This window comes from Myxococcus sp. CA051A, assembly GCF_013336705.1.
Taxonomy (GTDB): domain Bacteria; phylum Myxococcota; class Myxococcia; order Myxococcales; family Myxococcaceae; genus Myxococcus; species Myxococcus llanfairpwllgwyngyllgogerychwyrndrobwllllantysiliogogogochensis.
The window spans coordinates 568,497-683,839 of the sequence record NZ_JABUMS010000003.1; the positions used below are offsets into that span (position 1 = coordinate 568,497).

Annotated in this window: 86 protein-coding genes (2 of these 86 cut by a window edge); 43 read left to right on the forward strand and 43 right to left on the reverse strand. The window is 69.6% G+C overall.

The window, feature by feature from the left end; genetic code table 11:
• The 5 genes from HUA74_RS12320 to HUA74_RS12340 form a co-directional block, all read right to left on the reverse strand.
• Positions 1-1,072, reverse strand: the 5' portion of a protein-coding gene (locus tag HUA74_RS12320; protein ID WP_174454702.1) for a patatin-like phospholipase family protein. The gene continues 767 nt to the left of window position 1, outside the view; only the first 1,072 of its 1,839 coding nucleotides appear in the window; its start codon is at positions 1,070-1,072; its stop codon lies off the left edge, out of view.
• Between the two features lie 189 nt (positions 1,073-1,261).
• A complete protein-coding gene (locus HUA74_RS12325) occupies positions 1,262-2,206 on the reverse strand; it encodes a hypothetical protein (protein ID WP_174454703.1) in 945 nt (314 codons plus the stop codon).
• A gap of 135 nt (positions 2,207-2,341) precedes the next feature.
• Complete coding sequence (gene gluQRS / locus HUA74_RS12330; RefSeq protein ID WP_174454704.1) at positions 2,342-3,289, reverse strand: tRNA glutamyl-Q(34) synthetase GluQRS; 948 nt, start codon at positions 3,287-3,289, stop codon at positions 2,342-2,344.
• A complete protein-coding gene (locus HUA74_RS12335; protein ID WP_217443416.1) occupies positions 3,286-4,497 on the reverse strand; it encodes a PEGA domain-containing protein in 1,212 nt (403 codons plus the stop codon). Before HUA74_RS12335 ends, gluQRS begins: the two co-directional genes overlap by 4 nt.
• Before the next feature lie 103 nt (positions 4,498-4,600).
• A complete protein-coding gene (locus HUA74_RS12340; protein WP_174454705.1) occupies positions 4,601-4,900 on the reverse strand; it encodes a DUF378 domain-containing protein in 300 nt (99 codons plus the stop codon).
• A gap of 307 nt (positions 4,901-5,207) precedes the next feature.
• Between HUA74_RS12340 and HUA74_RS12345 the strand changes: the two genes are divergently transcribed.
• Positions 5,208-7,217, forward strand: coding sequence for an AsmA family protein (locus HUA74_RS12345; protein WP_254625022.1), 2,010 nt, complete (start codon positions 5,208-5,210; stop codon positions 7,215-7,217).
• A gap of 8 nt (positions 7,218-7,225) precedes the next feature.
• Here HUA74_RS12345 and HUA74_RS12350 read toward each other — a convergent pair whose 3' ends face one another.
• Positions 7,226-7,720: a hypothetical protein gene (locus HUA74_RS12350; RefSeq protein ID WP_174454707.1), complete on the reverse strand. Its 495-nt coding sequence runs from the start codon at positions 7,718-7,720 to the stop codon at positions 7,226-7,228.
• A gap of 777 nt (positions 7,721-8,497) precedes the next feature.
• The gene (locus HUA74_RS12355) at positions 8,498-9,565 is read right to left on the reverse strand and encodes a hypothetical protein (protein WP_174454708.1); all 1,068 of its coding nucleotides are present in this window, start codon (positions 9,563-9,565) and stop codon (positions 8,498-8,500) included.
• A 196-nt stretch (positions 9,566-9,761) separates the two neighbouring features.
• Here HUA74_RS12355 and HUA74_RS12360 point away from each other — a divergent pair, with 196 nt between their 5' ends.
• On the forward strand, positions 9,762-10,616 hold the full coding sequence (locus HUA74_RS12360) for a metallophosphoesterase (protein WP_141641952.1): 855 nt from the start codon (positions 9,762-9,764) through the stop codon (positions 10,614-10,616).
• 31 nt (positions 10,617-10,647) lie between these two features.
• On the forward strand, positions 10,648-12,270 hold the full coding sequence (locus HUA74_RS12365) for an adenylate/guanylate cyclase domain-containing protein (RefSeq protein ID WP_174454709.1): 1,623 nt from the start codon (positions 10,648-10,650) through the stop codon (positions 12,268-12,270).
• On the opposite strand, the gene HUA74_RS12370 is transcribed toward HUA74_RS12365, so the two are convergent.
• On the reverse strand, positions 12,260-12,643 hold the full coding sequence (locus HUA74_RS12370) for a hypothetical protein (protein ID WP_141641950.1): 384 nt from the start codon (positions 12,641-12,643) through the stop codon (positions 12,260-12,262). The genes HUA74_RS12365 and HUA74_RS12370 overlap by 11 nt on opposite strands.
• A gap of 197 nt (positions 12,644-12,840) precedes the next feature.
• A complete protein-coding gene (rlmN, locus tag HUA74_RS12375) occupies positions 12,841-13,920 on the reverse strand; it encodes a 23S rRNA (adenine(2503)-C(2))-methyltransferase RlmN (protein WP_141641949.1) in 1,080 nt (359 codons plus the stop codon).
• 164 nt (positions 13,921-14,084) lie between these two features.
• On the opposite strand from rlmN, the gene HUA74_RS12380 reads away from it, so the two are divergent.
• From HUA74_RS12380 to HUA74_RS12390, 3 genes are all read left to right on the forward strand, one after another.
• Positions 14,085-15,575, forward strand: coding sequence for a glutamate--cysteine ligase (locus HUA74_RS12380; RefSeq protein ID WP_174454710.1), 1,491 nt, complete (start codon positions 14,085-14,087; stop codon positions 15,573-15,575).
• A 229-nt stretch (positions 15,576-15,804) separates the two neighbouring features.
• On the forward strand, positions 15,805-17,232 hold the full coding sequence (locus HUA74_RS12385; RefSeq protein WP_174454711.1) for a hypothetical protein: 1,428 nt from the start codon (positions 15,805-15,807) through the stop codon (positions 17,230-17,232).
• Between the two features lie 205 nt (positions 17,233-17,437).
• The gene (locus HUA74_RS12390) at positions 17,438-18,193 is read left to right on the forward strand and encodes a hypothetical protein (RefSeq protein ID WP_254625023.1); all 756 of its coding nucleotides are present in this window, start codon (positions 17,438-17,440) and stop codon (positions 18,191-18,193) included.
• Positions 18,194-18,344: 151 nt separating this feature from the next.
• Here HUA74_RS12390 and HUA74_RS12395 read toward each other — a convergent pair whose 3' ends face one another.
• From HUA74_RS12395 to hemG, 4 genes are all read right to left on the reverse strand, one after another.
• A complete protein-coding gene (locus HUA74_RS12395) occupies positions 18,345-19,115 on the reverse strand; it encodes a response regulator (RefSeq protein WP_174454713.1) in 771 nt (256 codons plus the stop codon).
• Complete coding sequence (locus tag HUA74_RS12400) at positions 19,112-20,167, reverse strand: sensor histidine kinase (protein WP_174454714.1); 1,056 nt, start codon at positions 20,165-20,167, stop codon at positions 19,112-19,114. Before HUA74_RS12400 ends, HUA74_RS12395 begins: the two co-directional genes overlap by 4 nt.
• A gap of 31 nt (positions 20,168-20,198) precedes the next feature.
• Positions 20,199-20,321 (reverse strand): hypothetical protein, encoded by a 123-nt coding sequence (locus tag HUA74_RS46400; protein WP_256433504.1) that lies wholly within the window; start codon positions 20,319-20,321, stop codon positions 20,199-20,201.
• A 102-nt stretch (positions 20,322-20,423) separates the two neighbouring features.
• Positions 20,424-21,809 carry a protoporphyrinogen oxidase gene (gene hemG, locus HUA74_RS12405; protein WP_174454715.1) on the reverse strand — a complete coding sequence of 462 codons (1,386 nt, stop codon included), beginning with the start codon at positions 21,807-21,809 and terminating at the stop codon, positions 20,424-20,426.
• A 97-nt stretch (positions 21,810-21,906) separates the two neighbouring features.
• On the opposite strand from hemG, the gene HUA74_RS12410 reads away from it, so the two are divergent.
• A complete protein-coding gene (locus tag HUA74_RS12410; RefSeq protein WP_254614616.1) occupies positions 21,907-22,605 on the forward strand; it encodes an SDR family oxidoreductase in 699 nt (232 codons plus the stop codon).
• Between the two features lie 22 nt (positions 22,606-22,627).
• On the opposite strand, the gene pdxH is transcribed toward HUA74_RS12410, so the two are convergent.
• Positions 22,628-23,212, reverse strand: coding sequence for a pyridoxamine 5'-phosphate oxidase (gene pdxH / locus HUA74_RS12415; RefSeq protein WP_141641942.1), 585 nt, complete (start codon positions 23,210-23,212; stop codon positions 22,628-22,630).
• A 77-nt stretch (positions 23,213-23,289) separates the two neighbouring features.
• On the opposite strand from pdxH, the gene glgA reads away from it, so the two are divergent.
• The 3 genes from glgA to HUA74_RS12430 are packed head-to-tail and all read left to right on the forward strand — an operon-like array spanning position 23,290 to position 26,161.
• Positions 23,290-24,723, forward strand: coding sequence for a glycogen synthase GlgA (gene glgA / locus HUA74_RS12420; protein ID WP_141641941.1), 1,434 nt, complete (start codon positions 23,290-23,292; stop codon positions 24,721-24,723).
• Between the two features lie 35 nt (positions 24,724-24,758).
• The gene (locus HUA74_RS12425; RefSeq protein WP_141641940.1) at positions 24,759-25,676 is read left to right on the forward strand and encodes a serine/threonine-protein kinase; all 918 of its coding nucleotides are present in this window, start codon (positions 24,759-24,761) and stop codon (positions 25,674-25,676) included.
• A complete protein-coding gene (locus HUA74_RS12430; RefSeq protein WP_141641939.1) occupies positions 25,676-26,161 on the forward strand; it encodes an LEA type 2 family protein in 486 nt (161 codons plus the stop codon). Before HUA74_RS12425 ends, HUA74_RS12430 begins: the two co-directional genes overlap by 1 nt.
• A 140-nt stretch (positions 26,162-26,301) precedes the next feature.
• On the opposite strand, the gene HUA74_RS12435 is transcribed toward HUA74_RS12430, so the two are convergent.
• On the reverse strand, positions 26,302-27,645 hold the full coding sequence (locus HUA74_RS12435) for a hemolysin family protein (protein WP_174454716.1): 1,344 nt from the start codon (positions 27,643-27,645) through the stop codon (positions 26,302-26,304).
• Between the two features lie 54 nt (positions 27,646-27,699).
• Here HUA74_RS12435 and HUA74_RS12440 point away from each other — a divergent pair, with 54 nt between their 5' ends.
• Positions 27,700-28,485, forward strand: coding sequence for a pilus assembly protein N-terminal domain-containing protein (locus HUA74_RS12440; protein WP_174454717.1), 786 nt, complete (start codon positions 27,700-27,702; stop codon positions 28,483-28,485).
• Here HUA74_RS12440 and HUA74_RS12445 read toward each other — a convergent pair.
• Positions 28,482-30,044, reverse strand: a complete 1,563-nt coding sequence (locus HUA74_RS12445; protein WP_254625024.1) for an LVIVD repeat-containing protein — start codon at positions 30,042-30,044, stop codon at positions 28,482-28,484. The genes HUA74_RS12440 and HUA74_RS12445 overlap by 4 nt on opposite strands.
• Before the next feature lie 244 nt (positions 30,045-30,288).
• On the opposite strand from HUA74_RS12445, the gene HUA74_RS12450 reads away from it, so the two are divergent.
• Positions 30,289-31,296 (forward strand): hypothetical protein, encoded by a 1,008-nt coding sequence (locus HUA74_RS12450; RefSeq protein ID WP_174454719.1) that lies wholly within the window; start codon positions 30,289-30,291, stop codon positions 31,294-31,296.
• 31 nt (positions 31,297-31,327) lie between these two features.
• Positions 31,328-32,338: a WD40 repeat domain-containing protein gene (locus tag HUA74_RS12455; protein WP_174454720.1), complete on the forward strand. Its 1,011-nt coding sequence runs from the start codon at positions 31,328-31,330 to the stop codon at positions 32,336-32,338.
• A 2-nt stretch (positions 32,339-32,340) separates the two neighbouring features.
• Here the strand turns inward: HUA74_RS12455 and aat are convergent, their stop codons facing one another.
• The gene (gene aat / locus HUA74_RS12460) at positions 32,341-33,039 is read right to left on the reverse strand and encodes a leucyl/phenylalanyl-tRNA--protein transferase (RefSeq protein WP_174454721.1); all 699 of its coding nucleotides are present in this window, start codon (positions 33,037-33,039) and stop codon (positions 32,341-32,343) included.
• Between the two features lie 12 nt (positions 33,040-33,051).
• Positions 33,052-33,894: an LEA type 2 family protein gene (locus HUA74_RS12465; RefSeq protein WP_174454722.1), complete on the reverse strand. Its 843-nt coding sequence runs from the start codon at positions 33,892-33,894 to the stop codon at positions 33,052-33,054.
• A gap of 56 nt (positions 33,895-33,950) precedes the next feature.
• On the opposite strand from HUA74_RS12465, the gene HUA74_RS12470 reads away from it, so the two are divergent.
• The 11 genes from HUA74_RS12470 to HUA74_RS12520 all read left to right on the forward strand — a co-directional run bounded on the left by HUA74_RS12470 (position 33,951) and on the right by HUA74_RS12520 (position 46,156).
• Complete coding sequence (locus HUA74_RS12470) at positions 33,951-34,589, forward strand: hypothetical protein (protein ID WP_141641931.1); 639 nt, start codon at positions 33,951-33,953, stop codon at positions 34,587-34,589.
• Between the two features lie 67 nt (positions 34,590-34,656).
• Complete coding sequence (locus HUA74_RS12475) at positions 34,657-34,881, forward strand: hypothetical protein (protein ID WP_254623894.1); 225 nt, start codon at positions 34,657-34,659, stop codon at positions 34,879-34,881.
• Between the two features lie 138 nt (positions 34,882-35,019).
• Complete coding sequence (locus HUA74_RS12480) at positions 35,020-37,158, forward strand: TonB-dependent siderophore receptor (protein ID WP_254625025.1); 2,139 nt, start codon at positions 35,020-35,022, stop codon at positions 37,156-37,158.
• Between the two features lie 27 nt (positions 37,159-37,185).
• Positions 37,186-37,908, forward strand: coding sequence for an HmuY family protein (locus tag HUA74_RS12485; RefSeq protein ID WP_174454723.1), 723 nt, complete (start codon positions 37,186-37,188; stop codon positions 37,906-37,908).
• A 32-nt stretch (positions 37,909-37,940) separates the two neighbouring features.
• Positions 37,941-39,032, forward strand: coding sequence for a hemin-degrading factor (locus tag HUA74_RS12490; protein ID WP_174454724.1), 1,092 nt, complete (start codon positions 37,941-37,943; stop codon positions 39,030-39,032).
• Complete coding sequence (locus tag HUA74_RS12495) at positions 39,029-39,946, forward strand: hemin ABC transporter substrate-binding protein (RefSeq protein ID WP_174454725.1); 918 nt, start codon at positions 39,029-39,031, stop codon at positions 39,944-39,946. Before HUA74_RS12490 ends, HUA74_RS12495 begins: the two co-directional genes overlap by 4 nt.
• Entirely contained in the window at positions 39,943-41,040 is a 1,098-nt protein-coding gene (locus tag HUA74_RS12500) for an iron ABC transporter permease (RefSeq protein ID WP_174454726.1), read from the forward strand. Before HUA74_RS12495 ends, HUA74_RS12500 begins: the two co-directional genes overlap by 4 nt.
• Complete coding sequence (locus tag HUA74_RS12505) at positions 41,037-41,840, forward strand: heme ABC transporter ATP-binding protein (protein WP_174454727.1); 804 nt, start codon at positions 41,037-41,039, stop codon at positions 41,838-41,840. The genes HUA74_RS12500 and HUA74_RS12505 overlap by 4 nt, the downstream gene beginning before the upstream one ends.
• Before the next feature lie 303 nt (positions 41,841-42,143).
• Positions 42,144-43,811 carry a hypothetical protein gene (locus HUA74_RS12510; protein ID WP_254625026.1) on the forward strand — a complete coding sequence of 556 codons (1,668 nt, stop codon included), beginning with the start codon at positions 42,144-42,146 and terminating at the stop codon, positions 43,809-43,811.
• 480 nt (positions 43,812-44,291) lie between these two features.
• A complete protein-coding gene (locus HUA74_RS12515; protein WP_174454728.1) occupies positions 44,292-44,852 on the forward strand; it encodes a hypothetical protein in 561 nt (186 codons plus the stop codon).
• A gap of 455 nt (positions 44,853-45,307) precedes the next feature.
• Positions 45,308-46,156 carry an EamA family transporter gene (locus tag HUA74_RS12520; RefSeq protein WP_254625027.1) on the forward strand — a complete coding sequence of 283 codons (849 nt, stop codon included), beginning with the start codon at positions 45,308-45,310 and terminating at the stop codon, positions 46,154-46,156.
• A 63-nt stretch (positions 46,157-46,219) separates the two neighbouring features.
• Here the strand turns inward: HUA74_RS12520 and HUA74_RS12525 are convergent, their stop codons facing one another.
• The 8 genes from HUA74_RS12525 to HUA74_RS12560 are packed head-to-tail and all read right to left on the reverse strand — an operon-like array spanning position 46,220 to position 57,538.
• The gene (locus tag HUA74_RS12525; protein ID WP_174454729.1) at positions 46,220-48,139 is read right to left on the reverse strand and encodes a tetratricopeptide repeat protein; all 1,920 of its coding nucleotides are present in this window, start codon (positions 48,137-48,139) and stop codon (positions 46,220-46,222) included.
• A complete protein-coding gene (locus HUA74_RS12530; RefSeq protein ID WP_141641922.1) occupies positions 48,139-48,777 on the reverse strand; it encodes a hypothetical protein in 639 nt (212 codons plus the stop codon). The genes HUA74_RS12525 and HUA74_RS12530 overlap by 1 nt, the downstream gene beginning before the upstream one ends.
• Positions 48,774-49,292, reverse strand: coding sequence for a hypothetical protein (locus HUA74_RS12535; RefSeq protein WP_174454730.1), 519 nt, complete (start codon positions 49,290-49,292; stop codon positions 48,774-48,776). The genes HUA74_RS12530 and HUA74_RS12535 overlap by 4 nt, the downstream gene beginning before the upstream one ends.
• Positions 49,289-52,564: a tetratricopeptide repeat protein gene (locus HUA74_RS12540; RefSeq protein ID WP_174454731.1), complete on the reverse strand. Its 3,276-nt coding sequence runs from the start codon at positions 52,562-52,564 to the stop codon at positions 49,289-49,291. Before HUA74_RS12540 ends, HUA74_RS12535 begins: the two co-directional genes overlap by 4 nt.
• A complete protein-coding gene (locus HUA74_RS12545) occupies positions 52,561-54,222 on the reverse strand; it encodes a hypothetical protein (RefSeq protein ID WP_174454732.1) in 1,662 nt (553 codons plus the stop codon). The genes HUA74_RS12540 and HUA74_RS12545 overlap by 4 nt, the downstream gene beginning before the upstream one ends.
• Positions 54,219-54,854 (reverse strand): outer membrane beta-barrel domain-containing protein, encoded by a 636-nt coding sequence (locus tag HUA74_RS12550; RefSeq protein ID WP_141641918.1) that lies wholly within the window; start codon positions 54,852-54,854, stop codon positions 54,219-54,221. Before HUA74_RS12550 ends, HUA74_RS12545 begins: the two co-directional genes overlap by 4 nt.
• A gap of 53 nt (positions 54,855-54,907) precedes the next feature.
• Positions 54,908-57,121 (reverse strand): AgmX/PglI C-terminal domain-containing protein, encoded by a 2,214-nt coding sequence (locus HUA74_RS12555; protein ID WP_174454733.1) that lies wholly within the window; start codon positions 57,119-57,121, stop codon positions 54,908-54,910.
• Between the two features lie 39 nt (positions 57,122-57,160).
• Entirely contained in the window at positions 57,161-57,538 is a 378-nt protein-coding gene (locus HUA74_RS12560; protein WP_246137093.1) for a hypothetical protein, read from the reverse strand.
• A 317-nt stretch (positions 57,539-57,855) separates the two neighbouring features.
• On the opposite strand from HUA74_RS12560, the gene HUA74_RS12565 reads away from it, so the two are divergent.
• The 6 genes from HUA74_RS12565 to HUA74_RS12590 all read left to right on the forward strand — a co-directional run bounded on the left by HUA74_RS12565 (position 57,856) and on the right by HUA74_RS12590 (position 69,579).
• Complete coding sequence (locus HUA74_RS12565; RefSeq protein ID WP_174454866.1) at positions 57,856-60,156, forward strand: MtsA protein; 2,301 nt, start codon at positions 57,856-57,858, stop codon at positions 60,154-60,156.
• Positions 60,157-60,299: 143 nt separating this feature from the next.
• A complete protein-coding gene (locus HUA74_RS12570) occupies positions 60,300-61,895 on the forward strand; it encodes a thrombospondin type 3 repeat-containing protein (RefSeq protein WP_174454735.1) in 1,596 nt (531 codons plus the stop codon).
• 170 nt (positions 61,896-62,065) lie between these two features.
• On the forward strand, positions 62,066-63,391 hold the full coding sequence (locus HUA74_RS12575) for a thrombospondin type 3 repeat-containing protein (protein WP_174454736.1): 1,326 nt from the start codon (positions 62,066-62,068) through the stop codon (positions 63,389-63,391).
• Positions 63,392-63,425: 34 nt separating this feature from the next.
• On the forward strand, positions 63,426-65,414 hold the full coding sequence (locus tag HUA74_RS12580; RefSeq protein WP_174454737.1) for a vWA domain-containing protein: 1,989 nt from the start codon (positions 63,426-63,428) through the stop codon (positions 65,412-65,414).
• Positions 65,411-67,159 (forward strand): VWA domain-containing protein, encoded by a 1,749-nt coding sequence (locus HUA74_RS12585; protein WP_174454738.1) that lies wholly within the window; start codon positions 65,411-65,413, stop codon positions 67,157-67,159. The genes HUA74_RS12580 and HUA74_RS12585 overlap by 4 nt, the downstream gene beginning before the upstream one ends.
• A 14-nt stretch (positions 67,160-67,173) precedes the next feature.
• Positions 67,174-69,579: a hypothetical protein gene (locus HUA74_RS12590; protein ID WP_174454739.1), complete on the forward strand. Its 2,406-nt coding sequence runs from the start codon at positions 67,174-67,176 to the stop codon at positions 69,577-69,579.
• Between the two features lie 334 nt (positions 69,580-69,913).
• Here the strand turns inward: HUA74_RS12590 and HUA74_RS12595 are convergent, their stop codons facing one another.
• Positions 69,914-70,351 carry a hypothetical protein gene (locus HUA74_RS12595; RefSeq protein WP_174454740.1) on the reverse strand — a complete coding sequence of 146 codons (438 nt, stop codon included), beginning with the start codon at positions 70,349-70,351 and terminating at the stop codon, positions 69,914-69,916.
• A gap of 48 nt (positions 70,352-70,399) precedes the next feature.
• On the opposite strand from HUA74_RS12595, the gene HUA74_RS12600 reads away from it, so the two are divergent.
• The gene (locus tag HUA74_RS12600; protein WP_246137092.1) at positions 70,400-70,888 is read left to right on the forward strand and encodes a hypothetical protein; all 489 of its coding nucleotides are present in this window, start codon (positions 70,400-70,402) and stop codon (positions 70,886-70,888) included.
• Here HUA74_RS12600 and HUA74_RS12605 read toward each other — a convergent pair.
• Entirely contained in the window at positions 70,885-72,555 is a 1,671-nt protein-coding gene (locus HUA74_RS12605; protein WP_174454741.1) for a GMC family oxidoreductase, read from the reverse strand. The genes HUA74_RS12600 and HUA74_RS12605 overlap by 4 nt on opposite strands.
• A complete protein-coding gene (locus tag HUA74_RS12610) occupies positions 72,552-73,259 on the reverse strand; it encodes a gluconate 2-dehydrogenase subunit 3 family protein (RefSeq protein WP_254625028.1) in 708 nt (235 codons plus the stop codon). Before HUA74_RS12610 ends, HUA74_RS12605 begins: the two co-directional genes overlap by 4 nt.
• Positions 73,260-73,340: 81 nt before the next feature.
• Here HUA74_RS12610 and HUA74_RS12615 point away from each other — a divergent pair, with 81 nt between their 5' ends.
• A complete protein-coding gene (locus HUA74_RS12615) occupies positions 73,341-74,705 on the forward strand; it encodes a hypothetical protein (protein WP_174454742.1) in 1,365 nt (454 codons plus the stop codon).
• Complete coding sequence (locus HUA74_RS12620) at positions 74,702-75,256, forward strand: hypothetical protein (protein ID WP_141641906.1); 555 nt, start codon at positions 74,702-74,704, stop codon at positions 75,254-75,256. The genes HUA74_RS12615 and HUA74_RS12620 overlap by 4 nt, the downstream gene beginning before the upstream one ends.
• Before the next feature lie 77 nt (positions 75,257-75,333).
• On the opposite strand, the gene HUA74_RS12625 is transcribed toward HUA74_RS12620, so the two are convergent.
• Complete coding sequence (locus HUA74_RS12625) at positions 75,334-75,978, reverse strand: DUF3332 domain-containing protein (protein WP_174454869.1); 645 nt, start codon at positions 75,976-75,978, stop codon at positions 75,334-75,336.
• Positions 75,979-76,116: 138 nt separating this feature from the next.
• Here HUA74_RS12625 and HUA74_RS12630 point away from each other — a divergent pair, with 138 nt between their 5' ends.
• On the forward strand, positions 76,117-76,950 hold the full coding sequence (locus tag HUA74_RS12630; protein ID WP_371817229.1) for a M15 family metallopeptidase: 834 nt from the start codon (positions 76,117-76,119) through the stop codon (positions 76,948-76,950).
• A 3-nt stretch (positions 76,951-76,953) separates the two neighbouring features.
• On the opposite strand, the gene HUA74_RS12635 is transcribed toward HUA74_RS12630, so the two are convergent.
• Positions 76,954-78,318 carry a sigma 54-interacting transcriptional regulator gene (locus HUA74_RS12635; protein ID WP_174454871.1) on the reverse strand — a complete coding sequence of 455 codons (1,365 nt, stop codon included), beginning with the start codon at positions 78,316-78,318 and terminating at the stop codon, positions 76,954-76,956.
• 128 nt (positions 78,319-78,446) lie between these two features.
• Here HUA74_RS12635 and HUA74_RS12640 point away from each other — a divergent pair, with 128 nt between their 5' ends.
• Positions 78,447-81,137 (forward strand): amidohydrolase family protein, encoded by a 2,691-nt coding sequence (locus HUA74_RS12640; RefSeq protein ID WP_174454743.1) that lies wholly within the window; start codon positions 78,447-78,449, stop codon positions 81,135-81,137.
• An 80-nt stretch (positions 81,138-81,217) separates the two neighbouring features.
• Here HUA74_RS12640 and HUA74_RS12645 read toward each other — a convergent pair whose 3' ends face one another.
• Complete coding sequence (locus tag HUA74_RS12645) at positions 81,218-82,798, reverse strand: hypothetical protein (RefSeq protein ID WP_254623899.1); 1,581 nt, start codon at positions 82,796-82,798, stop codon at positions 81,218-81,220.
• Positions 82,799-83,077: 279 nt separating this feature from the next.
• Here HUA74_RS12645 and HUA74_RS12650 point away from each other — a divergent pair, with 279 nt between their 5' ends.
• The gene (locus HUA74_RS12650) at positions 83,078-83,734 is read left to right on the forward strand and encodes a bifunctional 2-polyprenyl-6-hydroxyphenol methylase/3-demethylubiquinol 3-O-methyltransferase UbiG (protein ID WP_246137849.1); all 657 of its coding nucleotides are present in this window, start codon (positions 83,078-83,080) and stop codon (positions 83,732-83,734) included.
• Between the two features lie 16 nt (positions 83,735-83,750).
• Here HUA74_RS12650 and HUA74_RS12655 read toward each other — a convergent pair whose 3' ends face one another.
• Both HUA74_RS12655 and HUA74_RS12660 read right to left on the reverse strand, forming a co-directional pair.
• Positions 83,751-84,443, reverse strand: coding sequence for a response regulator transcription factor (locus HUA74_RS12655; RefSeq protein ID WP_141649042.1), 693 nt, complete (start codon positions 84,441-84,443; stop codon positions 83,751-83,753).
• Entirely contained in the window at positions 84,440-85,972 is a 1,533-nt protein-coding gene (locus HUA74_RS12660; RefSeq protein ID WP_141649041.1) for a cell wall metabolism sensor histidine kinase WalK, read from the reverse strand. The genes HUA74_RS12655 and HUA74_RS12660 overlap by 4 nt, the downstream gene beginning before the upstream one ends.
• 259 nt (positions 85,973-86,231) lie before the next feature.
• Here HUA74_RS12660 and HUA74_RS12665 point away from each other — a divergent pair, with 259 nt between their 5' ends.
• Positions 86,232-88,226 (forward strand): c-type cytochrome, encoded by a 1,995-nt coding sequence (locus HUA74_RS12665; RefSeq protein ID WP_174454745.1) that lies wholly within the window; start codon positions 86,232-86,234, stop codon positions 88,224-88,226.
• 7 nt (positions 88,227-88,233) lie between these two features.
• On the opposite strand, the gene HUA74_RS12670 is transcribed toward HUA74_RS12665, so the two are convergent.
• The gene (locus tag HUA74_RS12670) at positions 88,234-88,809 is read right to left on the reverse strand and encodes a hypothetical protein (RefSeq protein ID WP_174454746.1); all 576 of its coding nucleotides are present in this window, start codon (positions 88,807-88,809) and stop codon (positions 88,234-88,236) included.
• A 186-nt stretch (positions 88,810-88,995) separates the two neighbouring features.
• On the opposite strand from HUA74_RS12670, the gene HUA74_RS12675 reads away from it, so the two are divergent.
• The 3 genes from HUA74_RS12675 to HUA74_RS12685 all read left to right on the forward strand — a co-directional run bounded on the left by HUA74_RS12675 (position 88,996) and on the right by HUA74_RS12685 (position 92,306).
• Positions 88,996-89,934, forward strand: a complete 939-nt coding sequence (locus HUA74_RS12675; RefSeq protein WP_174454747.1) for a hypothetical protein — start codon at positions 88,996-88,998, stop codon at positions 89,932-89,934.
• Between the two features lie 54 nt (positions 89,935-89,988).
• On the forward strand, positions 89,989-90,990 hold the full coding sequence (locus tag HUA74_RS12680; protein WP_141649486.1) for an NAD(P)H-dependent glycerol-3-phosphate dehydrogenase: 1,002 nt from the start codon (positions 89,989-89,991) through the stop codon (positions 90,988-90,990).
• A 77-nt stretch (positions 90,991-91,067) separates the two neighbouring features.
• Entirely contained in the window at positions 91,068-92,306 is a 1,239-nt protein-coding gene (locus HUA74_RS12685; protein ID WP_174454748.1) for an MFS transporter, read from the forward strand.
• An 18-nt stretch (positions 92,307-92,324) separates the two neighbouring features.
• On the opposite strand, the gene HUA74_RS12690 is transcribed toward HUA74_RS12685, so the two are convergent.
• Genes HUA74_RS12690 through HUA74_RS12725 form a run of 8 tightly spaced genes read right to left on the reverse strand, consistent with a single transcriptional unit; the run spans position 92,325 to position 99,752 of the window.
• A complete protein-coding gene (locus tag HUA74_RS12690) occupies positions 92,325-93,398 on the reverse strand; it encodes a M20/M25/M40 family metallo-hydrolase (RefSeq protein ID WP_174454749.1) in 1,074 nt (357 codons plus the stop codon).
• Complete coding sequence (locus HUA74_RS12695; protein WP_141642714.1) at positions 93,385-94,251, reverse strand: [LysW]-aminoadipate kinase; 867 nt, start codon at positions 94,249-94,251, stop codon at positions 93,385-93,387. Before HUA74_RS12695 ends, HUA74_RS12690 begins: the two co-directional genes overlap by 14 nt.
• Positions 94,248-95,027, reverse strand: a complete 780-nt coding sequence (locus HUA74_RS12700) for an SDR family oxidoreductase (RefSeq protein WP_141642713.1) — start codon at positions 95,025-95,027, stop codon at positions 94,248-94,250. Before HUA74_RS12700 ends, HUA74_RS12695 begins: the two co-directional genes overlap by 4 nt.
• Positions 95,005-96,003, reverse strand: a complete 999-nt coding sequence (locus HUA74_RS12705; RefSeq protein WP_174454750.1) for a sulfotransferase — start codon at positions 96,001-96,003, stop codon at positions 95,005-95,007. The genes HUA74_RS12700 and HUA74_RS12705 overlap by 23 nt, the downstream gene beginning before the upstream one ends.
• A 17-nt stretch (positions 96,004-96,020) precedes the next feature.
• Positions 96,021-97,061, reverse strand: a complete 1,041-nt coding sequence (gene argC / locus HUA74_RS12710; protein ID WP_174454751.1) for an N-acetyl-gamma-glutamyl-phosphate reductase — start codon at positions 97,059-97,061, stop codon at positions 96,021-96,023.
• Positions 97,058-97,909 carry a RimK family alpha-L-glutamate ligase gene (locus HUA74_RS12715; protein ID WP_254614608.1) on the reverse strand — a complete coding sequence of 284 codons (852 nt, stop codon included), beginning with the start codon at positions 97,907-97,909 and terminating at the stop codon, positions 97,058-97,060. Before HUA74_RS12715 ends, argC begins: the two co-directional genes overlap by 4 nt.
• Positions 97,906-98,946: a transketolase family protein gene (locus HUA74_RS12720; protein WP_174454752.1), complete on the reverse strand. Its 1,041-nt coding sequence runs from the start codon at positions 98,944-98,946 to the stop codon at positions 97,906-97,908. The genes HUA74_RS12715 and HUA74_RS12720 overlap by 4 nt, the downstream gene beginning before the upstream one ends.
• Positions 98,943-99,752 carry a 1-deoxy-D-xylulose-5-phosphate synthase N-terminal domain-containing protein gene (locus HUA74_RS12725; RefSeq protein WP_174454753.1) on the reverse strand — a complete coding sequence of 270 codons (810 nt, stop codon included), beginning with the start codon at positions 99,750-99,752 and terminating at the stop codon, positions 98,943-98,945. Before HUA74_RS12725 ends, HUA74_RS12720 begins: the two co-directional genes overlap by 4 nt.
• Before the next feature lie 174 nt (positions 99,753-99,926).
• On the opposite strand from HUA74_RS12725, the gene HUA74_RS12730 reads away from it, so the two are divergent.
• From HUA74_RS12730 to HUA74_RS12740, 3 genes are all read left to right on the forward strand, one after another.
• Positions 99,927-101,612 carry an AMP-binding protein gene (locus tag HUA74_RS12730; RefSeq protein ID WP_174454754.1) on the forward strand — a complete coding sequence of 562 codons (1,686 nt, stop codon included), beginning with the start codon at positions 99,927-99,929 and terminating at the stop codon, positions 101,610-101,612.
• A gap of 30 nt (positions 101,613-101,642) precedes the next feature.
• Positions 101,643-101,909 (forward strand): phosphopantetheine-binding protein, encoded by a 267-nt coding sequence (locus HUA74_RS12735; protein WP_141642707.1) that lies wholly within the window; start codon positions 101,643-101,645, stop codon positions 101,907-101,909.
• A 154-nt stretch (positions 101,910-102,063) separates the two neighbouring features.
• Positions 102,064-115,343, forward strand: the 5' portion of a protein-coding gene (locus HUA74_RS12740) for a non-ribosomal peptide synthetase (RefSeq protein WP_174454755.1). Its footprint extends 1,426 nt past the window's final position; 13,280 of the gene's 14,706 nt are visible here — the first part of the coding sequence; it begins with the start codon at positions 102,064-102,066; its stop codon lies beyond the right edge, outside the window.

The window sequence follows — 115,343 nt, forward strand, 5'->3', positions numbered from 1 at the left end:
CCACGCGCTGCGCGTCCGTCGCCGTCGGCGGGAAGTCCGCCGGGTCCTGGTCGCTGATGCCGAAGACATCCCCGGTGTTGAAGTCCACCGAGACGGCCACCAACTCCGTGCCGTTGGTGAGCTGCGCGGGGATGACGGCGGCGCGCAGCTTGTCCTGCACCCCGTCGAAGCGGACCAGCCCCTTCAGGTCCGAGGCAATCTTCCAAATCCACGTCGAGTTGACGCAGTAGAGGTCCGACTCCACCGAGCACGTGTAGTTGCCGAGGAGCATGTCCCGCGCCTTCTGTTCCTGGCCGGGCGTGTGGAACAGGTCCACCATCGTGCCGATGAGCGCGCCGGTGCTGGTGCCCGCCGCCAGGTCGATGCGCGCGTCACCGCACCCCTCGGGCTCGGGCTTGCCCCGGCACTGCTCCATCACCCCGAGCAGCCGCCACATGATGCCGGCGCTGAAGGCCCCATTGGCTCCGCCGCCGCTGAGCACCACCGCGTTGGATGGACGCCCGAGCTTGCGACTCCAGCGGCGGGCGCTCACGTACTGGGCGGCGGACTCGGCGCCTTCACGCAGGCCCTGCTTGAGCAGGAAGGGATTCATTGGGTCCTGGAGCGAGTCGCCCAGCGCGGCCAGCGACGCGGCGATGCCCATCGCGTTGCCGATGAAGCGCTGCGCGTCGACCTCGGCGGCCGTGGGACGGGTCGGGTCCACCGTGCCCGGCATCGCCGGCAGGCCCCACACTCCTCCCGCCACCGTCTTCTTCAAGAAGGTGTCGTAACAGGAGGAGTTGCTGCCTCCCGCATTCGCGCGCAGACACTCCACCTGCTCCGCGATGACCTCGGACGCGCCGCCCAGGGCGGACATCCACTTCGCTGCTTCCGCCGGGTCCGCGTAGGCGTCCACCAGGTGCGAGCGCGTCAGGCGCCCCACGCGCTCCCGGAGGGACACGGGCAGCGGCGGCGTCTTGGGCTCCGAGGGTGCGTTGAGCTCCTCGAGGATGTAGCCGGTTCGCAGGAAACAGCCGCTCGACAGGGCGGCCATCGCCGCGAGGCACAGCAGGTACGTGCTACTTCGGTTCACGAGGTCCCCCGTCAAGGAGCGCATGGCGGGGGCCCGGGAAGCGGACGGCGGGGCACCCCTTCGTCACATCGCGAAGGGGACGTTAGCGCATGCGGCCCACGCGGGAGGGGCGACAAACGAAAGGCCCACCCCTGGGGAGAGGTGGGCCCGCTGCTCCTGGACTTCATGGCCCGGGAGAGGGCGAGGGCCCTACGGGTACACCTCGCGGCGAGTCGTCGTGGTGCGCGGCGTGGGGGAGATGGCCCCTTCCGCGTGGACGCGCTGGCGCTTGCTCACCCCCAGCCCCGCGCCGAGCACCGAGGCGACGAGCCCCAGGAGCAGCGCGCCGAAGACGCCCCAGAAGGCGCGCCCCGTCTTGTCGGCGGCCTGGAGCGCGCCCTGCTGCACCTGCTCACCCACCTGCCCCACCTTCGCCTTGGCGCCGTCAATCTGCACCTGGACGCGGTTGGCGACGTCCTCTGAGTCCTGCCGCGACAGCCGCGTGTTCTCCGCGATGGAGGTGACGAGCAGCTCGCGGTCCACGTTCCCCGTGCGCACCGCGGTGGTGACGATGTCCTTGGTGGCCGCCTCGAGCTGATTGGCGGTGATGGTCGGCTTGCCCTCGGCCTTGAGCCGCTCGTTCACCGGACCGAGCGCGTCGTTGGCATCCAGGCCGAACGCCTGGGCCGCGTTCCCACCCTGGGAGGCCGCGCCCGCCACGGCCGCGCCGGTGGCGCCCACGACTCCCGTGGTGGCCTTGAACGCCGTGCCGACGACGGTGGACACGACCATGCCCATGAGGACGACGCCGGCAATCGTCGTCAGGCCCCACATCACCGCGCCGTGCATCGCGCCGCCGGCCTTGTCCACCACGCCCGCGGTCCGCGCGGCCAGGAAGCCGCCGATGAAGAGGGCGATGAGCGGCGCGATGAGGCCCCAGATGCCGGTGCCGATGCCCGCGGAGCGCGCGCTGTCGGGGTTGCTCGGGTCCACGGAGGACAGGCCGAGCGCGAGGCCCAGCGAGTACAAGAGGATGAGCACGCCGAGCGCGACGACGGTGCCGCCGAGAATGGCGCCCCAGCTCAACTTGAAAGGCGTTCCCGCGCTGGCGCCGATGACGCCAGGTTTCTCGTTCTCCACGATGGTGGTTGCCATGGGCCGGGCCTCCTGCCGCGGTGAGCACCCAAGGGATGGGCGTGCTCGGGTCCGCGGCAAACATGGGCATCGTCGGGCAACGGACGATTCCTCACCCCAAGGACGCCCCCTCGGTGGGAGGGGGACGGCGAAGGCTCACCGCAGGCCGAGTGCCTCGATGAGCATCGCCTCGCGCGCCACCACGGGCGAGCGGGGAAGGGCTTCCAGCGAGAAGGCGCGCACCAGCGCGTCGAGTGTCCTGGGACTCCCATCGCCCAGGCCACTCCATGCGGCGAGCAGGCCGAGCACCCGCTCGGGAGCAAGTCCTCGCTCGCGCAGCTCCGCGAGCGCGAAGGCACCCTCGCGCTTGGCGAGGCGCTTGCCGTCCTCTCCATTCACGAGCGGGACGTGGAGGAAGTCGGGCGCCTGCTCACCCAGTGCCGTGTAGAGCTGGAGCTGGCGGGGCGTGGACGACAGCAGGTCATCGCCGCGCAACACGTGGGTGATGTTGGTGGCGGCATCGTCCACAACGACGGCGAGCTGGTAGCTGGCGACCCCGTCATTGCGGCGCACCACGAAGTCGCCCACCACCGCGTCCACGTCCTGCGAGTAGGGCCCCATGAGCGCGTCGACGAAGCGCACCTCTCCAGGCCGCGCGCGGAAGCGCCAGGCTGGGGCTCGCGTCTTCGCGCGCTCGGCCCGCTGGTCGACGGTGAGGTGGGCGCAGGTGCCGGGGTAGCGGGGGCCTTCCTCGGACAGGCCGTGGGGCGCGCTGGCGGCGCGAGCAATCTCGCCCCGGGTACAGAAGCACGGATAGACGAGGCCCTCTTTCTCCAGCGTGGCGAGCGCCTCGCGATAGATGTCATCGCGCTGACTCTGGACCAGGGGTGTCTCGTCCCAGTCGAGGCCGAGCCAGCGCAGGTCCGCCATCAAGTCCTCGACGTACTGGGGCTTGCAGCGCGCGCGGTCCAGGTCCTCGATGCGCAAGAGGAAGCGGCCCCCGGCGGCGCGAGCCTGGAGCCAGCCGAGCAGCGCGCTGCGGATGTTGCCCAGGTGCATGCGCCCGGTGGGGCTGGGGGCGAAGCGCCCGCGAAAGCCGCTCATGGCCGGACCAGCGGTCTGCGGATGGGGTCCACGGGCTTCCGGGTGGGCGCCGTGGGCTTCACCGGGTTCGACAAGGGGACGGCGTACACGCTCTGTGCGGCGCGAGTGACGCGCGAGGCACCCGGCGTGGGCGACAGGGGCGGTGCTTCGGTGAGCCCCGCCTCCACACCTCGCGAGGCCAACTGGGCCGCGAGCGCGCGCAGGGGCTCACCAGCGTCGAGCAGCTCCAGGTCCATCGTGAGGCGAGGCAGCCTGCGCGGCGCCGCGTCCCCAGGCGCGAACACGAAGGCATCGAGCGCGAGCCCGGTGTCGGAGCGAGACAGGGTGCCGAACACGACGAGGTCCGCGCTCGCCTCGCGTCCCAGCGTCGATGCGGCCTGGAGCGCGGAGGTATCGAGCCGATTGCCCGAGAGGGCGAGGGCCAGCGCGGCCGTGGCGCCGGTGCCGGTCGGTTGAATCGTGAAGGTGACTTCGCGCTCGGGGAGGGCCTCCACGACGCCGCCCACGGGCTCACCGGAGGGAAGGGTGGCGCGCCACAGGTGCGCACCGGGAGGCACCTGCGTGACACGAACGGGCGTGGTGCCCGCGGAGGACCCATCGAGCGTGACCTCGAGGCCCTGGGGAAACGACTCGAAGCGGAGGACGCCGCGAGGTTGGGTGGCATGGGCCGCGCGGACGCGCTCGACGGTGTGGGCGAAGAGGGGCGAGGTGGCGGCGAGGGGCAGCGGACGACCTGGAGCGATTGCCAGCGCGTGGGTGAGGGCGCTCGCGGCGTCGTCATCGCGACCGATGGCGTAGCGCACGGCGGCGCGCAGGGCATACGTGTCCGCGAGCTCGGCGCCGTCCTGGAGGTGGGTGGCATTCGCGGCGTAGGCGTCCAGGGCGCGTCCGAGGGCGGTCTCCGCGCGGGTGAAGTCGCGGGCCGCGCGCGCGGTGGTGGCCTCCTGCACGGCGGCCTGGGCGGCGGCGAGCGCGTCCGTCTTCACGTCGGTGGGAGACGGCACGGGAGGCTCCGCGAGGGCGAGCCCCGCCATGCCGTGGATTTCCGAGGCCAGTCGCGCGGCGAGTCGAGGACCTGCGCGCGCGGGCACGTCTCCGGAGACAGCCTGGAAGGGCAACACGGCCACCTTCGTCCGAGGCGCGCGTCGTGGCGCGGCGATGGAAGAGGCACCCAGGAGGAGGCAGAGCAGGAGCGCGAGTCGCGTCATGGTCGGAGCGGGGAGGAGCCGACCGAATTCCTAGCACGGAGCCGCGTGCCGCGCTCCGCCCGGCCGATGTTCGGGCCGGGGGCTTCGTCTTGCCGCGATGATGTCAGGTCCTTCCGCTCATGGTCCTCCTGCCTGTCAGCGTGGTCGTCGTGGTGGTCGTGGTCGCCTCCATGCGACGCCATGGGAAGGTGAGCGCGAGCGCAAGGCCCGCCAGCCCCACGATGCAGTAGATGAGGCGCGAGAGGGCGCTCGCCTGCCCCTGCGTGTCGCCACCGAAGATGGCGTTCACGAGGTTCCAGTTGAAGAAGCCAATCAGGCCCCAGTTGATGGCGCCAATGATGGCGAGCACGGCCATCACCTTGGCGAGCACTGACTTCAGTCGGTCTGCTTCCAGTCGTTCCATGGCCTGTCTCCTCGTGTTGTCGAGAGTGTGAGCCGAAGGTGCTCGGTGCCTCTCATCGAGGGCGGGGACCGTCGGTATCCCTCGGTCTTCAATCTATGGAGCACCTGGAGCGCTCGACGCGATGGCCCGGCCGCCCTCGTGGTTCGCGGCGCTGCGGCCGAGGTGTCCCGTCCATGCTCAACGAGGACGGGAGCGTTCCACCGGAGGCACGAGTTCCCGAGGGGCGTCTCGAAGCCAGGGACTGCTCATCGTTGGGGCGATGAAACAGGATGCGAGGAACAGGAAAGACCCCTCCCGGCATCGCGCCTTGAAGGTCGCGCTCGGCGTCGTGGCCATGGCGTTGGTGCTGGTCGTCGGCGTGTTGGCGCTCAACCCTTCCTGGCTCGCGCAGCGTCTGCGCGGACAGGTCGAGACGGCCGCCACCCGGGCCCTTGGCCACAAGGTGACTCTGGAGAAGCTGGATGCGCAGTGGTTCCCGAAGCCTGGCGCCACGATGACGAATTTCCGGGCCGAGGGTGAAGGCGACGAGCCGCCCTTCCTGGAGGCCTCGCGTGCGACGGCCACCGTGCGGTTGTGGCCGTTCATCCGGAGCCTCGGCAAGGACGTGCGCGTGGGGGCGGTGAAGCTGGAGGAGCCTCGGGTGAACCTGGTCCGGCGCGCTGACGGGACGTGGAACTACGAGTCCGTCGGGAGTGCTCCGGGCAGCTCCAGCGGTGAGTCTGGAACAGGGGCCTCCACGGAGGCCTCCATCGAGAGCCTTCGGATTCAGGATGGCGTCGTTCAGGTGACGGACAGGCAGGCGGCAGGGGGCACGGCAGTGGCCGCGCTCCGGGACCTCGATGTGGACTTGAAGCACGTGGGGCCGGGCCTGCCGCTCGAGGGCTCGATGAAAGCGGCGGTCGCGGCCTCGAAGCAGAACGTGGAGGCGGACTTCAAGGTGGACCCACTTCCCACCGGCAAGCCCGCGCCCGGTCAGCCCTGGCCCACGGTGACGATGAAGCTGCGCGGAAGGGATTTCTCCGTGAGCGAGATTCGCGACTTTCTTCCGCCCTCGGCGACCGCCTACTTCACGGGAGGGCTGGTGGATGTCGACGCGGAGGTGAAGACGGACCAGGGACAGTACGTGCTCACGGGCCATGGAGCGGCGAAGGGGCTGAAGCTGAGAGGGGACCCTGCGAGCGGCTCGTTCGACTTCAACTCACGCATCGACCCCGCGAACGCGAAGGCGGCGAAGGTGAACTTCACGCGCCTCGCGCTCGCGGGTCCAGGTGTCGATTTGGGCGGGACGGCTTCGGTGCAGATGGCGCCTCCGCGCGTGCGGTTCGCGTTGGAGGGGAAGGAACTCGATTTGCAGCACCTGTTGGGGGCGCTTCCCAACGAGCCGAAGAAGCAGGAGGCCTCCAGTACGGCCACCGCGCTTCCCGCCACTGTGCGCGCGAGGCTCGGGAAGGTGGAGGTGGATGGGACGCTCAAGCTCGCGAGCCTTCGTCACGGGACGCTCCAGGCGACGAACGTGGACGCGGAGGCGAAGCTGGATGACGGGGTGCTCCTCATCGAGCGAGGAGGGGCGACGGTCTATGGCGGGCGCGCGGACCTCACGGGGACGAAGGTGGACCTCACGAAGTCGCAGCCCGCGTGGACGCTGAAGGCGAACCTGGACGGGATGAACACCGCGCAGGCCTTCCAGGCGCTGTCCGGACAGTCGTCGTTGCAAGGTCTCGCCAGTGGAGAGCTGCAGCTCAATGGAAGTGGCCTGGATTGGGCGCAGGTGCGTGACCGCGTCACGGGGGGAGGGAGCGTGCGTCTTCGCGACGGCGCGCTCACGACGGCGGACCTGGGTGGCGCGTTGGCTCCGGCCCTGTCGCAAGGACTCTCGGCGCTGGGGCAGAAGGGGGCGGCGGGGACCGTGCAGAAGGCGGGGAAGGGCACGCAGTTGAAGGACTTGAACGCGCGGTTCAGTGTCAGGAACGGCTGGGTCTCTTTCACAAAGCCCATGGCGTTCCAGACGGACCTGGGAAACGGAACGCTGGATGGCAGGGTGGGGTTGGATCAACGGCTGGCGCTCAAGGGCACGATTGAGGCGTCCAAGGATTTCGTCTCGGGACTCACCGGTGGGGCTGTTCCAGTGAAAGAGCCGGTGTCCATTCCGCTCACCATCACCGGAACGTTGAAGTCGCCCAAGGTGAACGCGGGGGGCCCGACGGATATCGCGAAGGGATTGTTGCCGGCACTGCCCGTGCCCAAGAGCATCCAGGACCCGGTGAACCAGGCGCGCAAGAGCCTGGGTGACCTCCTGAAGCGACCCGGCAAGAAGTAGGGGACGGGTTACTTCGCGGGAGGTTGGATGGGCTGGGGCTTCAGGCCGTGACGTTGCTTGAAGTCCGGCCACTCGCGCACGAAGTCCTGGGCGTTCCCGGCTTCGATTTCAGAGAAGCTCTTTTCCGACGAGTAGCTCCAACGGGGACGTGGCGAGGGGTGCTCACCCATTCGTTCGCGCAGCAGGTCGAAGGCCAAGATGGCCCAGTGGGGTGGAGGGCTCTCGGTGACGACCGTCTCGAGGACATTCGCGACCACTCGGTCGACGTCCTTGCTGGGAAAGCCGCGAAGGAGCTTGAGCAACAGCGCGAAGGTGTTGTCGAAGGAGGGATAGGCGACGACGTCGCGAGCCAGTTCCTCGCGATAGCCTTGGACCCGCGACCTGTCCGGAGGCGCTCGTGGGTCGTAGAATGAATGGACCGCATCGAACTCTTCGGACCCCAGGTCGGACACGCCATCCCAGCGTGTCACGGGATGGATGGCGGCGAGCACCCTCCAGTCCAAGTGCGCCTCCTCGAAGTCGGGTGTCTCCCCAGCGAGTCGTGCCTGAATCCATCGGTCCAGTGCCTGCCGGGCCGCTGTGATCACCCGTCGGTAGGCTGCCACATCCGAGTCGCTGGCTGCGAAGCGCGTCCCACAGAACGGCCACACGGGCACCCATTGGCCATCCTCCTTGTTGAGGAACGCGACGACCGTAAGCCCTACCTGGACATTCGTGTCGCATGGGCTCGCGGACAGGATGAATGTCTCGACGCGCTCTCCGGTGCGTACCGAGCCTTTCCAGGTCTCACGAACCTCCAGGGTCACGCTGGCGACGTATCCCAACCCCACGTAGTCCTCCGGATCATTTGGCCGCTCGCGCACGCTCTCGACTTCTGCCCAGACGATGAGCTGGGCTTCGTGCGCCAGCTCCCAAAGCGTATGCGGCGGAGCGGGAGATGAGGCCCTGGCTTGGGGTGCATGGCTGAGCACCGTGACGAGTGTCAGGGCGAGAAGTTGATGTGTCGCTCTGGCGGCTGTCCACCGAGAAGCAGCGAGTGTGGATGGCGCGGTTCGAAGTGCGAGGGGCGATTGTTCACGCATGAGGGCAGCTCCTGTGGAGCAGGAGCATCCCGTTCCATGCATGGAGGTCGCTCACGCGGACTCCATCGCTGCATCATGCTTTCATCACGAGGCCGCCCTGGTTGCAGCCTCCGCGCACGCGCGACGGCCTCCATCAACGCGGCAAGAATGAGGGTCGGGGCATGCGCGCGCGTCGCGCACGGAGGGTACCGTCCGCCACTAGAAGGGGATGGTCCCCCCTGTTTCGTCGACGAGGGGCGCGGCGAGAAACACGAGCCGTCGGGGCTTCAGTCCATGACGCTTCTTGAAGCTCAGCCAGTCCCGAGCGAGAGCCCTGGCTTGTTCCGCCTTGGCTTCAATGGGGCTTTTCGAAGGCACCCTCTTGTACCAAGGGGTCCGTGGTTCGGGCTTCTCGCCGTGACGCTCGCGCAGCAGGTCGAAGGCCTTGGATATCCAGGGGGGCGCCCCCTGCTCCACGAAGACTGTCTCGAGGACATTCGCGGTGGCCCGGTCGAAATCCCTGTTGGGGAAGCCACGCATGGTGGTGAGCATCTGCGCCACCGTAAGGTCAAATGACGGCTGTGTCGTGAAGCCGTGCGCCAGTTGCTGTCGCTGGGCTCGTGTCAGCGCAGCGGCTCCCTGTGACAGTTCGTACAGTCCATCCCAGCGAGTCGCCGGATGAAGCGCGGCGCGTACCTGCCAGTCCAGGTGTTCCTGCTCGCTGTTGGCAGTCGCCTTGCGATGGTGCCGTGCCAAGCGGGCCTGCGCATCCCGGGCGGCTGTCACCCCCCGCCGATACGCATCGACATCGGCGGGGTTCGTCGGATGGCGCGTTCCGTAGGACATGCCCACGGTCCACCATCGACCGTTCCCGTTGGACAGGAACGCGATGACCGAACGCCCGGCTTCGTAGCGAGGTGGCGCCGGGCACATGATGTCCGATGAGAACAGCACCTCGACGCGCTCTCCGGGACGCACCGAACCCTTCCACGTCTCCCGGATCTTCAGCGTCGCGATTTCGTCGTCGTCCCATGGCATCCCTTGTTCATCGCGTTCTCTTGGCGCGATGCGCACTCGCTCGACGTCCGCCCAGACGATGAGCTCCGCCTCTTGCGTCAAAGGCCACAGCGTCACGGGTGGGATGGGATAGGCCTCGGCGCGCGGGACGTGGATGAGCAGTCCGACCAGGGTCAGCGCCAGCAGTCCGCGTGTTGCCTCGGAGCCGGGCCACCAGACGCCGCGCGTGGAAGTGGCTGCGAGAACCGGGTCGGGGGGCTGCTCACGCATGGACGTTCCTCCTGAGGAGGAGAAGCATCCCAACCCGCATCGACCCGGAGGCCGACTGGGGTCCATGTCTCCATCATGGTTCCGTCACAAGCCCGCCCCCGGGGCCGCCTGCTCGCACAGAGATGTCGCTTCCCCTCCATCCGCATCCAGGGAGAATGCCGGCACCCGGCCGGCCGTTGCCCGGGCGGGAGATTCGATGCGCTTCATCCACTGCTCCGACGTCCACATCACCGACGACTACTTCGCGCTGCCCCTGCGCCGGCTCGGCTGGCGTCGCTGGGTCGCCCTGGCCGAGCTCACCGTGGGTGGCCGCGCGAAGCGCTACGCCCGCGCCCCCCACGCCCTTTCCGCCATCGCCCGCGAGGTGCAACGCCACACGGCCGACCACTTCATCCTCTCCGGTGACCTCACCGCCTACGCGCTCGACAGCGAGTTCCGAGGCGCGCGCGAAGCGCTGGGCTCCCTGGCGGACGACCCGCGCCGCTGCACCATCATCCCCGGCAACCACGACGTCTACACGCCGGGCAGTCACCAGAAGGGCCGCTTCGCGAGCCACTTCGGTCACCTGCTGGAGAGCGACCTTCCAGAGTATCGCCGCGAAGGTGCCTTCCCCTTCGTGCGCCTCGTGGGCACCGAGGCCGCCGTGGTGGGCCTGCTGTCCGCCCGCGTCCCGCTGACCCCGGGTCTGTCCTACGGCGTCATCGGCGACGCTCAACTCGAGGGGCTGGCGGCCCTGCTGAAGGACCCTCGCCTGGACGGGCGCGCCGTGTTCGTCGTCGTCCACCACGCGCCCCTGACGCGCAAGGGACAGGCGGACCACTGGCACCACGGCCTCCGAGACGCCCAGGCCCTGCTGCGCCTGCTCCCCGGCCCGCGTTACGCGGTGCTCCACGGCCACATCCACCAGCGCTACCACCACCCCGCCACCGCCGAGCGCCCCCACATCTTCGGCGCGGGCTCCTCCACCGAGGCCGGTCACGAGGGCTACTGGCTCATCGAGGTGGCTGGGGGACAGGTGCTGGGCGGGCAGCCCCAGACGCCGGCCCTGTGACAGCCAGCGTCCATGGCGGTAGAACGCGCTGATGACGCATCCGCCGCACGCACCGCCGTCCACGGATTTGAGTCTGGAAGAGTACAAGGCGCTGCGCGCCCTTCAGCGCGCCGTGGATGACCTGCTGGAAGAGAGCCTCCGGGAACGAGAGAACCTCACCCAGTCCTTCCGCCGCTGCTTCCCGCCCATCCTCGCCCTCACCGGCGCCCGCGCCGTGGCGCTGACGACGCGTGACGAGGACCTGCGAGTGCAGACCTGGTGCGAGGGGGACTGGGGCGAGGACTTCCCCGGGCCCCTGCTGGAAGGTGCCCCCGGCGTCCGGCGCCTGGGAGAGGCGACGCTCGTCACCCAGCCGCTCGACGTCGCTGGAGACCGCGTGGGCTCCTTCGGGCTGCTCTTCACCGGGGACCACGCGTCACCGGAGGCCTCGGCGCGAGTCCTGCGCGTGCTGGACACCATCGCCGAGCAGCTCGACACGGTGCTGTGCATGGTCCACACCGCGTCGGAGAAGCACCAGCTCATCATCCAGTGCAACGCGCACCTGGCCAACCCCGTGTTCGAGGTGGGCATGGACCAGGCGGTGCTGACGCTGGCCCAGCGCGTGCGCCTGCCGACCTTCCTGTTGCTCTACCGCGACGCGGTGCGGGCGCAGGTGCTGCACTACCGCATGTACCGCCACGGCCACCTGGAGTTCGAAAGCGGCGAGCAGCCCAGTCCGGACCTGGAGAAGGCCCTGCGCCAGCACGGCCACCGGCTCCTGGCCGCCGAGGTCTCCGCGCTGCGCCAGCTGCTCCCCGGCCGCACCACCGAGGCGGTGCTCATCTCCGGCGCCGCCACCAGCGAGCCCCTGGGGAAAATCGCGGTCTCCTGCGACGAGGGCTTCTCCGCCTACGCCATGGACCTCATCCGCGTCCTGGCCTCCACGCTCAGCCAGCGCCTGCTCGACTACAACCGCGAGCGCATCCACCTGTCGCAGTTCTTCCCCAACGCCATCATCGACGCGCTGTTGCAGGACCCCAACTACGCCCAGCACCTGCGCGCGCAGGACCAGGAAGTGGGCATCCTCTTCGCGGACATCAACGGCTTCACCCGCATCTGCGAGCACGGCTTCGACAGTCCGCGCAGCATCGCCCGCTTCGTGGATGAGTGGAGCGCGCGCGCCGTGGACTGCATCTGGGAGCACGGCGGTGTGTTCGACAAGATGGTGGGCGACTGCGTCATCGGCCTCTTCGGCCCGCCCTTCTTCAAGTCCAGTCGCGTGGAGCGCTCGCAGGCCGCGGTGCGCGCAGCGTGTGACATCCAGGCGCTCACCGCCGCGCTGGGCGCTCGCGAGGAAGTGATGGCGCTGTGCGAACGCGTGAAGCTGCCGGGCCTGGGAGTCGCTGTCGGCGTCAACCTGGCGAACGCCAACTGCGGCCTCTTCGGCCCCAACCGGCAGTACACGGCGTTCTCCAGTGGGATGAACCAGGCGGCGCGACTCCAGTCGCTCGCGGGCTTCCGGGAGACGCTGGTGATGGCGAGCGCGCGGGAGGCACTGGTGGGCTCGCGGGAGCCGTTCGTCCAGCGACTGCGCTTCGGCGCGCTCGCGGAGACACCGGTGAAGAACGTGGCGCAGCCCCTGCGCCACTACCGCCTGGAGCCGCTCACGCCGTGAGGTGCGAGGCCGCGTAGCGCCGGGAGAAGTGAATCCACCGGCGCTCGTCCACTTCCACCTGCCACTCGGAGTTGGGTGTCAGCGGCAGCCGCTGCTTGAGGAAGCTCTCCAGATGGTCCGCGGCCTTCACCGGCGTGAGGCCCGGCGCGCGGAACGCGATGTGGAGCGAGACTTCGAGTCCGTCGGAGACGTCGACGGAAGCGCAGATGCGCAGCGCACCCACGCGTCGTTGATAGAGCGTGTTCTGCCCGGGCCACGCGGCGGGGTCTGTCTCCCGACGAATGACCGCGAGCCAGTTGGACGGCTGGAGGATGAAGTCGAGCAGGTCGCTGCTCGCTTCTTCCGTCGTTGCGTGCTCCTGGATGGAAAGCATCGCCCACCTCCCCTGGGAAGCCGATGGAAAGAATGTGCCCACGGCCATGGAGCGTGCAAGAGGCCCCCCACGGAAACCTCGCGGGTGTCCGCCAACGACACAAGCTTGCGAAATCTGGTGTGGGACCGGGACCGCATTCGCCGGCGGCGCACGTTAACGGGGGCGCCTGACATGCGCGCGCCCAACCCGCCACCTGCTCACGGGCTGGTGGGAAGTGAACGGCGGGAGCGTCGCTCCACGGCGGACTTGAGCTGACCACAACCCGCGTCGATGTCGATGCCCCGGCGTTGACGCACGGTGCTGGGGACACCGTGCGACATCAGCACGTCCTGGAAGGCGCGCACCGATGCGGGCTGACTCGGGTCACCGTCGTAGCCCACCGTGGGGTTGAGGGGGATGACGTTGACGTGCGCGTCCATGCCGCCCAGCAGCGCGCCCAGCGTGTGCGCGTGCTCCGACGTGTCGTTGCGGCCCGCGATGAGCGTCCACTCGAAGAAGATGCGGCGCTTGCGTCGGGCGATGTAGTAGCGGCACGCGTCCATCAGCTCGGCCAGCGGCCAGCGACGTCCCGCGGGCACCAGTGCGGCGCGCTCCGCGTCGGTGGCGCCGTGGAGGCTGACGGCGAGCTGCACCGGACGGTCCTCGTCCGCGAGCCGGCGGATGCCGGGCACCACGCCCACGGTGCTCAGCGTGATGAAGCGCGGCGCCAGCGCCAGGCCCAACGGGTCCACCAGGACATCCACCGCGGCCAGGGTGTTGTCGTAGTTGTGCAGCGGCTCGCCCATGCCCATGAGGACGACGTTGCGCAGCGACTCGCCGGACGCGCGGAGGATGCGCTGCACGTGGAGGATCTGCCCCACGATTTCGCCGGGGGTGAGGTGGCGCGAAAGACCCATCTGTCCCGTGGCACAGAAGACACAGCCCATGGCGCACCCGGCCTGGGTGCTGATGCACACCGTCGCACGTCCCTTGAAACGCATGAGGACGGTTTCAATCGTCTGGCCGTCTTCCAGGCGCAGCAGGAGCTTGTGGGTGAAGCCGTCGGAGCTGAAGGCCTCGTGGTGCGTGGCCAGGTGGCTCAATCGGGTGCGCTCACGCAGTGTGTCGCGCAAGTCGGAGCGCAGGCCCTCCACTTCGTCGAGCGCTCGCGCCTGCTGACGGTACAGCCCGGACCACAGCACGTCGCGGTGGTGGGGCCGGAAGCCCCAGTCGGACAGCAGCGCGCCCAGCGCGGGCCGCGTCAAATCGTAGAGGTTGGTGGGCGTGTCGGACGGCATGGCCAGGGCCCCAGATAACACACCCGGGCCGGCGTCACCCGGGGCCGCGCGGGCCGCTGGGCACGGGGCGCGCGAAGACTCCCACCCGGCATGCCTGGCGGGCGACCCGGCGAGCCCCCGGCGCGTGCTGCCGGTGCGGGCGACCGTGCACATCCTGTCCGGCCATGGGGCTCGCGATTGAGCAGGAGGAATTCCTTCCAGGAGACTACGCGCGGTTCTCGCGGCGGCTCGACGAGAACCTGGAGGCGCTGCGTGTGCTCCTGGCGCGGCCGGGCTTCGGTGAGGGGCCGACGACGATTGGCGCGGAGCTGGAGTTGTTCCTCGTGGACGCCCGGGGCTTTCCGTTGCCGGTGAACCGGCAGGTGCTCGCGCAGACGGTGGACCCGCGCGTGACGCTGGAGATGGACCGCTTCAACCTGGAGGTGAACCTGCGCCCCGGTCCGCTGGCGGGCAGGCCCTTCACCGCGCTCGAGGCGGAGTTCGAGGACTCGCTCGCCGAGGTGCGGCGCGCGGCGGCGACGCAGGGCGCGCGGGTGGCGGCCATTGGCATCCTCCCCACGCTGCGCGAGGCGGACCTGGGCCCCAACGCGTTGACCGCCCAGCCTCGCTACCACGCGCTCAACGCGGCCATCCGCCAGCGGCGCGCGGCGCCCATCCAGGTGGCCATCACCGGTGAAGAGGAGGCGCTGAAGCTCGCGTGGGACGACGTGACGCTGGAGGGCGCGAACACGTCGCTCCAGTTCCACCTGCGCGTGGCGCCGAAGGACTTCGCGCGCCTGTACAACGCCGCGCAGTTGGCCACCGCGCCGGCGCTGGCTGTCTCCGGAAACTCGCCGCTGTTCCTGGGCCGCAAGCTCTGGGACGAGACGCGGGTGGCGCTGTTCCGTCAGTCGGTGGATGACCGGGGCGAGCCGGGAGAGGGCGGGTTCCAACCCCACGCGCGGGTGACATTCGGACACGGGTGGGCTCGCGAGGGCGCGTACGAGCTGTTCGCGGAGGCCGTGGCGTTGCACGCGCCGCTGTTGCCCGTCGTGGGGCACGAGTCTCCGCTGGAGCGCGTGGCGGCGGGGGGCGTGCCCGGCCTGGAGGAGCTGCGGCTGCACCAGGGCACCGTGTGGACCTGGAATCGTGCGGTCTATGACCCGAAGGACGAGGGCCACCTGCGCATCGAGCTGCGCGCGTTGCCCGCGGGCCCGACGGTCGTGGACATGGTGGCGAATGGTGCCTTCCTGCTGGGGCTGACGCTCGGGTTGGCCGAGCGAATGGATGCGCTCCTGCCGGCGCTGCCCTTCGCGCATGCCGTGGGGAACTTCATGCGTGCGTCGCGGCGGGGGCTGGACGCGGAGCTGCTGTGGCCGGGCGAGTCCGCGCCGAGCCCCCGCGTCGTGCCCGTGGTGGACTTGCTGCGCCAGCTCATCCCGGTGGCCCGACGGGGGCTCTTGTCGGCGGGCGTGGAGGTCGACGAGGCGAACCGGATGCTCGACATCATCTCCCAGCGCGTGGACCTGCGGCGCACGGGCGCGCGCTGGCAGCGACAGATGCTGACCCACCTGGAGGCGCAGATGCCACGACAGGATGCGCTGGCCGCGATGCTGGAGCGCTACCTGGAGCACGCCGCCTCGGGGCGCCCCGTGCACGAATGGCCCGTGGGGTGAGCGCGCTCGAAAGGAGCTTCCGCCTGCCTGGCGTCCCGCGTGGCGGCGCGCGTGAGGCCCGAAGCAGCTGACGCCTCGCGGAAGCTCCACTCACCTCGTCTCCAGCGCACGGGGCGTGAGACCCGCCGGGCTGTCGTTCGGTGGGTTGTTCATTGCGAGCAGGCCCGGCTCGGGTTGAATATCTGGCTGCCCGCCGCGTCAGCGGCCGAGCACCCCTGCCTCCGCGCTCATGTTCAGACTCCTTCCGCCGCTGTTGCTGCTCGTCGTTCTCGGTAGTGCCTGTGCCACCCTGCGCGGTCGTGCCGATGAGCTGGCGCGCAACGGCCAGTTCGTGGAGGCCGCCGCCATCTACGACGAACTCGTCACCAAGAACCCCTTCGAGAAGGAACTCGTCTCCGAGCGAGACGGCCTGCGCGGCAAGGCACTGGGACAGCTGCTGGGCAACGCCCGGCGCTATCGCCTGGAGGGCATCGACGAGAAGGCGGAGGACGACCTCTTGCGCTTCCTCGACCGCCGCGCGCAGTGGAACTCCAAGCTCAATGGTGGCCTGGAGAGCTCTCTGCTGGAGGAGATGGAGGGCACGCACAAACACCTGCGGCTCACCATCAGCAATCCCGCGAAGCTGGGGCTCGCGCTGACGGCGGAGGAGACGCTCGTGCGCAAGCGGCCGTTGCTCTCACACAAGGAGATGGTCGTCATCCAGCGGGAGATGGAGTCCGTGGTGGTCCAGAGCGGCAAGGAGGTGTGCCAGCGGCTGCGCGACGTGCCCTCGGACGACGCGCCCCACTGGCGGGAACTCGTGTCGCGCTACTGCCGTCACTGGCGCGAGTTCGCTCCCGAGCCGCCGCCAGCGCCCGAACTCACCGCGGCGCCATCATGGACGGGCCAGGTGGGCGGCCTGGACTCCGCGCGCATGGAGCTTTTGCGCACCCGCCTCACGCGCGCCTTCGAGTCCTCGCCCTGGTTCTCTCCCGCCGCGAGCCACCATCCCGAGCTGTCGCTGGCCGGCCGCTTCACCACGCTCCGCGACAGCCGCTCCGTCGAACTGACCGCCCCCTATACCGAGAAGGTCCCCTACACCGACCACGAGGAGCGCACGGAGACGGTGGAGGTGCCCTATGAAGTGGAAGAGGAGTACACGGACAAGAACGGCGAGAAGAAGACGCGCAAGGTGACCAAGGTGCGCACGTACACCCGCAGCTTCACCGTCGCCGTGACGCGCTACAGAGATGTAGCTCGCACCTTCGAGTTCCACGCACTGCGTCTGTCGGTGGAACATGAGCTCACCTTGTCGTCTTCAGGCGTACTGGATGCCCGGCGTGGGCCCATGTCGGCGGTGCTCCAGGACCACCTGTCCGAGTCCGCGTACGAGCACGACGTCACCTTCGGCCCCGGCGACGTGTCCCCTCGCCGCGCGAACTTCACGCCGCCGGAGTCCTGGCTCGAGGAGCGCGTGGAACAGATGAGCGCGCGCTTCGCCCAGACGCTCCAGGAACACTGGCGCGAGTCCTACTGCACCACGCCCGCACGCACATTGGACGAGGCCGCCCGCTGTGCACGCGCCGGTGCCACGCTTCCTACTCCTGCATACCAGGTTCTCTCTGAAGTCCTCGGTGACGACGCAGCGCGTGTGCCGTCGCTGTTCGTGACGCGGTGACGCGGTGCGAGAGGCCGCGTCAGGTACTCAGCGGGTCAATTGAGACTGGGTGGATTGTTCACGCCTATTGACGTGAAATACCTGTGAGTGCGGGTCAGACTGGTTTGTCACTATTCGTACTCAGCAGCGGAAATTTCACTCAGAGGACCGTATGCATCCGAATGAAGTCCGAAGCCTCGCCCGTCGTGGCACCCTCGTGATGTGGATGGCTTCTTCCCTGGCACTGGCCGCGTGCGGAGACGCGGACCTGGAAGCCGCTTCCACGCAGGACGCTGTCGTCGTGGAGCAGTCCGGCGCCCTGGAAGTGGAAGGACTCGTCGCCGACCGCCGCATCATCGTCTACCTGACTGGCAGCCAGTCGCTGTACGCGGTGCAGGATGGCAAGCCGACGATGATCGCCCAGCGCAGCGGCGCACCGTCGGTGTCTCCGGATGGCCGTGAAGTGGTCTACGCGAAGCTGCCCGACTCGTGGAAGGCGGGCGATGCGGTGACGCGCACGGAGCTGCACGTCTACAACGTGAAGAACGGCAAGGACGACAAGCTGACGTCGGGCCATGACGACCAGGACCCGTCGTGGTCGCCGGATGGCAAGCGCATCCTGTTCCAGTCGAAGAAGCGCTCGGGGCTCTCCTCGTTCTGGAGCGTGAAGGCCAATGGGAAGGACCTGGATCAGCTGACGAACGCGGGCTGCACCCAGACCAATGACCCGGCCTTCGTCCCCACGCCCGCGAGCAGCACCGGCGTGCAGTGGGCGCCGAATGATCGCCGCATCATCGTCTACTTCACGTCGCAGACGAGCGACAGCGAGGTTCGCGTCATGAGCTTCAACCAGAGCCTTGGCGTCGCCTCCGCGTACAGCCTGGGCAAGGGCACTTCTCCGAAGTGGACCGAGCGCGGCACCGTCACCTTCCTGCGCACGGTGAACGGCGGCAGCGTCGAAGTCGAAGTGAGCGTTCAGTAGTCCGGAACGCGGCGTGAGCTGGGCGCGCCGCGAGCAGGGATGACTCCGAAGTGGGAGTCATGCAGTGAGCTTCGACGAGGTTGAATGGCCGCGCGCGGAGACGAGGGGCTACGGAGGCCCTCTCTCGCCGCGGCAAACCTCGCGAAGGACTTCAGCCTTCGTCCTCGGCGCCTCGGCGCAATCCCAGCATCCGCCGCAGCTCCCGCGCGGATTGACGGCTGATCTCCACCGCGTGTCCCCGCGCCGTTCGCGCCAGGTAGCCTCCCGTCTCCAGGGGCTCCAGTCGCGCGACGTGACGCAGGTTGAGCAGCGCCCTGCGGTGGACGCGATGGAAGAGCTCCTCCGGCAGTTTCTCCGCCAGCTCGTTGAGGGTGAAGTCGGTGAGGAACTCGCCCTGCGTGGTGAACACCGTCACCAGCTCGTCATCGAGCGACGCGTGGGAAATCGTCTCCGGGTCCACCAGGACGATGCCCTGGCGCGTGGGGATGGGCAGCCGCGCCAGCGCTCGGGGCGCGGACTTCTCCGGAGCCGGGGTGTCACGCGGGCGGGCGTCGGCCTCGATTCGCGCCCGCGTGCGCTCCAGCGCCTTCTGCAGTCGCGCGGGCTCCACGGGCTTGAGCACGTAGTCCGCGGCGCCGTGCTCGAAGGCCTCCACGGCGTGCTCGGCGTGCGCGGTGCAGAGGATGACGCGCGGGCGTCCCTCGGGGAGCAGGGCCAGCGCGTCCAGGCCACTGAGGCCGGGCATGTGGATGTCCAGCAGCACCACGTCCACGCCGCCCGCGCGCACCGCGGCGAGCACGGCCTCCCCATCCGCGGCCTCGCCGCACACCTCCACGTCGGGCAGGGCGCCCAGCAGGCGCGACAGCCGCTTGCGGGCGAGCAGCTCGTCATCGGCGATGAGGACTCGCAGCGGTCGGCTCACGTGACGACTCCATGCAAGGGGCCCGAGCGGGGCAGGGTGACGGTGACGCGGGTGCGGCCCGCTTCGCTACTCAGGGCCAGGTGCGCCCGGTCGCCATAGGCCAGCGCGAGGCGCCGCTCCACGGTGGGCAATCCCGCGCTGCCTTCTCGCGGGCCCTTGGACGCTCCGGGGTTCTCTATCGCGACCTCGACTTCACGCTCGCGCACGCGCACGCCCAGCGACAGGCGCCCCCGGTGTCCCGCGGCCGGGCCGTGTTTCACCGCGTTCTCCGCCAGGGGCAGCAGCACGAGCGGTGGCACGGGCACGTCCTCCGCGCCCGGCGCGACGTCCAACGCGAGCTGGAACAGCTCCGGGTCTCTCAACAGGTGCAGGTCGAAGAGGGTGCGCATCAGCGCCAGCTCCTCCGACAGCGGCCAGGTGGCCTTGCGCACGCCGGCGAGCACCGAGCGCAGCATGGTGGACAGCCGCAGCACGGCGGCCTCCGCCACGGCGCCGTCCTCGCGGCACCACTCCGCGATGGCGTTGAGCGTGTTGAAGAGGAAGTGCGGGTCCAGGTGGCTGCGCAGCGCGAGCAACTGCGCCTGCTCCGCTTCCAGCGCGAAGCGGGTCGCGCGGGCGCGCTCCTTCGCCAGCGTCTCCTCGAAGCCGATGTCCCGCCCCAGGCCCCAACCGCCCACGAGGAACAGCGCGTTGCACACGATGAGGTTGGTGGGCTGCGTCAGGAACGTGGGCCCCATGCCCAGCAGCTTCGGCAACACGAAGCCGGAGGTGAGCACCACGCCACTTCCCACCGTGCCGTACATCAACACGCGCACGCCGCCGTGGCTCAAGTCGAGCCCGCCGGGAAAGAGGACGCGGTAGGAGACGGGGGCCACCGCCACGAAGAGCAGGCACATCAGCACGCCCAGGTGGGGCGCGAGCGCTTCGTGGCTGAAGCGCGTCTGCGCGGCGACCAGGGGCGCGGACACCAGGAGGATGGGCACGAGCCTGCGGGGCTCCGCGAGGGCCCGCAGCGTGGCGCGGACGATGGACCCTTCTGGCTTCTCCGACATGCTCCGGAGGGAGCCTACACCCTCGGAGTCATCACCGCGCGGGCTGCTCCTCCACCTCCAGCTCGAAGGCGTCGACGAGGATGCTGCCGACGAGGACGACGGGGAAGAGGAGGATGGCCGCGAAGACGAGGAGGGGGGTGGGCAAGGTGAGCATTGCGGGCTCCTGAGTCTTGGCAGCATGCACGCCCAGTCTGACGTGGCGCCCGCTCCGCGCTGACGGCCCCGGGCTGGACGGTCGCCACCCGGGGCCGAACGGTCATCCCCGGGGGCTCGCCGCGAGCAACGCGTCCGCGAGCTGGAGACCGTTGCGGATGCAGTCGTTGAGTCCCACGCCCTTGTAGGCGTTGCCCGCCAGGTGGAGCCCGGGCCAGCGGCCAAGCCCCTGGTCCACGGCGGCCATCCGCTCCAGGTGTCCCACCGTGTACTGCGGGATGCCCCGAGGCCAGCGGTAGACCTGCGTGAGCGACGGCGTCGCCGTGACACCCGCGAGCGCCTTCAGTTCCTCGCGCGCCAGGGCCACCAGCGCGGGCTCGTCCAGCCCCACCAGGTCCGGCCGCTTCGCGCCGCCCACCATGCAGGTGTACAGCACGCGGCCCGCCTCCACGCGGAAGGGGAACACGGTGGAGGCGTGGATGGAGCCCAGCAAGCGACGTCCCTCGGTGGGAGGGACGAGGAAGCCGAAGCCGTCCGGTGCGGGCGTCGTCCCCGCGTCGAAGCCCAGGTGCACCACGGCGATGGGCGCGTACTCGATGCCGCCCACGCGCGCCGCCAGCTCCGCGTCCAGGGGATGCAGCAGCCCCTGTGTCACATATGCGGGCGCCGCCAGCACGACTTCGCTCGCGTCCAGCTCCGCGCGCCGCCCCTGCTCGCTCACCGCCAGCCGCCAGCCGCCGTCCACGCGCGTCAGGCCCTCCACCGTGGCGCCCACGCGCACAGCGTCTCCCAGCGAGGTGCCCAGCGTGTCGATGAGTGTCCCCAACCCGCCCTCGAAGGTGCTCAGCGCGCCGCTCAACTTCGGCGCCGGAGTCCCGCCCGCGGGCAGGGCCTTGCGCTGGGCGCGCTGTGCTCGGATGGCGCCCAGGATGAGACTGCGGTGCTCATGCTCCAGCTTCACGAGCTGCGGAAACGTGGCGCCCACGCTCAGCCGCTCCACGTCTCCAGCGAAGATGCCCGTCTGCACCGCGTCCAGCAGCACCCGCGTCGCGGTGTGCCCCAGGTGCCGCCTGCCGAAGTCCGCCAGCGATTCATCGGCGCCCGCCGCCGCCCGTCCACTGAACAGCTCCCCCATGACGCGCAGCTTCGCGCCCAGCGGGAGGATGTCCGAGCCGAGGAACGCGGGCGGAGACGCGGGCACCGAGCGCAGCCGGCCTCGGGTGTAGACATACCGTCGCTTCGCCGCCGGGTCCGCGGCGCGAATCCTGTCTTCCAGTTTCAGCGCGGATGCCAGCTCTCGCGTGGCGGGCTCGCGGTCCAGGAAGCTGTTGGGGCCTGTTTCGAGGAGGAATCCCTGGTGCTGTCGGGTACCCACTGCCCCGCCGAGCCGGGTGGATGTCTCCAGGAGAACGGCAGCCCTACCGCGTGAGCGCAATCGCCAGGCGACGACCAGACCTGAAATCCCACCTCCTACGACGGCGACAGTCATCGGTTGTCCCTCCTGAATCAAATTTTCCGGTGACCAGCGTGCACTCGGTGCTCGACAACATCTCGTGTTTTGCCAAGGACAACCATTCGGCGCGTTAATGAAGGGTATGCGCTACGTCATCACCGGAGCGAGCAGGGGCATTGGTTTCGAGTTTGTCCACCAGCTCCTCGAGCGCGGCGACATCGTCGACGCCGGGGTGCGCACCGAGGAGGGACTTCAGCGACTGGAGCCCTTGAAACGGGGCAGTGCGGGGCGCCTGCGTCTTCATCCGCTCGACGTGGCCGAGGAGCGCAGCGTCAGGACTTTCGCCTCGGCGGTGTGCGCCGAGCCGGTGGATGTGCTCATCAACAACGCGGGAGTCCCGGGGCTGTGGTGCGCCTTGACGGACGTGGACTACGCGGACGTGGTGCGCACGTTCGCCGTCAACGCGCTGGGGCCCTTGCGTGTCACCAGCGCGTTGTTGCCCGCACTGCTGCGTGGTGTCGCGCGCAAGGTGGCGCACGTCACGTCTCGCATGGGCTCGCTCGCGGGGAACAGCGAGGGCGGCGCGTATGCCTATCGGATGTCCAAGGTCGCGCTGAACATGGGCGTGCGCAACCTGTCCAATGACTTGCGTGGCCAGGGCATCGTCTCCGTGTTGCTGCATCCCGGCTGGGTGAAGACGGACATGGGCGGTCCGGACGCGCCGCTGCCACCAGGCGACTCGGTGCGCGGCATGCTGAACATCATCGACGGGCTGCGCGCCGAACACAGTGGCCGCTTCTTCGACTACCAGGGCGAAGAGGTGCCCTGGTAACCGACGCGGGACGCCGGACGCGTCACGGATAGAGCATCTGCGCGTGCCAGCCATCCGGCTCGCGCAGGTAGACGTGGCGGTCATGCAGGCGACTTTGGCGCGAGTGCCAGAACTCGATGCGGTCCGGCACCACGCGGAAGCCAGACCAGTGCGGAGGCCGGGGCACCTCGGCTCCGGCGTAGCGCTTCTCCACGTCCTCCACGCGCGTCTCCAGCTCGTCGCGCGAGCCGAGCCGCTGGCTCTGGAGGCTGGCCCACGCGCCCACCTGGCTGCCGCGCGCGCGGCTCTTGAAGTACGCGTCCGCCTCCTCGTCGGAGACGACCTCCACGCGGCCCTCCACGCGGACCTGCTCCTCCAGCGGCTGCCAGTAGAAGCACAGCGCGGCGAAGGGATGGGCGAGCAGCTCGCGACCCTTGCGGCTCTCGTGGTTGGTGAAGAACACGAAGCCGCGCGAGTCGAAGTCCTTGAGCAACACCACGCGCGCGCTGGGGCGACCGTCGGCGCCCACGGTAGCCACCACCACCGCGTTGGGGTCCACCGGAATGGCCTGTTTGGCGCGCTCGAACAGGTCCGAGAATCGCTGGATGGGGTCGGGAGGTATCAGCACGGGCGCAACATAAGGGACGGGGAAAGGGCGCGCACGTTCGCGGTTGACTCATCCCGTGCAACCGTCATGGTTGCCACATGAAGATTCTCTTCATCTCCTCGGAGGTGGCGCCCTTCTCCAAGACGGGAGGGCTGGGGGACGTGGCCGGCGCGCTGCCCGTCGCGCTCGCGTCGCTGGGCCATGACGTCAAGGTCGTCACCCCGCGCTACCGGGATTTGCGGGACGCTGGGCGCCTGTCTCCCACGGGCCAGTCGCTCCAGCTTCGCTTCCCCTTCGGAGAGCAGGGCGGCCCCATCCTCTCCGCGCGGATGTCGGAGCGGCTGGAGGTCCTCTTCCTGGAGAACGAGTTCTTCTTCGGCAACCGCCACGGCCTGTACGGCGATGCGTGGGGTGAGTTCGGCGACAACGCCCGGCGCTTCGCCTACCTGTCCGTGGGCGCGCTCCAGGCCGCCCAGCGGTTGGGTTTCGTGCCGGACATCATCCACGCCAACGACTGGCAGACGGGGCTCGTCCCGGTGGCGCTGCGGCGCGGCTTCCAGTCCACCGCGCTGGCTTCCGCCAGGAGCGTGTTCACCATCCACAACCTCGCGTACCAGGGCCAGTTCCCCAAGGGCGTGATGGCGGACCTCGGGTTGCCGTGGGACTTGTTCACCTCCGAGGGGGGGCTTGAGTTCTACGACACCGTCAACCTGCTCAAGGGCGGCCTCGTCTTCGCCGACGCGCTCACCACGGTGTCCCCCACGTACGCGCGTGAAATCCAGACGCCCGAGCAGGGCTACGGGCTGGACGGCCTGCTTCGCCGCCGCTCCCATCGGCTGCACGGCATCCTCAACGGGGTGGACACCCACGAGTGGAACCCGGCCACGGACCCGTTCCTCCCGGAGCGCTTCGGCCCTCGGGAGCTCGCGGGCAAGGCGGTGTGCAAGCGCGAGCTGCTCAGGCGCTTCGGGTTGCCGGAGGGGGATGCGCCGGTGTTCGCCATCGTCAGCCGGCTGGCGTGGCAGAAGGGCATGGACCTCCTGCTGGACGCGCTGCCCACCGCGCTCCAGGCGGACATCCGCTTCGTGGGCGTGGGCAGCGGCGAGGGTCCCCTGGAAGAGGGGATGCGCGCGTTGCAAGAGCGTTACCCGAAGCAGGTGTCCGTGCACCTGGGCTTCGACCCGGCGCTGTCACATCTGGTGGAGGCCGGGGCGGACTTCTTCCTGATGCCCAGCCGGTATGAGCCGTGCGGCCTGAATCAGATGTACTCCCTGCGCTACGGGACGGTGCCCATCGTCCGGGCCACCGGAGGGCTGGTGGACACCGTGGAGGGAGGGCTGGACGGCAACGGAATCCTCTTCGAGGCCTTCCACCGGGCCGCCCTCCTGGCCGCCTTCCGCAGGGCCCTCTCCCTCTACGCGGACCCGCTCCGGCTCGGGGATTTCCGGCGTCGAGGCATGGAGAAGGACTTTTCCTGGGATGCGTCCGCCACCCGGTACGAGGCGCTGTATTCAGCCCTCGTTGCTGAATAATGGGTGCGGACGGAAAATCGCAGTAGGCTTGTGCCGTGGCGGAAGCTCCGGACCTGGGTGGTTATGAGGTAGTCGGCCGGTTGGCTGTCGGCGGCATGGCGGAGGTGTACCAGGCGAAAGCCCGGTCCACGACGCAGCGCTCGCCGGGCGAGCCGGACGAAGTCGTCATCAAGCGACTGCATCCGTCGTTTCGCAACGACACGGCCTATGTGAAGGCCTTCGTCGACGAGGCGAAGCTGACGGTGCGCTTGCGGCACGCGCACATCGTCCGGACGTTCCGCCTGTTCAAGGCGGGTCCGGACTACCTCATGGTGCAGGAGCTCGTGAGTGGCCGGACGCTCGGCTACATGCAGGAGCTGTTGCTCAAGGCCGGCGCGGCGATGCCGCCCGAGTCCGCCTGCTACATCGCCTGGTGCATGCTCAAGGCGCTCGACTACATCCACCGGGCGAAGGTGGGGGAGAACGGCGCCACCATCGTCCACCGCGACATGAATCCGGCCAACGTGCTGTTGGGCATCAACGGCGACGTGAAGGTGACGGACTTCGGCGTGGCGGAGGTCGAGGGGATGATGCGCGGTGATTCCGGAGCGCTGCGCGGCACGCTGCCGTACATGAGCCCCGAGCAGGTGCTGGGGCAGGCGGTGGATGCGCGCACGGACCTGTATGCGGTGGGCGTCATCCTGTGGGAGCTGTTCGCCAGCCGGCGGCTGCACTCCGGGGAGAACGAGTCGGACCTGATGCACCAGGTGCGCGACGCGCGGGTGCCGCTCTTGTCGTCGGTGACGTCGGACCTGCCGGACTACGCGGTGCAGGTGGTGCGCAAGGCGCTCTTCGCGGACCGGGTGCGGCGCTTCCAGTCGGCGGCGGAGTTCATCAAGGCGCTGGAGGCGCTGTCCCGCCGCGCGGGCTGGCCCCTCACGGTGGAGGCGCTCCAGCCCCTGCTGGGCGGCTGATGCGAGAGCGTCGCGAGCTGCTGGCGCTGCTGGCGGGCGCCCTCCTGTCTTCGGGGTGCCTGGGCTCGGTGCCCTTCCAGCCGCGCGCGTATGACGACGCGGTGAGGGTCGAGTCGCTGAGCGTGGACTTCCATGCGGACGGCTCGGGGGTGCTCGACGTGGGGCTCCAGGTGAAGAACCCGTCTTCGGACGCGGCCACCCTCACGTCGGTGGACTTCGAGCTGTGGGTGGACGGACGGCGGGTGGCCTCGGGGCAGCAGCACGTGGACGCGGCGCTGCCTCCCGATGGGGAGGCTCCGCTGCGCGTGCTTTTCCCACTGGCCGCCGAGCGCGTCATCGCCGTCACGGGAGAAGCGCCGGTGCCGGTGCGCGTGCGCGGTGGCGTGGTGCTGCGCTTCGGGCGCACCGAGCGGCGCGCGCCCTTCCGGGTGCAGGGCTCGCAGAAGCTGACGCATGTGCCGCCGCTCGAGGGCGCGAGCGACTGAATCACGCGACGGGTTCGCCGCGGCGGTGGCATGTGCCGCCGCTCGAGGGCGCGGCCGACTGAAACACGCGGTGCTCGCAGCGACGGGTGCCCGTGCCGTCGCTCGAGGGCGCGAGCGACTGAGGTGCTTGCGCCGTGCGCTCAGGACTTGGCGGCCGGCGACTCCGCGCGAGACTCCTTGGCGCGGGGCTCCTTGCCGGGCGTGCTGCTCTTGAGCCGGGACATGCGCACGCGGTCGATGCGGGCGCCTTCCTTGTTGGCGACGACGAACTGCCAGCCGTTGTAGGTGAAGCGCTCGCCCACGTCGGGCAGATGCCCGGCCAGTGACGACAGGTAGCCGCCCAGCGTGTCGAAGTCGCCCTCGGGCAGGGGGAAGCCGAACGCCTGCGTGAAGCGGTCCACCTCCATCGCGGCGTCCACCATGAAGCTGCCGTCCGCCATCTTCTCGACGAGCTTCTCCTCCACCTCGAACTCGTCGCCGATGTCGCCGACGATTTCGCGCAGGATGTCCTCCAGCGTCACGATGCCCATGAAGCCGCCGTACTCGTCGACGACGATGGCCATGTGAATCTTGCGCTTCTGCATGTCCCGCAGCAGGTCGCCGATGGGCTTCATCCACGGCACGAAGTGCGCGGGGCGGATGATGTCCTGCAGGACGATGAGCTCCGGGTGCTGGAGCAGCGGGATGATGTCGCGCGCGTGCAGTACGCCGATGATGTGGTCCACGTCGTCCCGGTACACGGGGATGCGCGAGTGGTTCTCCTCGGCGAGCAGCCGCAGCAGGTCCTCGGAGGAGATGGTGCTGTCCACCGTGACGACTTCCGTGCGCGGCACCATGACGTCGCGGCAGCGCTTGTCGGACAGCTCGAAGATGGAGCGGATCAGCTGCGGGGCGCTCTTGTCGACCTCGTTCTTCGCCGCCTGCGCGGCCAGGAGCTTCTCCAGCTCCTCCAGCGGCGGGGGAGGGGGCTCGAAGCGCAGCGTGCGACCGAACGTGCGGGCCACCAGGTTGAGCACCCCCAAGACGAAGCGCATCGGCGGATACAGCACCGCCACCAGCAGCGACACGACGCCGGACAGCCGCAGCGCCCAACGCTCCGGGTTGGCATTGGCGAGCCCGCGCATGGTGACTTCCATGAGGCTTGCCAGCACACCGACGAAGAGCGCGCCCGCGGCGACCGTGGCCACCGGCAACCAGGCGGCCTCGCCGTAGCGCGTCAAGTCCAGCATGCGCGGCGGGACGAAGGCGCCGATGGCGGCGGCCAGGAATCCGCTCAGCAACGTGCCCAGTCGCAGCGCGGTGGCGGTGGCCTCGCGCTCCGTCTTGTGGCGGAGGACGCGTCGGCTCGACGCGCCTTTGTGCTGTTCCGCCAACTCCTGGGCGCGCAGGTCGGAGGTTCCGTAAAGCGCGGACTCCGCCGCGGCGACCAAAGACCTGACGAAGCACAGCGCCAGGCAGGCGACCCAGAGGGCCCAGGTAGGCATAGAGGCCCGTTCTTATCCCGTGCTAAGGGTCCGTTCCACCCCGCCGGAGCCCTCATGCCCGCTCGCATGTATTTCCTTGGCGCACTCCTGGCCCTTCTCGTCCCCGCCGTGGCTGGCGCGTGGCCGGTGGACATGGTCCTACCCCTGGAGGCGGGCAAGGAGCGCTTCCAGAAGCTGGCGGCCGTGGACTGGGTGGAGGTGGAGGACGCCTCCGTCGCCACCGCCGAGGTGCTCCCGGGCACCAACGAACTGTTGCTCACCGGTCAGAAGGAGGGGCGCACGCTCCTCTTGCTGTTCGCGGAGGGGCGCTTCGCGGTGTGGCGCCTCACGGTGGGAAATCCGCCTCCGGAGGACGTCTCGTCCAAGCTGGCCTCCGCGCGCAAGGCCTGTCCGGACCTGAAGGCCACGCAAGGCGCGGAGCGCTCGCTCACGGCCACGGTGAAGGACGCCTCATGCCGCGCGGCGCTGCTGGAGATGCTGCGCACGGACGCGTATGTGGCTCGCGAGCTGGAGCTGACCTTCGAGGTGCCGGCGCTTCAGGAGCAGCTGTCCTCGGTGGTCGCCGCGCTCCAGCCGCTGGGCCTGACGGCGAACTACAGCGGCGCGGGCCTGGTGGTGACGGGCACCGCGAGCCGTGAGGACTGGCACCGGGCGCTGTGGGAGCTGTTCCGCCGCTCGGTGGGCCGCGTGCCACTGGAGGACCGGGTGGAGTTGAAGGCGCCGGAGCCGGCCGCGGCGGTGCCGGACGCTGGCCCCGCTGTCCAGGTGGAGCCGCCGGTGGAGGTGGAGATTCTCTCTCCGCCTCCGAAGAAGCCGCCGCGCAAGAAGCGCGGAGGCTAGGGCGCTGTCTCTCGCAGGATGATGAGCCCGCGCGACGAGTCCACCGTGTAGATGTAGCCGTCGCCCGGCACGCGGATGCCGAGGGCGCCGTCGTAGAAGCTCTCGCCCCGCCCCGCGTCGTCCGGCCGGAAGGTGCGGTAGTGGGCCACCTCGCGCGGAGCCTCCGGAGTGGACACATCCAGCACGCGCACGCCCTCGTGGTACCAGGCGACGTAGAGCTTCGTGCCGGACAGCACCATGTTGTGGATGGAGATGTGCTCCCGCATCCGGTGCTCGCCGAGGAGCTTCACGGAGGCTGGGTCCGTGACGTCGAGCACGCGCAGATGCGCGCCCCAGTCCTCGCCGCCCTCGAAGGCGATGATGCGCTCGCCGTAGCGCGCGACGGCGCTCGCGTGGCTGGTGGAGTGCGCGTAACGGTAGGAGCCGAGCTGCCGGGGCGTCCCGCTCTGCTCCAGCGCGCCGATGACATAGCCGGCGCGCCAGAAGTTGACGTAGAGCCTCCCCTCGAAGGCGAACATGTCGTGCGGCCCGTAGGAACTCGCGGCGTCGAAGCCCGCGGCCTGGAAGGCGCCCGTCAGCCGTGGAGACAGGGGGATGGTGACGTCGTAGACAAGCACCTCTCCGGTGGGCGCGGGCGAGGCGGCGAGCAGCGTGTTCTCGTACACGAACACGGTGTGCACGTTGGTGCGCGTTCCTCCCGTCGCGAACGCCTCCACGGGATGGGCGGGGTCGGTCAGGTCGAAGACGATGACCCCGCGCACGCCGCTGGCGACATAGAGCGCATCGCCGTGGGACCAGACGCCGTTCCAGTACGTGTCATTGGTGCGCTGGATGTGCTCGGTCAGCACGGGGTGAGCCGGGTCCCTCACGTCGTAGACGAAGAGGCCTCCGCCGAGCGAGACGACGTAGGCGTGCCCGTGAGTGACGTACACGTCGACGGGCAGTCCCGGTGTCACAGGCGTCTCGGACACCCGTTCCAGACCGGAGGACTCCGGTTCGTCCGTGGGGACGGTGACCTTCTTCGCGTCGAAGGTCCCCTCGCCCTCCACTCGTCCGTTGAGGCATTCCACGAAGCAACCCTGCAGCCGTCCGGGCTCTGGAGACTGGCAGCCCAGGAACGAGCGGCGACGGACACCGTTCGTGCCTTCCGTGCGCGAGGCGGAGAGGAAGATGTTGCCGCCAGCCACACCCACCAGTCGCGTGTCCAGGTTCAGTCCACCGGCGGACTGGGGGCCGGTGGGGGCCAGCCTCATGGACAGGGGCGCGAAGCTGTAGGTGTTTCCGTAGCGAGGATTCCTCGCGCGGACGTGAAGGGTATAGACGCCGTCCAGCTCCAGCGTCGCGAGCCCTCCAGGAGTGCAGCCGCTCGCATCGAAGCTGCCCTGGCTTCCGCAGGCATTGGAGGCCGTGTCCACCTTGCATGCGGCGAAGGCGCCCATGTCCTTCCAGTCGCCCTCGTCCGAGCCGCCCGACGGGGGGCCGGGCATCGGTGTCTGCTTGTCGTTGCTGCAGGCCGTCAGGGCCAGGGTCACCGCGGCCAGCGTCAACAGGGCACGCATGGAGCTCATCCTGATGGGGGTGGGGTGTGTCCGCGTCGGAGGGACGCGGAGGTGTTCATATCGCGACGGCCGGCGCTTCGCCTGTCGCGTCCGCATGCGGCAGGTATCCGCGTGGGAAGGGTCGACGCTGGGGACGTTTCAGGGTGTGCCGTGAGAAGGCCGGCATGAGGTATGACGGCGCGTGTTTCCGGCCCGGGCGTGGCGGGTTCGTGCGTCACGGCGCCGGGGTCTTCTGGAGGAGCCGATGCGATTCAAGATGCGGTCGACTTCACTGGTGCTGAGCCTGACGCTGCTCGCGCCGCTGGGGGCGAGTGCCCAGTTCGATGATGGCGAGGTGGTGCTCACCGCGCCCACCGAGCCGGAGCGGGGCTGTCCGAAGCGCCCGGACCTGGTGCCCTTCACGCCGCGCGCGCAGGTGGGCATGGAGGGTTCGGGTTGGCTGGTGCACCAGGCCATCATCCCTGAATCGAAGGACACCTTCTTCAAGGGCCGCGAGCGGGAGCGCTCGGGGGTGAAGCGAGTGCCGGAGGAGGAGGTGCGGCGGCTCGGCGCGCCGGACCCGACCATCCCGCTGTGGGTGTTCGGCAAGGCGGACACGGCGGCCTGTCGCGCGGTGCCCGTCAGTTGGTGGGCGGCGCGGATGGGGGCGACGGACGTGGACCGCAAGACGTTCCTCATGGCGGAGATTGAAGTGGACTGCGACGTGCTGCCACCCGGGCGTCTGTCCGGCACGCCGGTGGCGTTGCGGCAGAAGGATGAGCCCACGGGGTGCAAGCTGCGAAGGCCCACCGAGCGCGAGACGGGCAAGGATGGGGAAGGCCTGCCGCCGGATGTGTTGGAGTTCATCCCCGTGCGCGACTGTGAGTCGCCGGAGTGCATGCGACTGTGGGAACGCATCGGCGCGAGCTGGGATGACAGCACCACGGTGGGCGACTTCACGGTGTCGTGGATGGAGCGCAAGGGGAAGAAGGACCCGTGCGACTGGCCCACCGAGGACCTCTCGCTGCTGCTCTACCGTCCTCCAGGGGCACTCACCCCGGCGCTGTTGCGCAACGGGGGCACGCAGTTCTTCGGTGGCCTGCACGACAGCGCGGGGCTGAGGTTCGTGCTCAGTCGAGACCTGGGCTCGCTCTATATGCACGAGGCCGCCAAGCCGAAGGCCGCGCCGAAAGCCGTGCGTTATGGGAGTCCGACGGAAGAGGACCTCATCCTCACCAAGCGCACCCTGTCTCCGTGCAAGGTGAAGCGCTGACCTCGATTTTCGCGGAACCTGTCAGGCCGTGATGGCGCCGCCTTCGGTCAGCGCCATCATGGACTCTCGCTTCCAGGTCATCACTCCGGCCAACGCCTCGCGGTTGAAGCAGGTGGGGCAACTCGGCCCCGAGCTTCCGTCCTACACCTCGGGCCAGAAGCTCGCTTTCGAGCCGGGCGGCACCGTGCTCCTCGCGTTGAGCAACAGGGGCGCACTGCTTCGGTGGTGGAACGTGGGGACGCCGTCGGAGCATGCCCACGAGCAGCGGCTCGAAGGGAGTGCGGCGATGCTTCTCGACGCCGAGCGCATCCTGGCCGTAGCTCCCGCGAACCGCTCGCCTTTGGGGCTTTGGCGCCCGAGGTTGGTGCTCCTCTCCACGAAGGATGGGTCGCTGATGCGTGAGCAACACCTGGCTCATGCGGTGACCCTGTTCGCCATGTCTCCGGACGGGGAGCGGGCTCTTCTGATTTCGTTGGATGGCGATGCGCCCCTGGTGTGGGACGTGAAGTCCTGGCGTCCCCACTGCGAACTCGCGCCGCTGGACACGGGCGTGTCCCTGACGGCGTGCGCGCTGTCCCCGGATGGGCGCTTCGCGGCGGCGACCTTCACCCCGGACGATAAGCGGAAGGAGAACCTCTGGCTCTGGGACATCGCCGAAGGCGCGCGTCCCATGGCGCTGTCCATCGACGCGCCCACGACGTGGAGCCTCGCGTTCCATCCGACGGAGCCCCTTCTCGCCGTGGGCGGCATCACGGAGGAGGTCGCCGTGGTGCACGTGGACGAGCGTCGGCTGGTGGGGACGCTTCCTGGCTTCAGCGGCTATGCGTGCAACCTGAGCTTCAATCCCCGGGGCGACCTGCTCGCGGCCTCCCGTGACGGCCGAGGCTTCGGTGTCCATCGCTTCGATACGGGCGAGGCGTTGTTCCGCGCCAGCGACGGCGACGACATGCAGACGAGCGATGCGCTCTTCTCGCCCGATGGCCGGCTCGTCGCCTGGGGGCGGGGTGATGGCACCGTGGACCTTTGGGCGGTGACCGACTGAGGTCACTGCTTGGGGGCTTCGGTCCATTTCCCCTGCCGCGTCGGCTCGCGCAGGGCCTTGTGGAGCGCGGCGAGGAAGCGCTTTCGCGGCCATGACTCCGCGCCAAATCTCGCCAGGTGCTCGGTCTCCACCTGGCAGTCCACGAGTTGGAAGCCCCATTCCTTGAAGCGCTCCACCGAGGACACGAAGGCGACCTTCGACGCATCCGGCGCCAGCGCGAACATGCTCTCACCGAAGAACGCCGCGCCCAGCGACACGCCGTACAGCCCGCCCTTCAATTCGCCGTCCTGCCACGCCTCCACCGAGTGCGCGAAGCCCCGCTCGTGCAGTTCGACGTATGCCCCCAACATCTCGTCCGTAATCCACGTCCCGTTCTGACCGGGACGTGTCACGCGGCCACACTCGGTGATGACGCGCGCGAAGGCCGTGTCGTAGCGCACCTCGTATTCGCCCCGCGCCATCGTCTTGCGCAGGCTGCGGCCCACGTGCAGCGTGTCCGGCGTCAGCACGAAGCGCGGGTCCGGCGAGTGCCAGAGGATGGGGTCCCCTTCACTGAACCAAGGGAAGATGCCGCGCGAGTACGCGGCCAGGAGCCGCTCCGGGCTCAGGTCCCCGCCCACGGCGAGCACTCCGCTCTTGTCAGCGCGCTCCGGAGGCGGGAACAGCTCCGGGTGCTCGTCACTCAACAGATAGATGGGCACGCACCGCCCACTCTACCGGGACACGTTCAGCTTCACCTCGCCCGAGAGTGAATACGGCACCCGCATCAGTGGACCGGTCAGCTCCCCCGTCACCCCATAGGGCAAGACGCCTCGGGAGATGAGGGCCTTCACCTCCGGCCCCCACGAGTCCTTCGTCACCGCCACCTCCACCGGATACACCCCCGTGGCGGAGGCATCCACGCTGTCCGACTGGGCCAGCGTTCCACTGTCCAGCGCCTTGCCCGCCACCGCCATCTGCCACGTCAGCCCGCTGAGCTTCAGCGGGAAGGGATTGGGGTTCTGGATACCCAGCCGGAGGTTGAGCTGCACCTCCTCGGCGGAATAGCGCGCCCCATCCAGCTCCTCCACGACGATGGTGGGCAGCCGGGGCACGCGCACCGCGCGACTCGCGGCGAACGGAATCTGTTGCTCGGAGTCACCCGAGCGCACCACCAGCACGCCCCTGAGCGCCAGGAGCACCGTGCCACCCTGGGCGCTCAGCCGCGCCAGGTCTTCCGCGCTCTGCACGTAGGCCGCGCGCTCCTCGAAGGACACGTCGCCCGGAGCGCCTGGCGCAAGCCGTGTCTCCAGCTTCACCGTTCCCTTCTTCAGCACCTTCCCCTCGGAGACCAGCTCGTAGTCGACGCGCTCCACCACGCCGGGCGCGGCGCTGGACACCTGGGCGCTGTAGCGCAGGGTGGCCTCTGTCAGGCCCTGCGACACGACGGACGTGTCCTGTGCGGTGAGGGTGGCGGAACCAGCCGGCCGGGTGGAGGACGAGGCACACCCCAGACCCACCAGGAGCAGTGCGGCAAGCTGGACGACGGGCGAAGTCGAGCGCATCACGTTAGACATTGTGTGCACCCCGGAAGCCGCCCCCAAGGGCTTTTCCGCTAGACTGTCCACCACTCGTGGTCCGACGCCGCCCCAACTTCAACAAGACGGTTCGCTCCCTCATCAGGGACATCGCGACGAAGCTGCCGGAGTTCGCCCACGTGAAGGCGGGCCGCATCCTGGTGGTGGCCGGTGAGGCGCGCCGCGCTTCCCGTGGCACCGTGAAGCCCCTGTGCTTCCGGGGCGGCAAGTCCACGGACCGCACGGGTCGGCGCAAGCCCGTCATCCGCATTCGCGGCCGGCGGATGCTCTACTGCATCACCCTGCGGCCCCTCTTCTTCAGGGGCTCCACCGCCCAGGCCCGCCTGGAGACGGTGCTGCACGAGCTCTTCCACCTGTCGCGCCGCTTCGACGGCACCCTGCACTCGGGCCGGCGCCACGCCGTGCTCGGCAAGGACTTCTCCCGGAAGCTGCGCCCGCTCGTGCGCCGCTACCTCAAGCTGTGCCCTCCGGAGCTGCTGTCCGCCCTGGCCCTCACCGGCGAGGTGCGCGTGCTCCAGTGGCTGGAGCGCCCAGGTCCCGCCTACGTCCCGGGGACGCACCGACGTGTGCGCAAGGTCTACACCGAGGACCAGCTGTATTACGGCATCGCGCGCATGGTGACGCCCAAGCCCCGAGTCCCCCGCGAAGCCGCCGTCCGCCTCAAAGTCCACTGACAGTCCGCTTCCTGGCCGCCCCTGTACACCCCAGGACACTGCCCGTCTGAATGGTTTGACTTTGATAATGAGTATCAATATCGTCCGTCGCGTTTCAGACAGCGGAGCGGTGATGAGCGACGGGTGCCAGCAGGGCGGTGGAGCGGACGAGCTGCGGTGCCTGTGCGGGAGTCTGCTGGCGAGGTTGGTGCCGGAGGGTGTGGAGCTGAAGTGCCGTCGCTGCCACCGCACGCGAGTGGTGCCGCTGGAGCGACCGCCGGGTGGTGGGAGCGCGCCGAACACGGGCGGCTGAGCAGGTGGGAGTGCCCGGGCGTGACCAGGCCCGGCGTGTATCGAGAGTTGACTGAGGCCAGAGGCCCTTGAGCCCAGCGCCCCGCAGGGATTCCATCTGGAAGTGGAGTCCCACCGGCCATGAGCCGGAGGACGTTGAATGCGTGGGAGTTGGTGTCTCCTCGTGCTGGCCTGCGCCGCCCCCCAGGTGGCGTGGGGCCGCGCGTCGCCCGAACTGGCGCAGGCCGCGGCCCCGGGTGAAGCGGTGTCCGCCGAGGCGGAGCAGCCTTCTCCCGCGTCGAATCCGTCCCTGAATGAGCAAGCGCCTGTCGCGGCCGAGCCTGTCTCCGCCGAGTCGAGCGCTTCCGAGGATGCGGCAAAAGTGTCGAAGCAGGCCGAGGTCGTCGCGGGTCCAGGGGCCTCGACGACCTCGGCATCTTCGACACCCGCCGAGGCCTCGCAAGACGAGGTGCCGGTGGCGCGCACCGTGGTGACGGCGTCGCGCACCCAGGAGCGCCTGGGCGAGACGCCCGTGGCCACCGAGGTCATCACTCGCGCGGACATCGTCGCGAGCGGCGCGCGGGACGCGTCGGAGTTGCTCGCCGCGCATCCGGGCCTGGAGGTGGTGCAGACCTTCGCCGGAGCGTCGCTGCAGGTGCAGGGCCTGGGGCCCGAGTACGTGCTGGTGCTGGTGGATGGAGAGCGCGTCGCGGGCCGTGTCGCCGGCAGCGTGGACCTGTCCCGGCTGTCGCTCGAGGACGTGGAGCAGGTGGAGATCGTCAAGGGGCCGTCGTCGGTCCTCTACGGCAGTGACGCCGTGGGTGGCGTGGTGAACTTCATCACGCGACGGGCTCGCAAGCCGCTCGGCGGTGAGCTGCGCGTGGCCTATGGCGCGCTGGAGCGGCTGGACCTGGATGCGACGGGCGAGGCGCGGGGCGAGGGCTGGGGCCTGCGGCTCAGCGGTGGCTTGCAGCGCCGTGCGTCCTACGATTTGGAGCCCGCGGACGTCGGCACCACGGGCAGCAGCCTGGAGGGCTTCGACGTCTCCGCCAGCGGAGACCTGAAGGGCGAAGGTCCCCTGTCACTGGAAGGGTCCGCAGGCTTCTCCCGACGCACCCAGCGCGGCGTCGACCTGGGCGTCGCGGGCGCGGTGTTCGACAGGGCGAGCCGCGACACGTCCATCAACTCGCGGCTGGCGCCGTCCTGGAAGTTGAACAGCGGCGCGACGCTCCGGGTGGAGGGTTCGTATTCCCACTTCCAGCGTCGCTACCTGAGAGACCAGCGCCGCGCCTCCGCGCTGGACACGGTGGAGGACACGCGCGAACAGCAGGGCCGACTGGGCACGCAGCTCGACGCGCGCGTGGGCGAACGTCACGCGTTCGTCGTCGGCGCGGAGTTCCTGGGTGAGTGGCTGGTGGCGGACCGACTGGAGACGGGCGAGGGCGACCGGGGCCGCGCGTCGCTCTACGCGCAGGACAGCTGGACGCTGGCGACGGGCCCCAAGCTGGTGGTCGTCCCGGGCGCGCGCGTGGACGTGGACACTCAGTTCGGTACGGCCGTCACGCCTCGACTCGCGGCGAAGGTGGACCCGCTGTCCTGGCTCACCGTGCGAGGCAGCTATGGCTGGGGCTACCGGGCGCCGGGCTTCCAGGAGCTGCTCCTCGACTTCGAGAACCCCAGCGTCGGCTACTCGGTGCGCGGCAATCCGGACCTGAAGCCGGAGCGCTCGCGCAGCTTCAGTGTGTCCACGGAGGTTCGGCCGTCGGATGCCTCGCTGATCTGGGTGAGCGCGTATCAGCACGCGTTGCGCGACATGATTGGCACCACGCTCCAGCAGGGCGGAGAGCAGCAGCTCTTCACCTACGTCAACGTGGCGCGTGCGCGCGTGCGTGGCGGTGAGCTGGGCTTGCGCCAGCGCTTCCCGTGGCGTCTGTCCGGCGAGGTGGCCTACACGCTGACCGACGGACACGACGAGGAGCTGGACCGGGCGCTGGAAGGTCAGGCGCTCCACCGGCTCACCGCGCAGGCCACGTGGCGTCACCGCGAGTGGGGCCTGGAGACGTGGGTCCGCGCTGCGCTCGTGGGCAAGCGTCCCTTCTATCCGGACACGGATGGTGACGGCGTCGCCAATCCCTACAAGTCGGAGGCCTACGTCACGGTGGACGCCCGCATCGCCTGGAGGGCGCGCGAGTCGCTCCAGTTCTTCGTGCTCGGCTCCAACCTCGCCGACGCGGGCAATCCCACGGACCTGCCCATTCCGCCACGCACCTTCCAGGCCGGCCTCTCGTTCCGGCTGTGAGTCACCCCGAACCTTCAAGGAGCCTGAATGTCCCGCCCCACCTTCTTCTCCGTGTCCCGTTTCGGCCGCGCCGCCGCGGTCCTGTGCCTGTCTGGCCTGCTGTCCGCCTGCGGTGACGACCTGGTCCCCACGCCCGGGGACGACGATGACAACACGCCGGAGCAGCCGGGCGTCGAGGTGCCGGCGAACGGCACGCACGTGCGCCACGTGGGCAACACGGACGGCTCCATCACCACCGTCGTCGACGCCACGAGCAAGACGGATTGGGTGGGCCTGGACCTGGACACCGGCCTGCAGGTGAGCGCGAGCGCGGACGCGACGTGGGACCTGTCGTTCCAGCGCTTTGGCATCCGCTCGCGCGGCGGCGTGAATGGCACGGGTGGCGTGGAGGTGGCGGTGCTGCCCTCGCAGGACTTCGCCCAGCTCACCCAGGCGCCCGCGGGCGGCTACTCGGTCGACGCGGATGACGGCGACGACGAGGGCGTGGACCCGGACACCGTCTTCCAGGCCAACGGCGCCTGGTACGCCTACGACGTGTCGACGCACAAGCTGTCCCCGCGCGCGCAGGTGTACGTCGTGCGCTCCGACTCGAAGGCGTACTTCAAGGTGGAGATGTTGTCCTACTACGACGACGCCGGCACGCCCGCGATGCTCAAGCTGCGCTGGACGAAGGTGACGGCGCCCGTCTCGGCTGGCGCGCTCGAGGATGGCGTCTCTCCCAGCGGTCTCCCTGTCGAAGCGTCTCACTGAAGTCGAAGTCTTCCTTTCCCCTGGTGTCTGCCATGATTTCCCAACCTGTTTCGCCGGCGTCTTCTCTCGAGCCCACCGCCCTCCGTCAGCGCTGGCAGTCGCTGCGCGAGGAACAGCCGCGCACCCGTATTCGTGACGCGGCGGAGCAACTTGGCGTGAGCGAGGCGCAGTTGCTCGCCACCGGTGTGGGTGAAGACGTCGTCCGGTTGGACCTGCGCCTCGACACGTTGTTGCCGCGCCTGGAGTCGCTGGGCAAGGTGATGACGCTCACGCGCAACGAGAGCGCCGTGCACGAGAAGCGCGGCCTGTACCGCAACGTCGAGGTGAACGGCGCCGTCGCGCTGGTGCTGGACGAGAACATCGACCTGCGGCTGTTCCTCACGCGCTGGCGCTTCGGCTTCGCGTTCCGGGAGGTCCGTCCGGAGGGCACGCGGCGCAGCCTGCACTTCTTCGACGGCACGGGCATGGCCGTTCACAAGGTCTACCTGGAGGACGAGGCCGGCGTCAGCGCGTTCGAGCGACTGGTGGAGGACTACACCCACGCGGAGCAGTCGCGCGGGGTGCCGGTGGAGGCGGCCACCGCGGCGGAGGCCCCCCGGCCCGATGGCGACATCGACGTGGAGGGTCTGGTGTCCGGCTGGCGCGCGCTCCAGGACACGCACGACTTCTTCCCGCTGCTGCGCCGCTTCAAGGTGGCGCGGACCCAGGCGCTCCGGCTGGTGGGGAACGAGCTGACCACGCCCGTGGCGACCTCCTCGCTGACGTGGGTGCTGGAGAAGGTGGCGGCCTCGGGCCTGCCCATCATGGTGTTCGTCGGCAACCCGGGCGCCATCCAGATTCACACCGGCCCCGTGCACACCGTGCGCGCCATGGGCCCGTGGATGAACGTGTTGGACCCGAGCTTCAACCTGCACCTGCGCACGGACCACGTCCACACGGCATGGGTCGTCCGCAAGCCCACGCGTGACGGCGTCGTCACCTCGCTGGAGCTGTTCGACGCGGCCGGTGAGAACATCGCGCTGCTCTTCGGCAAGCGGAAGCCCGGCATCCCCGAGCAGCCTGAATGGCGGGCGCTGATGGAGGAGCTGATCGCCGCGCTGCCCGCGACCGGGGTGGCGTCATGAAGCGCGTGACAGTGCTCCTGGCGGCGCTGCTGATGTCGCAGTCCGCGCTGGCTGCTGCTCCGGCCGCACCCGCCGCCGCGAAGGCGGCACCTGCTCCCGCTGTGGCGAAGACGGCCCCGGCTCCCGCCGCACCCAAGCTGGTGACGGTGGGGCCCGCTGTCACCGAGACGGTGTTCGCGCTCGGCGCGGGAGCGCAGGTGGTGGGCGTGGACGACACCAGCCTCGCGCTGCCCGTGGCCCGGAGCCGGCCGAAGGTGGGCTACCAGCGCGCGCTGGCCGCGGAGCCCCTGCTCGCGCTCGGCGCGGCGTGGCTGCTGGCGTCGGAGGAGGCGGGACCTCCTGGTGTCCTCGAGCAGCTTCGCACGGCGGGAATGGAAGTCGTGGTGCTGTCCAACCTGCCCACGCTGGATGCGGCACGGCAGCGCATCCGGACGCTCGCGACGAAGCTGGGCCGGGTGTCCGAGGGTGAGGCGCTCGTCGCGGAGCTGGAGGCGGACCTGAAGCGCGCCGCTGCTCGTGCCGCGTCGGCGAAGCAGGCGAAGCCCAAGCGCATCCTCGCGCTGTATGCCCGGGGCGCCAACGCCCTCATGGTCGCGGGCAAGGACACGGCCACCGATGAACTCATCCGGCTGGCGGGGGGTGTGAATGCCGTGACGGGCTACACCGGTCACCGGCCGCTGACGGCCGAGGCCGTGGTTGGCGCGGCGCCCGACATCATCCTGCTTCCCGGCGGCTCGCTGGAGGCCGTTGGAGGTGAGGCGGGACTTCGGCTGGTCCCTGGCCTGTCCCAGGTCCAGGGCTGGAAGCTGACCACCATCGAGGACGTCCACTTCATGAGCCTGGGGCCCAAGCTGGGCAAGGCCGTGCAGCGCGTGCAGGACGGCATGGGACTTCCGGCGCAGGACGGGACATGAGCGCTTCGGACGTGGCTCCCGCTCCCGCGACGTATCCGGCGCGGGAGCAGGTGAGGGTGCCTGGTGGCCGTCCTCGCCCGTGGTTCGTGCTGGGCGCCGCGCTCGTGGTCGTCACGCTCACGTCGCTCTCGGTGGGCTCCTACCGGGTGCCACTGTTGGGGCTGTTCGGCAGTGCGCTGGAGGCGTTGGGGCTGGAGACGGGATATCGGCTGGAGCCGATGCAGCAGGCGGTGTTGCTGTCCATCCGTCTGCCTCGCGTGGTGCTCGGGGTGATGGTGGGCGCGGTGCTGGCCACCAGCGGCGCCGCGCTCCAGGCGTTGTTCCGCAACCCGCTCGTGGAGCCGGGCCTCCTGGGGACCTCCAGCGGCGCGGCCCTGGGCGCGGTGGCCGCCATTGTCATGGACGTGGCCCTCAGCTCGCGGCTGGGGCCGTTCCGGTTGCTCGTGGTTCCGGGCGCGGCGTTCCTGGGAGCGCTGAGCGCCACGTTGCTCGCGCAGCGGCTGGGCGGGGGTGGTGGGCGCACGGAGACGGCGCGCATCCTCCTGGCGGGCGTGGCGGTGAGCGCGGGCGCGGGCGCGGGGATTGGCCTGCTCACGCAAATGGCCACCGACGCGCAGCTTCGCACCATCACCTTCTGGACCTGGGGCAGCCTGGCCGGCGCCTCCTGGAGCGTGGTGGTGGCGTCCACGGTGCCGCTGCTCATCGCGCTGGTGTTGCTGCTGAGGGATTCACGCTCGCTCAACCTGCTGCTTCTGGGAGAGCGCGAGGCATGGCACCTGGGCGTGGACGTGGAGAAGCTGAAGCGACGGCTCATCCTCGCGGCGGCGCTGGGCGTCGGCGCGGCGGTGTCCGTCACGGGCATCATCGGCTTCGTGGGGTTGCTCGTTCCGGCGCTGCTGCGGCTCGCGCTCGGGCCGGACCACCGGCGGTTGATGGGGGCTTCGGCGCTCCTGGGCTCGGCGTTGCTCGTCGCCGCGGATGTGCTCGCTCGCACGGCGGCGGTGCCCCAGGAGCTTCCCGTCGGTGCGCTGACGTCCATGCTGGGCGTTCCTGTCTTCATCTCGATGCTGGCGCGCGGCAGGGGGATGTCATGAGCCTGGAGGCACGGGGAGTCGAGGTGTGGCGAGGCCGGGGTCGCGCGCTGGGACCGGTGTCGCTGAACCTGGTGCCTGGCGAGGTCCTCGCAGTGGTGGGGCCGAACGGCGCGGGCAAGTCCACGCTGCTCTCGGCCTTCTCCGGGGAGTTGCCCTGCACCGTGGGCGAGGTGCTGCTGGATGGGCGCCCGCTGTTGAAGTGGCCTCCCCGGGAGCGCGCGCTGCGGCTGGGCGTGCTTCCCCAGGAGTCGTCACTCGGGTTCGGCTTCACCGTGCTGGAGGTGGCGCTGCTGGGACGCAGCCCTCACGCCACGCGGGGCGAAGGAAGCGCGGACATGGATGCGGCGCAGGCCGCGCTGGAGGTGATGGACATCCGGCACCTGTCGTCGCGGCCGTACACCTCCCTCTCAGGGGGAGAGCGTCAGCGGGTGCAGCTCGCGCGCGTGCTCGCGCAACTCTGGGAGGCACCCGAGCACGGTCATCGTTATCTGTTGCTCGACGAGCCGACGTCGAGCCTGGACCTCTCGCATCAGCATCTCGTCCTGGAGGAAGCGACGCACTTCGCGAGGGACGGAGGTGCGGTGCTCGCGGTGCTCCACGATTTGAATCTGGCCGCGCGTTATGCGCATCGAATCGCTGTCCTGGCCGACGGCAAGCTGGTGGAGCTGGGGTCTCCCGCCCAGGTTCTCCGTCCGGAGCTCATCGCCAGCACCTTCGGTCTGCAGGTCCGTGTCGTCGAGTATCCAGACTCACCCGCGCCTTTCATCATTCCCTCGGGCCGGGCCCCGCATCATCCATGAGCGGGTGTCTTCAAGTTTCGTGAGTTGCTTCTCGCGGGGGTGTGCGGCGAACCCGGCCTCCCTCCATGTCGCACCGCCGGGCGCCCGCCCCCGCGAGGAGTGTTTGTCGATGGGCCTGCCTGGCCCTGAGCAGGCGAGCAGGCTGAAACACGGTCTGTCGTGTCGGATGTCTGACATTGCGACGCGGCGAATGCGGGCAAGCAGGGGACCCCCGCGTCTCCTGCTCATGCTGTTCTTCGAGGGCACCATGTTGTCCTGCCGCGCACCCGTCACCAGTGTGGCGGACGTGGAGGTGGTACGGCGTTGGGCTTCGAGTCGGCTGTTCGCGCGAGTGGGTGGGCGCTCGTGTACTGGGCGCTGGGCGTGGGGTTGCTGGCGTGTGGCGCGGGCTCGGGAGCCGTTCCGTGTGATGCCGCGTGCGAGGCTTCCGACGAAGCCTGCCGGATGAGCGCGTGCTCCACCGGGCCCGAGGAATCGGTGAGGGCCCAGGTCGACTGCGGCGCGCTTCCTGTCGGAGGACGGTGTCTGGGGCCTCGCGTGGTGGAGCGCTGTCACGACGGACAGCTCGCGCGCGAGGACTGCGCGGTGAGCGAGGCCTGCGTCGAATCGCAATCCTCCGATGGCGCGCACTGCGAGCCAGGCGCGGCCTGTGTGGAGAGCGCCACGCGCTGCTCGGACATGGGCGCGCTGGAGCGGTGCTCGGCGGGGCGCTGGCTCGAACAGCGATGTGAGGCGGGCTGTGTCGCGGAAGGGAACCGGGGCTGGTGCGGTGCGCCCGGGCGCACCCTGAGCGGTGTCGCGCGTTACGAGCGCCGCTTGCCCGACGCGGCCTTCCACGACTGGACGCCGGAGACGGAGTGGGTGCCGGCCCGCGGCTTCCTCGTCGCGTCCTTCCAGGCGGGCACGCTCATCGACCTGGGGGTGACGGACGCGGTGGGACGCTTCACCGTGCGCCTGCCGACGGAGGTGGGCCCGGAGGACCTCGTCGTGGTGTACGCGGCGGGGCAGGGGAAGCCCGGCACGGTGGACTACGCGGTGGCGGACCCGGGCCTGTCTGGGCCACAGACGCTGCCCGTGACGCCGGGAGCTTCCGCGCGGCTGTGGAGCTGGGCGCGCCCCACGCGAGAGTTGATGGATGCGCCCGTGGTCGCCATCGAGGAGTCGGAGGGCTCGGGCGCGGCGGCGGTCTTCGAGGCGCTGAGCGCGGCGTGGAATGGCACGCGGGAGCGGTTTGGCCGGACGGGGTTGCCCGTGGTGGCGTGGTTGGGTTTCGGCACGACGTGGTCGTGTGGGGCGTGCTTCGCGCCGTGGCAGGTGACGGCGGCGGGGCGGCGCTGGGGCGCGCAGCTCTGGCTGCCGGGAGACTCCGACGCGGCGTGGTGGTCCGAGGCGATGGTGCTCCACGAACTGGGTCACTGGGCGATGGCCAGCCACGGGACGAGCCCCTCCGAGGGCGGACCGCACTATGTCGGGGTGCCCACCTTCCCGGGCCAGGCGTGGAGTGAGGGCTGGGCCACGTGGTTCAGCTCCGACACGCGCGGCAATCCCCGCTACTACGACAGGCAGGGCGGGACGATGTTCTGGCTGGACCTGGAGACGCGTTCACCGGAGCTGGTCGCGTGGTCTCGGCCGAAGCCCGAGGACGGATTGCTCCAGCCCATCGAGGAGAACGAGGTGGCCGCCATGCTCTATCGGCTGGGCACCGGTACGCCGTCGCGGCAGGTTTTGTACGAGGCGCTCGCGGCTCCGGCGATGAACCTGGCGCCGTGGGCGCGGGGGTATCGCAAGCACACGTGGAGGATGGTGGCGGGAAGGCAGGTGGACGTGGTGGAGACGACGGAGGCCGCGCCGTGTCTCGCGGACTTCCTGGACACACTGATGTGCAAGGGCTACCCGCGGGCATTGATGGACGCGGCCACCGAGCCGACCCTGGCGTATCCGTATCCCAGCCATGAGCCCTTGTGCCGGTGAGGCTGTGATGCGCAAGTTGGAGCGGCAGGGGCCAGTTCTGGAGTCCGCGGTGTCGATGATGGAACGTGTCCGGCGGGATGGCCGGGAGGCCCTCGCTCGCCCTGATGTTGTGTCGGTGGTCGACGTGGTGGGGCTCGTTGCCCGAGCACGCGTGGGGCGTGCCATTCAGGGTGCGTGCCCATGACGTCGCGACGACGCATCGCAGGCGCAGTGTTGGCCCTGGCGCTGATTGGAGCACTTGCGGCGGGAGTGGCTTCGGGGGTGGAGCGAGCCCGAGGCCGACTGCGCAAGCCTCCCGAGCCTCGACCTCCCTTCTCCCAGAGAGACGATGTTCCGTTGAGTGGTCCCACGCACGGGGACGAGGCTTCGCGCCTCGCGACGCGGACTCGAGTTGCTCCGGTGTCCGCATCGAGGTCTGTGTCGGCGGTACGGATGTCGACCGCGTCACCGTCGAAGGGGAAGTCTGGAGGCGCCGGTCTGGTGCGCGATGCGGTCCACCGCGTGCGTCCGCGAGGCGTGGCGGTTGGCGACGAGCATACGGAGGAGTCCTCTGACGACAGCGCGGCCACCGCGTTGAGCGGAGGTTCATTGGCGGGGCTCACCACGCGAGTGCCCGCTCCGATGCGCGTGAACTGGCGCGTGGTGGACGCCGAAGGCGGAGGACTCCGGCTCGTGGCTGAAGTCGAGCGAAGGGCGGGGTTCAACGTCCCCATCGCGGTGAGCATCGTGCTGCCTCCGGAGGCACGGCTCATCGAAGGGACGACGGACTTCGTGCTGCCGGAAGGTGAGGGTGAGGATGTGCGCGCGGTGCCGTGCGTGGTGAGCGTGACGCCGGGGGTGGTGCCGCGGACGGACCTAGTGCTGGTGGCTCATGCGGAAGGCTCGGCCTTCGGAGCCCATGCGGAGGCGCGTTACACCTTCGGTCGACAGCACCTCGTCGAGCGGCGTCCTTCGCCCACGGGGCCTGTCCTGCCAGCGCGCTTCCTCTCGGGCGACGTGTCGGGGGACTCCGAGGACTCCGGTGAGGATGACGCTCCCTGAGTGAGCAGCGATGTGGCGCGCGAAGCCCGGCGTACTTCCGCCAGGCCCACCCTGCTCAAGTCCTTGCGGGAGATGCGAAGCCTCTTCGTGGGGTACTCGTCGCCCCGAGAGTGGAGCGAGTGGCTTGCGTGTCCTCGCCGCGCGCGAAGCACCGCTCCCCGAGAAGGCACGGCTTCTTCGAGTGGACTGATGCTCCGCGCTCCTGTTCTCGCGGAAGGAGCGGTGCGCCTCTCTCCCGAGCAGTGGGCTCCTCACGCCACGCGGTGAGTCGCCTGCCGAGCCTTCCCTGTCTGCTCGCTTGTCCGCGGCCGACGCACCGACGGTTCTGGCGAACTCCGACGAGGACTGTGCTCCCCTCGCATGACGAGGAGTGTGCCTCTCCTCTCATGAGGACTGCGAGGCGCACGGCGACGCGCTAGATACGAGCCTTCGCCGCTGTCCAGGAGCCTCGTCCGTTGCAGACCGTCGCGTTGGGGTTGGTGTTGGTGTCCGCGTTCCTTCACGCGTCCTGGAACGCGATGCTCAAGAAGCATCCGAATCCCGAGGCAGGCGTGGTGGGCGTCATCACCGTGGCGGTGGTGGGCGGTGGTCTGTGGGCGCTCGGCATGAAAGGGGAAGCGTTCCCCTCCACGGCGGGGCTCGCATGGGCGCTCGGGGCAGGCGCCTGTGAGAGCGTCTATCTGGCGGCGCTGTCCCGTGCCCTGCACCGCGCACCGTTGGGCCTCGCGTACACGGTGTCGCGAGGTGGCGCGATGCTCCTGGTCTGGCCGGCGTCCGTGCTGGCACTGGGTGAGCCCATCTCCGCATGGACCGTCACGGGCGCGGTGGTGCTGGGCGGTGGGCTCGCGGTGATGCATCTGTCGCGTCCCACGGGGCCCGCTGCGTCCGGAGTCGCGTGGGCCGCGCTGTCGGCGGTGGCCATCGCCGGCTATCACCTGAGCTACAAGATGGCGCTCTCGGACGGCGCGCAGCCACCCGCCCTCTTCACCACGGGCCTGCTCGTCGCGCTGCCCGTGCTGGTGCTGGAGCGGAGCCGGCAGATGGGGTGGGCCACCCTCCAGCGAGAGGCGTGGAGCCGTCCCGGTCTGGTCGTCTTCGCGGGGGCCATCTGCATGCTGTCCTTCGCGCTGCTGCTCTCGGCGCTGAACGACAGTGGGGCAGGGGCGGTCCTCACGCTGCGCAACACCTCCATCGCCTTCGCGCTGGCCCTGGCCGCGCTTCAGGGAGAGAGGCTGGGACGCCGCCAACTCGTGGGCGCGGCGTTCGTCTCCGTGGGCGCGGTGTTGCTCGGCATGCCCGCGTAGCAGTCGCCCAGCCTCGTCCGCCTGGGCCGAGGCTCCGCGCCAGACGGGGCGGAGCCGTCGCGCCTACTCCGCCTTGGCCGATGCACCCAGCCGCTTCAAGGACAGCTGCGCGTCCTCGTGGTTGGGCTGGAGCTTCAGCGCCGTCTCGTACTCCTGCTTCGCCTCATCCAGCCGCTTCGACGCTTCCAGCAACTGGCCCAGCGCGTTGTGCGGCTCGGCGAAGGTCGGGTCCACCTGAGAGGAACCCCGGAAGGACTTCTCCGCGTCCTTCGCGTTGCCCTGCTGGTACAGCGCGTGGCCCAGGTACAGCAGCGCCAGCGCGTTGCGAGGCTCCACCGCCAGCGCGTCCGTCAGCACCTTGCGCGCCTTCGCGCCGTCGCCGCCGCGCAGGTACAGGAAGCCCAGCTCGGCCCGCGCTTCAATCTGCGCCGGGTCCTTCGCCACCACTTCCTCCAACTCCGTCACCGCCAGGTCCGGACGCCCGCGCCGCGAGTGGACGATGCCCAGCCGCGCCAGCGCCGCCGTGTCCGCCTCCTCGCCTTCCTTGGGCCGCAGGTACGTCTCCGCGCCGGCGTAGTCCCCCATGGCCATCAGGAGGTCCGCCAGGGCCAGCTTCGCCACGCGGTGGTTCGGGTCCTCCTTGAGGACCGCCAGGTAGAGCGGCTGCGCCTTCGCCGACACGCGCTTCTTCGCGTAGGTGTCCGCCAGCGCCAACCGGTTCTCCACCGTGGGCGACAGCGCGACACATTCCTCGTACTGGGCAATCGCGCCGTCGAAGTCACCCTTGGCCTTCAGCGCCTCGCCGTAGCCCGCCCTCGCGGCCGCGTCCTTGGGGAACGCCTCCACCGCCGTCTTCAGCGTGGCCACGGCCTCCTCGGCCTTGCCCAGCGACAGGTACGCACGCGCGAGACCCTGGTACGCCTCCGTCGTCTTCTTCCCGTCGTCGGTGCTCTTCTCGATGGCCTTCTTGAAGGCCTCCACCGCCTGCTTCTTCTTGCCCTGCTCCAGGTACAGGTGGCCCAACTGCGTGTACGGCCCGCTGGCCCGACGCGGCTCCAACACCAGCGCCTTCTCGAAGGACTTGGTGGCGCGCACGTTGTCGCCCAACTGGTAGTAGGCGAGCCCCAGATTGAAGTGGGCCTCCGCGTACTTCGAGTCGGCGGCGATGGCCTTGAGGAACGCCTCGGTGGCCTTGCGCGGGTCGCCCTTCTCGTTGAGCGCCACGCCCAGGTTGTTCTGCGCGCGCGCGTGCTTCGGGTCCGCGGCGATGGCGCGCTGGTACTCGGCGATGGCGCCGTCAAAGTCGTTCTCGCGCAGCAGCAGGACGCCCAGGTTGTAGTGCGCCTCCGCGTCGCCCAGCTTCTCGCGAGTGGCCTCGCGCAGCGTCTCCTTGGCCTCGCCGTTGAGCCCCTTCTCCGCCAGGGCCTTGCCCAGGTTGACGCGGGCGACGTTCAGCTTGGAGTCCAGCTTCAGCGCCTCACGGTACGCCTCGATGGCGTCGTCCGTGCGGTTGGCGCGCTGCAGGGCCTCGCCCAGGTTGAAGCGCAGCTCCGCGTCCTTCGGCGCAAGCTCCACCGCCATCGAGTACTGGCTGATGGCCACGTCCGTCTCGTCCAGCACGCGGGCAAGCAGGCCCCGCTCCGAGCGCAGCGACGCATCCTCGGGAAACGCGGCGATGGCCTGGTCCAGCAGCGTGCGCGCGGCCTCCGCGTCGCCCGCGAGCCGCAGCGCCCGACCCAGTGCCAGGCGGGGCGGAATCAGGTCCGGCTCCACCTCCACCAGCTTCTTCAGCGGCTCCACCGCCTTCTTCGGCTTGTTCAGCGCGAGGAAGGCCGTGCCCAGGCGATAGAGCGCATCGGCGTCGTCCGGAGACGCGCGCAGCCGGGCACTCTCCACCGCCGCGGTGCGCTCGAGCGCGGCCGCGTCGGGTGGAGGCGTCTGGGCGGTGAGCAGCTGGAGGACTAGGACGCCGGCTTTCGTCATCACAGGTTCTCCACGTAGGGACTGGCACGCGCGTCGAACGTCTTCTTGGCGAGGGCCGTCTTCTTCGCCTCCCAAGCCTCCCGCGCCGTCTTCTCTTCCTTCTGGTCCTCGGAGAGGTCGGCGAGCTCTTCCTTCACCTCCGCGTCGCACTCGGCCACCTGCTCCTCGAACTCCTTCGGGTCCAGCTCCTCGCTGCCCTCCACCTTCGCCTTGCGGGCCGCCGTCAGCTTGGCCAGCTCGAACTTGGCGAAGGCGCAGTTGCGCGCCAGCTCCGACACGTCACGCAACCCCACCGACAGCCGCTGCTTCGCGCGCAGGTACTCCACGCGAGCCTCGGACTCCTCGATGGCCAGCTTCGCCACCTCGCGAGAGACTTCGTCCGTCGCGCGGTCCACCTCGTCCTCCGCCGCCTCCTGGCGGGAGCGGGCGCGGCGGATGTTGTCGCGGGCGCGGTCAATCTCGTTGTTGTTCTCGTCCACCTTGTCGACGGCGAGCGCCAGCTCGTTCTCCGCCTCCAGCAGCTCGATGCGGACTTCAAACGGGAGCTTCTTCACCAGCGAGCCAGGCACCTTCATGCCGTAGCTGGGGCCGCACGCGGCCAGGAAGAGCGGGAGGGTGAGCAGGACGATGTGCTTCATGGAACGGTCGCCTCGAAGCTGCCGAAGATGGTGCGGCCGGAATAGATGTCGATGCCGTTGACGAAGGTGACGTGGAAGTCACCGGTGACGCGCTGGCCCTGCGCCGTGGGGAGGTTGTCCACCACGAGCGAGCCTCGCTCCAACTGCGGGAAGACACGCGCCGGCTCGTCCAGCACGCTGCGGCCGATGACGCCGCGCTGCGCGCCGCCCTCCAGGGCCTCGGCCAGGTTGATGGTGAGCCCGCCGGTGTAGCCCTCGGGAATCATGTCCCCCACGCGCGCGCTGACCTTCAGCACGGTGTTCACCCCGGAGCCCTGGGGCGAGACGAAGTTGATGGACAGCTCTCCTTCGGCCAGCACCGCCTCCGCGCGCTTGTACTTCAGGTCCAACAACGGCGACACGCTGCCTTCCAGCGCGCCGCCCTCGTCGCCGCACGCGCACAGCCCGGCCACCAGCGCCACCAGCGCCAGGGTCCGGAAGCCGTGCGAGTGCGTCGGGTGGAGACGCGGGCTCACTTGCACGCCTTCCAGCCCGCGGTGTCCACGTCGGCCCCGTTGAGCGAACCCACGTCCTTGAGGACGGCCAGGTCTCGCCGCGCCCCGTCCACGTCGCCGAAGCGGCAGCGCAGCGCGGCCAGGTTGAGGCGCGCCTTGTCGTAGGTGGGGTCGGAGTCCATCGCCTTGGCGTACGCGGCGCGCGCGCCCATGGCGTCACCCATGTTGAGCAGTGCCCAGCCCAGCGCCGAGTGCGCCGAGGCCTTGGTGTCCTGGAGCTCCGTGACGCGGCCGAACGTCAGCTGCGCCACGCCGAACTGGCGCGCCTCCAGGTACGCCATGCCCAGCGCTTCCAGCGACTCCACGCTGAGCGTGCGCTCGGCCTTCTTGCGCAGGTCATCCAGCGCGGCCAACTGCGTGGGCGCACCCGGCTGGGGCACCGGCAGCGCGGCCTGTTCGGCGCGCGAGCGGCAACCCACCACCGCCGCGCTGAAGACCTCCAGCGACTCCGCGCGGGACAGACACGCCTTGAACGCCTCCTCCGAGCGCGTCTTCAGCGGGCCGACCTGCTCCTTCACCGCCGCCTGGAACTGCTGCGACTCCGCAGCGGAGAGGCCGCCCGGCACCGGCGTGGACTCGACGACGTCCGCGATGTGCCCGTACGCCAGCGCCAGCCGCCACAGCGAGGCCACCGCCCACTCGGGGTAACCCAGCGACGCGGCCTGCGTGTAGATGCCCTCCAGGCTCTGGAGCGCGGCGACCTTCTCCTCCACCTTGTCCGCCGGCAGGTCCTTGTAGCCGCGGTAGAGAATCTCGCCCAGGAACCACAGGCCCCTGGCCGCCTCTTCCGTCTGGCCGTTGGGGCCCTGCACCGCCGTGGTGAGCGTGGCCACCAGCGCGTCCGCGGACGCCGTGGGCGCCGTGACTGCCTGCACCTCCGCCAGCACCGCCGCCGCGCCCGCGCTCCTCGGGTCCAGCTTCAGCGCCGAGTCGGCCGCGAGCTTCGCGCGCGAGTAGTCCTTCGCCTTCAGCCGCGCCTCGGCCAGCAGCACCAGCACCTCGGACTTGCGCGCGCCCGACACTTCCGCCGCCGTCTCGAGGTTCCGGGCCGCTTCCTTGTACTCACCCAGCGCCATGCGCAACCGCGCGCCAGCAAGCCACCCATCCACGCCGGCGATGTCCGCGCCCAGCTTCTGGCCCACCTGCTCGAACCACGTGGCCGCCTCGCCGAACGCCGCCGCTTCCGCCGCGTGCCGGCCGAGCGTCAGGAGCACGTCCGACAGGTACTGGCTCTTGGGGTAGTCCTGCACCAGCTTGGCGCCCAGGTCGCGCTCGGCCTGCAGGTCGCGCTTCTCGCGCGCCGCCGTGAAGGCGCCGTACAGGGCCTTCTCGCCGATGTCGCTGTTCTTGTTCTCGTCGGCCACCTTCACGAGACCCTGGATGACGTCGCCCGTCTCCTGGGCGCTCTGCAGCGCCAGCTCGTCCAGCGCCTCGGCGCGGCTCTGGGTGAGAATCTTCTGCACCTCCGCGCGGAAGTTGCCAGGCAGGGGCGAGGTGAGGAACTTCTTGCCCGTCTCGTCCAGGCCCTTGAAGTCGTTGACCTGCCGCAAGCTGTCCAGCGCCAGGTTGCCGGCGACGGTGGCTTCCTTGTGCTGCGGATGGGTGAGGGCGAAGGCGGTGAACAGCTCCGCCGCCTTGGGGTAGTCGCCGTCCTCGTAGAAGGCGCGCGCGATGTTGAACTTCACGTCCAGGACGTTGGGGCTCTTGGGGTAGCGCGACACGTACTCCGCGCCGAGCAGCTTCATCGCCTGACGCGCGTCCGCGACTTCATACGCGTTGCGCTTGAGCGCCTCCTCCGGCTTGAGCGTGGAGAAGTGCGCGAGCAGCGCGGCGTAGAGGGCCTCTTCCTCGCCCTTGGCGTCCTTCGCCTTCGACTCGTAGCGGGCCAGCTCCTCGAACTGACGCGCGGCGCGCGTGTAGTCCTTGGCGGAGAAGAGCGCCTCCGCGCGGTTCTTCATCATCGGCCGCACGTACTGGTCGGGACGGAAGAGGCTCAGGTACGCCTCGTACGCCTCGGCGGTGCTCAGGTAGAGCTCCTTCTCCTCCTTCTTCTGCGCCGCGAGATGGAGCAGGGTGGCCAGGTCGCGCCCCATCTCCTCCAGCTCCACGAGCTGCTTCTTGCGGTCGACCTCCGACAGCTCCGGGTCGGTCTTGGACTGCACCGCCGCGCGCACGAGGATGCGCAGGTCCTCCGGCTCCGGCAGCACCTTGCCCTTGGACGCCTTGAGCGCGTCGTAGAGCTTCTGGCCGCGCTCCAAATCCAGCTCGGGGTCGTGCTGAATCTCCATCAGCTTGCGCAGCGCGGGGATGGCCCACTCGTACTGCTGCTTGATGAAGTAGCGGTTGCCCAGCTTGTCGAGCGCCAGCGCGTAGGTGGCTCGGCTTTCGCTGAGCTTCTCGAAGTAGTTGAGCGCGCCCTTGGCGGGCTTCGCCTCCGTGTAGCTGTAGACGAGGTCAAGCAGCGCCTCGCGCTTCACGTTGAGCGCCTTCTTCACGTCCATGCCCGGCAGGGGGGCGCTCGCGGCCGCGGCCTCGAAGAACGTGACGGCCTCCGCGTGCTTGGCCTGGTTGACGCGAATCCAGCCCATCTTGTAGCGGGCCAGGTCGTGCACGGGGGAGGGCGGGGCCTCCAGGATGGCCTGATAGTGGCGCTCGGCCTCGACGAGGTCCGCCTTGTCGAAGAAGTGGTCGCCGAGAATCTGCTCCGACTCCAGCCGCAGCGGGCTGTTGGGGAACTTGCGCGTCAGGTCGCCGAGCGTCTTGAGCATCTCGTCGAACTGACCGAGTTCGCGCTGCTCGTGCGCCAGGTAGAACGTCACCTGGTCCCCGTCCTTGAAGTCCGGGTACTCGCGCAGCAGGCGGTAGTACATCTGCACGGCCTTCTGCTTCATCAGCCGCGTCTCGGGGGAGACGATGGCGCCCGAGGCTCCCTCCGGCCGGGACTCGGCCTGGAGGTAGTACACGTAGCGGCTCTTCTCCACGAAGAGCTCGGCGAGCCGGAACTGGAGGTCCGGCAGGTACGGCGCGTTGCGGCTCTTGGAGATGAGCTTCTCCGTTTCGCCGATGGCGCGGTCGACCTTGAAGATGTCTCGCTTGAGCTTGGCGATGAACTCGTCGCGCTCCTTCGCCTTCGAGACCATCGGATTGAGGCCGGGGCCCGCCGCGCGGCCCGTGCCTCCGGGGGACGCCGCGAGCAGGGCGGCGGTAATCAGGCCGGTCAGGGGGCCGGTCATGGGGTCTCCTCGATGCAGCGGCTCTCGATGCTGACCCGGTACGACTTGAGCTCGTCGTTCCAGTATTCGCCGTCGAAGCGGAAGGCGACGCTGTCGGGCGTCAGGAGTTGTTCATCCTCGGGCGCCACGATTTTCGCGCCCTTCTTCACGCGCTCGTACAGCTTCAGTCCCACTTCGTATTCCATCAGTCGCACCTGCTCCGCGGCGCGCAGGAGCGTGTCCGCTTCCTGGCGCACGGCCTCCGCCAGTCGCGCGTCGTACACGCGCACGGCCTCGGCGCGAGACAAGTCGTACAGCTTCGTCAGGTGCGAGAAGAGCCGGTCGCCGAAGCTGCCGGCGTAGCGGCCCAGGCGCTCGCCCTCCAGGTCCAGCGTCTCCACGAAGCGCGAGGCGCGCTGGGTGCCACCGTGCGAGTTGGCCGCGCGGCGCAAGCGGAGGTCCTGGGTGAGGTCGTCGCGGTTGCGCACCGCCTCCAGCGAGTCCGCGAACCTGCGCGTCAGCTCCTTCGCCGCGCGCTTGGCGGGCAGGTAGTGGCAGAGGTCGCGGTAGATGAGGGCGCGCAGCAGGTACTTGTCCGGCAGGAACTCGTCGCGGAACGACGGAGCGTCCAGGGTGGTGAGGATGCCCAGCGACGCACGCGGCTCACCCAGCTTGTAGCGGGTCCACGCTTCCTCCAGGTAGAGGCTGGCGCGGCCCGGGTCCAGCTCCGGCAGCTTCACCAGGTTGTACGCCTCCAGCGCGCCCGTGTAGTCCAGCCGCTCGTAGCGCAGGCGGGCCACCGCGAGCGCCGCCTCGTTGCGCGCCTCGCGCGTGAGCTTCTCGTCCTTGGACAGGCCCAGGAAGTCCGCGATGAGCTCCTCGGAGGGCTCCTTCACCTGCTTGAGCCGGGTGACGAGCAGCGCGAACTTCGCGCGGCTGGCCTCGGCGCTCGTCTCCGACAGCTTGGCGAAGTGCGTGTTGGCCCAGCGCTCGTTGCCCACGCGCAGGTCGACGAGGCCCTGCTGATAGTGCGCGTACGCGCCCGTGTCTTCCGGGAGGAAGCCCAGGTCGAGCGCGCCGAAGACCTGCTCGTCGATCATCACGTCGTCGTGCGGCCGGTCCGTCAGCTCCTTCAGCGTGTCGAGCGCGCGGGGGATGACGTTCGGGTTGGAGCGCTCACGGGCGATGCGCGCCAGGTACGACGCGCCCGCGTGCGTCAGGCCCAGGTCGATGAGGCTCCGGGCGAGGAAGTACTGCGCCCAGGCGTAGTTGTCGTCCGTCTTGGGCGCGGCCTGGAGCCACGCGTAGAGGGGACCCGCGGCGTCGCGCGGCTTGCCGTCGAAGTAGTCCTGCAGCGCCTGGTCGAAGATGGCCGGGTCCACCTTCTGCGGCACGGGCGGCGGCGCCTCGGCGGCGGCCTCCGGCTTCTTGTCGGACGCGGCAGCCGCGGGCGCGCCCTCGGCGCCGGCGGCCGGCGCGGGTGCACCGGACTCGGCGGGCTTCGCGGCCGGAGCGGGGGAGCCCGTCGCGGGTCTGGCGGCGGCGCCGGGGGTGGCCTTCGCGCCGGAAGGAGGTGGCGGCATGGGCAGCGAGCCACCGCCAGACTGGGCGGGAGCCGTCGCTGGAGACACGACGAGCGCGGCGCTGGCGAGCGCGGCGATAAGTGAGCGGGGGGTCATTCCGTGGCGCCGAAGTTGAACGCGGTACCGAGCTGGACCACGGGGACATTGATGATGCGGGAGGCACCCGCGAACACGACGTTGTTCGTCACGTCGAGCCGGAACGACAGCGTCTTGCCGGAGAACATGCGCACGCCCAGGCCCAGGTTGATGGCGGGGCGGAAGCCGTCCTGCCGGTCAATCTTCACCACCGTGCCGCCGCCGAGCAGGAACGCCTCGAAGTGCAGCACGGAGCTGTTGAGCACGGCCGTCTTGCCGTAGAGCGGGCTCCAGACGAGGTCCGAGCCCACCATCCACTGCACCTGGTCCTCGAACGCGGAGGCGGTGGGGGCCACGTCGAAGTCGCGCTCGAGCTGCCGGCGCAGCGACGTCTGGATGTTGTAGCTGTACGTGCCGCGGCCCACCTGCCACGCGAACGTGTCGCTGAAGTGGTACGTGTACGAGACGCTTCCAGTGAGGCCCTTGTAGAAGGCGTCGGCCGGCAGCACGCCGACCCCGAGGTACAGCTCGTGATTCATCCGGTACTGCCGCTCCTGGATGGCGGAGACGGCGCCGGGATTCTCGAGCGCCTCGGCCTGGGCGCGGGCAAGGCCGGGCGCCAGGAACAAGAGAATGAGCAGGGCGTATCGCACGGTGGGGGCTTCCTGGCGGATGAGCGGAACGAAACGCGGGTGGGGGGCCCGCGTCAGTAGCCGACGGAGTTGAAGAGGAACGGGTAGGTGATGATGACCACGCCGCCCTTGGGGGCGGGGAAGGTCCAGGACTTCAGATTGGTGAGGATGCAGGCCTCGACGGAGGCATTGCGCAACGTGGAGGACTTCGTCTTCGCCGCGGCCACGCGGCCGTTGGCGCCGATGGTCCACTCCAGCACCACCTTGCCGGCGAGGCCCGGATCCTTGAGCAGCGCGCGCTCATAGCAACCGTGCACTTCGTTCAGGTGGCTGTTGATGACGCGGGCCACGGCCTCGCGGTCCACGGTGCCCTGGGTGGAGGCGATGCTGCGAGCAGTGGCGCGCGTGACGGTGCCGCCGACCTTCCCCTTGCCCACCGAGCCCGCGCCCAGCGCGCCGATTCCGCCGCCGCCCTTGCCGCGCAGAAGCTCCGCGCCCAGCGTCGCGCCGCCGCCCTTGCCGCCGCCGCCCAGGCCGAACGTGCCCAGGCCCGCGTTGGCGATGGGCGCCTTTCCGATGAGGCCCGACAGCTTGTAGTTGGAGTTCTTCACGTTCTTGCTGCCCGGGCCGCTGCCCAGCTTGTCCACGGCGGCGAGCAGGTCATTGGTGGCGGGCCCGGCGGCGGACAGCTTCGCCAGCGCCTTGAGCGCCTTGTTCTCAGCGGGCGCGGCGGCCACGGCCTTGGGCTGCTCCTTGGGCGGAGGCGGTGCCTTCTCCACCGGCTTGGGCGGCGCCTTCTCCGCGACCTTCTCCTTCGGTGGGGCCTTCTTCTTGATGGCCTCCAGCTTCTGCTTCGCCTCTTCCTTCTTCTTCGGCTCGGGGGCGATGAGGCGCAGCGCGACGGGCGGCAGGCTCTTCTGGGTGAAGTCCGCCGTCTCCGGCGTGGGCGGCTTGAGCGCGATGAAGGCGCCCATCCCCGACGCGAAGAGCAGGAAGCACATCATCGCCAGCCACGGCAGGCCCTTGAGCGGGTTGACGAACACGCGCGTGGGGATGGGGGCGGCGTAGGCCACCAGCGACATCTGGCCCTGCGTCAGCCGGGCGCCCACGCCCTCGCGCAGCGTGATGAAGCGGCGGCTGCCGTCGGACTCCAGCGCCGCGCCGGTGACGGGGGTGAAGCGGCCGTCATTGCCGCTCTTCTCCACCTCGGTGCCAGGAGGCACGAAGAGGCGGAAGGCGCCGTTGGCCGACTCGGCCAGGGTGAAGGGCCCGGTGCTCTCCGGCAGCGTGAAGCCCCACAGCGGCATCGCGTCGGGGAGGTCCAGCGACGCCTTCACCGGCTGCTTCTTGTCCGGCTTGAAGCGGCGCGCGTCGCGGCGGATGGTGCCCCAGTAGAGCTCCAGGTAGAGCTGGGGCGTGCCCTTGCCCGGGTCCAGGCGCGGCGCATGCGTGGGCCTGGACGCGGTGACGCGCGGCTCCTGGAGCAGCGGCCCTTGCGGCGCGGGCAGCGGCTCCAACGCGACGTCCGCGAGCAGATCATCCGCGAACAGCATGCCCGTGTTCGCGGCCTGCGGAGGCTCCTGCGTCACGCGGCGGCGCACGGACGGCACGGTGCCGGCGGGCACGGGCTGGTGGGGGGCCTGCAGCGGCACGGGCTGCGGCGCGGCGGCCACGTGGGCCTGGGCGTTGACGGAGGCCTGCGGCGCGTGCGCGACGGGCGCCGGCATGGGGACCATGGCGGGCGCGGCGGACTGCTGCGGATAGATGGCCTGCGTCGCCGCTTGCGCCGGATGGGCCTGCTGCTGTGGCACGGCGCGAATCGCGGGCACGGTGGTGGCCAGTGGCTGCGCGGGCGCGGTGGCGGGGCGGAGCTGGCGCACGGGCGCGGCCTGCTGCGCGGGGGGAGGCGGCGCGGGCTGCGGCGTGCCGAACAGCGCGGCGACCTCCGGCGGAGGCTGCGGCTTGGCCTCGTGGGGCTTCTGCGCCAGCACGCGCGTCTTGAGGACGAACGGTCCGCACAGCACCTCGTCCACGGAGCGAATCTCGCACGCGGTGACGCGGTGGCCGTTGACGAACAGGCCCGTGGCGGTGCCCGCGTCCTGGATGGCCGCGCGTCCGTTCTGGAAATAGAGCAGCGCGTGGCGCGGCTCCACGGCCGGGTCTTCCAGCCTCAGGTCCGCGGACGGGTCTGAACCGAGCGCATACGTGCCGGGGACGAAGACTTCCGTCCCAACGAGGAGTCCGTCGCGGAGGATGACGACTTGCAGGACGCTGGGCTGGCCGCTCAACGGTGACGCTCCCTTCAAGGGCTGGTGGGCGGTGCTGCCCTACTGGTCGTACACCGTGGCGAGCGTTTCGGCGCGGAAGCTGTCGCGCTCGCGGATCATCGACCGCGTCTTCAGCTCCTTGCGGTCATAGAGATAGACGGCGCCCGACTTGTTCGTCTGGCCCTGGATGAGCCGGTCGTCGAAGTCGATGCGGGACGGGCCGCGCTGCGGCGGCGCCGAGGAAGTGGCGGCCTCCGACTCGCCCGTCACCGGGTCCGTCACGGGCGCGCTCTTGGTTTCAATTTTCGGCGGGGCCTTGGCACTGGACTTCTTGCCAGCCTTCGACTTCGCCGATTTCGCGGAACGGCCGCGGCCTTGGGCCCAGGCGTCGCTCGGGATGAACAGCGTACCGATGCCGAGGAGCTGGGCGACGGCCATGCAGAGGAGGAAGCGTCGCATCATCAACAGGTTAAGCGATGCGTGTATGGACCTGTCAACGCACACTCCAGGGCTGTTCGTGAGACGTCGGTCAACAGGTGTGGGGGGCACTCCACCCCATGTGGGGCGCGTGCTCCACGACAGCACTTGCTCGTTGCCGGCCGAGCGGAAAGATGTCGTGCCGCTCCGTGTCTGAAGTCGCTGTCCAACCGGGCGGGCACGGGGAGAATCCTCGTGGCCTCGCGCGAGAGGAGGGAGGATGCTTTCTCGCGAAAGGCACCGGGACAGACGTGACGAGCGCGGCGCGCAAGTGGGCAATGCTGGCGGTGGGCGTGGCGCTGTGGAGCGCCGCCGGGTTTGTGGGCTACCGCCTGAGCACGCGGGGCGAGCGCACATCCGCGCCTCCCGGGTCCTCCGCGCCCCCCTCCTCGGGAACGGCGCCGAGGCTCGATTCGGTGGGCCCCCGGCTCACCAGCAATGAGACCTCGCAGCCCCTGTCCATCCAGGGAGCGAGGCTGGTAGCGGGATTGCGTTTGTCACTCGGTCCACCACTGTCACGCGAGCTGCCGTTGACGGTGGTCGACTCGGGCCATGCCTTCGCCCGGCTGCCCGCGGGGCTGGCGCTGCCGGAGGACCTGCCCCAGGTGGTGGTGGAGGTCCGGCTGGTGGCGGACGGGGGCGCGCCTGTCGAGGGGAGCGCCCCCCTCACGCTGGTGAATGACAGCGCCTTTCCCGACCTGCTGGGGATGGTGGCGTCGCCGGATGGGCGCACGCTGTTCGTCGTCTCGCCGCCCACGGACACGGTGTACTCCCTGGACGTGGGCTCGGGTCGCGTGGAGCGGCTGGCGGTGGGGGACGGGCCCTCCGCGCTGGCGACGTGGAAGGATGCGCGCGGCCGGTCCTTCCTCGGCGTGGTCCATCGCTACCAGCCGGAGCTGCGCGTGTTCGCGCTGGACTCCAAGAGCGAGCCTCGGGTGTTGCCCGCGCCCCTGGGCGCCTCCGGCCTGGAGGTGGATGGCGCGCGTGGCGTGGCCTTCATCGCGGAGCAGGTGAGGGACACGGTGCGGGCTGTCTCGCTCGAGGATGGACGCGAGCGCTGGGCCGCGCCGGTGGACCCCAATCCGCGCGCGCTCGCCCGATGGAAGGACCTGCTGGCGGTGGGCAGCCTCCAGACGGGGCAACTGGAACTCTTGCGTCAGGAGGACGGCGCGCGCGCGTTCACCGTGGTGCCCGGGCCTGGAGTGGCCATCGTCGGCGGCAACACGGAGCGCTTCCGCGCGCAGGTGATGGGGGGAAAGGCGCCTCGCGCGCTCGTCGCGAGCCAGAAGCTGGGCCGCCTCTTCATGGCGAGCCTGGGCCCCAATGTCGGGCCCAATCCCCAGCGCATGGAGGTGAGCAACAACAGCGGCGTGGCCGTCATCGACCCGGCGCGTGGCGACTATGTGAGACACCGGGGCTTCGGCGCGGGAGTGACGGAGGGTCTGGCGCTCGACGAGGCCACGGAGCTGCTCTACGCGGCGGACGTGGGCATCGGCTGGGTGCGGGTGATTGACGCCCGGGCGCTGGTTTCCAGCGACGACACGGTGGCGCGCGGCGCGGTGCTTCAGAAGGTTTCGCTGACGCCGCCCCAGGACATGCCGCGCATCCGTCCGGCCGGGGACTTCTCGACGAAGGGACGTGCGGGCGAGGAGCTGCACTCCGGGCCGCGCTCACTGGTGCTCTCTCCCGACGGCGCCACCCTCTATGTCCTCAATCGCTTCAGCCGCGAGGTGGCGGTGGTGGACGTGCGCGACGCGCGCAAGGGGCGGCAGGGGGTGGTGACGCGGCGGCTCCCGGTGGTGGTGACGCGCGCGCAGGCCAAGCGCCAGTTGGGACAGGTCCTCTATTACGCGGACCTGGGACGCACCGGCATCACCTGCGACGGCTGTCACATCGAGGGACACACCGGCGGGGTCTTCTACGAGAAGACGCGGCCCAATCGCATCTACCGCTCGCCCACCGTGCTGGGCAGCCGTGACACGCCGCCCTTCTTCACGCCCGCCAGCCAGCACAACCTGGCGGAGACGGCGAGCTTCGTGGGCGGACGCAACCGCTTCCACAACCCGGACCCGTCCCCCTCCGAAGTCGAGGCGCTCACCCTCTATACGTCGCTGATGGTGACGCCACCCAACCCGTACCGGGGCGAGGATGGCGCGCCGCTGGAGTCGGTGACGCTCCCGGATGGACATGTGGGTCGTCCCGCGCGGGGGCGCGCGTTGTTCGAGGGGCGGGGCGGCTGTCTGGCGTGCCATCCCGCGCCGCTCTACACGTTGGACCAGGACGCCCGGACGCGAGGCCAGTACCTGGACGTGGGCACTCCCGTGGCCCTGCCGCTGCGCATCGAGCAGCAGGACCTGGTGGTGGGCGCGGCGCCGCCGTCGCTGGTGGGCACGTGGGACATGTGGCCGCTGCTCACGAGCGCCACCGCGGGTTACGCGGTGAAGGATGGCCGGCTGGTGGTGGACACGCGCTTCCCCTTGAGGACGGTGCTGGAGACGGCCGGGCCCGCACACGGTGATGCGCGCGCCTTCAGCCCCGAGGAGCGGGACGACGTGCTCGCCTTCCTACTCACATTGTGAGCACGCGTCGGAACGCGGCGCGTCCGGCGTTCCGTGGCGGGGCGAAATTACGGCCCGCGGTGTGTGCAGGCGTCTGAAGAATTCGACGCGGACACCGCTGTCACTTGCGTTGCCGTGGGGGGCTGGGGTCTACAATCCATCCGATGCGCCCCCTTCCGCGCTCCGCGTGGCCGCTGCTACTCCCGATTCTGCTCCTGTCCTGCTCCGACGCGGGTCTCTATGCCATCGACGGGCGTGGGGCCAACCAAGGTGACCGCGCCAACTTCTCCGGCACTGTCTGTGTTCCGCTCGCGGGCGGCGACGCGTTTCCCACCAAGGTCGTCTTCGCGCTGCAGGGAGGCGAGGGCGTGGAGACCGAAATCGTGGGCTATGCCACCGACGGCCTGTCCACGCTCTCCAGCCGCTTCTCCGGCCCGTTCGTGAAGTTCGGCCTCGTCGCCTACCACTCGGTGGCCACCGGCATCCTGGGCGGCTTCTCCGACGCGGCGGACTTCCAGGCCGCGCTCCCGCGCTACGCCACCTATCAAGAGTCGGGGCCCATCAGCGTCCGCTCCTCGCTGCGGTTGGGGAAGACGCTGTTGTCCGGCGACATGCAGACGGCGTGTCGCGGCGAGGTGGCCCGCACGCGTTACATGGTGGTCGTCGTGGTGCGCAGCCAGGACACCAGCTGCTCCAACCCGGCCTTCAACATCGGCCTGGACGCGGCCTGCAACGCGCTGACGGACAAGGTCGCCTGCAGCGAGTGCGAGCTCACCGCCGTCACCGGCGAAATCAAGGCGCTGGCCCAGCAGTACGGCGCGGGCGAGGTGGTGGTGCAGCCCATCTATGTCCGAGGCGCCGTGCCGGACCCGGCCACCCGCGCGCATGTCGCGGCCATCGCCCATGCTGGCGGCACCGAGCCCATCGAGACGGACGCCGCGGGGCTGCCCGGCACCCTCACCGGGCTGAAGTACGCCGCGCGCACGAACACCCTCAAGCTCAAGCGCTTCCTCGCCTTCAACCGCAACGTGGCGGTGCGTGCAGGCCAGGTGCTCGCCGACAGCGACGGTGACGGCCTGCCCGACGTGGACGAGGACGCGCTCGGCACGGACCCGCTGCAGCTCGACTCGGACCAGGACGGACTGATGGATGGCCTGGAGGTGCGCGTCGGGTTGGATCCGCTGCTGCCCGACGTCATCAACGGCTGCAGCATCTCCCTGGACGACGATGGCGACCGGCTCAACACCTGCGAGGAGCGCGTGCTGGGCACCAACCCCTGCATCGGCGACACCGACGGCGACACCCTTCCGGACCTGGTGGAGGCCCTGTCGCAGACCAACCCGCTCGTGCCGGAGGACCTGCTCGACTCGGACCGCGACGGGCTGACGAACATCGCGGAGATTGAAGCCCACGGAGACCCGCTCAGCGCCGACCTCGACTTCCACCGCGAGCGCGGCTACGGCTACGACCTGGTGGAGACGGACCCCACCGTCGACGGCCGCATCTGCTACGCGACGCGCGTGGAGAACATCTCCCTCGTCGCGACGCGCGAGCGGCCCCACCCGCTCATCCCCGGCGAGGTCATCCCCGCGGGCACCAACGAGGTGTACCTCTACCTCCAGGCCGGCCGGGACAATGACCCGCGCGGCGCCGGCATCGGCTCGCTGCTCATCCAGCCCATCCAGTACGACAAGGACGAGGGACGTACCCCCTCGGGCATCCTCCCCCTCGACCCAGAGGCCTTCATCCTCGGAACGTGATCCACCCGCGAATGAGGGGTCTACCCCTCGTTCGGACTGGGGAGTGCCCCCCACACTCTCCGGTCCACAGCCTGATGCGCCGCGCACAAGTGCCTGAAACTGTTGGAATTTACTTCAGGCGAGGGTGCGGATCGTCTCTTGCTAATGGCCCGGGGCTGAAAGGAGTCACCATGACACTCGTTCGTCTCGCTCCCGCGCTGCTGCTCGGGGCCTTCCTCGTCGTGAACCCTGGCACTGCCCAGGCGCAGAACAACGACAACCCTGACAACCCGGAATGCCTCGGCGATAGCTGCGGCCGCCCACAGGAGGTGGGTGGAGGTTGTGGCTGTGGTTGCGGCTCTGTGTGGGTGAACTACACGGATGACGGCGACACGCTGTCGTACACGGATGACGCGGACGGCGACGGCCGCGCGGACGACCGGGACAACTGCCCGTTCGCCTCCAACCGTGACCAGACGGACGGCGACGGCGACGGCGTGGGCAATGTCTGTGACAACTGCTCCACGCTCTCCAACTTCCAGCAGCGCGACGCCGACGGCGATGGCCAGGGCGATGACTGCGACACGGACCGGGACAACGACGGCGTGGCGAACGAGCAGGACAACTGCTCGCTGATTCCGAACGTGGACCAGTCCGACCTGGATGCCGACCGCGCCGGCGACGTCTGTGACTCGGACGATGACAACGACAACGTGGCGGATGGCGCGGACAACTGCCCGCGTCGGTCCAACCCGGACCAGGTGATGCCGACGGATGGCAGCCAGTGCCGCGTGGACGCGGACGCCGACAACATCTCCGACAACGGCGACAACTGCCCCGGGCTCGCCAACCCCGACCAGTCCGACAAGGACAACGACGGCCTGGGCGATGCGTGCGACCCGGACGCCGATGACGACAGCATCCTCAACGAGGTCGACAACTGCCGTGACGTCGCCAACCGCGAGCAGGCGGACGACGACCGCGACGGCCTGGGCGACGCGTGCGACCGGCTCTACTGCCTCGTGGTGGACCCCACCCAGAAGGACAAGTGCCTGGACCCGAAGTCCCCCTTCACGGTCAGCGCCGGCGGCACCATGCGCCTGTCGAAGTCGGGTGAGACGCTGCGTCCGCCGCTGTTCGCCAACCGCAACGGCGCGGCCATGGAGTACCGCTGGACGGTGACCCGGCGCCCCGATGGCTCCAACTCCGTGGTGGAGAACCCCCAGGGCGCGGTGACGCTCAGCCGCAACTGGCAGTACTCCTACGTGGACGGCAGCGTTCCCAACTTCGTGCCGGACACCGAGGGCACGTACGAGCTGACCGTGGAGGCCCGCCTGGCCTTCGCCGACCGCGTCTTCCCGGACAGCCGCGTCGCCACGTCCACCCTGGTGCTGACGGTGGGCGAGGGTGACGAAGGCGGTCCGAACTGCAACTCCGTGCCCGCGGGCTTCAGCGCCACGGCGCTTGGCGCCGCGCTGCTGGGCGTCCTGATGCGCCGCCGCCGCCGCGAGCAGTAAATCTCATCGTCTGTTGCCAGGAGGTCGTTTCCCCATGCGCCGCCTTCTTCGTTTCCCGCTCTTCGCGGCGGGCCTCCTGGCCACGGGACTGCTGTCCTGTACCGACTCGATGCTCGAGCCTCGAACGGAACAGCAGTCCCATGTCGATGACAGGGTGATGCTCCAGGGGCGCGTCTGCACGCGCCCGCCCAACCCCGCCGGCTTCCCCGTGAAGGTGGTGGTCGTCATCGACGAGTCGGGAAGCATGTGCATCTCCGACCCGCCTGGCGCGCAGCTGGACAGCGGCTTCTGTCAGCAGGCCGAGGTGCAGGCCATCATCCCGCCCGGCGTCACCGAGCCCGCGCGCGTGCGCGCCCTCAAGCGCCTGGTCGCGCAGTTCCGGCAGGTGAACGCGGCGGGCGGCAACGTGCAGGTGTCCGTCGCCCCGTTCGAGACCAACGTCCGCAACGTCTGGCCCCCGGCGACGACGGGCGACCGCTTCGCCCGGCCGGACACCAACATCGACACCTATATCGACGGCCTGCAGAGCCAGCTGGGCAAGGGCACCGACTACCAGGGCGCCCTGTCGTACGCCTACAGCCTCATCGCGAGCGACATCAACGCCGTCGCGCTGTCCAATCCGGAAGTCCTGCCGCGCACCCGCTACGTCGTCGTCTTCCTCACGGACGGCACGCCGTATCCGCGCTGCTCCGCCACCGACAACCTCAGCGTCTACGCCGGCCCGGACAGTCCGGACCTGACGTGGGCGGACTCCCTCATCGGCTTCTGCAACGCCACCAGCACGACGGACCAGATTGACGGCTTCGAGATTGGGACGGACCGCAACCAGAACTACCAGCTCTTCAGCTACGTGCGCCGGCTGATGGAGTTGAAGGACCAGTACAACGTGGGCGACGTGCGCATGCACACGGTGCTGCTGTTCAACCAGGAGGCCGTGCGCGCCTGCGGCACCATCTGCGAGCAGATCTACGGCGTCTACCCGGGCGTGGCGCCGGCCGAGTACCCGGCGGCGGCGAAGAAGATCGCCGCCTGGCTGCTGACGCGCTTCGCGGAGATGGGCAACGGCGTGTACCAGGAGTTCAACGACACCGCTGAAATCTCCAACCTGGGCCTGGGCGCGCTGGACTACTCGTCCTTCGCTTCGCGCAACGTGATGAAGACGTTGCTGGTGGAGCCGCTCAGCTCCGGCCCGGGGCTGGAGGCGCGCATCGTGGACAGCGACGGCGACGGCGTGCCGGACGACGTGGACAACTCCTTCACGCTGAAGACCAACCCGTTCAACGCCGACAGCGACCGGGACTGCCTGAACGACGGCTTCGAGCAGCGCCGCGAAGACCAGGGCTTCAAGGCGGCCAATGATTTGGACGCGCGCGGGTGTGACCCGGACTCTCCGCTGACGCCGCGCTGCACGTGCCGCGACACGGACGGAGATGGCCTGTCGCAGTTCGCGGAGTCGTACCTGCGCACGCGGGAGACCATCGTCGACAGCGACGGCGACGGCATTCCGGACAGCCTCGAGGCGCGCTGGGGGCTCGACCCGATGGAGCCCAGCGTCGCGGGCCTGGACACGGACGGTGACGGCCTGCCGGACGAGGTGGAGCTGCGCGCGGGCACGGACCCCACGCGTCGGGACAGGGCCTTCTTCGAGAAGAACGGCTTCCAGTATGAGACGCGCATCGCGGAGGTGCTGTCCAACGGGAGCGTCTGCTACGACTACACCGTCTCCAATCTGCAGATGGTGACGACGCCGGACCGGGTGGGCGCCAAGCAGGGCTTCAACCTCTTCAAGCTGTGGTTCGCGGAGGCCCCCGAGAGCGGCGTGGCCACCGACTACGGCGTCTGGCGCTCGGCCTGTGCCTGGTCCCAGTACGCGCCGCCGAGCGTGCGCGTGCCGGTGGGTCCGGAGCTGACGCTGACGAATGACAACTTCATGATTCCCACGGACCTGAGCAATCCCTGGGAGAACCAGGGGCGGTGTGTGGGCACGACGCCGGCGGGTCAGCAGGGAGGAGTCAACCCGTGAGTGTGGCTGGACGTATCCTGGCGGGCCTGATTGTCGCGCTCGTGCTGGTGGTGGCCTGTTCCGATTCGTATCTGTATGACCCGCGCCGGGACGTGGATGTCCCCGTGGACCGGGCCATCTCGATGCAGGGCCGCTTCTGCACCGTCGGCTCCAACGAGGTGGTGCGCCCCATCAAGCTCATCATCGCCATGGACGCCTCGCAGTCCATGCGCGTCAGCGACCCGGATGGCACGCGCGCCACCGCGCTGGTGGAGCTGATTGAAAACCTGCCCAGGGACCCGGAGGTCTACCTGGCGGTGGTGGTCTTCGCCGGCAGCACCACGGCGTTCCTCACCCAGGCGCCGGGCAACCCCCCGCAGGACGGCTTCATGCAGGTGTCCAGCATGGACGACGCCCGGATGCGCCAGCTCACCGAGCAACTGCTCACCTTCCGCAACCCGGACAACTCACCGAACCGGGACTCGACGGACTTCGTCAAGCCGCTGTCGGACATCTACTCGCTCATCAACACGGACATCGCGCGCAGCCGGCTGGAGCCGGGTGGGGCGCAGGCGCTGGCGCAGGCGCGCTACTCGCTCGTGTTCCTGTCGGACGGAAAGCCCACCCTGGACCAGGACGACGAGCTGCTCCAGGGTGACGCGGTGGTGCGCATCCGTCAGCTCCGGGACCTGGTGGAGGACGTGCGCGTCAACACCGTGCACGTCTTCACTCCCACGCAACCGGTGTCGTCGGTGTGTGACTTGTCGGGCGACGGCGGCTGCCCGCTGCTCATCATCAACCAGAACGCGGACCGGCTGGATAAGATGGCCGAGCTGGGCGGCGGCAACTTCCGCGACTTCCGCAACAACGAGCCCATCAACTTCCTGGACTTCTCCTTTGGGCAGGTGCGGCGCACCTTCATCGTGAAGGAAGTGATTGCGACCAACTTCTCCGCGCCGCCGGGCAGTCCGTTGGACGCGGCGGACACGGACGGAGACGGTCTGTCGGACGCGCGCGAGGCGGAGGTGGGCTCGAACCCCAACCTCATGGACACCGACGGTGACGGCTTCAGCGACGGCGTGGAGGTGTACTTCCGCGACCGCGGCGTGGACTTCGACCCCATCCAGGTGGCGGACCCGGACGGTGGCGGCCTGGACAAGGGCTGTCCTCCGCTCTTGCGCGCCTCGGACACCGACTGTGACGGGCTGCTCGACTGCGACGAGCAGTTCATCGGCACCAACGCGACGCTGGCCGACAGCGACCGCGACGGCGTGCCGGATGGCATCGAATGGCGCGGCGGCACCCAGGGCGCGAGCAATGATTTGGACGAGGACCCGGACAACGACGGGCTCACGAGCCGCGCGGAGCTGCGCCTGCACACCCGCCCGCTGGAGGTGGACACCGCCCACCTGGCGGCGGAGGGCTACCGCTACTCGTTCGAGGCGGACGGTCCGCCGGATGAGCTGGGCCGTCAGTGCTACACGCTGAGCGTGGGCAACGTGCTCCTGGCTCCCACCGTGGCCGCCGCGGATGACGCGGGCGTCGTCACGCGCGGCGCGGGCTTCAACAACGTGGCGTTGTCCGTGGCGATGGTGCCCGCGGACGACCCGACCGCGCGCACCCAGGTGCGCACCTTCCGCGTGGACTCCGTGCGCTACCCGGTGGGCGGCATCAAGTCCCCCGCCGACGGCATCATCCGCGTAGCCCCCGAGGACTTCGTCGACGGCTGCCCCGGCCGCGCCGACGTCTCGCTTCCGACGCCGTGAGAATCGACGCTCCCATGAAGACCCAAGTCCGACTGTTGTCGCTCGCGCTGCTCGCTCTCACCGCCTGCTCCTCCGGGGGCGGTGACAAGGAGGACGCGGGCACTCCCCAGGTGCAGGACCTCTGCAACAGCCGGGAAGAGGCGCTGACGCTGGCCGAGTGCGAGCTCAAGCCCGGTGAACCGCTGGAGCGCCTGCTCGTCAAGGAAGGGGCGACGCGCGAAGGCGACCAGGACTGGTACCGCATCGTCCTGCCCGCCAACACCAGCGCGCGCACGCTGCTCAACCTCAACGGGCTCTACGTGGCCTCCAGCACCGCGGTGCAGCTGTCCATCAGCGTGCTGGAGACGCTGCCCGACGGGTCGGAAAGCTCGCTGGCGAAGAAGGACGACAAGCATGGCCAGGGCGCGCCGAAGCCGGTGGACATGGTGGTGCCGCTGCGGGACGACCTGAAGGGCAAGACGGTGCTGGTGCTGGTGCAGGACGCGCCGGACGTCGTCTCCCAGCCCAAGTTCGATGCGCGCAACCCCTACCGGCTGACGCTGCAGATCACCGAGAACCCGGACACGCACGAGCCCAACGACGCCCTCGCCGCCGCCACGCCGCTGTCGTTGGCGTCGCAGGGCGCGGGCGTGCAGGTGGGGACGGTGTCGGGCTTCCTGGCCACGGACAACGACGTGGACCGCTACACCTTCGACCTGCCCGTGGGGAAGGTGGCGTACGTGAGCGTGACGGCGCCGGACCTGGGCTTCGTGCCCAACTGGCGGCTGTCGTACCAGCTCCTGCGCCCCGGCTTCCTCACCAAGGAGGAGAAGGAGGATGAGGGCGAGGTTCGTCCGCAGGTGCGCCCGGGCGTGCTGGCGACGGCGCGCAAGGTGAAGGCGGAGCACGCGGGCAAGTGGATGCTGGTGGTGCGCGGCTACCGCGGCATCAGCGACCGGGACACGTCACAGGGTGATGTGCGCCAGGGGTACGACGTGGAAATCCGCGTCCTGGACGAGGCGGACCCCCAGGACCAGACGCAGCTCGGCAACGACAAGGTTGGCGACGCGCTGCTGTGGGACCTGGCCTCACCGTCACCCGCGTCGTCGAAGGCCTTCACCGGACGCATCGGCTACATCGGCGACCAGGACTGGTACGGGGTGCGCCTGCCGGCCTCCACCGTGCCCACGCGGCTGCGCTACCGCGTGGTGCCGCTGGCGACCGGGGGCCGCTTCCCCGCGCTGCCGGACACGCCGGACCGCCAGGTGCTCGTGTTCACCCTGGTGTCGAAGGGAGTGAACGTGGATGAGTGGCGGACCGCATGCACCAATGACGCGACGGCGTGCCCCAAGGGCTACGGAGAGAATCCGGACATCGTCGCGCTGGTGCGGGGGTACTGCCAGCGCACGGACCTGCCGGCGCCCATGTGTCTGCACTCGCTGCGCGAGGAGACGTCGAACAACCCGCGCTTCACCAACCTGAGCAACTTCGAGGGCGTCATCCCGGTGCCCCCGCGCGCGGCCTCGGAGCTGTACTACTTCAACGTCCAGGACGACGGCACCAACTGGGCGGATGACAAGGACTACCGGCTGGACGTGACGTGGGAGGCGGAAGACGCGGACGAGGTCAGCCGCTACGGCGGGACGTCGACGGAGTCGGCGGTGTCCAAGCCCCTGGCCTCCACCACGGCCTTCCCCGCGCCGCCGGACACGGCGGAGTACACCGTCACCGGCCGGCTGTCGCATGGCTATGGACGGCTGCGCAACGGCGATGACCGCATCAACGGCCGGGGCGTGCGCGGCCCCATGGACTACGACGCGGTGCCGTCCGACGTGGACTCCTTCATGTTCCAGCTCCCCGCCGTGCCGCCGCCGGAAGACCGCGCGTGGCTGGTGCAGTGGGAGGTGGCGAAGCAGCAGGACGGTGGCTCGGTGCACGGCCTCGCGCTGGACTTGACCTTCTGTGACGGCGACGCCGTCGCGGGCGCCGACGGAGGCACGGTGCCGGACAGTGGCATGGGCGATGGCTGCGTGGCGGTGAGGGCGGGCAGCCGCAACCAGGCGCTGACGCTGGGCTACCGCTCGGACGCGCTGCGGGCGTGGCACACGCCGGCGAATGCTCCGCTGAGCAGCTTCCAGCCGCTGTTCAACCTGGAGGAGCGCCCCGACTCCACCGTCGTCACCCTGGCCCCGTACGCGTGTGGCTGTCTGGAGCCGCGCTTCATTCGTGGCGGGAAGATGCGCGTGGATGTGTCGGCGGCCGAGCGCACGTCCTACGAGCAGGTGGAGTACACGCTGCGCACCGGCTACGGCGACTATCCCCAGTCGTACACGCGGGATGGCGGCGTGACGACGCAGTGCCCGGGGCTGGAAGACGCGGGTACGCCAGACGGTGGCGCTCCCGGGCCGCGCGGGGGCTGTGCCTTCACCCGTCAGCCGTGAGTGGGAGCCGGGCCGGGTGACTCGCTCCCAGCGGAGTCACCTGGTTCGATGCGGTGTCTCGCGATGTGTCTGACCCGGCTTCAACGAGGCGGGGCGGCTGGCGAGGCAGGGTGGATGGAACAAGGGGCGACGAAGCCGTCGCTCATGCGGGGAGACCTGGCTTTCGCGAGGCCATCACCCGGTGTCCGGCGGAATGTGTGTGATTGTCGCGAGGCCTGGCGCGCGGTGTGGGCCAGCGACTTCGCGAGGTGTGCCACGGCGGGCGGGCGAGCGAATGACACCCACCTGGGTGGGGTGGCGGGTGGTGCCCGTCACCCTTCACCCTCGGGGAGGCTCAGGGAGGCGCGATACCCTGTCCGTTGAGGGCGATGACCTTCTCCGGAAGGTTCGCCGCATTGGACTTGATGGTGATGGTGCCCTGGTACACTTGGGCCTCGCGCGGCTTGAACGTCACCTCGATGAAGACGTGCTTCAGCGAGGGCACCTGCAGGGGCGTGCCGGCCGTGTAGTCATTGGAGACCTTCATCGTGAACACGGACGGAGCGTTGAGGGTGATGTCGGTGACTTCCAGCGTATCCTCCCCCATGTTCGTCACCATGACCGAGTTGAAGCCACTGGTTCCGACGAAGGTGCCCGCGTTGAACTCGCGGTCGAATGCCATCTCGTCGCGGTCCGAGACAAGCTGCGGGGTCTTGGGAAGTTCTTCGGCGCTCTCACCGCAGGCCGCGAGTGAGAAGAAGAGAATAGGGAGCCACGGGGTGTGCAGTCGCATGGACGTTCACTCCTCGCTAGAGGGTCGATGATGATGAATGTTGTAACAGTGTTCTGTCGTAAGGCCCAGAGCGCCGGTGCATTCCTGCTCATGTTGTTGGTGGTGGGTTGTGGCGACACGCGCGACGACTTCATCGGTCCGCGTGTGAAGGATGCGTGTGATGAGACCTGGCCCGTGTGTGGCAGCGTCGCGGGCTGCATTCTCGGAGCGGAAGGCTATGCGGAGGGTCGCTTCCCTGGTCGCAGCAAGTTCATCGTCCAGGTGCCGGAGGCGTCTCACGTCAAGGTGAGCTTCTACCTGGACGAGGTCACCGCCGCGGGAGAGGAGACGGTGGTCATCTTCCACGAGGAGGGGTGCCGGGCCCGCACGCGTCTGGCGGCGGATGGGCGCGCGGTGCTCGACTCGATGGAGAAGTTCAGCGTCTTCACGAAGGAGGCGGACGTCACCGGAGTGGGCGACCACCTCATCGAGTTCGAGTCCGACATGCAGGCGCGCTACGCCGTGAAGGTCGACGTGACGCCCCTGCGCAATCGCTAACCGCCGGAGGCGACGCCTTGCTTCAACGTTCGAACAAGGTGGTTCGCCACCCGGAAGCTGTTGGCGGCGATGGTCAGCGTGGAGGGCACGCTGCCGCCCGTGGGCATGAAGCTGCCGTCCACGACATAGAGATTGGGCACCTCGTGCGCGCGGCAATTCCTGTCCAGCACGGACGTGGCCGCGTCGTCACCGAAGCGGCAGGTGCCGTGCTGGAGGATGGTCGTCTCTCCGGCGGTGGTGGTGCGCTTGAGTTCGTCCGGCTCCAGGCGCAGCAGGACTTCTTCACCGCGCTCGACGAGGAAGCGCGTGGCGACCAGGTCCGTGGGGTGTCGCTCCACGGTGATGGCGGCCACGGGGATGCCGTGCTTGTCCTTCACCGCGCTCTCCACGGCCACGTAGCTGCCGGGCGTGGGGAGGAACTCTCCGTAGACCTCGAACAGGAGGATGCGCGAGTCCCGGTAGGCCCGCATCCTGTCCTTCAGCTCCTTGCCGAAGACGGCCGAGGAACCGCTGCCGGCGAGCCCCGTGGCGGCATGGATGGGATTGGGATGCGCCCACATGAAGCCCATGGTGCCGCCCTTGCGGAAGCCGAAGCGCTCATCCGGCATCAGGTAGAAGTCCTGGATGCTGCGGTTGACGAAGGGGCCCGGGTCCTTGAGCCACGGGCGCTTCTCGGCCTGCTTCGACAGCCGGAACGTCGCCTGGGACTCACCGAACGAGCTGAAGATGAGGTTCTTTCCCACCAGCCCGCTGCCGTTGGCCAGTCCGCTCGCGAAGCGGCTGGACGTGGAGTTGAGCAACAGCCGCGCGCTCTCCACCGCCGTGCACGACACGACGATGACCTTGGCGGGCTGCTCCTGGGTGACGCCGTCCGCGTCCAGGTAGATGACGCTGCGCGCGCGCCCCTTCTTGTCCACCTCCACGGTGCGCGCCATGCAGCCCGGCCGCACCTGCACGTTGCCGGTGGCCACGGCGGCGGGGATGAGGCTTGCGTTCGTGCCGCTCTTGGCGCCCATCTCACAGCCGTAGCTGCCACACAGCGCGCAGTACGCGCACGGCGCCCGGCCCTTGTAGGGACGGCTGATGATGCCGCGCGCGGTGGGCAGCGAGTGCCAGCCCATCCCCTTGCACGCCTTGTCGATTTCCCCCGCCACCGGGTGCACGTCCAGGGGCGGCAGCGGGTACGGCGCGCTGCGCGGCTCGGCGAAGGGGTGGGCCACGGCCTGTCCGGACACGCCCAGCTCCTGCTCGGCCTTGTCGTAGAAGGGCGCCAGGTCCTCGTAGGAGATGGGCCAGTCGGCAATCGTGGTGCCGGCCACCGCGCCCAGCGTGCTGCGCAGCCGGAAGTCCACCGGCTTGAGGCGGTAGAAGAAGCCGCTCATGTGCACGGTGCCGCCGCCCACGCAGTTGGCCGTCCACGCCGCGGAGCTGCGCTCGTACTTGCCCTTGGCGCCCTTGCGCAGCAGGTGCGGCTCCTCCCAGGGCAACGGCATGAAGAAGTTGCGGCGGCTGTTGAGGATTTCGTCGTGGACGAAGTCCTGGGGCCGGTAGTGGGGGCCCTTCTCCAGCACCACGACCTTGAAGCCCGCGCGGCCCAGCTCCAGCGCCATGGGCGCGCCGCCCGCGCCGCTGCCGATGATGCAGATGTCGACTTCGGGCAGGCTCACTTGTGAACCCCGCACTCGCGCAGGCACTTCGGTCCGTCGTAGCCCTCGGGCGGCGCCATGGCGATGGTGCCCACGGCGTCGAACCCCATCAGCCTCCAGCCCACCTTGCCCTTGTTTCCCCCGTAGGACGGGTCACCCAGGAAGCCCTCCAACGTCAGCACGGTGAGCAGCTCCAGGAAGTGCGCCTCGCCGCTCTGGGGCGGGCTGTCCTTGAAGAGCGTGAGCAGTTCGTCCTGCTGCGCGGGGGTGATGGCGGAGAAGCCCTTCTGGAACATGCGCTGCGAGCGGCGCTCCAGCGCGGCGAGCCCCTCCAGGAAGTCGTCGCGCATGGGCTTCATCTCGGGTGTCTGGAGGATGCGGTCGATGTAGACAGGCACGTCGGCGTCGAGCGCGCCGGGGTCCTCGTCGCGCGGGAGGATGCGCTCGGTGGCGGCGGTGACGACGGCCAGCTCGAACGAGGAGAAGGTGCGATGGTGTTGCCCGCCGGGCGCGGTGCCCAGGGGTCCGGGGTCCGTGGCGGGCTTGGGGGCTTCCTCGGAGGCGCGCTTGCAGGCCAGCGGCCCGAGCAGCACGACGCCGCCGCCCAGGAAGGTCAGCCGCCGGATGAAGGAGCGCCGCGACAGGCGCTGACGAGGGGAACGCGCACGGGGCATAGGTGCGCGAGCGTAACCCAGCGCGAGGCGCTTCGCCGCGTCGGGATGCATGGCTCGCCTGCTTCCTCGGGCGTGGTGGTGACGTAGGATGAAACGACGATGTGCAGGGCCGACAACGCAAGGAGACAGAAGATGAGACGGCATGTCTGGGCACTGGGATTGGCGCTGGCATTGGGATGCGGGAAGGATTCCAATCCGGACAATCCGGACGCGGGGCGCCCGGATGGCGGGCCGGGACCTTCGGATTCACCCTTCACCCGCTTGGAGGTGGACTCGGACCCGAGCGAGTTCAACCCCATCTCCAACATCGCCATGGCCGTCGGTCCCGAGGACCGCATCGGCATGGCGTACTTCGTGAACAACGGGACGATGGCGGGCAGCGTGGTGAACTACGACCTGCGCTACCGCGAGTTCAACGCGGGAGTGCTCGGGCCGGCGGAGAAGATTGTCACCGTGCAGCGCGTGTACGGGGTGTCGATCGCCTTCGGTCCGGATGGACAGCCGGCGGTGGCCTACCTGGGTGGCGGCAGCGACGACTCCACGTTCTGGCTCCAGAGTGATGTGGCGGTGTCCTATCGCTCGTCGGCGGGCGCGTGGACGCAGCGGGTCGTCGGCACGCGCTCCAACGCGGCGGCCATCGGCAACCCGCTGAGCGACGTGGGCTTCCTCATCGGGCTCAACCCGTCCATGGTCTTCTCCGGCGGTCAGGCACTCGTCGCGTATCGCGACGGACACAACGGCAACTTCGGTCGTCAGGACTGGGAGTCGGCGGACCTGGAGCTGGCGAGCGGCGGGCCCGCGAGCTGGACGTTCCGCATGCTGGCCTCGTCGGGCGACACCAAGGCGGGCTACGGCGGCCACATCGGTCTCATCATGGCGGGCGCGCAGCCCGCGGTGGTGCATGACCTGGTGAAGGAAGCCGCGCAGGCGACGGGCGGGGGCATCGTCTTCCAGCGGCGCAACGCGGATGGCGCGGCCTGGACGGCGCCGGTGCTGGTGGCCACGCCGGAGAGCGTGGGCAACACGCAGCTGGGGCCGTCCATCGCGTACGACTCGGTGGCGGGCTTCGGCATCGCCGTGCAGAACCGCGGCTCCTCGCGAGGCGACGTGTTGCAGTACTACGACTGCCCGAGCCCCAGCGCGACGAGCTGCGCGACGACGGGCGAGTGGTCGACGCCGGACCCGGTGTTCGGCCGGGGGACGGGCGGCTGGTATCCGTCGCTCGCGTTCGACGCGGCGAACCACGAGCCGCACATCGCCCACTACGTCTGCTCGTCGGAGACGGGCCGCAACGACACGAGCTGCAACCCGAACGAGGACCAGCTCATCATCAGCGCGCGCATCGCGGGCAACTGGCGTGAGACGTTGGTCGACGCCAACGGCGGCTGGTCCCCGAAGCTGGCGTTCCTCTCCACGGGCAAGCGCGTGGTGCTCTACCGCACGCCGGTGGCGGCGCTCACGAAGAAGGGCGTCCTGAACCTCGCGGTGGAGCAATGAGAAGTGCGGTCCGCGCCCTGGCGGCGCTGACACTGGCGGGAATTGCGTCCGGCGCCGGCATGGTGGCGTGCAGCCGTCCGGACAACTCGCTGTCCGGAAGCGTGTCGGAGCTCTTCCCGCTGGAGGTGTCGCGCGTGGAGATTCTCCGCAACGCGGAGGCGCTCCAGGTGAGCTACTTCCGCAACAACGACCTGGACGTGGACCTGGTGGTGCGGCTCACCGTGTCCACGGAAGGGTTGGACCTGCGGCCGGGCGCGAAAATCAACCTGGCGGGCAACACGCCCTCGGGGTTGGCGCGTGCCACGGTGGTGCACCTCAACGCGGGCGAGCCGTCGCGCGTCTTCGCGCCGGTGGAGAAGGGGGACTTGCAGTTGGAGTCTGGAGGCAACCCGGGCGAGCAGACGCGCGGGGACTTCTCCATGTCCTTCAAGAAGGGCGACGGCTACGGCGCCGGTCGCAGCCTGGAGGGGACCTTCTCCTCGGAGGCGCTGGATGCGGGCTTCGGTCCGGAAGAGGGTGAGCCGCTCGACGGGAGTGTCATCATCCCGTAGCGAAGGCTCGCCGTGAGCCAGCGGTGACGCCCGGACGCTCGGGCGTCACCGCGCTCCAGCAGGAGGCTGACTTGGGGCTACGGCGTGGCGCACGTGTTGAGCGCGAGCCCATTCGCCACGGTGGACCGGGCCACGGTGTGCCGGGCGAGCGCCAGCACTCCACCGTCTTCGTACACGCGCCGAGCGAGCGCCACGGCCTCCGCGCCGTGGACCGTCAGCGTGGCACCCGAGGCGTCCGTCACCGCCACCGCGCCGTCCGCCGCGCCTTCCGCGCGAACGAGCAGCGCGCCCGTGTCGTCGCGCACGGCCATGCCGTTCTCCAGCGGCTCGAAGTAGCGGATGACGGGCTCCTGACCCGCGCGCTCCAGTGCCAGCTTCATGACGCCGCTCTCCGCGTCGCGCGACATGCGCAGCACGTCCGTGGGGCTCAGGCGGACGACGCGCGTGCCGTCGTCGGTGCCGTCCGCGCTCGACACGGGGTTGTTGCCGCTCCAGAACTCGATGCTGTTGATGATGAGCGCGTCGATGAGCGTGCCAATCCCATAGACGGGGACGATGACGAGCACGAGGAACATCAACCACTGCACGAACTTCTCACCGGAGATGTTCTTGTTGAACTGCCAGATTTTCTGCGTGAGCTTGAAACTGCCGAAGCACCCGGTCGCATGCATGGAGATGAAACCGGCGCAGAGCACAGCGAGCCACGGAGACGGACGCTTCATCATGGGCCCTCCTTGGGAGGATGGAAGGACTGCGGAGGCGGACCCACCATGCCACGGTGGATTTCCCCGGCGACACTTCGTTCGCATCCCAGTCCAATGCTCACCACTCGAAAATCCCCCGGGTGCGAGGATGCGCGGGTGACTCCCGTCCACTTCTTCATGAGGGCCTGTGTGCTGTGCCTGCTGTCCCAAGGCGCGCTCGCCGCGACACCGCCCGACGCGGGTCCGCCTGTCGAAGCTCCGCGCGCCGTGCGCGAGGCCGCCCAAGCGCCTCCGGCCGCGCTGGCTTGTCTGGCGAAGTGGTATCCGGTGCTGACGCCGGTGCGCCTCGACGCGGGCTGGGGCTTCACGCTGCCGGATGGACGCGCCCATCCGTTCGACGACGGCCAGCAGAAGTCGTTCCCGCGAAAGCTGGAGGCCCCGGACCTGGAGGACACGCTCTCCATCGCCTATGTCGCGGGCCCCATCGCTCCGGTGACTCGCGAGGACGAAGACCCCGGGCGCATCCGCTTCGAGCCGCTGTTCGAGGCCATGTACGGCGATGCGAAGGAGAAGGTGGACGTGGTGCCGCTCGTGTTCCTCGGTCAGCGGCTCAAGGTGCACCGCAAGGTGGCGCCCGCGTTCCAGCGCGTCGCCGCGCGGCTGGAGGCGCTGGTGGCGAAGGACGCCTCGCTGAAGCCCTTCCTCCAGGGCGTGGGCGGGACGTTCGTCTGGCGCAACATCGCCCACACGACGCGCCGGAGCGCGCACTCCTACGGCGTCTCCATCGACCTGAACACCGCGCGCTCGCACTACTGGGAATGGCAGCGGCCCCGGCTGCCGGTGCGCTGGCGCAACGCCGTGCCCCAGGCGCTGGTGGACGCCTTCGAGGCGGAGGGCTTCATCTGGGGCGGTCGCTGGTACCACTACGACACGATGCACTTCGAGTACCGGCCGGAGTTGCTCGACGCCGCGTGCGCTCCGGCGCGGTGACGCTCAGTCTCCCTCGCTCTGCACGAGGCCGTACTTGTGCAGCAGGGAGTAGAGGTGCTTGCGGTCCAGCTCGGCATCGCGAGCGGCGCGGGCGATGTTGCCCTTGGCGCGGCCGAGCAGGCGCGTGAGGTACTCGCGCTCGAAGGCGCGGATGAGCTCGTCCTTGCAGACCTTGAAGGGCCCGGTGAACTCGGCGGGGAGGAAGTCGCCCGCGGGGGCGGGGGGCTCGCGGGTGAATTCGCGCAGGAGCGTGTCCCCGGCCAGCTCCGGGATATCCACCATGTGCCGGGCGCGCTCGAGCGCGTTGCGCAGCTCGCGCACGTTGCCCGGCCAGGTGTGCCCGTTGAACTGCTCGCGAATCTTCTCCGGCAGCCGCAGCCACAGCCCCTCGCCGGCGAACGCGTCCACGAGGAGGGGGATGTCCTCCTTGCGGTCTCGCAGGGGCGGCAGGTTGACGGTGAAGACGGAGAGGCGGAAGTAGAGGTCCTCGCGGAAGCGGCCCGCCTGCGTCTCCGACCAGAGGTCCTTCTTGCTGGCCACGACGATGCGCGCGTCGAAGGAGATGGGCGTGGACGCGCCGAGCCTGCGGAACTCGCGGTCCTCAATCGCACGCAAGAGCTTGGGCTGGAGGTCCAGCGCCAGGTCGTCGATTTCGTCGAGGAAGAGGGTGCCGCCGTTGGCGCGCTCCAGGCAGCCGATGCGCTGGCTGACGGCGCCGGTGAAGGCGCCCTTCTCGTGGCCGAACAGCTCGCTCTCGATGAGGGAGTCGGAGACGCTGGCGCAATCAAAGACGACGAGCGGCCCGGGTGCGCGCGGGCTGAGCTTGTGGATGGCCTTGGCGGCGGCGCCCTTGCCGGAGCCCGTCTCGCCGACGAGCAGGAGCGTGGAGTCGGTGGGGGCGATGCGCTGGAGCAGCGCGAAGATCTGCCGCATCGGCAGGCTGCGGCCCACCAGGTCTCCCAGCCGGTCCTCCAGCGTGGGCTCCACCTGGACGGGGGCGAGCTGGGGGCTGAAGCGCAGGCGCACGTCGCCCACTTCGAGCAGGGCGCCGGGGCGCAGGTACGCCTCGCGGATTTGGGCGCCGTCGAGGAAGGTGCCGTTGGTGGAGCCCAGGTCCTGGACGAGGAAGCGGTCGCCCTGGCGGCGCACCACCAGGTGATTGCGGCTCACCGTGGGGTGGTCGATGACGACGTCGTTGTCGGGCGCCTTGCCCACGCGAAGCGCTTCGTTGGCGAGCGGGAAGACGGTGCCGGCACGCTCGGTATCCAACAGGACGAGGTGGAACTGTTGCGCGGAGAGTCGCTCACCCTGTGCCCGTGCATTGATGACCGTGTGCGCGGGGATGGGGGCTGGGGGGAGAGGGGGCATGACCGGGTGGGGATTGTAGACGGCTTCTCGCCGCGAGGTGACTTCCTGTCGGGTGGGGTGGCGCCCGCCCTCCGGCCGACCGGGCATGGTTGGAGCCCCAGCGGAGCGTGATACGACGGGCAACCCCTATGCGCACCCGCTTCCTGCTCCTGATGCTGGCCTCCGCCTGCGCCACTGTCCCGCAGGCTTCCGCCCCCACCACCCCCTCTTTGGCGCCCCCCGCTCCGACACGTGTCTGGAAGCAGGCGCGCGCGGTGGTGGTCCGTCATGCCACGGTGATGCCCGCCACCGGCCCGGCCATCGAGGATGGCGCGGTGGCCTGGGTGGACGGCAAGCTGACGGCGGTGGGGCGTAACGCGGAGGTGACGACACCTCCGGGGGCGGAGGAGGTGGATGGCACAGGCCTCTACGTCACCCCGGGCATCATCGACGCCCACAGCCACCTGGGCGTCTACGCGACGCCGGAGACGTTCTCCACGGGCGATGGCAACGAGGCCACGGCGCCGGTGACGGCCGAGGTCTCCGCCGAACACTCGTTCTGGCCGCAGGACCCGGGCCTGCGGCGCGCGGCGGCGGGTGGAGTCACGGCGCTGCTGGTGCTACCGGGTAGCGCCAACCTGATTGGTGGCCGGGGCTTCCCGGTGAAGTTGCACTTCGGACGGTCGGCGGCGGAAGTCCGCTTCCCGGGCGCGAGGGACGCGCTGAAGATGGCGTGTGGTGAGAACCCCCGGCGCGTCTACGGCGAGGGCCGCAACGTGGCGCCGTCCACCCGCATGGCCAACGTGGCGGGCTACCGGCAGGCGTTCGCCCAGGCCCGCGAGTACATGTCCAAGCTGGAGGAGTGGGCGAAGAAGAAGGAGAAGACGCCGGACGACGCGGGCCCCGCGCCGCTGCGCGACTTGAAGCTGGAGACGCTGGCGGAGGTGCTGCGCGGCAACATCCTGGTGCAGAACCACTGCTACCGCGCGGACGAGATGGAGGTGATGCTCCAGGTGGCGGAGGAAGCCGGCTATTCGATTCGGGCCTTCCACCACGCGCTGGAGGCCTACAAGGTCCGCGACAGTCTGGCCGCGAAGGGTGTTGCCGTCGCGACCTGGGCGGACTGGTGGGGCTTCAAGCTGGAGGCGTGGGACGGAATCCCCGAGAACGCCGGGCTGGTGTCGCAGGCGGGGGGCAAGGCCGTCATCCACTCGGACTCGGGCTTTGGCATCCAGCGGCTGAACCAGGAGGCCGGCAAGGCGATGTGGCGGGCGCGGGAGTCCGGCGTCCCCATTCCCGAGGAAGAAGCGCTGCGCTGGGTGACGCTGAACGCCGCGTGGGTGATGGGCGTGGAGGGTGTCACCGGTTCGCTGGAGCCGGGGAAGATGGCGGACGTGGTGCTGTGGAGGAACCACCCGCTGAGCGTCTATGCGAGGGCGCAGCGCGTGTGGGCGGACGGCGTGGTGACGTTCGACGCGGGCGCGGGCGCGGTGGAGGCGAGCGACTTCGAGGTGGGGGAGCTGGCGGCGAGCGCCGCGAAGCTGGTGGCCGCTCCCGCGCCGACGCCGTCCCTGGCCGACCTGGGCCTCGTCGCGCGCTGCGATGTCTCGAAGGAGCGCGCGTGCGCGGAGCTGGTGCCGCAGGGGCAGGAGGCGTGCACGGTGTTCCAGGGCGTGACGGCCTTCACGGGCTCGGCCTGGGTGAAGGGCGCCACGGTGGTGCTGGAGGGCGGCAAGGTGTCGAGCGTGCGCTCGCAGGGCGAGGGCGGCGCGCTCCCCGCGGGTTGCCGGACGGTGGACGGCAAGGGGCGGTTGTTGACGCCGGGCCTGGTGGACCCGCTCACCTCGCTGGGGTTGGTGGAGGTGGGCGCGGAGGTGTCGACGCAGGACGACGGGCTGCGCGGAGACGCGGCGAAGCGGGACGTGCGCGCGGCGCTGGTGTCGGCGGACAGTGTCAATCCGGCCTCGGCGGTGTTCCCGGTGACGCGGTTGGGCGGCGTCACCAGCGCGGTGACGGTGCAGCACGGAGGGCTGGTGGCCGGGCAGAGCGCCTTCGTGGCGACGGACGGCTCGGTGCGCCGCGCTTCGCTGGCGATGCACGTCAACCTGGGCATGGGCGGACGGGATGCCTTATCGGGCTCGCGGGCGCTGGTGCTGGAGCGGCTGCGCGAGGTCTTCTCCGACGCGCGTGAGTACGGCCGCCGCAAGGGTGACTTCGAGCAGCGGCGCATGCGGGACGTGGCGGCGAGCCGGCTGGATTTGGAGGCGCTCCAGCCGGTGCTTGCGGGCACGTTGCCGGTGGTGGTGACGGCGCAGAAGGCGTCGGACATCCGGGCGGCGCTGGCGCTTTCGCGCGAGTACAACCTCAAGCTCGTCATCGCCGGAGGCAGCGAGGCGTGGATGGTGGCGTCGGAGCTGGCCGTGGCGAAGGTGCCGGTGATTCTCCAGCCCACGCAGAACCTGCCCATGGACTTCGACCGGCTCAACAGCCGGCTGGACTCCGCGGCGCTCCTGACCAGCGCGGGTGTGAGGGTGCTGTTCTCCGTGCTGGGCGAGCCCGCGATGGTGCGCACGCTGGCGCAGGAGGCGGGCAACGCGGTGGCCTGGGGCCTGCCGCACACGGATGCGCTGCGCGCGATGACCTCCAGCGTGGCGGATGCGTTCGGACTGCCGGTGGGGAAGCTTTCTCCCGGCGCGGTGGCGGACGTGGTGCTGTGGAACGGCGACCCGCTGGAGTCCGCGTCGCGGCCCGTGGGCATGTGGCTGGCCGGACGGCAGGTGCCGCTCGTCAGCCGTCAGCAGGCCCTGTTCGAGAAGCACCGCGTGCTGCCCGCGAAGTAGCGCGGGCCTGGACGTACGACGGCGGCCGCCCCCAGGTGAGGACGGCCGCCGCGTTCAAATCCATGGACCCGGGGGGGCCGCTAGTTGCCCTCGAAGACCCCGATGGCGCCCGCCACCCACTTCTTCGTGGTGGTGTCCTGGTAGCCCATGAAGCCCACCAGCATCCGCCGGCCATCGCCGGAAGCATCTCCCTGGATGTCGCTGATGCGGGACATGCCGTACTTGCGGCCGAAGTCCGTCAGGCCGTAGTTGATGATGCTCCCGCCCTTGAGGCGCGACAGGCCACCGCCCCACGACGCGCCCACCCAGATGCTGCCGTCGGACGGGTCCAGGCCGATGGCGGACAGGTGCTTGTCCACCAGCCCCGAGCCCGCGCCCATGTGGCCCAGCACGGTGCCATTCGCATCGATGTGCACCAGGCCGTTGCCGAACGAGCTCAGCCACGCCGTTCCGTCACGCGCCACCACCGCGCCGGAGATGTTGTCGGGCACGCGCTCATTGGGCTTCGAGTACTCGGGCTTGGCGTCCGGCCACAGGTCCAGCTTGTTGCTGCTGTCGTTCTCCGAACCCGTCTGCGAGCGCCAGAAGTTGCCGCCGTTGGTGCCGTAGCGGAAGCGCGTGGTGCGGTCCGAGCCGCCGAACCAGACGTCGCCGCTCGGGTCCACCGCGACGCCGTAGTAGGCGTCCGTCAGCAGAATCACGCCGCCCTGCGCGTTGTACGCGTTGATGTGCGGGTGCACGTGCTCGAAGACGCCGGAGCAGTTGAGCTGGCCGTTGCACATGGGCGCGCCGTCGAACTCCGCGTTGCCGCGCGCGAAGCCGTGATTGCCGCCGAACCACACGCTCGCCTTGTTGTTGCCCAGCGCGTGCTTGTCGTAGCGGATGCGCAGCACGTTGCAGATCTTCTCGCGCCCTCGGGGCTCGGCCGCCACCACGTTGGGGCCGGAGAAGATGTCGTAGTGCACCACGTCCAGCGTGCCGTCCGAGTTCAGCGTCACCTTGTCCGCGTCACCGCTCTTGTAGCGCGCCGGGTCCGGGCTCGGCCCGTCCCAGTTGTTCTCGCAGTGCTCGAAGCCCTTGCCCGGCATGCCCTCGTAGCCCACGAAGACGGTGCCCGACTTGCCGCCCGCCACGGAGATGACCTTCAGGTACTTGGCCCCCGGGGGCGTGCTGCCATCCGCCATGAAGCCGTAGGGGCGCAGGCCGTTCTCCATGCCGAAGCGCACGAGCCTCTCCGCGCCGCGCTTGAGCAGGAACAGGCCCTCCTCGCCGCCGGCCACCCAGACGTTGCCGCCCTCGTCGGCCGTCACGCCGTAGACGGTGACGGGGCCGCCCTGGTCCGCGCCGTAGAAGCGCCAGCCCGCCGGCGTCGGCAGCGGCGGAATCTCCACGTCCTGGCGAGGGTCCGGCGGAGTCCCGCCGTCCGTGGGAGTGCCGCCGTCCGTCGGAGTCCCCGAGTCCGGCGTCTCCGTGGGCGTGCCCGAGTCGGGAGGCTCCGTGGGCGTGCCCGAGTCTGGCGTCCCCGCGTCGGGGATCTCCTCCGGCGGGCCCGGGCGTCCAGGCGGAGGGCCCGGGTCATCCATGCCCGGGTTGTCCTGCTCCGAATCGTCGCCGCTCTTGCTGGAGCCGCAGCCCACCACGGTCCACATCGCGCCCGCCATGACGAGCGCTCCTGCCCAGCGCCATCCCCGCGTCATCCGAACTCACCCCACGAAAACCTGGGCCGCCCCGGATGGGCAGCCTTCCGGGGCCTCTGCATCGCAAGGCCGATGCCAGGGTTGGCTGCCGTTCCAAGCGGGACTCCGTCCGGTCCCGGACAGCCAGTGGGAAGCACAATCCCCAGTCTGGGAAAGTCGCTGTCCCGAAGACCCCCTCATTCGTGCTAGTGCCTTCCGGAAATGGGTGGGAACGACGCACGCGGTCGCACACCGTTGTCCTTGGTGGGGCAGGAGCCGGACCTCCTGTTCTACACACGCCAGGCGACCGAGCACGGTGCGCCCGTGTTGGTATTGGGCGCCGCCAACGGCCGGGTGGTCTGGGCATTGGCCGAGCACGGCTTCACCGCCGTGGGCGTGGACCCCTCGGAGGTGATGATTCGCTCCGCCGAGGAGCGCCGCGCCTCGGAGCCTCCGGAGGTCGCCAGCCGCGCCCGCTTCCTCGTCGCGGACCTGCGCTCCATCCGCCTTCAGGAACACTTCCCACTGGTGCTCGCCCCGCAGCACGCGCTGGGGCTGATGCCGGGCAATGATGACCTGGAGGCGTTCCTCTCCACGGTGCGCCACCACCTCACCCCGGGGGGCACCTTCGTGTACGACGTGCTCAACACGCCCCGCGAGCCGGTGCTGCCGCGCGACGACGAGGAGCCCAACGCGGGCCTGGAGCCGCGCCGGCCCCTGTTCGCCCTCCACCTGCGCGAGCGCAAGCAGCCAGGCGTGCCCAGCCCCATCCGCCGCCTCAAGCTGCGGCACTTCTCTCCGGAGGAGCTGGACGCGGCCCTCACCGGCGCGGGCTTCATCCCGCGCGAGCGCTACGGCCGCTTCGACGGCAAGCCCTTCGACCTGGAAGACTCGCGCCACATCGGCGTCGCCGGCCCGTGAGCACGGGCCGGAGTGCTCACTTCTCGAAGCGGTAGCCCAGGCCCCGCACGGTGACGAAGTGGCGGGGCTCCTCCGGGTTCGGCTCGAACTTGAGGCGCAGCTGGCGCATGAAGTTGTCCACCGTGCGCGCGCTGCCCTCGTAGTGGTAGCCCCACGCGCCGGACAACAGCTCCTCGCGGGTGAAGGTCCGCTCCGGGTGCGCGAGGAAGTGCGCCAGGAGCTTGAACTCCTGCGCCGTCAGCTCCACCGGCGTGCCGGCCTTGGCCACCGTGCGCGCGTTCATGTCCACGCTGACGTCGCCGAACGTCACCGGCGGCGCGGCCCCGAGCGTCGGGTAGCGCCGGCGCAGCACGGCCTTGATTCGCGCCAGCAGCTCCTGGAGCCCGAAGGGCTTCACCACGTAGTCATCCGCGCCCAGGTTGAGGCCCAGAATCTTGTCCGTCTCCATGCCCTTGGCGGACAGCACGACGACGGGGGTGTCCCGGCCGCGCTGGCGCAGCTCCTTGAGCAGCTCGAAGCCGTTGAGCTCCGGCAGCATCAAGTCGAGCACGACGAGGTCCGGGGCCTCGTCCAGCGCGCGCTGGAGCCCCGTGCGCCCGTCCTGGGCCTGGAGCACCTCGTAGCCCTCGAAGCGCAGGTTCATGGACAGGCCGGCGAGGATGGACAGGTCATCCTCCACCACCAGGATGCGGCGGGTCGTCTCGCTCATGCCTTCTGCACCGGCAGGTGGATGGTGAACCGGCTGCCGCGGCCGGGCTCGCTCTTCACGGCGATGCGTCCGCCGTGAGCCTCGATGATACGCCGGGCGATGGCCAGCCCCAGCCCACTTCCCTCCGTCTTCCGGGTCAGCAGATTGTCCACCCGGTAGAAGCGCTCGAAGATGCGCTTGCGTTCCTTCGGAGCGATTCCCACGCCGTTGTCCTCCACCGCCAGGTCCACCCATCGGCCCGAGCGGCGTGCGCTCAGCTCGATGCGTCGGTTCGTTGGCCCGCTGTACTTGTAGGCATTCTGGAGCAGGTTGAGCAGCGCTCCCGCGACGGCTTCCTTGTCCACGTCCACGCGCGGCAGCCCCTCGGACACGTCGACCTTCAGGTCCACGCCGCCCTCCAGGCGCTGCGCGCGGAAGGCGGCCACGGCCGTGTCCACCACGTCCATGACGGGCATCGGCTCGCGCTGGTACACCTTGCGACCGCCTTCGATGCGGGACCAGTCCAGCACCCGCTCGATGAAGACGGACAGCCGCTCCGTCTCTCGCGTCAGCAGGGTGAGCACCTCCTGCATCTGCGCCGGGTCCTTCAGCCGCCCCAGGGCGAGCGTCTCGATGAACATGCGGATGGAGGTGAGCGGCGTGCGCAGCTCGTGGCTCACCAGCGACACGAAGTCCGTCTTCATGCGCGACAGCCGTGCCTCGCGGTAGAGCACGCGGCCCGTGTAGACGACTCCGAACGTCAGCGTCAGGTAGAACAAACCCAGCAGCACGCCGTACACGGCGCGGTTGCGCGCGGAGGCCCGGGCGACGGGGTCCTCGCCGGTGGGCAGCACCACCAGACGGAAGTCTTGAAGTGGAGGCGACAGCACGCGCTCGGCCAGCACTTGCGGCCCCAGCGCGCTGGCGCGAGCCTGCGCCACCTCCGACACCAGCTTGCCCATCAATCCGCCGCCCTCGCTGCTCTCGCGGGGCACGGGCATCAGCGCGAAGCGCACCGGCTCGCTGGACACCGCGCGGGGCTCCACACGCTCCGTCAGCAGCAGCTCCAGGGCGCGCACGGACAGGCGCACGCCGCGCACGATGTCGCCCTTGCGCTCGGCCACCACGACGACGGAGCGGCCTCCGGCGGACAGCGAGAAGACGGTGGGTACTTCAGGCAGCGAGCCGACCTCCGGCATGACCGCGCCCAGGGCCTCCATCAGCAGCGGGTCCTCCGTGAAGGTGCGGCCGCCCTCGAGCTGGAAGGTGCCGTCGGGCTCCGACAGGATGCGTCCATCCGGCGCAAGCAACTGGAGCCTGCCGCCTTCCTCCGCGAGCTTCGCGGCGGACAGCTCCTTGGGCAGCTCCTGGGACAGTGACTCCAGCGTGCCCCGCCACGCGGACTCCAGGCGCTTCTCCACCGCGGCGCGCTCATTGATGATGGCCACCACGCCGAAGCCGGACAGGCCCGCGGACGGCAGCACCACCAGGATGATGAGCAGCGCGAAGGTGCGTCGGAAGCTGAGGATGACGGAGGGGGAGCGGGACACGCCCCTCTCCTTTACTCCCACCCGGCGCTACACGCTCGTGGCGTTTCGCCCGGGCGGAGGGGCTCGACTGTTCGCCACCCGCACCCAGGGAGGGGAAGGAATCGACTTCGGAGGCCTTCTGATGCAAGCATGGCCGGCTCGTGGGGGCGGCGAGCGACCAGGGCCGGGCGCCATTTCCCCTCCACGACACGGCGCGGCATTTCCCAGCGATGAGAGCAGTGGGCGGCATTCTCGTCGGGAACCGCGAGGAGGACACTTCATGAGACGGCACGTTCTGGCCGGTGTGGTGGCGGCGCTCGGGCTGATGGCTTGCGAGGACTCGTCGACGGGTGGCGGGTGGAGCAACGCGTCGGGCTCGGTGGCGCTCAGCCGGGATGATGCCTTCCTGTACGTGGTGGACGCGGACACCGGGGTGCTCGCGGTGGTGGAGACCGCGCGTGGGGAGAAGGTGGGCGAGGTGAAGGTGGGGGCGGGCCCGGAGCGCGTGGTGGTGGGGCCGGACGACACCGTCTACGTCTCCAACCGGGCCGAGCGCAGTGTGTCCGTCATCCGCCGGGGTGACTGGCGCGAGGCGGCGCGTGTGGCGGTGGGCGTGGAGCCCATGGGGCTGGCGGTGTCTCCGAAGGGCGACACGCTCTACGTGGTGAACAGCACCGCGCTGGACTCCACCACGTACGGCACGCTGATGGCGGTGGACACGCGCTCGCTGGAGGTCCGCTGGGAGCTGCCGGTGGGCGAGGAGCCGCGCGGCATCGCCCTGGTGGACGATGGGCGACGGGCGCTCGTCAGCCTCTTCCGGCATAGCGATTTGGTGACGGTGGACCTGGCGGACGCGCACCAGCCGCGCATGCAGCGCGAGGGCACGGACCTGTACGCGCGGGCCAACACGGAGGACAGCTTCGCCGACGACGAGCCGTTTCCGTTCCCCTCCACGAGCGTGTCCTTCCGGCCTCGCGGGATGTCGGACGTGGTGGTGTCTCCGGACGGCAAGCACGCCTACTCGCCGACGCTGTGGGCGCGCGAGGATCCGCTCACCGGTTCGGGCTCGAGCCCTGGGGGGGGTGAGTCGCTGTATGGGGGCGGAGGGCCCTGCAACACGGCGGGCGTGGTGGCGCCGGGCATCGTGACGTTCAACACGGAAGACGGCACGCCCCGGGTGGATGACCTGGACCGGTGCCGGCCTCCGCCGCGCGAGGACCCTGACTTCCCTCCGTCCACCATCGTCAGCCCGGAGTCGAGCCATCCCATCCAGGGGCCGGTGGCGGCGGTGGTGGACCCATCGGGCCTGTGGCTCTTCGTGGTGAACCGCGAGACGGACAACGTGGCTGTCATCCCCACGAATCGTCGCGAGGGCGCGGACCTGGTGAACGTGAAGGGCAGTACGGTGCGGCAGTTGGTGCGCGTGGGCTCGGGGCCCAGCGGCATCGCGCTGACGCGGGATGGGCGCAAGGCGTACGTCTACAACGCGTTCGACCACACGGTGACGACGCTGGTGAACGACGCCTCCGGCAACGTGGCCAACGTGCGCGCGGAGGGGGTGCCCCTGCGAGTGGTGGGAGACGTGCTGTCGCCGCAGCAGGTGGCGGGGCGCAAGCTGTTCTACTCCGCGCTGGACTCGCGCATGACGAGCGCGGGCGTGGCGGCGTCCTGTGCGTCATGCCATCTGGACGGTCGTGACGACGGCCACGTGTGGGGCTTCCCGGATGGGCCGCGCCAGACGCCGAGCCTGGCGGGGCGGAAGGTGACGGAGACGGGGCCGTTCCACTGGAGCGGCGAGTTCCCCACGATGAGGGACTTCCTGGACGCCACGGTGCGTGGGCGCATGGGCGGCACGGCGCTGGATGGGGTGATGGTGGCGCAGCTGTCCGCGTTCATCGACGTGATTCCCACGCCGGACAATCCCTACAAGCGCGTGGCGCTCACCGAGTCGCAGGCGCGCGGCGCGCAGGTGTTCAAGAAGGCGGCGTGTGACAGCTGTCACGCGGGTGCGCACTTCACGAACAACACGCTGGCCGACGTGGGCACCTTCATCACCACGGGCGCGAATCGGGACGACAGCAACGTGGTCGCCAAGGGGCTGAACACGCCGTCGCTGTTGGGGCTCGCGCGCACGGCGCCGTACCTGCACGACGGCAGCGCGCTGTCGCTGAAGGGGCGGCTGATGCAGAACAGCCAGTCCAACAAGCACGGCACCACGGCGAGCCTCACGGAGACGGAGGTCGACGACCTGGTGGACTACCTGCGCACGCTGTGACGTGAAGTCACGGCGTGCCCGCGTCGGGCTCCGTCGGCACCACGGCGGGGTGGACCGTCTCCGGTCGCGTGGAGGTGAGGGCGAGGCGCGTCACGTCCAGCGCCTGCTCCGGGTCTCCTCCGAGCCACGTGACGACGAGCGCGCACGGCGTGTCGTCGTCCCACGCCATCACCTGCAACATGCCCTGCGCGGGAGCACGCCGCGCGGCGGCCCGGCCGAGCGCGGGAATCTCCTCGCCGCCCATGTTCAGCGACGGCAACAGCAGGGCATGCGTGTCCACCTGTGCGTAGTGCGGCTGGCAGTCCCACGTCACCGACACCGTGACGTCCTTCTCCGACGCGGAGCGGAAGGTGCACAGCGGCCCGCAGGAGGGACACGCGCGCTCCTCCTTCATCGTGAAGCCGGGCAGCATCGACTCGCGCACGTCCGTGGGCAACAGCGCCTCGCACGCGGGCAGCGTCGCGTTGGCGACCGGCGCACGCGCCGGACCCGCGTCCGTCCCCGTCTCCGTCGGACGGGAGCGACACCCAAGCCCCAGGGCCAGTGTCACCAACAGCGCCGCGCGCCCTCCTCCTGCCCTCATCCCGTGGTCTCTCCTCAGGCGCCCGCCGCTGGCCGCGCGGCGGATGGTAGTCCGGTGCGCCGCCGTCGGTGACACGTTTCCCATCGCCTCCTGCCCGCTACCTGACGGGGCGCACGCAGGGTGGGGGAACAGCCGGCCCTGGCTCGTCTCCTTCCCTCTCCGTGGACTAAGCTGCCAGCCGTCTTCATGCCCTCCGTCCGCCTCATCCTGGTGCCGCTCGCCCTCGTGCTGGGCACGTCCGCCCGGGCCCAGCCGGCCCCCGCGGCGCGCAACCCCGCGCCCGACGAGTCCTGGACCACGCCCACCCAGGTGGACGCCCCTCGGAGGAGCGACACCCCGGACGACGCCGCGTGGACCGACTTCCCCGGCCGGACGACGGTGCCCCCGGACGCGGACGCCGCATCGCTGCCCCGGCTGCCGGAAGTGCCTCCCCTCATCCCCCTGGATGATGACGGCACCCCCGGAGTCACGGAGGCCCGCCCCCCCGCGCCGCCTCCGGGGCCTCCCCCCGTGCCGAACCGCGTCAGCCTGCTCGGTGCACACACCGTGGGCAGGACAGGCGGGGTGGCGGTCGGCCTCTCGCTGGGTTTCCCCACGCTGTCCGCTCGCGCCGCCGTGGGCGTGCTGCCCCAGGTCGATGTGCTGGTGGGACTCGACAGCCTCTACGGGATGATGAACGAGGCGCGGCTGGGCTGGCGGTGGCGGGTGCTGGATGGAGGCGCGCGCTGGAGCCTGGGACTGGTGATGGAGGGCAGTCACGCGTTCTTCCTCCGGTCCGCGAGCCTGGAGGACCGGGGCGCGCGTTACCTCACCGGCCGGCGCAACTGGAACGTGATGCCCGGCATCGTCGGCTCCTTCCAGCGCCAGGGTGTTCGCGCGTCCAGGCTCTTCATCGATGTGCGCTACCTGGTGGCCCTGGACACGGAGCCCATCCAACGCACGCCGCTGGGTGGCCTGCCACCGGACCTGGTGGCCTCCAGCGCGTGGCCCGTGCGCGTGGGCGCCGAAGTGCCGCTGAGCGAGAAAACGTCCTACTCTGTCTCCCTGGGCGGCGACTTCCGCACCCGTGCCGAGGACGCCGCCTTCATGCCGGTGGTCTCCATTGGCATCGTCACCGGTCTGTAGCACCGGCAACTGGCACGACAACGTGCCCTTTCCACCCCCTCGAGCGAGGTCTTCATGCGTGGCAGTGTCATCGGCTCCGGCTCCTTCGGTACCGCCCTGGCGAACGTGCTGGCGGTGAACTGTGAGGAGGTCCGCCTCTGGGGCCGCGAGCCGACGGTGGTGGAGGCCATCAACACCCGGCACGAGAACCCCACCTATCTTCCCGGCATCCCCATCTCCGAGCGCGTGCGCGCCACCCAGGACTTGGAAGAGGCGCTCGCCGGCGCGGAGATGGTGGTGCTCGCCACGCCGAGCCATGCCACGCGCGAGGTGCTGGCCCGCGCCAAGGCCTTCCTGCCGCGCAACGTGCCCATCATCACCGTGTCCAAGGGCATCGAGAACGAGACGCTGCTGACGATGACGGAGCTGCTGGAGGACTGCCTCCCGGAGGAGTTCCATCCGTACATCGCCGTGCTGTCGGGCCCCAGCTTCGCCAAGGAGCTGGCGCGGCGCATGCCCACGGTGGTGACGATTGCGTCCCACTGGGACAAGGTCGCGGTGCGCTGTCAGAAGGCGCTCCAGACGGAGACCTTCCGCAGCTACACGTCCACGGACGTGGTGGGCGTGCAGTACGGCGGCGCGCTGAAGAATGTCATCGCGATTGCCGCCGGCATGGCGGACGGCCTGGGCATGGGCCACAACGCGCGAGCGGCCATCATCACCCGCGGCCTGGCGGAAATCACCCGGCTGGCGGTGCGCAAGGGCGCAAACCCGCTGACGCTGTCGGGCCTGTCCGGCATGGGGGACCTGGTGCTGACGTGCACGGGCGAGCTGAGCCGCAACCGTCACGTGGGCATGGAGCTGGGCAAGGGCCGCAAGCTGCCGGACATCCTGGGGCAGATGAAGGAAGTCGCCGAGGGCGTGAAGACGGCGCGCAGCGCTCGCGACTTGTCGCTCAAGACGGGCGTGGAGCTGCCCATCTGCCAGCAGGTCTACCTGATTGCCTACGAGGACAAGAACGCGAAGATGGCGGTGGTGGACCTGATGACGCGCCAGCCCAAGTCCGAGCTCGTCTGACGCGCGGGCTGCCTGGCGAGTGTGGGCCGGGGGCGGTGTTCCAGCGCGGGGTGGGGGGCTGCTAGAAGCGGGCTCCCGTGTCCACCCCGCACCTGGCGAGCCTGTCGTCCTTCCGTGCCTTGCGTCACAAGCAGTTCGTGGCCGTGTGGTTGGGGGCGCTCGTCTCCAATGTCGGCACGTGGATGGAGGTGCTCGCGCTGGGCGTCTTCGTCACGGAGGTGACGGGCCGAGCGGAGTGGACGGGCGGAGTGGCGGCGCTGACGTACCTGCCCTCGCTCGTGTTGTCCCCGCTGGGCGGCGCGCTGGCGGACCGGTTCGACCGGCGTGTCTTCATCTCGCTGTGTGCCGTGGCGCAGGCGCTGCTGGCGGCCTGTCTGGCGGGGCTGGCCTTCACCGGACACCTCACCGTGCATGCGGTGGCCGTCATTTCCCTGCTCAACGGCTGCGTGCACGTGCTGTCGGGGCCGGCCTACACGGCGCTGATTACAGGGCTGGTGCCGAAGGAGGACCTGCACAGCGCGATGACGCTGATGTCGGCGCAGTTCAACCTGGGCCGCATCCTGGGGCCGGTGTTCGCCGCGGCGCTCCTGGCCTTCGGTGGTGTCGCGTGGGTGATGTTCCTCAACACGCTGTCCTTCATGGCGGTGCTGCTGGCGGTGGCCCGGGTGCACGCGGAGCCGCCCGTGGTCAGGCCCATCGAGCCCAAGGGCCTGTGGGCGGACATCGTCGAAGGCGCGCGCATGGCGCGAGGGGAGCCGGGCATCCGGATGGCGATGGTGTCGCTGTTCGCCCTGGCGCTGTTCATCTCGCCCTTTATCGCGCTGGTGCCGGTGTTCGCGCTCCAGGTGTTCGGCTCGGATGCGTCCGCCGCTTCCGCGCTCATCTCCATGCAGGGCATGGGGGCGCTGCTGGCCTCGGGCGTGGTGGGCGCGCTGGCGGTCCGTTGGGGCCGGGAGCGCGTGGTGGACCTCGCCGTGCTCGTGATGGGGCCGGTGACGGTCTTCTACTGGCTGTCCCCGACGCTGCCCGTGGCGATGGGGACCATGTTCGTGCTGGGCGCGGTGTACCTGGTGGTGATGACGGGGTTGAGCACCCGCTATCAGGAGCGCACGCCCAGGGAGCTGCAGGGGCGGGTGAGCAGCCTCGCGATGCTGCTCATCAACGTCGGGTACTCCGTGGGTGTCTGGGCCCAGGGGGCGCTCGCGGACCGGGTGGGCGTGCGCGCCGTCACCGCCAGCTCCGCGGCGCTGTTCCTCGTGGCCATGGTGGGGCTGCGCCTGCAGCGGCCTCGGACCGTGGATGTCGCGAGTACGTGACGTCCAGGGACGTGTGCTTCAGCCCGCGCCACCGGACTTGAGTGGGAGCAGTGACAGCACGCGAGCCAGCACCGCGACGCCTTCCTCGTACTCCGGAAGCTCGATGTGCTCGTTCGGCGTGTGGTCCAGCGACGAGTCACCCGGGCCATACGCGACGGTGGGCACGTTCCACGTGTCCGCCACCGTGTTCCAGTCGGACGTCCCTGTCTTCACTCGAAGCGTCGGACGTGCGCCGCGCTCGCGGATGGACTGCTTGAAAGCGCGCGTGAGGGCGTCGTTGCCCTCGGCGGAGACGGCCTGCTTTCGCGACACCGTCTTCACCGCCACATCGGGGACCTCGGCGAGACAGGCGAGCAGCGCGTCCACGTCACTGGTCGGCCCCGTGCGCACGTTGACATGGGCGGTGGCCCACTCCGTGTCTTCACCGGTGCCCGTCTGGAAGGAGAGCAGCGCGGGGAGGTCCTGCTCGAAGAGGGTGCACCCCTTGTTGCGCTCGTCGCAGCGACGACGCAGCCCGTTCCACGCGTCGACGAGATACTCCGCTGGCGCGCGGTAGCCACGGCTGGCGGTGTGACGCCGGCTGGCGCGGTACTCGAGCTCCAGGCGCAAGAGGCCCTTGTAGCCCAGGGTGATGCCGTGGGCGCCGCTGGGCTCGCCATTGACGACGAAGTCCGGCCGGTGGTGCTCGCGGGCATGCAGCGCGCCCCGGGTGATGGCCACCTCCTCCTCGACACAGCCCAGCAGGAGGAAGCGCTTGCCAGCGCGCTCCGCGTCGTCGAGCAACTCCACGGCTTCGATGAAGGCCGCGAGCGCGCCCTTGGCGTCCACCGCCCCGCGTCCGAAGAGGCGCATGCCTTCCAGTCGCACGGGGACTTCGCCCGGCACGGTGTCGATGTGGCCCAGCAGCGCGATGCACGTGTCTCCGTCACCCATGCTGGCCACGGTGTTGCCCACCGGGTCCACGTGGGCCTTCCAACCGCGCTGCTCCAGTCGCCCGGCCAGCGCGCGAGAGAAGTCCGCTTCATGGTGGCTGGGGCTGTAGTGCTCCAGCATCCACCGCAACAGCTCCGGGCTCGCCTCACGGGCTCGCATGGGTCACCTTCCCGGAAGAAGTCAGCTTCGTCCCGACCTCGCCCGCCAGCGCGGACAACACGGGGCGCGGGGTGCCCGAGGCGGTGACATAGGCGGCGGATACGCCCGCCGCGAGCGCGCGCCGAGCCGCCTCCAGCTTGTAGCGCATGCGCCCCCTGGCGAAGCGCATGGCACCCTCGACGTCGTCACTCTGGCGGATGAGCGTCGATGCGTTGGCCGGGTCCTCCAGGAGGCCCGCCACGTTGGAGAGCATCACCAGCGCCCGAGCCCCCATCACCGCGGCGATGGCGGCGGCCACCTGGTCCGCGTCCACGTTCACCAGCGTCCCGTCCTCCGTCACCGCGGGAGGGCACACGACGGGCGTCTGCCCTGCCTCCAGCAGCACGTTCAGCAGCCGCGCATTCACCTCGCTGATTTCCCCCGCGAGGTGGCTCCGGTCGATGCGGGTGCGCTCCCCGTCCTGGAGCTTCAGCGGAGGCCGTCGTCGGGCGACGAGCACCCGTCCATCCGCGCCGCACAGGCCGAGCGCCGAGACACCCCGGGCCAGCAGCGCGAGCACCGCGCGCTTGTTGACGTCGCCCACCCACGCCATCGTCAGCACGCGCAGCGTGGCCTCGTTCGTCAGTCGCACCACGTTGCCGGAGGCCGTCAGCGCCTCGGTGCGCGCCATGCCCAGCGAGGCCAGCAGGGCATCGCCAGCCTCGGAGCCACCATTCACCACGATGACGCGCTCGCCCTGGCGCCGCAGCTCCGCTACGTCCGCGCAGACGTTGTCCAGGTCCACGCCCGCGGCGCCGCCAATCTTCACCACCAGCGGCGCGCGGCCTTCATCGACCTGGGACGCGGTGCTCATCCGATGACGCTCGCGCCGCCGTCGACGAGCTGCACCGTGCCGGTGATGAACGACGCGCGCTCGCTCGCGAGGAACGCCGCCGCCGCCGCGAACTCCTCCGGAAGTCCCACGCGCTTCAGCGGAATGTGCGCCGCCATGGCCCGCAGGCTGGCCTCCACGTCCGCGCCGCCCGTGCCCGCCGTGCGCTCCACCGGAGGCGTGCGGGTGTAGCCGGGGGCGAGCACGTTGACGGTGACGCCGCAGTCGCCCAGCTCCTGCACCAGCGCGGATGCGAAGCCGACGATGCCCAGCCGCGCCGTGCCGGAGAGGGCGAAGCGCGCGACGGGCCGCACCACCGTCTCCGAGGTGATGAGCAGCAGCCGTCCCCACTGCGCGGCCTTCATGTACGGCAGCGCCGCCAGGGCCAGGTTGATGGCCGGCAGCATCACCGTGTCGATGGCCTCCTGGTACGCCACGATGTCGAACTTCGTGGCGGGGCCCGGCGGGGGGCCCGCGCTGTTCGTCACCACGATGTGGGGACCGCCCAGCTTGCCGGCCACGTCCTCCACCCAGGCGCGCGTGGCGCCGTGTTCACGCAGGTCCACCCGCGTGGCCAGGACCCTGTTGCCACGAGCCAGTCCGCGCAGGTGCTGCTCTGCGCGAGCGAGCCGGTCCGCGTCGCGCGCGCCGATGGCGACGTGCGCGCCTTCCTTGACCAGCTCCTCGGCCACGGCGAGCCCCAAGCCACTGGAACCCCCGGCGATGAGCGCGACCTTATTGGCGAGTCCCAGTTCCAAGTGTCTCCCTCCCTGCGTCACCAGCGTTCACGACGGGCTCCGGCCCTGGAACGACCTGCGCGGGCGCCGGAGGTCCCCTGTAGCCATACCGCCCCGTCAGCGGCCACGAGAGCGCGGACACCAGGGCCTTCACCCGAGGCGCCAGCTCCTTGCGCCACGCATCGTCACCGGGCCTCAGCAGCGTGGAGCCGCTCAGGAAGCGGTCCGGGTTGCCGGTGACGGTGTGGTTGCGCCCGAGCACCACTGTGCGGCCCTTCACCGGGTTGACGGCGCGGTCCTCCTGGATGAGCTTCAAGAGCGAGTCGATGGTGGCGGCGGGTGAGGCAATGAAGTCCTCGTACCGCAGGAACAGCGAGCGCTCCGGGTGGCGCCGCGTCACGAGCTCCGAGGCCACGTTGAAGCCGAACCAGTACGCGGTGCTGCGCGCGGCGGACATGGGGACGACGTACTGCTTCGTCTTCGTCCACGAGTGCGCGACGGCGCGCGGGTCCCGTACCAGATGGAGGTAGTACGGCGAGATTCCGCTCACGTGCGGCAACAGCGCCGCCTCCGAGGGGAACTTGCCGCTGTCGATGATGACGTGGCTGCCGGTGGCATCGGCGATGGTGCGGTAGGTCTTCGCGAGGAGCTGCGCGTGCTCGTACAGCTCGGTCGAAGGCGTGTCCTGGCGCAGCACGCGCCACGTGTGCCGGGTGCGGACGGTGTCCTGCTGCCTGCGCACCACGCGCAGGGCGTGGGCCTCGGGGGATTCGCCAGGGAGGGCGCCCTGCTCCAGCACCTTGGACCAGAGCGGACACTGGACCAGGTGCGTGCCGCAGCCGCACAGGGTGTTGGAGCCGTTCCCGAAGGCGTTCTTCCACAGGAAGCTGAGCTCACCGGTGTGGAAGCAGCCCTCCACCTCGTTGAGCACGTTGCCGATGATGGTGCTGCCGCTGCGGCACCAACCGGTGATGTAGAGGACGGTGAGGGCGCTCATGGGGGGAGCCTTTCGCGTCAGAGGGGGTGGAGGCCCCGGAAGCCGAGGCCCTCCGTTTCAGGTCTGCCCAGCATGAGATTCAGCGCGTGCACGGCCGTGCCCGCCGCGCCCTTCACCAGGTTGTCCAACGCGGCATTCACGACGATGCGCCCGCGCTCCGCGTCCACCTCCACCGCGAGGTCGCAGTGGTTGGTGCCGGCCAGGGGCGCGGGCTCCGGGAAGGGAGACGCGCTCGCGTTGGCGCGCAGCACGTGGACGAAGGGGTGCTCGCGGTAGGTGGAGGCCAGGGCTCGCAGCGGCTCGGACGCGTCCTCCAGCTTGCGCGCCGCGAAGGCATGCACCGTGGCGAGCACGCCGCGCACGCTGGGCACCGCCGTCGCGCTGAAGTGGACGACGGGCCTCACGCCGGCGAGGCGCTCGGTGGCGCCCTCGATTTCGCCCGTGTGTCGATGCCCCACCGCGCGGTAGCAGCGCAGGGCGGAGGCTCGCTCGGGATGATGCGAGGAGCGGTCCGGTGTCGCGCCGCCGCCGGAGGAGCCCGTCTTCGCGTCGACCACGACCTCGGGCCGCACCAGCCCCGCGCGCACCAGCGGCAGCAGGGCCAGCAGGGCCGCGTGGGCCATGCAGCCGGGCACCGCGACGAAGCGGGCGTCCTTGAGTCGAGCGCCCGTCCACTCCGGCAGGCCGTAGACGAACTCGGGCATGTCCGGGGGGCGGGGCGCGCGGGGATACCAGCGCGCGTGCTCGGCGGACTCCAGGCGGAAGTCCGCGCTCAGGTCGATGATGCGCCCGGCCCGCGCGCTCACTTGCGGCCAGCGGCGAATCAGCTCGCCGGAGGGCATGCAGGACAAGAGCACGTCGCACGGCTCCAGCGCGTCATGCGGTGAGAAGCGCGGAGTGGCCAGTCCTCTCAGATGAGGATGTGGGAAGTCGAGCCGCTTGCCCGCGTGCTGCTCGGACGTGGCCTGGACCACCTCCACCGCCGGGTGGGCGAGCAGCAGTCGCAGCACCTCGCCGCCGGCATAACCTCCCGCTCCGAGCACCGCGACGCGCGTCATCGCATGGCCTCCACCAGGTAGCCGGCCATCAGCTCCGGCAGGGGGATGCCGGTGAACTCGATGCTCCGGGCGAACTCCACGCAGTGGTTGATTTCATTCACGAGAATCGCGCCGTCTCGCGTCTCCAGCAGGTCCACCGCGACCATCTCCCCACCCACCGCCTTGGCCGCGCGCTCGGCGAGCTTCGCGTGGGACTCGGGGACGTCGTAGCGCTCCGGCACCGCGCCCCGGGCCGTGTTCGTCACCCAGTGCTCGGAGCGGCGGCGCATGCCACCGACGGCGCCTCCGATGACGTACACGCGCAAGTCGTAGCCGGGCTTGTCGATGTACTGCTGGACGAGCGCGACGTGGTCCTGGGCGCCGCCCATCTCGAAGCGCATGGACATCATCCCCTCGGCCGCGTGCTTGTTGTCCACGCGCGCCACCATGCGGCCCCAGGAGCCCTGCACGGGCTTCGTCACGCAGGGATAGCCGCGCTGCTCCATCTCCGCGACGCAGGCGTCCTGCTCGAAGCCCAGGAAGGACCAGGGCATGGGGACGTCGTGCTCCGCCAGCGCAAGCGTGGTGAGCGCCTTGTCGCCGCACGTGGCGATGGAGCGCGCGGTGTTGAACACGCGGGCCCCCTTCACCTCCAGGATGGAGGACAGGTAGCGCGCGCGGGTGAAGGACATGCTGCGCATCAGCACCGGGCCGCCGTCCTTCCACGGCTCGCGGTTCAGCGGGAGCACCAGGTCCGTGTCCGCGTGGGTCTCCACGGAGCAGCCGCGTCCGCGAAGCGCGTCGACGAGCATCCGCTCCTCGGTGCGCATCCGTGTGTAGACGAGGTGGACCTCGTGGCGACGCATCATCCCCTCCTGGCCGCGGGTGCCAGCGCCGTGAGCCGGGGGCGGGGCAGGGCGGTGAGAATCGAGTCGACCAGGGCGGCGCTCTCCAGCCCATGTCGTTGCAGCAAGGCCTCGTGCGTGCCCGCCGTGGAGTCGTAGCGGTCCTGGATTCCCGCGCGGACCACGCGGCGGCCCAGGCCGTGGGTGGCCACGCTCTCGCACACCGCGCCGCCCAGTCCTCCGAGGATGGAGTGCTCCTCCACCGTGACGAGCAGCCGCGTGCGCTCGGCCGTCTCCAGAATCGCCTCTTCGTCGAAGGGCTTGAGCGTGTGGAGGTTCACCACGCGCGCGGACACCCCCTGCGCCTCCAGTCGCGTCGCCACCTCCAGCGCCACACTCACGCCGACCTCACCATGGGCGATGATGCCGACGTCACCGCCTTCGCGCAGGCACATGGCGCGCCCGAGCGCGAACGCGGGCCGCGCCACGTCCAGCCGGGAGACGCGGTTGCGGCCGAGCCGCAGGTACACCGGCCCCTCCATCTCCAAGAGGGCGCGCGTCGCCTGAATCGTCTCCAGCCCGTCCGCCGGAGACACCACCGTCATGCCCGGCATGGCGCGAAGAATCGCCAGGTCCTCGATGGCGTGGTGCGTGGGCCCGAAGAACGCGCCGGACAGGCCGCCGTAGTCGCAGACGAGCTTCACGTTCGCCCGCCCATAGGCGAGCCCCAGCCGCACCTGCTCGCACGCGCGCATCGCCCCGAAGGGCGCGAAGGTGTGGGCGAAGACGATGTGCCCGGTGGCGGCCATGCCGCACGCGATGTCGAGCATCGCCGCCTCGCAGATGCCCAGGTTGATGAAACGTCCCGGGTGCCGCGCGGCGAACGGGTCTCCTCCACCCGCGAGGTCCGCCTCCAGCAACACGACGCGCGGCTCCACGTCCGCCAGGCGCGCCAGGGTGTGTCGGAACACCTGCCGGTTGGCCAGGGACGGTTGCTCGCGCAGCCAGTCCTGGGGCGACGTCAATAGATCCGCACCGCTGGACGTCGTGGAGTTCGTCATGGCGTCACCTCTCCCAGCGAGGCGAGCGCGCGGCGAAGCTGCTCGGCGTTGAACGTCGCGTAGTGCGGTCCCTTGCCGCGCAGCATGGGCACACCCGCGCCCTTCTGCGTGTTGGCGACAATCGCGCGAGGCCCGTCACAAGGCTCCTCCAGCGCGGCCCCCAGCGCTTCCAGGTCATGCCCGTCCACCTCGACGGTGCTCATTCCGAAGGCGCGCAGCCGCTCCACCAGGGAGGCCTGGGACAGGATGGCCTCCGTGGGGCCATCGTTCTGTCCGCCGTTGCGGTCGACCAGCACCGTGAGTTGCGACAAGCGGTGCTGCGCGGCGACTTGCATCGCCTCCCAGTTGGAGCCCTCGCCCATCTCCCCGTCTCCACACACGACGAACACACGGTTGGAACGCTGCCGCAGCCGGTAGCCCAGGGCCAGCCCCACGCCCAGCCCCACGCCATGTCCCAGGCTTCCCGTGGGAAACTCAACGCCCGGCACCGCCGCATTCACGTGTCCGGTGAAGGGACTTCCGTCAGCGTTGTATCGTTGCACCAGTTCTTCAGTGTCGACGAAGCCGAACTCGGCGAGCGCGGCGTAGAGGCCCGCGGCTGCGTGGCCCTTCGACAGGATGAGCGAATCGCGCTCCTCCCAGCGGGGCTCTCGCGGACGGAACTTCATCACCCGCCCCAGCAACACCACCAACAGCTCCACCATCGACAGCGAGCCACCGAGGTGGCAGCCGACGGACGTGGCGGCGAGCCGGAGGATGGTCCGGCGAATGCGTCTGGCGCGCTCCTCGAGAGGTACCTGGACCATGGATTTCTGCGCCTTTCATTCCAAGCTAGGAAACCAGGAGCGCGCCCGTCAATGTGAGTGATGCGACCTTGGGGTGTAGACATGTGAGCTTTCGCTGTCTTGCTGGTTTTACACGCGAATCGCTATGGTCCCACGCGGTCGAGGACGGTCTCACGGTGCACGGAGGGTGCGGATATGGACGCACGGTTCGGAAGCGGCCCCTCGTTGGAGCAGGCGGCGCTGTACCGGAGCAAGGGGTGGTGGCGTGACGAGACGGTGCTCGACGACTTGCGTCGAGCTGTGCGGACGCACCCGGACAAGACGGCCATCGTCGCGGCCCGCTACTTCGCCAAGGACGTCACGCGGCTGAGCTACGCGGAGCTGGGGCGCTACGTGGAGCGCTTCGCGGGCGCGCTCGTGTCGCTGGGCGTGGGTCGGGGCGAGCTGGTGGCGGTGCAGCTGCCCAACTGGTGGCAGTTCACCGCGTTGGCGCTGGCGTGCGCGCGCATCGGCGCCGTCGTCGCGCCCATTCCCCCGGACTACCGGCGTCGCGAGGTGGAGTTCATCCTCGGCAGGACGGAGTCATCCGTCTACGTAGGACCCCTGAGTTGGAGCGGGCACTCGCACCGGGACATGTTGCGCGAGGCGGCGCGCGCGCTGCCGTCACTCAAGCACCGGGTCTTCATCGGGGCGGGCGAGCAGGCATCGGAGGCGGGCGAGCTGGACTTCGACGCGTACTTCGTCGCCCGGCACTGGGAGGACTCGACGTCGAAGGCGGAACTGGACGCGCGCTCGGCGCGCCCGGACGACGTGTGCAACGTCCTCTATACGTCGGGGACGACGGGCGAGCCCAAGGGCGTCATCCACTCGCACAACACCAACTTCGGCATCACCCGCGCGCTGGTCGAAACCATGGCGCTGGGCGCTGACGACGTGGTGTGTCTGCCCTCGTTGCTCACCGCCTCCAGCGGATTTACCTACCTGTACCTGATGCCGGTGTTGCTGGGCGCGACGGCTGTCTACATGGACGTGGGGGACCCGGAGCTCACGCTGCGCTGCATCGAGGAGCACGGCGTCACGTTCATGTATGGGATTCCCACGTACGTGATGAATGTCATCGCCGCGAAGAAGAAGCGGGGAGGTGACACCTCGTCGTTGCGGCGGCTGTCCACCGGCTCCATCCCCGTGCCTCCGCATCTCATCGCCGCGGTGCGCGAGAGCTTCGGCGTGCCGCTGCACACGCTGTGGGGGATGACGGAGAACGGCGCGGTGACGATTACGCGACGGGAGGATCCGCCGGACTGGCCTTCCAACAGCGACGGCAGGCCCGTGGACTGGATGGAGGTGAAGATTGTTCCCGCGCTGGCGGAAGACGGCTCGCCCTATCCAGAGGGCACCGGCCGACTGCTCGTCCGAGGAGCCAGCCAGTGCCTGGGCTACTTCAAGCGCGAGGACATCTACCGCGCGTGTGTCGACGAAGAGGGGTGGTTCGACACGGGAGACCTGGCGCGGGACGACGGGCGTGGGGGTATCCGCATCGTCGGGCGGCTCAAGGACGTCATCTTCCGCTATGGCCAGAAGGTGCCCGTGGTGGAGGTGGAGTCCGCGCTGTACTCGCATCCGAAGGTGCGGGAGGTGGCCGTCATCGGTCACTCGGACGACCGCATCGGCGGTGAGCGCGTCTGCGCTGTGGTGGTGCCTCGCGACGAGACGCCGACGTTGGATGAGCTGCGCGCCCACCTGAAGGGCCTGGGCATGTCGAATCAGTACTGGCCCGACAGGCTGGAGGTCGTCGAGGAGATGCCCAAGACGCCGTCGGGGAAGATTCGCAAGTACCTGCTGCGCGAGCGTTTGAAGGGGCCCACCGCGAAGGTGGGCTGAGCATGTCCCCGACCATGATGAGGAGCACACGTGAGCACTGAGTCGAGCACCACGCCGTTGGTGCGACAGCTCGCCGGGTATTGGCGGGAGCTGCTGGGGGCGGAAGTCGTGAAGCCGGAGGACCACTTCCTGGAGATTGGCGGCAACTCGCTGATGGCGACGATGCTGGCCAATCGAATCGAAGAGGAGCTGGGCATCCAGCTCTCCATGGTGGACCTGTTCAACACGCTGGAGCACGTGGCCGCCGTCTGCGAGGAGCAGCTGCGCGAGCAGGGCCGCACCTTCCCCGCGGCCTGAAGTCGTCCAGGAGGCGGGCCTTCTCCCGCCATCGTCTCCGAGTGACTGTTCGGGGACTCAAGCTTCACGCCTTCACGAAGCACCAGGTGTCGGTCTCACCGACGCGGGCCTTCGTGTCTTCCGAGATTCGTCTTCTTGAGTTTGAGGTGTCGACATGTCCGCGAATGAGCCGAAGCCCGCGAGCCCTCGTGTTCGCAGGCCGCCCCCCGTGGTGCCCGTTCATCGGGAGGGGCCTCCGCCGCTCTCCTTCGCGCAGCGTCGCATGTGGTTCCTCTCGCGGTTGGACCCGTCGGGCTTCGCCTACAACGCGCCCTTCTTCGCGCGGCTCAAGGGATGTCTCGATGTATCAACGCTGGAGCGCGCGCTGACGGAGGTGGTGCGCCGGCACGAAGCGCTGCGGACGACCTTCACGGAGGTCGAAGGCGAGCCGGTGCAGTGCATCGCGCCCGACGCGCCGGTGTCGCTGGCCGTGGAGCGACTGGAGGGGCCGGAGCGGGAGCACGAGGCCCGGCGACTCGCGGAGGAGGAGGCACGGCGTCCGTTCGATTTGGGCGCGGGGCCGATGCTGCGCGCGCGGCTGTTGCGCCTGGAGGAAGAGGAGCACGTGTTGCTCCTGACGCTGCACCACATCTCGTGTGACGGCTGGTCGCTGTCGTTGCTGGAGCGGGATTTGCGCGAGCTGTACGGCGCCTTCCTCGAAGGCCGCGTGGCGACGCTGCCCGCGCTGACGGTGCAGTACGCGGACCATGCGGTGTGGCAGCGCGAGTGGCTGAAGGGGGAGGTGCTGGAGGAGCAGTTCACGTGGTGGAAGAAGCACCTCGACGGAGCCTCGCCCGCGCTGGAACTGCCGACGGACCGACCGAGACCTCCGGTGCAGTCGGCCCGGGGCGCGGTGCTGGGGATGCCGTTGCCCGCCGAGCTGATGAAGGCGCTGCACGAGCGGTGCAAGCAGGAGGCGGTGACGCCGTTCATGTTGTGGCTGGCGAGCCTCCAGGCGTTGCTGTCGCGGCACAGCGGACAGCCGGACGTGGTGGTGGGCACGCCCATCGCGGGGCGCAACCGGCGCGAGGTGGAGGGGCTCATCGGTTTCTTCGCCAACACGCTGGCGCTGCGCGTGGACGTGGATGGAAACGAGTCCTTCAAGTCGCTCTTGGGACGGGTGCGTCAGGCGTGCCTGGGGGCGTACCAGCACCAGGACGTGCCCTTCGAGCGACTGGTGGATGCGCTGCGGCCGGTGAGGGACTTGAGCCGCTCGCCGTTGTTCCAGGTGCTGCTCGTGCTCCAGAGCGCGCCGCCGTTGGTGCGACTGGCGGGGCTGGAGTCGCGCGACGTGGACTTCGAGCCGGGCGTGGCGAAGTTCGACCTTACGCTCTTCGTGCGTGAGACGCCGGAGGGCTGGGTTGCGCTGTGGGAGTACAGCACGGCGCTGTTCGACGAGGCGACGGTGCGCAGGCTCGCCGGCCACCACGTGGCGCTGCTGAAGGGCGTGCTGGAGGACCCGGAGCGCAAGGCCGGGCAGGTGGACCTCCTGGATGAGGAGGAGCGGCGGAAGGTGTTGGAGAAGTGGTCGTGGCAGGAGGAGCACCAGCACCCATCGTGGTTGATGCATCGGCGGGTAGAGGCGCAGGCGGCGCGCACGCCCTCGGCAGTGGCGGTGACGAATGGCGGCGGCTCCCTGACGTACGTGCAACTGGAGCAGCGGGCCAATCAGCTCGCGCACCACTTGATGGCGTTGGGGGTTCGCCCTGGAAGCGTGGTGGGGCTGTGCCTGGAGCGAAGCAGCCTCGACCTGCCGGTGGCGGTGCTGGCGACGCTGAAGACAGGAGCGGCGTGCCTTCCGTTGGACCCGGGCTATCCGCCGTCGCGACTGGCGCGGATGCTCGATGACGTGGCCGCGCCGGTGGTGCTGGTGCATGCCTCGCTGGAGCATGCGTTGCCCGGGGAGGGCACGGCGCGGAGGGTGCGACTGGAGGAGGAGGCAGCGCGCATCGCGGAGCAATCCACCGTGGCACCCGGGTGGGTGTTGTCGCCCGAGCTTCCCTGCTACGTCCTCTTCACGTCAGGGAGTACGGGGAGGCCCAAGGGCGTGACGATGTCCCATCGTGCGTTCGGCACGATGGTGAACTGGCAGTTGGCGAGCACGTCGGCGCCTGGGGCGAGGACGCTCCAGTTCGCCTCGCTGAGCTTCGACGTGTCCTTCCAGGAGCTGTTCTGCACGCTGGGCGAGGGCGGCACGCTCGTCCTCGTCTCGGCGGCGACGCGTCAGGACCCCGCGACGTTGATGGCGTACCTGCGGGAGCACCGCGTGGAGCGGCTCTTTGTGCCCTTCGTGGCGCTCCAGGCGCTCAGTGAGCGGGCCCGACATGAGACGGAGTTGCCGCCGCTGCGCGAAGTGGTGACGGCGGGCGAGCCGTTGCAGGTGACGCCCGCGGTGGTGTCGTTCTTCGAGCGGCTGCCGGGGTGCGTGCTGGAGAACCAGTACGGCCCCACGGAGACGCATGTGGTGACGGCGTGGAGAGCGAAGGGGCCGCCCTCGACGTGGCCGGTGTTGCCTCCGGTGGGCAGGCCCATCGTCCCCGCGACGGTGTTGGTGCTGGATGCGTGGGGCGCCCCGTGCCCCATCGGTGTGACGGGAGAGGTGTGCGTGGGAGAGCGGAGCCTCGCGCACGGCTACTGGGGGCGGCCGGAGCTGACGGCGGAGCGCTTCGTTCCGAACATCCTGGACAAGGGGCGGGATGGGCACCGCATCTACCGCACGGGAGACCGGGGGCGGTGGCTGGCGGATGGGAACCTGGAGCTTCAGGGGCGCGCGGATGAGCAGGTGAAGGTGCGCGGCTTCCGCGTGGAGTTGGGCGAGGTGGAGGTGGCGCTGAAGGAACTTCCCGGCGTGACGGACGCGGCGGTGGTGGTGCGGCGAACGGGCGGGGGAGAGAAGCAACTGGTGGGCTACGTCGTGCGGTCCGAGTCCTCGGACGCGGAGGCTCTGAAGCGCCGGCTGGCGAATCAGTTGCCCGAGTCCTGGGACGGGGAGGACTTGAAGCGTCGACTGGCGAAGCGGTTGCCCGAGTACATGGTGCCGGTCGTGCTGGTTCGGCTGGAGGCGCTTCCGCTGACGCCCAGCGGAAAGGTGAATCGCCGCGCACTGCCGGAGGTGGATTCGCGCCGCGCGGAAGGGGGAGCCCGCTACGAGGCGCCGCGTGACGCGCTGGAGCGGAGGCTGGCGGAAGTCTGGCAAGAGGTACTGGGTGTCCCGCTCGTGGGCGTGAGGGATGACTTCTTCGCGCTCGGTGGGCACTCGCTGCTGGCGACGCGTGTGGTGTCGCGACTCCGGGATGCCCTGGGCCACGACGTGCCCGTGCGACTGCTGTTCGAGGCGCCCACGGTGGAGGCCCTTGCCGAGCGACTGGGGGCGCAGGGAGGACACGCGCGGTTGCCGGTGCTGATGCGAGCCGCGCGGCCCGTGGACCCGCCCTTGTCATTCGCGCAGCGACGCCTGTGGTTCCTCGCGCAGCTCGACGAGGGAGGACATTCGTACAACCTGCCCTTCGTCGTCCGACTCCACGGTGCGTTGAAGGTGGAGGCCCTGGAGCGGGCACTCGCAGAGGTGGTCCGCCGACACGAAGCGCTGCGCACGAGCTTCGTGGAAGTGGGTGGTGAGCCCGTCCAGCGCGTCGCCGTGGATGTCGGCGTGCCCTTGCAGGTGGAGTCGGTGGAGGGCGCCGACGACGTGGAAGAGGCCGTGCGGCGTCGCGTGGTGAGGGAGGTCCAGGCGCCGTTCGATGTGGCGCGGGCTCCCTTGCTCCGCGCGACGTTGCTGCGAACGGGCGGCGAGGAGCAGGTGCTTGTGGTGGTGCTGCACCACCTGGTCGCGGATGGATGGTCGCTGGGCGTGCTCACCCGCGAACTGGATGCGCTCTATGGCGCGGCCGTGAAAGGCGAGGCGGCGAAGTTGCCCGAGCTGCCCGTGCAGTACGCGGACTACACGGTGTGGCAGCACGAATGGTTGAAGGGAGACGTGGAGGCATCGCAGCTCTCCTGGTGGCGCGAGGCGCTGACGGGAGCACCCCCGGTGTTGGAGCTGCCCACGGACCGGCCGAGGCCCGCGGTGCAGGGGTACCGAGGCGCGAGCGTGCCGGTGCGGTTGTCCTCGGAGCTGAGCGAGGCGCTGCGACAGTTGAGCCGGAGAGAGGGCGCCACGCTGTACATGACGCTGCTGGCGGGCTTCCAGGTGTTGCTGGCGCGCTACAGCGGACAGTGGGACGTGGTGGTGGGCTCACCGGTGTCGGGGCGGACGGCGAGGGAGACGGAGGGGCTGATGGGCTTCTTCGTCAACACGCTGGCCCTGCGCGCACGGCCGGATGCGGCGTCCTCCTTCCAGGCGTTCCTGCGTCAGACGAAGGAGACGGTGCTCGGGGCACTCGCGCACCAGGACGTGCCTTTCGAGAGGCTGGTGGAGCACCTCCGCCCGGAGCGGGACTTGAGCCGCTCGCCGTTGTTCCAGGTGCTCTTCACGTTGCAGGAGGCCGCGCCGCTGCTCACCCTGCCGGGTGTCACCGCGAGCCCCTGGGACTTCGCGAGCACCATCGCCAAGTTCGACCTGGAGCTGTTGCTGGTCGATGCGCCGGGAGCGGCTGTCGAAGGCCAGCTCATCTACAACGCGGACCTCTTCGAGCCGTCCACTGTCCAACGCATCGCGGAGTGTTTCCTGGAGGTGTTGCGCAACCTCTCCGGCCGACCCGAGGCGCGACTGTCGGCGCTTCCGCTCCTGCCCGCGGCCGAGCGCCAGCGAGTGCTGGAGGCGTGGAACCAGACGGCGGTGGAGTTCCCGCGAGAGGCGTGCGTCCATCACCTCTTCGAGGAGCAGGTGTTGCTGCGTCCGGACGCGGTGGCGCTGGAGTTCGGTGCGCAGCGGCTGAGCTACAGGGAGCTGGAGGCGCGGGCCAATCAACTGGCGTGGGCGCTGAAGGCGCGTGGCGTCGGCGTGGATGTGCTGGTGGCGGTGTGCCTGGAGCGCTCGGTGGAGCTCATCGTGTCGCTGCTGGCCATCCTGAAGGCCGGTGGTGCGTACGTGCCCCTGGACTCCAGCTATCCGGCGCGGCGGCTGGAGCAGATGTTGGAGGACACGACGCCTCGGCTGCTCATCACCACGCGCGCCTTGCTGGAGCAACTGCCCCAGGAGGGACGCCCGGAGTTGATGTTGCTGGAGGACGAGCGGCTGGCGGACCTGCCGACGACGTCGCCGCGCATGCCGGTCTCGGGCCGGAACCTGGCGTATGTGGACTTCACGTCGGGGAGCACGGGGCGCCCCAAGGGTGTGGCCGTCGAGCACCGGGGCGTGCTGCGGTTGTTGTACGGAGCGCCGTACGCGCGACTGGGGCCGGAGGAGACGTTCCTGCTCATCGCGCCCATCTCCTTCGATGCGTCGACGTTGGAGGTGTGGGGGCCGCTGTGCCTGGGTGGACGGCTGGTGGTCTTCCCACCGCGCTCGCCCAGCGAGCTGGACCTGCTGACGGACGTGCTCCATCGGCACTCCGTCACGTTGTTGCACCTGACGGCGGGACTGTTCAGCCAGATGGTGGAGCTGGGGATGGACGGGTTGAAGGGCGTGCGCCAGCTCCTGACGGGTGGAGATGTGGTGTCCGCGCCGCACGTGAAGCGCGTGCTGGAGGAGCTGAAGATTCCGGTGACGGCCTGCTACGGGCCGACGGAGAGCACGCTCTTCACTTCGGTCCATCGGATGACTCGAGTGGAGGACGTGGGCGCGTCGGTGCCCATTGGTCGGCCCATCGGCAACACGCAGGTCTACGTGCTGGATGCGGGGATGGAGCCCGTTCCGGTGGGCGTGGCGGGCGAACTGTTCATCGGGGGTGATGGCCTCGCGCGAGGGTATCTGCGCCAGCCCGATGTGACGGCGGACCGCTTCATTCCGAATCCCTTCAGCGCGGTGCCGGGGGAGCGGCTCTATCGCACCGGAGACCTGGCGCGCTTTCGCCCGGACGGGGTGCTGGAGTTCCTGGGGCGGCGTGACAGCCAGGTGAAGGTGCGGGGCTACCGCATCGAGCTGGCCGAGGTGGAGGCGTCGCTCCTCGCGCATCCAGCGGTGAAGGACGGGTTGGTGGTGGTGCGGGACGGCGCGGGAGGCAAGCGACTGGTCGCGTACTACGTCGAACACGCGCAGGCGCCCGAGGCACCTCGGGTGCGGGACTGGCTGAAGCAGAAGCTCCCCGAGTTCATGGTGCCCTCGGCCTTCGTGAAGCTGGCGGCGCTCCCGCTGACGGCGAACGGGAAGGTGGACCGAAAGGCCCTGCCGTCACCGGAGCAGGAGGGGTCGGGCGTGGAGGCGATGCAGGGGCCTCGGACGGTGATGGAGTCGCTGGTGGCGCGCATCTGGATGCCGCTGCTCGGAGTGGCGAGGGTGGGCGTGAAGGACGACTTCTTCGCGCTCGGTGGTCATTCGTTGCTGGCGACGCGAGTGGTGTCGCGGCTCCGGGCGGCGCTCGGTCGTGATGTGCCGGTGCGACTGGTGTTCGAGGCGCCCACCGTGGAGGCCCTGGCCGAGCGACTCGAAGTCGTGAAGGCAAGTGCGCAGCGCGTGAGCACCCCTGTGCCGGTGCGAGTGTCGAGACACTCCGCGATGCCGCTGTCGTTCGCACAGCAGCGTCTGTGGTTCCTGGGGAAGCTCGACGCCGGAGGGTATTCGTACAACCTGCCGTTCGTCGTCCGACTGCGAGGCGCCCTGAACCTCAAGGCGCTGGAGCAGGCGCTCGCGGCGTTGGTGCGGAGACACGAGGCGCTGCGCACGACGTTCGAGGAAGTGGAAGGCGAGCCGGTGCAGCGCATCGCTTCGGATGTGGCGGTGCCGCTGTCCGTGGTGGAGGTGACAGAGGACGCCACGCGCGGCCAGGTGGAGACGCTATCGAGGCAGTCGTTCGACCTGGGCACGGGCCCGCTGCTGCGAGTGACGCTGCTGAAGCTGAGCGAGCAGGAGCACGTGTTGGTGCTGGTGCTGCACCACATCGTCGCGGACGGCTGGTCGATGGGAGTGCTCACGAAGGAGCTGGAGACGCTCTACAGCGCGCAGGTGAAGGGCCGCGAAGCAACGTTGCCGGAGTTGCCCGTGCAGTACGCGGACTACGCGGTGTGGCAGCGGGAGTGGCTGAAGGGGGAGGTGTTGGAGGAGCAGTTGTCGTGGTGGAGGGCGAGGCTTGCGGGAGCCTCTGAGGTGCTGGAGGTACCGACAGACCGACCGAGGCCCGCGGTGCAGGGGTATCGAGGCGCGAGTGTGGCGGTGAAGCTGTCCTCGGAGCTGAGCAAGAAGCTGAAGCGCTTGAGTTGGCAGGAGGGCGTGACGCTGTACATGACGCTGCTGGCGGGCTTCCAGGTGTTGCTGGCGCGCTACAGCGGACAGTGGGACGTGGTGATGGGTTCGCCGGTGTCAGGGCGGACGACGAAGGAAGTGGAGGGCTTGATTGGCTTCTTCGTGAACACGCTGGTGGTGAGGACGGAGGCGTCGGGTGAGCTGACGTTCCGCGAGATGCTGGGGCGTGTGAAGGAGTCGGTGCTCGGGGCCTTCGGGCACCAGGAGGTGCCGTTCGAGAAGCTGGTGGAGGCGCTGCAGTCGAGCCGTGACTTGAGTCGCGCGCCCCTGGTCCAGATTGCCTTTGGCTTGAACGGGCCCGCTGAGTTGCCGGTGCTGCCGGAGCTGTCCTCGTCTGAGGTGACGTACGAGCCGGGCATGGCGAAGTTCGACCTCGCGCTGTCGGTGCGTGAGGACGCGGAGGACCTGACGGGCTTCTGGGAACTCAACACGGACCTGTTCGACGCGGCGACCGTGGAGCGCATGGCGGCCCACTTCCAGCAAGTGCTGGAGGCGGCGGTGGAGAATCCGGAGGCGAGGCTGAACGCGCTGCCGATGTCAGGGCATCGCGAAGTGCCGGTGAAGGTGCCGGTTGTTCGTCTCCAGGCTCGGCGGTTGGACCGGCTGGCTCCGGAGGTCGTGCCGGAGGGATTCATCGCTCCGCGGACGGCCATCGAGGAACTGGTGGCGGGAGTCTGGGCTCCACTGCTGGGAGTGAGGCACGTGGGGGCCGAAGACAACTTCTTCGAGCGGGGAGGGCACTCGCTGCTGGTGATGCAGGTGGCCTCGCGGCTGCGCGAGGTGTTGGGCCGAGAGGTGTCGGTGCGGACGCTCTTCGAGGCGCCCACTGTCGCCACGCTGGCCAGGAGCCTGGAGAGCGGTGGTACCGGACAAGGACGGCCAGCGCTGGTGCCCACGACTCGCACGGAGGCGCCGCCCCAGTCGTTCGCACAGCAGCGCCTGTGGTTTCTGGACCGGCTTGAGCCGAACAGCCCGCTCTACAACATTCCCCTCGCGATACGACTGACGGGGGCGCTGGACGTCGCGGCCCTGGAGCGCTCCTTCCACACGTTGGTCCGTCGCCACGAGTCCCTGCGGACGACCTTCGAGCAAGGCGACCAAGGGGCGGTGCAGCACATCCAGCCCTTCGCGCCAGTGGCGCTGCGAATGGTGGACCTGAGTGGCCTCGCCGTCGAGACCCGAGAGCAACAGGCACTCCGACTGGGGGGCGAGGAAGGACGGCGTCCGTTCGACCTGGGCACGGGCCCGCTGCTGCGAGTGACGCTGCTGAAACTGAGCGAGCAGGAGCACGTGTTGGTGCTGGTGCTGCACCACATCGTCGCGGACGGCTGGTCGATGGGAGTGCTCACGAAGGAGCTGGAGGCGCTCTACAGCGCGCAGGTGAAGGGCCGCGAAGCAACGCTGCCGGAGTTGCCGGTGCAGTACGCGGACTACGCGGTGTGGCAGCGGGAGTGGCTGAAGGGGGAGGTGCTGGAGGAGCAGTTGTCGTGGTGGAGGGCGAGGCTGGCGGGAGCCCCTGAGGTGTTGGAGGTGCCGACGGACCGGCCGAGGCCCGCGGTGCAGGGTTATCGCGGTGCGAGCGTGGCGGTGAGGCTGTCCTCGGAGCTGAGCGAGAAGCTGAAGCGCTTGAGTCGGCAGGAGGGCGTGACGCTGTACATGACGTTGCTGGCGGGCTTCCAGGTGCTGCTGGCGCGCTACAGCGGCCAGTGGGACGTGGTGGTGGGTTCGCCGGTGTCTGGGCGGACGACGAAGGAAGTGGAGGGCTTGATTGGCTTCTTCGTGAACACGCTGGTGGTGAGGACGGAGGCGTCGAGCGAGCTGACATTCCGGGAGATGCTGAGGCGTGTCCGGGACGCGGTCCTGGGCGCGCTCACGCACCAGGAGGTGCCGTTCGAGAAGCTGGTGGACGCGTTGCAGTTGTCTCGCGACTTGAGCCGCTCGCCGTTGGTGCAGGTGTCCTTCGCGCTCCAGAGTGCGCCGTCCGGAGACTTGTCGTTGCCGGGGCTCACGCAGCAGCCGATGGACCTGGGAACGAGGACCGCCAAGTTCGACCTCGCGTTGTCCATGGGAGAGGACGCGGAGGGACTGTCAGGCACCTGGGAGCTGAACACGGACCTGTACGACACGGCGACCGTGGAGCGCATGGCGACGCACTACCAGCGGTTGCTGGAGGCGGTCGTCGAGGTGCCGGAGGCGACCCTGCGTGCGCTGCCGATGCCTGGGCATCGTGAGGTGCAGGAGAAGGCTGTCGGTTCCCGCATCCAGTCACGCCAAGGCGAGCGCGTGATTCCGGAGCAGGGGTTGGAGGACTTCATCGCGCCCAGGACCGCGATGGAGGAGCTGGTGGCGGAGACCTGGGTCCCGCTGCTGGGCGTGAAGCGGTTGGGTGCGGAGGACAACTTCTTCGAACGGGGAGGGCACTCGCTGCTGGTGATGCAAGCCGCGTCGCGGCTGCGGGCGGCGTTGGGGCACGAGGTTCCGGTGCGCATGCTCTTCGAGGCACCCACGGTGTCCTCGTTGGCCACGAGTCTGTCCGTGTTGGCGCGGGGTGGGCTCGGGGTTCGGAGTCCGCCGCTGCTCCCCGCATCGCGGGTGGATGCACCACCCCTGTCTTTCGCGCAGCAGCGCTTGTGGTTCCTCGACCGGCTGGAGCCGAACAGCCCGCTCTACAACATCGCCCTGGCCGTGACGATGGAGGGCGTGCTCGACATTGGCGCGCTGGAGAAGGCGTTCCATGCGCTGGTTCACCGCCACGAGTCCCTGAGGACGACGGTCCGACAGGTTGCGCTCGGTGCGGTCCAGCACATCAGTCCTTCCATGGCGGTCCCGCTGCCCGTGGTGGACCTGCGCGGGCTGCCCGTGGAGGCCCGGGCGCATGAAGCCTTGAGGCTCGGGATGCAGGAGGAACGGCGTCCTTTCGACCTGGGCACGGGTCCGCTGCTGCGAGTGACGCTGCTGAAGCTGAGCGAGCAGGAGCATGTGCTGGTGCTGGTACTGCACCACATCGTGTCCGATGGTTGGTCGATGGGCGTGCTCACGAAGGAGCTGGAGGCGCTCTACACCGCCCATGCGAAGGGCGGGGACGCGGCGTTGCCGGAGTTGCCCGTGCAGTACGCGGACTACGCGGTGTGGCAGCGAGAGTGGCTGAAGGGGGAGGTGCTGGAGGAGCAGTTGTCGTGGTGGAGGGCGAGGTTGGAGGGCGCCCCCGAAGCGCTGGAGCTGCCGACCGACCGACCGAGGCCCGCGGTGCAGGGGCATCGTGGCGCGAGCGTGGCGGTGAGGCTGTCCTTCGAGCTGAGCGAGAAGCTGAAGCAGTTGAGCCGGCGGGAAGGTGTGACGCTGTACATGTCACTGCTGGCGGGCTTCCAGGTGCTGCTGGCGCGCTACAGCGGACAGTGGGACGTGGTGGTGGGTTCGCCGGTGTCTGGGCGGACGACGAAGGAAGTGGAGGGGCTGATTGGCTTCTTCGTGAACACGCTGGTGGTGAGGACGGAGGCGTCACGTGCGCTGACGTACCGGGAGCTGCTGGCCCAGGTCCGGGAGTCGGTGCTGGGCGCCTTCGCGCATCAGGAGGTGCCGTTCGAGAAGCTGGTGGACGCGTTGCAGTTGTCTCGCGACTTGAGCCGCTCGCCGTTGGTGCAGGTGTCCTTCGCGCTCCAGAGTGCGCCGTTCGGAGACCTGTCGTTGCCGGGGCTTGTGCTGCGTGCGCTGGACCTGGGGACGCAGGTGGCGAAGTTCGACCTCGCGTTGTCCGTGCGAGAGGACGCGGAGGGAATGGCGGGGTACTGGGTGTTCAACACGGACCTGTTCGACACGCAGACCGTGGAGCGCCTGGCCATCCACTACGAGCGCTTGCTGGAGTCCGCCGTGGCGATGCCCGAAGCGCGGCTGGATGCGCTCGGGATGCCTGGGCACATTGAAGTGCCGGAGAGGACTCCGTCCGCTCGCATCCACGCCCATCGCACGGAGCGGCAGGATTCCGAGCAGATGTCGGAGTCCTTCATCGCGCCCAGGACGGCGATGGAGGAGCGGGTGGCGGAGATCTGGGCTCCGTTGCTCGGCGTGAAGCGCGTTGGCGCGGAGGACAACTTCTTCGAGCGGGGAGGGCACTCGCTGCTGGTGATGCAGGTGGCCTCGCGGTTGCGCGAGCTGCTGGGCCGCGACGTGCCAGTGCGGGTGCTCTTCGAGGCACCCACGGTGTCCGCGCTGGCCTCTCGATTGGATGAACTCTTGAAGGACGGGCTCAGGACAGGTCGTCCAGAGTTGGTCCGCACGGAACGGACGGAGGCACTGCCTCAGTCCTTCGCGCAGCAGCGCTTGTGGTTCCTCGACCGGCTGGAGCCGGGTGGCTCGCTCTACAACATCGCGCTCGCGATGAAGCTGGAGGGCGTGCTCGACGTGAAGGCTCTGGAGCGTGCCTTCAATGAGCTGGTCCGTCGTCACGAGACCCTGAGGACGACCTTCCATCAGCATGCCCAGGGGGCCGTGCAGCGCATCCACGCCGCAGCATCCCTGCCGTTGTCCGTGGTGGACCTGAGTGGCCTCCCCGTCGAAACCCGAGAGCAAGAGGCCCTCCGACTGGGAGCCGAAGAAGGACGGCGTCCGTTCGACTTGAGCGCGGGCCCGCTGCTGCGAGTGGCGCTGCTGAAGCTGAGCGAGCAGGAGCACGTCCTGGTGCTGGTGCTGCACCACATCGTGTCCGATGGCTGGTCGACGTGGGTGCTCACGAAGGAATTGGAGACGCTCTACGGCGCCTACGTGAAGGGCGAGGCCGCGACGCTGCCGGAGTTGCCCGTGCAGTACGTGGACTACGCGGTGTGGCAGCGGGAGTGGCTGACGGGGGAGGTGCTGGAGGAGCAGTTGTCGTGGTGGAGGACGAAGCTGGCGGGAGTCCCCGAAGCGCTGGAGGTGCCCACGGACCGGCCGAGGCCGGCGGTGCAGGGGTACCAGGGCGCGAGCGTGGCGGTGAAGCTGTCCTCGGAGCTGAGCGAGAAGTTGAAGCAACTGAGCCTGCGGGAGGGCGTGACGCTGTACATGACGCTGCTGGCGGGCTTCCAGGTGCTGCTGGCGCGCTACAGCGGCCAGTGGGACGTGGTGGTGGGCTCGCCAGTGTCGGGGCGGACGACGAAGGCGGTGGAGGGGCTGATTGGCTTCTTCGTGAACACGCTGGTGGTGAGGACGGAATCGTCGGGTGAGATGACGTTCCGGGAGATGTTGGGGCGTGTGAAGGAGTCAGTGCTGGGGGCCTTTGGGCACCAGGAAGTGCCGTTCGAGAAGCTGGTGGAGGCCCTGAGCCTGAAGCGCGACATGAGTCGCGCGCCGTTGGTCCAGGTGGTGTTCCAGCTCTTGAACACGCCTTCGGGAGACCTGTCGTTGTCCGGTCTCACGCAACGCCCGTTGGACCTGGGTCTTCGCGCCGCCAAGGTCGACCTCGCGCTGGGATTGAGAGAGACCGCCAACGGTATCGAGGGAGGCCTCGAGTTCAGCAGCGACCTGTACGACGTCGCGACCATGGAGCACTTCGGAGAGCACCTGGAGCGCCTGCTGGAAGGCGCGGTGACCGAGCCGGGCCGGCGACTGCGAGACCTTCCGCTTCTGAGTGTGTCCTCACGGCAGTCGCTGCTGGCGCGGGGTGGCAGCGAAGCGCCCTTCGAGGGTGAGTGCCTGCACCGGTTGTTCGAGGCCCAGGTCGCGCGAACGCCCGAGGCCGTGGCGGTGGAGATGGAGGGGCAGACGCTGACCTACGCCCAGCTCGACCGGAGAGCCCACAAGTTGGCCACAGTGTTGCGCAAGTGGGGCGTGAGGCCCGACGTGGTGGTGGGCCTGTGCCTGGGGCCGAGCCTCGACTGGGTCGTGGCGATGCTCGCCATCCTCAAGGCGGGCGGCGCCTACCTGCCGATGGACCCTGAGCATCCACCGGAGCGCCTCGCGTACATGCTGGATGACGCGAAGGTCGCGCTGCTGGTGTCGCGCTCGGAAGAGGCGTCGCAACTCGCCTACTCGGGGGCCACCGTGTTGCTGGATGAAATCGGTGAGCTCGATGACCTGGTGGGCGG

What these genes read in the sequence shown, in the direction of transcription:
- gluQRS (WP_174454704.1), bottom strand. Translation starts at nt 3,289, where the DNA reads ATGAGCGGCTTTCGCGGGCGCTTCGCCCCCAGCCCCACCGGGCGCATG.
- HUA74_RS12720 (WP_174454752.1), bottom strand. Translation starts at nt 98,946, where the DNA reads ATGACGAACTCCACGACGTCCAGCGGTGCGGATCTATTGACGTCGCCC.
- HUA74_RS12440 (WP_174454717.1), top strand. Translation starts at nt 27,700, where the DNA reads ATGCCCGCTCGCATGTATTTCCTTGGCGCACTCCTGGCCCTTCTCGTC.
- HUA74_RS12435 (WP_174454716.1), bottom strand. Translation starts at nt 27,645, where the DNA reads ATGCCTACCTGGGCCCTCTGGGTCGCCTGCCTGGCGCTGTGCTTCGTC.
- HUA74_RS12560 (WP_246137093.1), bottom strand. Translation starts at nt 57,538, where the DNA reads ATGGCCGTCGCCCAGCTCCTCGGCATCGGTACGCTGTTCATCCCGAGC.
- HUA74_RS12645 (WP_254623899.1), bottom strand. Translation starts at nt 82,798, where the DNA reads ATGGCGGGCGCGATGTGGACCGTGGTGGGCTGCGGCTCCAGCAAGAGC.
- HUA74_RS12680 (WP_141649486.1), top strand. Translation starts at nt 89,989, where the DNA reads ATGCGTGGCAGTGTCATCGGCTCCGGCTCCTTCGGTACCGCCCTGGCG.
- HUA74_RS12620 (WP_141641906.1), top strand. Translation starts at nt 74,702, where the DNA reads ATGAGAAGTGCGGTCCGCGCCCTGGCGGCGCTGACACTGGCGGGAATT.
- HUA74_RS12545 (WP_174454732.1), bottom strand. Translation starts at nt 54,222, where the DNA reads ATGACCCCCCGCTCACTTATCGCCGCGCTCGCCAGCGCCGCGCTCGTC.
- HUA74_RS12580 (WP_174454737.1), top strand. Translation starts at nt 63,426, where the DNA reads ATGCGCCGCCTTCTTCGTTTCCCGCTCTTCGCGGCGGGCCTCCTGGCC.
- HUA74_RS12445 (WP_254625024.1), bottom strand. Translation starts at nt 30,044, where the DNA reads ATGCGTGCCCTGTTGACGCTGGCCGCGGTGACCCTGGCCCTGACGGCC.
- HUA74_RS12410 (WP_254614616.1), top strand. Translation starts at nt 21,907, where the DNA reads ATGAAGGGTATGCGCTACGTCATCACCGGAGCGAGCAGGGGCATTGGT.
- HUA74_RS12455 (WP_174454720.1), top strand. Translation starts at nt 31,328, where the DNA reads ATGGCGCCGCCTTCGGTCAGCGCCATCATGGACTCTCGCTTCCAGGTC.
- HUA74_RS12695 (WP_141642714.1), bottom strand. Translation starts at nt 94,251, where the DNA reads ATGAGCACCGCGTCCCAGGTCGATGAAGGCCGCGCGCCGCTGGTGGTG.
- HUA74_RS12335 (WP_217443416.1), bottom strand. Translation starts at nt 4,497, where the DNA reads ATGACGCGACTCGCGCTCCTGCTCTGCCTCCTCCTGGGTGCCTCTTCC.
- HUA74_RS12610 (WP_254625028.1), bottom strand. Translation starts at nt 73,259, where the DNA reads ATGCATCCCGACGCGGCGAAGCGCCTCGCGCTGGGTTACGCTCGCGCA.
- HUA74_RS12715 (WP_254614608.1), bottom strand. Translation starts at nt 97,909, where the DNA reads ATGATGCGTCGCCACGAGGTCCACCTCGTCTACACACGGATGCGCACC.
- HUA74_RS12480 (WP_254625025.1), top strand. Translation starts at nt 35,020, where the DNA reads ATGCGTGGGAGTTGGTGTCTCCTCGTGCTGGCCTGCGCCGCCCCCCAG.
- HUA74_RS12430 (WP_141641939.1), top strand. Translation starts at nt 25,676, where the DNA reads ATGCGAGAGCGTCGCGAGCTGCTGGCGCTGCTGGCGGGCGCCCTCCTG.
- HUA74_RS12400 (WP_174454714.1), bottom strand. Translation starts at nt 20,167, where the DNA reads ATGTCGGAGAAGCCAGAAGGGTCCATCGTCCGCGCCACGCTGCGGGCC.
- HUA74_RS12530 (WP_141641922.1), bottom strand. Translation starts at nt 48,777, where the DNA reads ATGAAGCACATCGTCCTGCTCACCCTCCCGCTCTTCCTGGCCGCGTGC.
- HUA74_RS12390 (WP_254625023.1), top strand. Translation starts at nt 17,438, where the DNA reads ATGGCTTCTTCCCTGGCACTGGCCGCGTGCGGAGACGCGGACCTGGAA.
- argC (WP_174454751.1), bottom strand. Translation starts at nt 97,061, where the DNA reads ATGACGCGCGTCGCGGTGCTCGGAGCGGGAGGTTATGCCGGCGGCGAG.
- HUA74_RS12655 (WP_141649042.1), bottom strand. Translation starts at nt 84,443, where the DNA reads ATGAGCGAGACGACCCGCCGCATCCTGGTGGTGGAGGATGACCTGTCC.
- rlmN (WP_141641949.1), bottom strand. Translation starts at nt 13,920, where the DNA reads ATGCCGTCCGACACGCCCACCAACCTCTACGATTTGACGCGGCCCGCG.
- HUA74_RS12465 (WP_174454722.1), bottom strand. Translation starts at nt 33,894, where the DNA reads ATGTCTAACGTGATGCGCTCGACTTCGCCCGTCGTCCAGCTTGCCGCA.
- HUA74_RS12490 (WP_174454724.1), top strand. Translation starts at nt 37,941, where the DNA reads ATGATTTCCCAACCTGTTTCGCCGGCGTCTTCTCTCGAGCCCACCGCC.
- HUA74_RS12725 (WP_174454753.1), bottom strand. Translation starts at nt 99,752, where the DNA reads ATGGTCCAGGTACCTCTCGAGGAGCGCGCCAGACGCATTCGCCGGACC.
- HUA74_RS12670 (WP_174454746.1), bottom strand. Translation starts at nt 88,809, where the DNA reads ATGAGGGCAGGAGGAGGGCGCGCGGCGCTGTTGGTGACACTGGCCCTG.
- HUA74_RS12495 (WP_174454725.1), top strand. Translation starts at nt 39,029, where the DNA reads ATGAAGCGCGTGACAGTGCTCCTGGCGGCGCTGCTGATGTCGCAGTCC.
- HUA74_RS12730 (WP_174454754.1), top strand. Translation starts at nt 99,927, where the DNA reads ATGGACGCACGGTTCGGAAGCGGCCCCTCGTTGGAGCAGGCGGCGCTG.
- HUA74_RS46400 (WP_256433504.1), bottom strand. Translation starts at nt 20,321, where the DNA reads ATGCTCACCTTGCCCACCCCCCTCCTCGTCTTCGCGGCCATCCTCCTC.
- HUA74_RS12340 (WP_174454705.1), bottom strand. Translation starts at nt 4,900, where the DNA reads ATGGAACGACTGGAAGCAGACCGACTGAAGTCAGTGCTCGCCAAGGTG.
- HUA74_RS12505 (WP_174454727.1), top strand. Translation starts at nt 41,037, where the DNA reads ATGAGCCTGGAGGCACGGGGAGTCGAGGTGTGGCGAGGCCGGGGTCGC.
- HUA74_RS12540 (WP_174454731.1), bottom strand. Translation starts at nt 52,564, where the DNA reads ATGACCGGCCCCCTGACCGGCCTGATTACCGCCGCCCTGCTCGCGGCG.
- HUA74_RS12705 (WP_174454750.1), bottom strand. Translation starts at nt 96,003, where the DNA reads ATGAGCGCCCTCACCGTCCTCTACATCACCGGTTGGTGCCGCAGCGGC.
- HUA74_RS12665 (WP_174454745.1), top strand. Translation starts at nt 86,232, where the DNA reads ATGAGACGGCACGTTCTGGCCGGTGTGGTGGCGGCGCTCGGGCTGATG.
- HUA74_RS12635 (WP_174454871.1), bottom strand. Translation starts at nt 78,318, where the DNA reads ATGCCCCCTCTCCCCCCAGCCCCCATCCCCGCGCACACGGTCATCAAT.
- HUA74_RS12385 (WP_174454711.1), top strand. Translation starts at nt 15,805, where the DNA reads ATGTTCAGACTCCTTCCGCCGCTGTTGCTGCTCGTCGTTCTCGGTAGT.
- HUA74_RS12485 (WP_174454723.1), top strand. Translation starts at nt 37,186, where the DNA reads ATGTCCCGCCCCACCTTCTTCTCCGTGTCCCGTTTCGGCCGCGCCGCC.
- HUA74_RS12595 (WP_174454740.1), bottom strand. Translation starts at nt 70,351, where the DNA reads ATGCGACTGCACACCCCGTGGCTCCCTATTCTCTTCTTCTCACTCGCG.
- HUA74_RS12450 (WP_174454719.1), top strand. Translation starts at nt 30,289, where the DNA reads ATGCGATTCAAGATGCGGTCGACTTCACTGGTGCTGAGCCTGACGCTG.
- HUA74_RS12575 (WP_174454736.1), top strand. Translation starts at nt 62,066, where the DNA reads ATGACACTCGTTCGTCTCGCTCCCGCGCTGCTGCTCGGGGCCTTCCTC.
- HUA74_RS12565 (WP_174454866.1), top strand. Translation starts at nt 57,856, where the DNA reads ATGCTGGCGGTGGGCGTGGCGCTGTGGAGCGCCGCCGGGTTTGTGGGC.
- HUA74_RS12570 (WP_174454735.1), top strand. Translation starts at nt 60,300, where the DNA reads ATGCGCCCCCTTCCGCGCTCCGCGTGGCCGCTGCTACTCCCGATTCTG.
- HUA74_RS12590 (WP_174454739.1), top strand. Translation starts at nt 67,174, where the DNA reads ATGAAGACCCAAGTCCGACTGTTGTCGCTCGCGCTGCTCGCTCTCACC.
- HUA74_RS12370 (WP_141641950.1), bottom strand. Translation starts at nt 12,643, where the DNA reads ATGCTTTCCATCCAGGAGCACGCAACGACGGAAGAAGCGAGCAGCGAC.
- HUA74_RS12475 (WP_254623894.1), top strand. Translation starts at nt 34,657, where the DNA reads ATGAGTATCAATATCGTCCGTCGCGTTTCAGACAGCGGAGCGGTGATG.
- HUA74_RS12365 (WP_174454709.1), top strand. Translation starts at nt 10,648, where the DNA reads ATGACGCATCCGCCGCACGCACCGCCGTCCACGGATTTGAGTCTGGAA.
- HUA74_RS12690 (WP_174454749.1), bottom strand. Translation starts at nt 93,398, where the DNA reads ATGCGAGCCCGTGAGGCGAGCCCGGAGCTGTTGCGGTGGATGCTGGAG.
- HUA74_RS12360 (WP_141641952.1), top strand. Translation starts at nt 9,762, where the DNA reads ATGCGCTTCATCCACTGCTCCGACGTCCACATCACCGACGACTACTTC.
- HUA74_RS12325 (WP_174454703.1), bottom strand. Translation starts at nt 2,206, where the DNA reads ATGGCAACCACCATCGTGGAGAACGAGAAACCTGGCGTCATCGGCGCC.
- glgA (WP_141641941.1), top strand. Translation starts at nt 23,290, where the DNA reads ATGAAGATTCTCTTCATCTCCTCGGAGGTGGCGCCCTTCTCCAAGACG.
- HUA74_RS12675 (WP_174454747.1), top strand. Translation starts at nt 88,996, where the DNA reads ATGCCCTCCGTCCGCCTCATCCTGGTGCCGCTCGCCCTCGTGCTGGGC.
- HUA74_RS12380 (WP_174454710.1), top strand. Translation starts at nt 14,085, where the DNA reads ATGGGGCTCGCGATTGAGCAGGAGGAATTCCTTCCAGGAGACTACGCG.
- HUA74_RS12615 (WP_174454742.1), top strand. Translation starts at nt 73,341, where the DNA reads ATGAGACGGCATGTCTGGGCACTGGGATTGGCGCTGGCATTGGGATGC.
- hemG (WP_174454715.1), bottom strand. Translation starts at nt 21,809, where the DNA reads ATGACTGTCGCCGTCGTAGGAGGTGGGATTTCAGGTCTGGTCGTCGCC.
- HUA74_RS12625 (WP_174454869.1), bottom strand. Translation starts at nt 75,978, where the DNA reads ATGAAGCGTCCGTCTCCGTGGCTCGCTGTGCTCTGCGCCGGTTTCATC.
- HUA74_RS12525 (WP_174454729.1), bottom strand. Translation starts at nt 48,139, where the DNA reads ATGACGAAAGCCGGCGTCCTAGTCCTCCAGCTGCTCACCGCCCAGACG.
- HUA74_RS12640 (WP_174454743.1), top strand. Translation starts at nt 78,447, where the DNA reads ATGCGCACCCGCTTCCTGCTCCTGATGCTGGCCTCCGCCTGCGCCACT.
- HUA74_RS12500 (WP_174454726.1), top strand. Translation starts at nt 39,943, where the DNA reads ATGAGCGCTTCGGACGTGGCTCCCGCTCCCGCGACGTATCCGGCGCGG.
- HUA74_RS12355 (WP_174454708.1), bottom strand. Translation starts at nt 9,565, where the DNA reads ATGCGTGAGCAGCCCCCCGACCCGGTTCTCGCAGCCACTTCCACGCGC.